Genomic DNA, 115,343 nt, shown 5'->3' on the forward strand with positions numbered 1-115,343 from the left:
AGAAAAGAATAAATTGGAGTAGTTGGAACGCCGTATGCGGTGAAAGTCGCACGTGCGGTGTGAACAGGGGGAAAAGGGAGCGATAACTTCAAACCCTTACCTATCTGTATGAATAAGGATAAAGGTAAATTTAAAAAATCTCGAAGTATATATGATAAAATACAGATAGGATTTCGGAAGGACGGATACTATACAATGGGAGTCTTTAAGGGGAAAATGAGTATTTCTCAAATTGCATTTATGGGGGCATTTTATGCAATTGTAGATACAATATTAAGTAATTATATTCATTGGGATAATCGTTATATTCATGGTATTTTTGGTGGATTAATTATACTTATCGGAGGAATATTAGCTGGATTTATAATTAAAAAGGGCTAAATCTTATATAACTAACGCATGCTTTTGTTGAACAAGAACAACAAAAGACACTTTGTTGTGTTTATAAATTCTGCACAAAATTAAATTGAGTGTTTACTTTAATGAGAAGCTGAAAATTCGACTTATATATAGTAACCTTGCAAACAAATTCAAAAAATGCTATTCTAAAGGTGAATTATTTTTGTTCGGTGTAAAGGATAATATTAGTAAAACTTTCGTCTTGATGATCACTGAGAGCAAGGATAGTAATACATTGTGTGTACTAACACACTAGGAGGCAACAAACATGGAAAAAGGTAAAGTAAAATGGTTTAATGGCGAAAAAGGCTTCGGTTTCATCGAACGTGAAGGTGGAGAAGACGTATTCGTTCATTTCTCAGCTATCCAAGGCGAAGGGTTCAAAACATTAGATGAAGGTCAAGAAGTGACTTTTGATCTTGAGCAAGGTCAACGTGGAGCACAAGCAGCTAACGTTCGCAAGGCTTAATTATAATAACAAACATGGACAGGCTCTTAATTTGAGTCTGTTTTTTATTTTTCTAAAAAAACAAAAACCCCACTCACTAATGAGTAGGGAACAGGAAACAGAAAACAGTAAATCAAATGGAAAACAAAGTGTAACACATAATTTGTAGGATTCCTAATTTCAATCAACCTACCATGTAAGAACGTAATTTTCTTACATTGCCTGTGGTGAAGCTCTGTTTTTTGGTTGGTTAACGTGTGCGCTTCTTTAGGAAGAAACAATCTTTTTAATACTAATTTAACTAGAAATGATCTTCAGTAAACGGGCGCTTTAGTTGAACAACGATAGGGTTCGCTTGTTATTCGGGATCCTTGTCCCAACCAGCCCAAAGCGTGAAAATCCATCCTCGAGGAGACTGACCTAGCTCGAGAAGTCTAATCTAGGGCATTATCGTGAGGTATTGTCTGAAGGAGATGCGGTAAATCGAGAGACCTGTAGACGAAAAGATAGACCCTAATGCAAGAAGTGTGAAGCACAGCGGCGGAGTAAGTTGGCGAATTTTCGAAGAGTGAGGAAGCCCACTAAAATGGCACTTTCTTTAGAAGTCAGAACGAGGAAATGTGGCTTATAACGTGATGGTGCAGGGTATGTCTTGAAGGAAAATGCGATGACCCCGTGAGGTCTCTACCTTACCGAACAGGCAGGATTCTAATCATTAAGGGAAATCCGAAGTGATGATGAACTGGTAGAGAAGTTAGACGTTCTTAGTACGGAAGTAGTTTGATGACCATAACATCGAATGAACGGAAGGGGAACGACCTATGGCTCCAAGTCATGGACAAGATGGAATGTTAACAATCAAGTTACCGAGGTAAAACCGTTTGGATGAACATCAAGGAAAGGCGCATGGAATACGTAATGAATCAAGAGTGGAAATTTAAATTACACAGTGTTTATGGTCAATTATTATTCGACCGCAAATTAACTCAAAGATTTGAACAAGTTAAGGCGAATAAAGGAACAGGTGGTATTGATGGTGAATCAATAGAAAGCTATGAATCAAACCTGCATGAAAATATCATGTCTTTACTTGAAAAGTTGAAAGCAAAGACTTACCAAGCACAACCGAGTATACATACCAAAGAAGAATGGAAAGAAACGTCCTTTGGGAATCCTGACAATATTACTGTAGAATCTATGAAAATACAAAATACAAATCTAAAATAATATATAAACAGCCATCCAAGATTTGTTTTAATCTAATTAATTGGGCAAAATAACGTTGGTAAGTAAGCTTATTGGTAAAGAATAATGGGGAAGTATATGTTTTGGGAATAGCAATAATTAATATTTAACAAGTTTAAACAATTGTAGCACGACAGATTTTTCAATTTTTGCTACTACTGTTTAAAATTGTGATAATAGACAAGTTTGTCATATCTCCTAAATTTTCACTTATAATTGGATTGGCTAACGATACTTGATTTTAATTTGTGAGCATTAATTAAGCTTTAAAAAAAGTAGATTATATAATACAATTTTTTTTAGCACATACGTTTGTTCTGTATTTACTAATGGTAGGTTAAATGCTTGTGAGAAAAAATTCAACTAATGGGAGTGAAGGAAATGACAATTTCTGATATTGCCAAACTAGCTGGGGTTGCTAAGAGCACTGTATCACGTTATCTTAACGGAGGATCAGTTAGTGAAGGAACAAAAAGAAAGATTGAAAATGTTATTATAAACACTGGGTATATTCCAAATACTTTCGCACAAAGTCTCAAAGCAAAGAGAACAAATATTATAGGCACAGTTATTCCTCGTCTAGATTCATATGCGGCTGCTAAAACATTAATTGGAATTGATGAGGAATTAAGGGCTTTAAATTGTCAAATGCTTATATCAAATACTAGTCAGGATTTAGACCGAGAGCTTGAAAGCATTTATGGCTTTGCAAGACAAAAAGTAGCTGGAATAATCTTGATGGCTACACAGATAACAGATGCGCATTTAGAGGCGTTTAAAAAAATACAAATACCTGTCATCTTAGTTGGTCAACTCCATCACGAAATATATAGTTTAATTCATCAAGATTACGAATCTGGTTACGAGATGGGTAAATATGTTTTGTCAAAGGGACATCGTAACATTGCATTCCTAGGTGTTACAGAAAAAGATATTGCTGTAGGTGTTAGACGTAAAGAAGGATTTAAAAAAGCTTTAGAGGAGGTAGTAGATTGCAATGTAAGATTCCATGAAACAAGTTTTAGCATGATGGAAGCTTTAAAACAGGCCACATTGATAATTGAAAAATATAAACCTTCAATTATAGTGTGCGCAACAGATAATATAGCGCTTGGAGTTTTAAAAGCTGCATCTTTAAAAGGGTTAAGGATTCCCGAAGACTTATCAATTACAGGATTTGGTGGATACGATGTTACAGAGGTGATTCATCCAGGATTAACCACTATTAAGTATTTTTATAAAGATGCAGGTCAAGTGGCCGCTAGGAATATAGTTAAATTAGTTAATGGGGAAGATGTCAATAAAGTTACACATTCGAAATTTAAATTAATCGAAAGAGAAAGCGTTGACAATCGAATTGTTAATATTTTATAATCAAGTTGAAACCGGTTCCAAAAAATATGATTTATTTGAAACCGGTTCCTTTTGAGTATCAAACCAGGGTTTTGTTTTTTTTAATGCATTTCGGAACCGGTTCCAATAAAAAAAGGAGGTATTTATTATGGATTTTAAAAAGATTGCAGAAGAGACATTCGAAGCAATAGGTGGAAAAGAGAACATAACTGCCGCGGCTCATTGTTCAACACGACTAAGACTAGTATTAAAAGATGAAGAAATTATTGATCAAAAAAAATTAGATGAACTAGAAGAGGTGAAAGGGACATTTTCTACTGGTGGACAGTATCAAATAATATTTGGTGCAGGTATTGTAAATGAAGTTTATAAAGAGCTTGCAAAATTAGCTGGTATTTCAGAAATGTCAACTAAAGATGTAAAAGATGCTGGTACAAAGAAATTGAATGTACTTCAACGTTTTGTGAAAATGCTTTCAGATATTTTTGTTCCTATTATCCCAGCTATTGTCGCTGGCGGCTTACTAATGGGGATTAACAATGTGTTGACCGCACAGAATTTATTTATTGAGGGTAAATCATTGGTGGAAGCAAATCCTGCACTCGCAGATTTAGCTTCACTTATTAACACGTTCGCGAATGCTGCATTCGTCTTCCTTCCAATATTAATTGGTTTTTCAGCAACTCAACGTTTTGGAGGAAATCCCTATCTAGGTGCGGTACTTGGGATGTTAATGGTTCATCCGGACTTATTAAATGGATACGGTTATGGTGAGGCATTAATAAAAAATGATATTCCGGTATGGAAGATTTTTGGTTTCGAGATTGAAAAGGTAGGGTATCAAGGTAGTGTATTACCAGTTCTCGTTTCATCTTTTATTCTAGCTAAAACAGAAATATACCTACGAAGAGTAATTCCATCAGCATTAGACAATCTATTAACTCCTTTATTAACTATTTTTATTACAGGTATATTAACTTTCACTGTAGTTGGACCGTTTACTCGTACAGCAGGTAACTTTTTAACGGATGGTTTGATATGGTTATATGATACAACTGGATTTATTGGTGGAGCAATTTTTGGTCTTCTCTATGCACCGATCGTTATAACTGGTATGCATCATAGTTTTATTGCAGTAGAAACACAGTTATTAGCTGACATGGGTAAAACAGGAGGATCATTTATTTTTCCAATTGCAACTATGTCTAACATAGCACAGGGGGCAGCAACAATTGCCATTTTTCTTATCACAAAAGATAAAAAAGTTAAAAGTACTGCCTCGGCTAGTGGTATCTCAGCACTTTTAGGAATTACTGAGCCTGCAATGTTTGGAATTAATTTAAAATTAAGGTATCCATTTATAGGTGCAATAATTGGATCGTCTGCTGGTTCTTTATTTGTAACGTTATATAAAGTAAAAGCAGTTGCGCTCGGAGCAGCTGGTATCCCTGGTATTATTTCGATAAAACCTATAAGCATTATTCCGTATATTGTTGGAATGGTGATATCTTTTTCGATAGCATTTATTGTAACACTGGTACTAGCAAAAAGAGATGAAAGAATAACTGCTACTAAAATGTCATCCGAAAAAGCAATTTATTCGTAAGTGCTTCGAAAGAAGAGGGGGAATTTAAATTTTCCCCTCTATTATTTTAAAGGAGTGAAAAAAATGGAGTGGACAAAAGAACTACTTTACCGCCAGTTAGAAGAAGTTAGTAATGAAGAAGTGGCTGAACTAAAAACTAAAGTAGATAACTGTCCATGGAGACAAACTTTCCATATTCAACCAAATACAGGTCTTTTGAATGATCCGAATGGATTCTCGTATTTTAATGAGGAATACCATTTGTTTTATCAGTGGTTTCCACTTGGTGCTGTGCATGGATTGAAATATTGGTATCATGTTAAATCAAAGGACCTTGTACATTGGGAAAACGTTGGAATTGGAGTAAAGCCGAATAACTACTACGATAGTCATGGAGCATACTCAGGGTCTGCAATAGAACATAAGAATAATTTGTATTTATTATATACAGGAAATACACGTGATGAAAATTGGGTAAGACATCCTTATCAATGCATTGCTATAATGGGTAAAAGGGGGGGGATTACAAAACTAGATACCCCTGTAATCTCTGACGTACCACATGGATACACAGATCATTTTCGTGATCCAAAAGTATGGAAGGTAGGAGAATTGTTTTATGCAATAATTGGAGCACAAAGAAGCAATAAAACTGGCTGTGTAGTTTTATATAGTTCACCAGATTTGTTTAAATGGACATTTGAAGGGGAAATTAGGACAAAAATGGATTCATTTGGATACATGTGGGAGTGCCCTGATTACTTCGAATTACAAAATCAAGGAGTACTCATTTTTTCACCTCAAGGTATAGAACCAGAAGGTGACAAATATCAGAATATTTATCAGTCTGGATACGTGTTAGGTGAAAAATTAGATCTTCATCAAAAAGTTTTGGAGCATGGAGAGTTTACTGAGCTTGATCGAGGCTTTGATTTTTATGCACCTCAAACTACAATTGATTCATCTGGACGTCGTATTTTAGTAGGTTGGATGGGTTTACCTGAAATTGTGTATCCTACAGATCAAAATGGATGGGCGCATTGTTTAACAATTCCACGAGAATTGTCAATTCAAAACGGGAAGTTAATTCAACGGCCAGTGAGAGAGCTTGAATCACTTCGTAAACAGGAAGCTAAAACAGTAAACATTATTAATAGCGAATCAAAGACGTTTAACAGCTTCGATGGAACATCATATGAGATGATTTGTGAATTTAAAAATATAGATGCATCTGAATTTGGGATTGAATTTAGGACAAGTAAAAAAGAAAAAACAATTTTGACCTATGATGTTATAGAGAAAAAGGTTATACTTGATCGTACTTTTTCTGGACAAACAATTAATTCTCCTTTTGGAACGATTAGGAAATGTAGTCAGGAATTAAAACAAGATAAAATTAAGATTCATATGTTTGTCGATGTTTCTTCAGTTGAGATTTTCATAAATGATGGTGAAGAAGTAATCACGAGCAGGATTTTCCCAAAAGAAGAAAGCACTGGAATTCGTTTCTTTGCATCACGTGGAAGTGTTAAACTTCAAGCAGTGAAATGGGATTATTAACTTTTTAAAATTTTAACATGTTAAATTTGATGCTGATAAAGTAGAGACTTTAAAATTATGAGGTGGAAAAGTGGGACAATTATATTCAATCGGTGAAGTATTAATTGATTTTATTCCTTTACAAAAAGGTAGACCTTTAAAGGATGTTACTTCTTTTGAGCGTGCACCTGGTGGCGCACCTGCAAATGTCGCTGCAACAGTAGCTAAGTACGGTGGCAACGCGTCCATGATTACAAAAATAGGAGAAGATGCTTTTGGTGACTTTATATGTGATCAATTATCAGCCGTTGGCGTCAAGACAGATAAAGTTTTAAGAACTACTGATGCTAATACTGGCTTAGCTTTTGTTTCCCTTCGGGAAAACGGTGATCGTGACTTTTCATTTTACAGAAATCCATCTGCCGATCTATTACTAACTGAGGAAGAAGTTAAAGATGAATGGTTTACAAAAAACGATATTCTTCATTTCTGTTCCGTTGATTTAGTTGAAAGTCCGATGAAGCGAGCTCATATAAAAGCAATAAAATCAATTATTACAAAAGGTGGAATTGTTAGCTTCGATCCAAATGTACGTCTTCCTCTTTGGAAAAACCCCGAGGCATGTAAAAATACTATTTTAGATTTTATTCCTCTGAGTCATATTGTAAAGATTTCTGATGAAGAACTCGAATTCATAACTGATATTACAGATGTAGAAGAAGCAATTTCTACTTTATTTAGGGGTGAGGTAAAGGCTATTATTTATACAAAAGGTTCAAAGGGTGCGGAGCTTTACTTAAATGATAAAAACTTTGAATCAAAAGGATTCAAAGTTGAAGTACAAGATACAACTGGTGCAGGTGATGCTTTTATTGGGGGGATTTTATTCAAATTGCTTGAGAAGAAAGCAACTCAGGTTAATTTAGTGGAATTATTTGAGAAAAACTATCAAGAATTCCTTGCATTTGCAAATGCCAGTGGAGCCCTTACAACAACAAGTAAAGGTGCAATTTCTTCCCTTCCAGATCGTGAAACAATTATTCAGTTAATAAATGGATAAAAAATTGTTTAATTAATGCAATTGCTTGTCTATTATTATGCTTATTAACTTTAATATTCACGGAATAATTTAGTTGTATATATGAAATTATTTTCTTCTAATATTATAATTGTAATGTTTCAAATCAAATAAATTAAAAAGTCGATTTTCAAATTTATGAAAATCGACTTTTATTTTCCTATAGTTACGGATAAGGCATGGGAAAATGTAAGAGATCAACTTGTTGTTAGTAGGGTTAATAGCGGATTCCCATACATCGTTGTTCAAGAAGGTGATTATTTAAAAAATGGGGAGCTTTATTTGAAGCATTCCTATGAAAATATGGAATTAGATGTTGAGAAGGTAATGCTGTATATTCATCAGTTGTGGGGTAGAGGGGTACATTTGGAGAAGAACATTGAGAATAAGTCTGTGTTGTTTAGTTATGATGGGAAGAATATTCATCGGAAGTATATTCGATATATAATGAAAAGGTTAAATATTTAGTTAGTACTGTGCATGGGAAATCAGTAAATAAAATCTTAAAACAAAAAAGATTGCTTTTATTTATAAAGGCGATCTTTTTTGTTTTATAAAGTAAAAAAGTTTTCCAATATGTCATTTCAAAGTCAGCATATTAACTAATCTCTACTAATTCTAATTTTCGACATGATTAAAAAATTAAATGTCGATGAAACTTAGTTGTTCATGCCTATTATAAAATGTTAATATTAACGTTAGCATTATAAAATTTACATAATATTTACAATAATTTAAATTTTTTTACAAAAATGGGAGGAAATTTGAAGTTGTCAATCATAACTTTGTGTAATGGCGTAAATTATGAACTATCGTTAATAGGCTCAAAAGCTATGAATCTTTCAAAAATGGCAAAATTGTTTGATCATATTCCTGACGGGTTTATACTGACAGGAGAAGCTTTTGAGGCATTTTTATCGATTAATAACATTGAGACCACAAATAATGAAAGGGTTCAATTAGAAATTTTACAAGGTGAATTTCCTGATCAAATGAAAAGAACTATTCTTATGCAATTTGAGAGGCTAAAAAGTAATACATATGCAGTCGCCGTCCGTTCCTCATCAGCATTAGAAGACCTACGAGGAGCCTCTTTTGCAGGTCAATATGAAACTATTTTAAATGTTAGAAGTGAGGAAGAGTTATTAAATAGTATCAAGCGTTGCTGGGCATCGTATTTTTCTAGTTATGTACATGACTATGCGAAGAAAAATCAGATTTCTTTATCAGAGATCAAGATGGGTGTATTAGTACAGGGAATGGTTGATGCAGATGTGGCTGGTGTAATTTTCAGTATGAATCCTGTGACATTTAATAAGCAAGAAATTATTATTAACGCAAGCTATGGCTTAGGGGAATCTGTAGTTGATGGATTGGTTACTCCAGATCTGTTTGTTCTTAATAAAGAATCCAAATTAATTATAAAAGAGCTTGGTCATAAAGAGATACAAGTTAGACCTATGGAAACCGGAATGGAAAAGACTGAAGTTCCTCCTTCATTGCAGGAAGTATTTTGTTTAGAGGATGAAAAAATCATGGACTTAATGGACATCACAAAAAAAATAGAAAACTACTATCAACATCCAGTAGATATTGAGTTTGCTATAAAAAATAATCAATTATATATATTGCAAGTTAGACCGATTACTACTTTGAAGGGGGAAAAATAAGAATGGGTAAAGAGACGAATGTTTACGAATTAACGGATTTTAAAAAAAATTTATTTTTATCAGAGGAAGAAAAAACAGGATTCTGGGAACTAGACGGAGCTCACTTTCAAAAACCGTTATCTCCGTTATTTTCTTCCTTCATGATACCTGCGTTAACAGCTGGTACTTTGGAGGCTTTTGAAAAACTAAAGTTGCCGATGAAACAGTTTCATGCTAAATCATCAAATGGGTATTTTTACCAAACCGTCTTAACACATGAAGATCCAGAAACGCGCCTTAAGGAACATCAAGCGTTAATGCAGTCTGTTTTCCCAAGAGCTGTCGAAATTTTTAATAATTATGTTAATGATACGCTATTACCTTTTTATAACCGTTTAGATGAGTATAAAAATAAAAGTCTAACACTTGTGGAAGCGGAAGAAAAAATATTTGAACTATATGAAATGTATGAAAAGATTTGGTCTATTCATTTTGAAGTGGTTATGCCGAGAATATCTATAGGGGCTGCACTGCAAGAAATTTATGGCTCTTTATTAAATACGACAAATACAGCTGTTATCTATGATTTATTATTAGGAACGATGAATAAGTCGCTTGAAACAGATCGAGAGCTATGGAAGCTTTCTATGCAAGTAAAAGAGTCCGGCTTATTATCAAAAATCTTTAGTGACACTGCTGCAAACGAGCTTCTAGATTCATTACAGGATGTAGCGGTGGGACGACAGTTTATGGTTTCGGTTCAATCCTTCCTTGAAGAATACGGATATCGAACAGCAAATAGTCATGAATTTGCCGATGAAACATGGGTAGAAAATCCTTATTATGTTTTAAAAATCATTAAAAATTATCTTGAGAAGGATTACGACTTTGAAGCTGAAATTGAGGAAGTAATTTCAAATACAGAACATAAAGTAAAAGAAGCTTTATCCAAAATGCCAGAGGGGGAATTAAAAGAAACGTTTAAAGTTCTTCATTATATGGCATTAAATATGTGGGGATTGGATGAAGATCATCACTTCTATATTGATGCTATGCTGCCTGCAAAAGCACGTCCATTTTTATTAAATGTCGGTCAAACATTGGTAAAACATTCTGTCATTGAAAGGAAAGAGGATATTGTATTCCTTTATTTAGATGATTTAATTGAATTACTTAGAGAGCCAAAGAATTCATATGATTTAATAAAGAATAGAAAAGAAGAGCATTTACGTAATCAAGCGCATACTCCTCAACCGTTCTTTGGTCAACCGCCAGCTGGTCCTATAGATCCAGTTTATGAGCTTGTATTTGGTGCAAAAATGCCTGATTTGAATCAAGTGACGAAAACATTTACCGGTTATTCTGGAGTGCAAGGATTATACAAAGGAACGGTAAGAGTGGTTCGTGATCAAAGTGAATTTGGTAAAGTCAAAAAAGGTGATATTCTTGTTTGTAAAACAACGACGCCTCCATGGACAGTCTTATTTACTTTAGTAGGTGGGATTGTAACGGATGTTGGTGGTATTTTATCTCATGCAGCCACGGTAGCCAGAGAATACGGAGTACCTTGTGTAATTGGTACAAAAATTGCCACTTCAATGTTAAAAGATGGCGATATCATTACAGTGGATGGGACAAAAGGAGAAGTCATCATCCATGAGCAGAACTAAAGAGATTCTAATTTTACTAGCTATATTAACAGGGACTATTTTGGTCCCTGTTAATTCAACGATGATTGCCGTAGGGTTACCGACGATTGCTTCAGAATTATCTGTTTCTATACCCGATATTACTTGGGTTGTAACCATTTATTTAATCGTTATGGCTGTAGCTCAGCCAATTGCTGGGAAGTTAGGTGACATTTACGGAAATAAAAAGGTGTTACTAATTGGATTTTCACTACTGATCATATTTTCAGTAGCATGTGCTTTTTCATTTAATTTGGTTTCATTAATTATTTTCCGTTCTTTACAAGCACTTGGAGGAGCACTCGTTACCCCGAATGCAACTGCAATCATTCGGTTCATCATCCCTAAAGAAAAACTAAGTAATGTCTTTGGTCTTTTCGGTATGTCAATGGGGTTGGGTGCATCAGTTGGACCACTTCTTGGATCTGGACTCATTAGTCTATTCAACTGGGAAGCTATTTTCTGGGTGAATATTCCTTTTTTAATTATAGCCATTTTTTTATCTTGGTTTATGATACCAAATCAGAGTAAAACGAAAACAAATTCCTTAGATTTATTTGGTTCTATTTATCTTGGTATTGTATTAACGTTCATCACCTTGCTATTCACACATAATGAGTACTTAAATGTATGGACCATTCTTACATTACTACTTTTCGTTGGACTATTTATTTATCAAGAACGAACTGCGAAAACGCCACTCATCGAGTTTTCCATGTTTAAAAATAAAGCATTTTCTAGTTCGAATCTATCAATCTTAATTAATAATTTTGTCATGTACAGTACCATATTATTTATTCCAATTTTATTAAAATCTTATCATTTTACGATTAATAAGATTGGTAGTTTGTTATTTTACTTTTCTCTTGCTATGTCTATATCCGCTTTGGTTGGTGGGAAGTTAGCAAATAAATTCGGAAAAGAAAAAGTTATTATCTTATCTTTTCTATTATCTAGTTTTACCGTTTTATTTTATTTTGGATTTACTCCGAAAGTAACCTATCTTTATTTAATGAGTACTCTCTTATTAGGAGGTTTTTCTGCTGGTATTGGTGCAGCAGCCATGCAATCGACAAACCTAGAATCTGTATCAAAGGAAAAATCAGGTGTTGCTGCAGGGATCTATTCAACCTTTAGATATATAGGGGGGATGATGGCTTCTGCGGCGGTTAGTATTTTTGTAGGAAAGGTATTTTTATACGTCCTTTTATTAATTTTTTCCATAATAGGTCTTATCCTTTCAATTGTATTAACACTTGGTCAGGCTAAGTCGGTGAAAAAGTATTTAGTGGGATAGTCATATTTTTAAGAGAAGTTTATGAAGGGATTGATTGCATTTTATCAATCCCTATTTTTGGTGGTATATATGTTCAAAATCATGTGTTAGGTAGTCCACGCATCCTTTCGATAAACTGGTTTTCTTACGTGGAAATAGAATAGCCTCGATATAAGAAAGGTAGCTAACCGTTTCTACCCGAAAACAACAAATTAATGAAATATATTATATTTCGTTCCAGTAGATTTGTTACTTAGTAGGATAAAAGCATGGGGAAATAAAAGAAAACAAATTAAAGAAAATTACCTGTTCCCCATACTTTATAATGCTCAAGGATAGTTTGGATCTTTATTTAAAATATTTTTTTACAAAAGTATACACTGAATCCGCAAGTGTTTTTTTCCGTTCTATAAGATACCTATAAAGTGCTTCTTTGTCTTCAAGTGAAACATCCCAGTCCACAGGAATATCCCGAATCACTTCTTCGATTGACACTTCTGGCAATGACAAGATTTGTTCAATATAAGATGAAATGATTTTTAAGTCTTCTAGCATGCCAGCTGTCCAAATATGAACGACTGAATCCTTTTTAAACTTTTTGGGCTTTTGAAGAGTTTCTGCATTCCATTTGTATCCTCCTGGAAAACATTTTCCATGATCAATCATATGAATGTCATATTGTCCACCCGGAAGTCGTTCTAAAAGAATATTGCTTTTAGTGCGGTCAGCACCAAACACCCAATGATCGAATACGAGTATTCCGGCCAAATCATGGGGATTTTTCACTTCCTTTATAGCTGGATGAGGAGGTTTTTTCGCAAGGCCAGTACAATTATCTATATAAAGACTAGCAAACTGGTTGCCTGGTTTGTAATGAGAAGAAAATTTTTTTGGTATAAGCTGAATTTGCTCCTCGGACATATATACAATTTCAAATGGCACTACAGGTAAAGACAGCAGTTGTCCTAGTCTAGCAACTACGAATTCGTTTACGAGCTCCCTTGTTCCGTGGAAATTATTTTTACATTTAACTGCATAACGATTACCATCACTAAACGAAAATAAATGAGCAGCTTTTCCAGATAGCGTCTCCAAATATTTTTCCGGTACTATCGATGTCATAATTCAGCCTCCATTTAAAGTAATACATAATACGATATTCAATAGAAGTAGTAGAGTGCCGGAAAAAAGAATAAATGATAGAAATTTGATTTCGTGAATTGTAATTTTACGTAAATCTTTTGCTACTTGTTCAAGAAATGAGCTACTTCTAATTTCATTGTATGTTTTACCGTATGCATCTCTTGTATAAGCACTTGTGGTGTAAAAGGTAGACATCTTTTTCATGAAGAATCAGAAGAATACTATCTAATTAGCTACGATGAACTCTTATCTATCACAAATATTAAATCCTTATGTAACTAAAACATGTGATAGTTGAAGATCGAGTCAAAAAATGGGCTATTTTTTTATTGAACAAACTAGTAGTATAGTTCAATAAGTAAACAGGAAAATGGAAATATATGTTAAAATATAGTGGCATACCTAAAAATTAATTATTATAAAAAGAGGTGAAACTATGAAAAATTTCAGTGCAATTTCGATAATATTATTAATTATAGGATTGGTTTTGTTTGGAATAATTTATGTAATTCCAGGCTTCAACGAACTTATGGCTTTAATTGGTTTTTTATCTATATTATTTGCGGCGATATGTAGCTTTATAGCAATTTCAAAAAAAGAAAGAGGGAACACTAAGTTTTTTGCAGTATCTTCGTTTTTTTTTATATTTTTATTGATTACTTGTTTTGAACCCTTTCTTATTTTACGTATGCTAACTTGGATTAAAAATTAATATATATATATCCGTGAAATATTTAATTCTCAAAATTAAGTAAGTAATTGTTATTGATTTCCAAATTATAATTTATATGCATTCATACAAAGGAAGAAGGTCATTATTGTTGAAATACATAAAAGTATTATTCAGTATGCTTACCGTTGTTTATCTAGCAGGGTGTAATATCACAAGCCAAAAAACAGAAACGAAACAAGCAAATAATTTAATTTCCTATTATGAATCGCTTAAACTACAAAGTGCCATTGAATCTTCTTTCAACAAAAAAGTGTTACAGAAAAAAGGCTATCCAGATGGTTATGATTTAACTCTTTCTCGTAAAAAGAAAGAAGTCGTTCTCGTAATTAGACCATATTCAAAGAAAAATTTTAATTATTTAAAAGGTGACCTTCAACGTAATATTGAAGATGTGTTAAAAACGAAAAATTATAGCGATTATAACGTGAAAGTCAAAGCTCTGTGGAACAAAACTAATGTGTCAGAAAGGCAAAAGCAAGAAGAAAAGATTCTTAAAGAAGTAGCAGAGGAGTTTAAGAAACGCCATAATCAAAAGCTAGAGGTTGGACCTGGGGCTATGTTTTCAGCTACTGATGGCCGAGTAATAAGTATTACCTTATCCTATACTCAAAATGATAATGGTAACATTACTGAAATTACGAATCCATCTGAAATTAACAACTATAATAAAGAGTTTTTCAATCTCGTTCAAGAAAAAGGATTTAATATTAAACAGATACCAGTGAACTTTACTTTTAATAAAACAGGAAAATGGATAAAAAAAATTGCTCCTTCTATAGACATAGGATTAAAGGAAATGACAGAACTGAAAGTTACGTATACAACGATAATAGATGAGAAACATCCAATTATCATTAATACATCACTAAACAGTTCAGATCCAAATGCGAAGGAACTCGGAGAAAAGATAGAGAAATTAGTTAATGAGTTTTTACAATATGATGAAATAAACAAATCTTATCCTGGTCCTTATGGAATTAATGTTCTAAGCGAAGATAATAAAAAAATTAATTAAGGTACTATAGAGTGTAAGGAAAGCTCATTTTCTCATTATTAATTGAGAAAATTGAGCTTTTTTATTTTTCTTTGAAAAAAGTAATTTACTCAAGCTATGCAACTACGAATTGATTTAGTTCGAAAAAGAATATTATTTAGATTTACTACTAAAACGAGAAATCCAGCATTCTTCAATATACAATTCATCAGCTAAACCATCTTAAGAAACTATTTTAATTGAGAGATAATATTTATTTATTCCAAAGGAAAGAAGTATTAGATAATAATATAAGCGATATTATTATCTAATACTCCTTTTAAACAGTTTATTTGAAATTTTATTGATTATTTTCAGAATTTTCCCTCCATATAAAAATATAAATTAAAAGTATCTTAAATTCGTCTCAAGATTAATAAGGTATCTAATTAAAAAAGGAGGAATAGTTATGTTTTGTAAAATATGTGGCAATTCATTAGTAGAAAATGACCGTTTTTGTGGGAATTGTGGAACAAAAGTTATTACTTTGAAAAATGAAGAGGTAATTTCAACAATTCATGATCAGATTAATGAGGATCTTTTCTCAGGTGAATCGGTTTCAAAAGTAGTTACATCTAGAACTGAACTATCGAAACTTGAATCTGCCAGAAACGTACATAATGGGCTCTTATCACAAACAGAAACTGAACCAGGCGCAAATAGCCAAGCAATAAATCATATTAATTCAGAGCAATTTAATCAATTTAAATCATCAATGTTAGACTTTTGGAGTTTCTTTAAATTAGCTTGTAAAAAGCCATATGGTGTTGCACAAGCAGTTAATGAAAAACATTTTTTAAAAGGAATTATTATTTTAATTTTATATTCGCTATTAATTCCAGCAACTTTATATAATGTATTAAAAATTGGTATTAAATCAACAGAGAGTGTTCTAGGAGGTTATACAAACTTCAGTAGCCAATTAAATTTTAGTGCCTTGGTTATTAGCCCATTTGTTATGATTTTAATTGTTCATTTGGTAACTGTCATTACATCTTACATTTTTTTAAAAGGTAAAAAAACAAATCTTCAATTAAAAGAAGTTATTGCGAGATTAGGTACTTTATATTCTGTTAGTTTAGCTTTAATTTTCTTTGCATTTATTTTAAGTTATGTCTCTATAACACTTTGTTTAATATTTGTCTTAATATCGATATTTATAAGTATTAGTGTTGTACCATTATTAATAAGTTCGTTCCAAAATACTAATTCAAAAGGAATCGATAGTTTATATATCATTTCAATAGTTTTCATTGTAATGTCAATTACACAAATAATTTTATTACGATCCGTGATAATAAATACTATTGATAGAATGAGTGACTTACTGTTAGGGAAGCTATTTTAATTAATAAATATCGAATAAAGTTTAATTAAATCTGCAAGTTATTATTAGCCAAAACTCGATAGTTAGATAGATAGAACAAAAACTATACCTAAGATCTATAATATTATCTCATTTAAGTAGAAAGTGAAAAAACAACACATTCAATTTGTGGATGGTACTATTTTACTTGGATGGGACCTTTTTCTGAATAAAAATGGACAAGCATTCCATTCTGTGTTCAGAGCGGAATATTAATAAAAGACAATTTGTGCTTTTAATAATGGAGTGCGAATTTTTAACAAGCTTTCTATAGATTATGAATTCATTTATAAATCTATAAAAATCTAACTATATAAATACCAGAAATGGACCTATAAAAAAAGAAACGTGTAAGGCATCCAAGGATACCCAAACACGTTCTAAAATACAACAAAAAAAGAGAAGTTCGGGTAAATAGAATTTGATATGTTATTTACCTACAATCACATTAGATTTGTCAGTACTATATCGATCTATTCCATCAGCTATCTTCATCAACAAATTTGTTAAGTATTGTTGATTTGATAGTTTTCGATCTTCTACGGGATTTGTCATAAATCCCAGCTCAAGTAAAGTAACGGGTACCTTTGACCAATTAAATCCAGAGAGATCATCACGATAAGAAATCCCATTTACTTTTGTAGATTGCTCTTTTTTTACTTCCTCAACAATATTCTGTGAAATTAGTAAACTATCCTTATAAAGTGAAGGAATATAGGGATTATTTATAGACGGAGTTAATACAGAAAATCCTTTATTTGAATGATCATTCGACCCGTCAGCATGTATTCTTATAAATAAATCAGCATTGTTATTATTCGCTATTTCTGCTCTTTCTATATTGCTTATATTTACATTATTTGTTGTACGAGTGAAGATGACATTGTAACCCCTCTTTTTAAGGATTTCACCTAACTTAAGTGAGGCTTCTAAATTCAAAATATACTCGGGCTTCTTTGTCACTACTCCAGTTGTACCACCAGCCACCTTAATCTTCATTACACTAGAACCCGGTCCTAATGGTTCAAGCGCTGTATTTGCTTTACTTTGATGACCTGGATCAATACATATCACAAGTGGTTTTTTTGAATTCTTCTTTTCGTTTGTTTGAATGGTTTTATTAGAATTATCTTTAACATTTTCTATATTAGGCTTCGGAGTTAGTGATGTTTTGTTCGGTTTAATATCAGAAGTATCTTTTGGATAAAATAAAAAACTTAAAGCACAGATTGTAAAGACAATAAAAAAAATAAGACTCTTTTTATTAACTACCAACTTCAATTAATGGACTCCTCCCTAACTTTGATCAGGTTTACATTAAAAGTTTCAATTTCACTTAAAGAACCATCATATGTCAAATCTGGACTATACCATGATTTAGTTAAAAAATATTTGCGAAGATCAACCGACTTAAAAATGTATCCATGACGTGCATAGATTTCGTTCCTAGCATAGCGCAACTCTTCTTTCGTCAAATAATCTATTTCAGCTTGAGTTAGTTTTCTTATATTACTTGTTGGCAATATATACTCATTTGTAGTTGACACCTCACCATATACCATTGTATGAATCACAATAGCTAAATCATCTTTCGAATTTCCTTCCAATACAGGTACTGAAATACCGCAAGAGCCTGAATAATACATTAAATCTTCTTTTGATAACGTATGCGGATATTGTGCAACACACTGATTACCAACAAGAATATACCAAGATGTATTTTTAGACATTGCTACCTCATCTGCAATATTTGCTACCTTAATAGCCCAGTCCCTAATTGGCGAAATATTTCCACTGTCATATAAATTAAATATTAGTTGGAGATTTTGTGAAGAAATATTATTAGCAGTTAAATTAATTGCACCATCACTTTGTGTTATGTTCCAACTACCAACAGAAAGACTTCTATTCCCATCATTAATTTTTAATTGTTCTAATCGATTTATATAAGAAGGAATCGTTTGAGTATTAGTTGGTTTTTTTTCAGAAACTTTTGCTTCCTCTTTCGTTCTATCTTTATTTGATAGCGCATTCGATACATGTTGTGAGTGTTGATTTTTATTTGTTATTTTTGGATAAATTAAATAAATAGCTACAGCCAATATGATTAATACGGCAATTGAAATAATTATACCTTTCATTCTATTATACTTACTTTTGTAATTACTTTCCTGCAAATTTCTATTTTCCGAACGTGTTTCGACAGGATTAGTCACTTCCGGAATACTAGCTCTTTCTCCGCAATTTGTACAAAATATTGCTCCTTGCTCTAAGCTACCACCACATTTAGTACAGTAAGCCAAATCATCTCACTCCCTTTTTAATATTTAAAAATATTCTAATGTTGACTTTAAGAAAAAATGCTTTTTATTTTTATGTATGAAAGTATGGGATAAGGTGTCTAAGTTACCAATGTAGGAATGTCTGTTGGACAGAAATGACATGTAGAAATGAGTAAATTGAATTGGATGCCTAAAGTTACTATTAAAAGGACTTTTTCTTTAGTCGTTTTGTAATTTCTGAAAGCTTTTATTTTATATACAATGTTTCGTTTGAATATAAGTTTTGTGATAATAAAAGGATGTACACATTTATAAATATTCGATAACTATCTAATTTAAAGCAAAAATTTGAACTACTTCCTATAATTCATAAAAAAACACACTATAAAGTGCTGAATTCCCCCAATTATAAAAAACAACTTATAAATAATAATGATTTAAGTGATATTTCTATCTATATAAATAAAGGGGTAGGGTGTTTTTGAATAGATAAATAAAGGTAAATGGAATTAAGATGACGAAATATTTTTAAACAACACTTGAAAGGCTGGTCTAAAATGCTTAATTTCGTTTTTCCTAGTTTAGTCTTAATTATTTTAATTGCAGTTTTTGCACTATTTAATAAAATCATTAAGAAATCTAAAAGATCATAGTTTGATAGAGAAAAGAATCTACAATTTGATTCTTTTTTTATTTGGCTCTGATTAATATAGATTAAATATAAAACAGGACGACATTTAAAAGAGCCACTTTAACAAAGATTACAAATTATTCATACAAATTTATACCTTATTTACAGTATATATACAGTTCCTAAATACTCTTCCTTTATATTGAAAGTAAGAAATATTTCATTAGGGAGTGTTATTTATGGGGAAAAAGAAAACAATCATCAGTGCTGCTTTATCAATTGTAACCGCAACTACATTCGGAGTTAATCATTTTGTAGATGCAAAAGAATCGGATAATAGTCACGCGCATGGAAAGGCAAAAAATGTGATAGTTTTTGTTGGAGACGGAATGGGGGCCGCACACCGTGAAGCGATCAGACTGGCTACAGTTGGACAAACTGGTAAACTAGCAATGGATGATATGCCTTACGCGGGATTAGTACATACTAGCTCAACTAATACTATAACAGATTCAGCAGCAGCGGCTACTGCTATGGCATCAGGGGTAAAAACATATAACGGGGCAATTGGTGTTGATGCAAACAAAAAGTCAGTAAAAACAGTCATGGAAATGGCGAAAGAGGCCGGGAAATCAACTGGTTTAGTAACAACTAGCCAGATTACGGATGCAACACCAGCAGCATTTGGTGCTCATGTGACAGATCGTTCTAAACAAAGTGACATTGCAAAGCAGTATCTTGAAAACAGCAAAGTCGATGTACTATTAGGTGGTGGAGAAGATTTCTGGTATTCTGCAGGAAATGCTGGAAGCTTCGAAGATCACCCAGCAAAGGATCCTTCTGAACAAAGTAAAGGAACACAAGGAAATCTTGTTGATGAAGCGAAAAAGCTTGGCTACAATTACGTGACGAACGCAAAAGATCTTCAAAAAGCGAAAAACGGTAAGTTGTTAGGTCTTTTTGCAAACGAAGAAATGTTCGAACAAAGAGAAGAAGGAAAAGGTGATCTTTATGATCCAGTAGTATCTCTACCTGACATGACAAAAAAAGCAATCGATACTCTATCGGATAATAAAAAAGGTTTCTTCTTAATGGTTGAAGAAGAAGGAACAGACGAAATGTCTCATGAGAACAATGCTGAAAAAATGATCAAAGCAGGTCAAGAACTAGATAAATCAGTATCTGTAGCAAAGGAGTACGCGAAGAAACACCCTGATACTCTTGTTCTAGTTGTAGCAGACCATGAATGTGGCGGTTTATCGATTGAAGATGTGGACACAAAAGATGAGTCTGGCGATGGAATTTCTAAAGAGGATGGTCCATTTAACGTAGCAAACAGTAGCAATCAATTCATGATTGACTGGACAACAAGTGGGCATGGAGGTGTATCTGTTCCTTTAACAGCAATTGGTGCAGGAGCAGAACGATTTTCAGGAACATATGAAAATACATTTATCTATGAGGCTATTAAACAAGCAATGGGTTTGAAAAAATAAACTAGATTTTAAGAAACATTCCATTTTTACTGATGGAATGTTTTTTTTGTACTAGAAATTGAGTGGATAAATACAATGTAAAAATATTGACATAATCTTTAAAAAGGTATTTGTAGAATAATGTAGAATTTTATATTCATAATCAGAAAGGAGGCGTTTTTATGTACCTAGAAGAAATACGCTCAAAAGCAAGGGTTACATTGAGTGGGAATTGGAAAAAATTTGTTGGATATACCATCATCGTGCTGGTATTAACTACATTCGTTGAAAATCGACTTTCTACATATTTCCCGAATCCCATTGAAAATGAATTGACGAAATACATATCCTATATAATTAATTGGGATGACTACCTAACGTTTATTTATAGTTTATTTATTACGGCTATTATTACCCTTGGGAGTACACGGCTATTTACATTTGTGACAAAGGAAGATGAGCAACCGTATTCTTTAAAAACAATTTTTTATTATTTTACGAACTTGAACTTATATTTAAATGCATTTTTACTAAATTTCTTAACTTATTTATATACTACGCTTTGGACATTGCTTTTCATTGTTCCTGGCATTATAAAATCATATTCATATAGAATGGCGCCATACATATTAATTGAAGAACCTCATTTGACTCCGAATGATGCCATTACAAAGAGTAGAAGAATGATGGATGGATATAAATGGAAATTGTTTTGTTTAGACCTTTCTTTTATTGGTTGGTTTATTTTATGTATATTCACACTTGGGATTGGGTTATTATGGTTGATTCCTTATATGAATGCAAGTGAGGCACATTTTTATCATGAATTAAAAAAAAATGAACTTGACTCTAATATTTGAGTATCAGGTTAATGGTTTTAAAATAAAAAACGGCTGTCCTATTTAAAACAATAAAGATCAGCCGTTTTTTTTTACTTAACAATCTGATTTGAAGTATACCTGGTTACTATTTACTTATAGGAGGAGAAGCATGTATCAATATTTCAATGGATTAGTGATTAGGGAAGGTACTGAGGGAATACAAATCGATGATATTGAGGCCCTTTTTAATGATGCTGGTTGGGTTAGAAATACACCGACTTGGCAGAAGGAAAAATTTTCCTTAATTTTTAAAAATTCTACTTGGGCATATACCGTTTGGGATAATAACAAAATAATTGCTATGGTTAGAGTTATTTCAGATAAAATTATGTATGCTAATATATTAGATTTGATCGTTCTATCAGAATATCATGGTAAAGGAATCGGAAAAAAACTAGTTGAATTATGTGTTCAAAAACTCCCACACGGCGATTGGTTTGCACATACATCTTCTAATAACTTCGATTTCTACAGAAAAAGTGGCTTTGAAGTCAAAGACTCATCCACAAATGGTACATGTGTGTTTAATGGTTATATTCGGGCACGAATAGATGGACATCGGAATTAATTTTTGTTCTTTATAGAAGTATTCAGAGAGAGTCGATCTTTTTTTGTAAGAAGTAACTGTTTTGAATGTGAAAATAAGACAAGGAGCTAAAAAATGTCTCCTTTTTTCTTTTTAGTAAAATAATAAGGAAGGATTACTATTCTTTTAAATTGAATAGTTTAATGGTTACCAAATATAAGAATTTCCCATTAACAATTTCAAAAAATGTTTGCTTGTTTATAAGGCATAGTTAGATCGGGCTTTAAAGTAAAATGCAAATGTTAGAGAACAGGAGGAAGCAGCATGACAAAAATAGCAATTATTTCAGATATCCACGGAAATAAAACTGCATTAGAAGCAGTTTTAAAAGACATTCACTCTAGACAAATTGAGAGGATTTTTTGCTTAGGTGATCTAATTGGTAAGGGTCCTCAAGGCTCAGAGTGTATTGAGCTCGTTCAAAAAAATTGCGAAAAAGTAGTTCGTGGCAATTGGGATGTATTTATTCAGTCACCTGCAGAAAATGATTTTATTCAATGGTTTAGAGACCGATTAACAGAAAAAGACTATGATTTTCTATCTACATTACCATTTCATATTGACCTTGAATTAAATGGACAATTAATCAGGTTTTTTCACGCTTCACCAAGGAGTGAATTTGAACGGATTTTACCTTTTCATTCAATTGAAAAGAGGCTAAGTATGTTTGAAAATAGTAAAATAACAAATTCAAACGAGAACGATAAAACTCCTGATATCGTCTTTTATGGTGATATACATACTACGTTTTTACAAACTTTTAAAAATGGTATTCTATGTAATGTAGGAAGTGTCGGAAATTCACTTGATTTAACTTCAGCGTCATATGCGATCCTTGATGGTTCATACTCTACAAATTCAATCAACTTTGTTAGGGTAGATTATGATAAGGAAGCTGAACTAATGATTGCTGAAGAATTAAAATTGCCTCATCTTGATAAATATCATGATGAAATAATGTTTGCTAAGTACAGAAATTCATAATCAAAATACATAACAGTGGGAAATCGAATCCTCCCCACTGTTTCTTTTATTATTTAGCTGTTTCTTTATGGATTTGACAATCTCAATGAAGGATTTTTATTTATGTAGAGCCTACTCTATTTCTAACAGCATATTATTAAAATTATAATTAAACTAGTTTAATGAATACATAAAGATTGGAGATTTAATATGGAAAAACAACGTAAAGTTATATTATACATTGGTACTTCAATTGATGACTATATAGCAATTAATGATGGCACGTTAGAATGGCTGGAAACAACAGAAGTATAGGGAGATTCTGGCTATAATTCACTTTTAGAAAGAATTGACACTGTTGTAATGAGAAAAGGAACATATGATGTCGTTCGCGGATTTGATATAGAGTATCCTTATAGTACATACAAAAACTATGTGTTTTCAAAATCTGCAAAAGGTTCAGATGAATATGCTACCTTTATAGATGAAGATATGAAAGCTTTCATACAAAATTTAAAACAACAGCCTGGAAAAGATATATGGTTCATTGGTGGAGGGAATTTAGCTCGAGAATTTTTTAAAGAAAATTTAATTGATGAATTTCAACTTGCTATTGCTCCAATTGTTTTAGGGAAAGGAATCTCCCTTTACACTGGGGATGATATTACCCAAAGATACATTTTAACGAAAGTAGAAAAATTAGGTCAACTTGCTATGCTTCATTATGTTAAGAAATAATTATATGAATATTCATATTTAGTAGAGGAGATTGTTATCTAAATGGGAAGATAATAAAACTGCTTTATGGGAATTGAATCAGAGACATTTAAAAACGATTAACAATCAAAAAAATCTACAAGCTTAAATAGAATTATATTTATTGTGAAAATGTCTTTTGATTAAAAAAGAAAATTTCAATGGAAGAAACAGTAAACTGGAAAAATAATGCGTTTGGTCATAAATTTATAACTTCTTTTAGTGGAGGGAAAGATAGTGTACTAGCTTTGTATAAAGCGATGAAAGTAGGAGAAGCGATTGGATTAATCGTTATGCTGGAGGAAGAAGGGAAACGTTCTAGATCTCATGGAATGCCTCCTGAATTAATACAAGCTCAAGCTAAATCGATAGGACTTCCTATATATACAGGGGTAGCAAGCTGGGAGGAGTATGAAAAAGTATTTATACAGCTATTAGCAAATGCAAAAAAACAAGGAGCAGATGTATTAGTTACCGGAGACTTAGATATGCCTGTGAAAGATTGTTGGCATGATAAGATTACTAAAAACGTTGGATTAAAGCTTAGTATGCCATTATGGGCAATGAATCACCGTGAAGCTGTCGATGAGTTTATAAATAGAGGTTTTAAAACAATTGTTGTAACTGTCAACTTATCGTTAGGAATGCGAGAAGAAGATTTAGGCCGAATGTTAACTCATGACTATGTGAAGGAACTTGAATCTCGAGGAATTGATCCATGCGGAGAAAGTGGTGAGTTCCATACTACGGTAATAGATGGGCCGATTTTTAATTATCCGATAAAAGTTAAAAAGTGTGAGATTATTAAGGACGGAGAATATGCTTATTTGCCTTTAGAACTTGCTTAAGAAATGAGAATGGGGAATTAAGAATGTTTATAAAATCCATTTTAATTATGATAAAATTCAGATATAAACAAACTTCCATGGAGAATTTCCTATGCATTCTTTTTTTAGAAAGTAAAACAATATATGAAAATTAGATTTAAACCTACTGTTATTAATGCAATAATTTTTGCCATTTTAATTGTAAGTGGATTTGATATGAATTTTAAAGACGTATTGATTTATTTGGTACTTTATCACATCGGTAAGAGCATTATATATTACTTTGAATCTAAAAAAATAAATTGGATGGAAAGTATTAAAGGAATTATTATTTGTCTATTATTTGTAAGTGTATATCACATTCTATATCAATTCTTGTACTCAGTTGGTTTTAAGTCAATAAAATCTTTTAAAGTTGTAATCGGTTTACTAGTTGCTATTGTGGGAATTTTATCATTTTTGGATATAACACTTTTAATTCCTTTTAAAATTCTTAAGCAGAAGAGAATTAGTAGAAAATAGTAGGTATTTAAGTTTTAATGAATTAAATTAAAGAAATTATTTCAGTGGGTTCAAAAAGGAGTAAGTTATTTGACAAAAATACTAGAAAGTAAGAAAAATTGGCAGAAAAGAAGACGACAAACATTTATTATAATAATTTCTGTAAGCGTATTATTAGTGGGTATTTTCGGGTATGGGATATACTGGGCATTTTTTGATATGAATAGATTGCCAAAAGGAGATTTTCTTACAGAAGAAAAATCTCCAAACGGAAAATACACTTTAAAAGCATATGTTACAAATGGAGGAGCAACAACTGACTATGCTGTAAGAGGAGAATTAGTATTTAACAAGGAAAAGAAGAGTAAAAATATATACTGGAATTATAGCGAGAGCGCAGCCGATATTGACTGGATTGATAATGATAAAGTTGTTATTAACGGTCATACTTTGAATGTCCCTCAAGATAAATTTGATTTTAGAAATAATTAAAATAGCATAATTAAAAATAGTTTTATGAGGGAAATTTTCATAGATTTATAGGTTTCGGAATTTTAGCTGGCACTTTGTTTAGAGGATTATATCTTTTAAACGATTTAAGTAAAAGACTTTCAAAGATAGCTCCAAATCTCCCGAAATTTGATAAAGTAAAAGATGCTTATGAAAATTATTTGAGAGAAAAAGAAATAAACAATTAAGGATGGAAATTTTGGTTTTACGTACCCTTCATATAAATAGAAAAATAGTTATCTAATTTTCAAGAATACACGATTGTCAAAGACAAGTATTAATTGAATTTAAAACCTTGCATTGATAAAAATTTTAATATGGAAAAAGACAAAATTCCCCCAAATTACAAACATAAGTTGTTAGTGTACTATAAGAATAAAAGTAAAATTACAACATGGGGGGAATTGCATTGGGAACAACAAATAGTAAATCTATTTCTTCATTAACTTTAGGTGTATTATCCATCATTATTCCTTATATTGGTTTCATTCTTGGTATAATTGGTCTATTTATTTCTAGAAAGAGTATTGCCGAAATAAATCACTCGAATGAAAAGGGGAAAGGTCTAGCAATTTCTGGAAGGGTTTGCAGTATTGTTGGAATCTGCATACAGATAATTTTGATTATCATTTTAGTTTTAGGAATTATGACTTTTTTTTCAACGAGTAACAAAATGACTTTTTAAAGCAATTTGACTATTAAATGTATATAAGTTTAAATTAAAGTCATAAAGCCTGCCATTTATGAAAAACATCATTTTACTACATAATTTTTTACTTGAGGAGGAACTGATATGGAAGTTTTTGCAGAATATTTAGCAGGTATAGATCATCCAGACCATCGTGAGCGAACTGCTGAAATTTTGGATTGGGTTTCAACTACATTTCCTAACTTAGAGCAGCAAATTAAGTGGAATACGCCTATGTTTTCAAATCATGGCACATTCATCATTGGTTTTTCGACTGCGAAGCAACATATGAGCGTATCTCCCGAAGAAGTGGGTATTGTACATTTCGCTGATGAAATTGCAAAGGCTGGCTATAGTGCTACAAAAGGTTTATTTCGCATTCCATGGAAAGAACCGGTCAATTACGAATTGCTTGAGAAAATGATTGAGTTCAATATTCAAGATAAAGCAGAAAATACGACCTTTTGGCGTAAATAAAATTACTTATCTCATAGGAATTGACTTGATCAGCTCCTATTTTTATTTATTATGTATTATTTTTAAATCTGAAAAAGGTCATTTTAAGTACTAAATCGAATAATATAGAATCAATGTTTTTGGATAAGTGGTGATTTAATTGAAGAAACCAAAGAAAATACATATCATTGGTTCAGTCGGAAGTGGTAAGACGACTTTAGCAAGGAAAATGTCCACAAAGCTAAATATACCTTATTACGAGTTAGATAATGTTGTATGGAAAAGGCAAAAGGGTCATAAAGATATCAGGCGTTCCGAACAAGAAAGAATCTCCTATTTAGATACACTCATTCGTTCGGATACATGGATTATTGAAGGTGTTCATAATGAAGAATGGGTAGCTAATAGTTTTCAAAATGCAGAGTTGATTATTTTTTTAGATACTAGCTATTCTGTTCGTACCTACCGAATCATTAAAAGGTATTTATTGCAAAAACTTAGATTAGAGAAGTCGAATTATAAACCGACGCTTAAAATATTTTTCAAAATGTTTAAATGGAATAAGTATTTTGAAGAAGTTGGGAAACCAAAATTCTTTAAAAAATTTCAACATTATAATAATAAAATATTGGTCGTAAATAGTAATAATGAAGTTGAAAATTACTTTAACTAACACATAACAAAAATATAGGAATCGCAATTCGCGGTTCCTAATTTTTTGTCTATAGACCTTTTTTTCTTAATGTAATGGGATTGGCAGATTTTCTACTAATTCTGATAAGAATACAAAGTTTGCTTCTTCTTTAATTTTAGGTATGTATTCCTTTATTACATTTGAAGTAATTTCACCTGGTTCCCCAACATGTCCAATCGCAATCATAGTTGGTTCTACTCTTACTTTTTCTAATAGTAATCGAGTTTGCTTTTCTATATGCTTATAGGTATATAGATCATCGAAAAATAACTTGTTTTCAATGACCGGCACTCCAATCTCATCTGCAATTTTAGAAACTATACTCCTATAATTCGTTTTACTATCGAAAAAAAATAATCCTCTTTCTTTACAAGCAGTTAAGACTATGCGCATAACTCTCTCATCGGAAGTTGCTTTTGAACCCATATGATTATTAATACCAATTGCGTATGGGACGTCATCAATAGCCGCTTATACTCTTCTTCGAATTTCTTCATTACTTAAGTTGGTTGTAATTGCATTAGGTCCTAACCAACTTGCTTTCCCCTTCCTTGGTTCCATTGGCAAATGAACAATTACTTCATATCCTTTAGAATGAGCAACAGTTGCATCTTTTTTAGTTGAAGGTAAAAAAGGCATTACGGCAACTGTTAATGGGATCGGTAGTGAAAGCATTTGGTCCGTTCCTTTCATGTTATTACCAAAATCATCAATCACTATAGCAAGCTTATGATTAGGCTCAGCAAATACACAAGAGCAGGTAGTAAGTAGAGCTACAAATATAGAGAAAATCGAAGTAATCCAAAGCTTCATCGGTAAATCTCCTTTTCCATTAATTACTATGCACTACTATTTTCTGTGATTATGAAGAAATTAACCGTAAAATATTGAAAAGAAACTTATCTGTTTAAATAAATAAACAAGTAAATGTGATTTTGTGCTCAATTAAATAAATAAAAATTCAATTAAAATTAGTGGTAAAAAGTAGTATGAGTAGCCCGTTGCTGCTCACTTTTTTATTTTTTATTGTAAAAGGAATTTTGATTTTGTTGGTGAAGGTAATGAAGTTAAAGTTTTGTTTTCATCTTAGGAGGTTATATGAAAGATTTCCATTGCTGTGCAACATGTCAGCATTTTAAAGCAGAGAAACAAGGAAAAGGTATGAAATATTATTGTAACAGGTTGGGCTTTGAAACAAAGACAAACTATAAATTTAATTGCTGGAGTCCAAATGAGAATGTGGTGAAGTTATTAAATAAGATGAACCAGAACGAGGAGACTCAAAAGTAAATAAAAATCGTATTTCAAACAAATAAAAAATGAACAAAAACTAAAATGACCTTATCAAAGGTCATTTTTAATTTTCTAAATAACGATACAATGTAGACTTGCTGATTCCAGTCTCCCGTTTAATATCTTCAAGAGTATATTTTTTACTTTCATACATAACGATCGCTCGTTTTACATTTTCATCAGGTTTTTTAGGTCGTCCAGAAGTTATACCTTTTTGTTTGGCTTCATATATTCCCTTTTTAGTATTTTCACTTATTACATTGCTTTGAAAAGTAAGTAGTTGCTTTACAATATCGATGAAATAATATTTAGATTGGGTACATGTATTAATATTTTCCTCCAATGATTGTAAAAAAGCACCTTTTGAATCTAAAATTTCTAAAATTTCCATAAGGTGACGGGTAGAATCAGCTAAAGTAAATAGTTTTGGGACCGCAATTGTATCACCCTGATTAAGTTTAGTTAATATTGTTTCAAGTTGATTTCTATTTTTAGCAGATGAATGATCCTCTGATATAATCTCATCACAACCTAGTTGTTTTAATTGTGGTAGCTGTTCTTCACACTTTGGGTCATCTTGATTCGGGCGCATATATCCGATTAACATATATAATCTCCTAACTGTTAAGGGGTTTACATTATCATATCATATAACATTCCCAAAAAAGGTTCCTTTTTGGGAAAAATGGTGATAGACTAATTTTTAGTGATTAATCGTAAATTTTATGTGATTTAAAAGTCAAAGAATAGATATGAGGTGGAAGTTACTTGATAGAAAAAATAAAAAATGAATGGTTTTCTAATATTAGAGCAGATGTATTGGCGGGGATTGTAGTTGCTTTAGCGCTAATTCCTGAAGCAATTGGATTTTCGATTATTGCAGGTGTCGATCCAATGATTGGATTATATGCATCTTTTTGTATCGCTGTTGTGATCTCGTTTGTTGGAGGTCGTCCAGCAATGATTTCAGCTGCAACTGGTGCAATGGCACTTGTGTTAGCTGGTCTAGTAAAAAAACATGGAATTGAGTATATGCTTGCTGCAACTATTTTAACAGGGATTATCCAAGTAATACTAGGATTTTTAGGAATTGGTAAATTAGTCAAGTTTATACCAAAATCTGTTATGACGGGTTTTGTTAATTCTTTAGCAATCTTAATTTTTATGGCACAATTACCTTATTTTGTTGGTCAAACATGGCATATGTACGCTATGGTTGCAGGGGGATTAGTCATCATTTATTTGTTTCCTAGAATGACAAAAATCATCCCATCACCATTAGTTGCAATCATTGTTATTAGTATGATTGCAATATTTTCTGGTAGCGATGTTAATAAAGTAGGGGATATGGGGAATATTTCTGGATCTCTTCCAAGTTTCATTTTACCAAATGTATCATTTAGTTTTGAAACACTTATGGTTATATTTCCATATGCTGTTTCTTTAGCACTAGTTGGCTTAATTGAATCGTTATTAACTGCACAAATAGTTGATGATCTGACAGATACTTCAAGTAATAAAAACACTGAATCCAAAGGACAAGGAATTGCCAATATCATCAATGGATTTTTTGGAGGTATGGCTGGATGTGCAATGATTGGACAGTCTGTTATCAATGTTAAATCAGGTGGTCGAACTAGATTATCTACATTTGTTGCTGGTTCATTTTTAATGTTTTTAATTCTTGTTTTAAATAAATTAGTCGTTCAAATTCCATTAGCTGCATTAGTTTCTGTTATGATCATGGTTTCAATTGGTACATTTGATTGGTCATCACTTAAAACATTACACAAATTACCTAAAACTGATGCTGCAGTTATGGTTATAACTGTTGGAGCGGTTGTATCGACACATAATTTAGCCATAGGTGTTATTATTGGAATTTTGTTAAGTGCTGTTTTCTTTGCATCGAAAATCTCGAAAGTAAAAGTGACTTCTCAACTTGAAGTAAATAAGCGAGTTTATAAAGTAGAAGGTCAACTGTTCTTTGCTTCGGTCACAGATTTTGTTGAAGCCTTTAATTTTAAAGACGAAGTGAAAAAAATCGAGGTTGATTTATCAAATGCTCATATATGGGATGAATCTGGTGTATCAGCAATTGATAAAATTGTGATGAAATTTCACGAAAATGATATTAAAACAAGCATAATTGGTTTAAATACAGCAAGTAAATCAATTGTTGATTCAATAGCTGTATTTAATAAATCAAATGGTATAAACCAAAATATTGGACATTAAGAAAGGGCTTCTTCATATTGAAGAAGCCTTTTTAGATTAGGAATTTATTTACAAACTTAAGTTGTAGAAGGTGTCAATACCTTAGATGTAGAAACAAATAAATATATGTAAAAAGGATGTGGGGAAATTGGACAATATCAATTCAGTAGAGAAACAGTTAAAGATCCTCAGTGAAATAAATACAATCTGTTTAAATCTAAAATTTCATCTTTGGCTACGAGGAGGGTGGGCGATTGATTTCCTGCTCGGTAAAGTGACTCGCGCACACTCGGATATTGATTTAGTCACTTTCATTCAATATCGGGAAGATATAGAGCAAGCCATGATCAATGCTGGATTTAAGAAAATACCGGTTAGTTTGCTTCAAACAGATTTCATTAAAGATGATATTGATGTGAGTATTGTATTTGTTATAATTTCAGACGAAGGTAAAATCATTGCGAATGGTTTTCCAGACTGGGAATGGAGGAACGATGCGTTGCCAATGCAAAAATATCTTTTAAATGGTATATCAATTAATGTCCTAAGCCCATACCAGTTACTTGAAGAAAAAAAGGTTTATGAAAAAGGAACTGGACACAAGCTTCGACCAAAGGACATTGAGAGTATGAAAGTAATAAAAGGAATTATTGATTCAATAAGTTAAATGAACTTGTTTAATAAGAAAAGGAGATCTAAGAAATAAGCACTTCGAAAATTTCTATGAAAAGTCCAACACCGATTCTACGCATGTTTGTTGAAGTTAAGGCAAAAGAATTTTACATAACTTTTTTAGAATTTGAGATTGATTGGGAGCATCGATTTGAAGATGATTTTCCTTTATATATGTAAAAATCTTATAACAATTGTTTAATTCATCTGTCTCAAGCACCATGGAGATTGTAGTCCAGGAGCCGCTATTCGAATTGAGGTAGAAAATTTAGAATTACTTATTCAAATCTACTGGCAAAGAAATACAAATATGCTCGCCCTGGCATCGAAGAAACTCCTTGGAAGACACGAGAGGTTCGTATTTGCGATCCATTTGGTAATAGAATTGTGTTTTATGAAAACATGAAAGACTAAAGTTCTATTGTATAGTAAAGAACAACCTTAAATTAATCCCCTTAAATATTGAATAAATCCACAATCATATTATTATTTGTACTATTGCAATTCTTTTTTTCTTGATTGTATTGAAGACCAAACGAACTGTATTAAACCAGCAGTTAAGACACCTACAAGCGTATCCCTCATTCGATCCATCGCATAATCCTTTGATTGATGTTCAAATGCAAAGACAAATAAAATTGTGAGAGCGACCTGGTGAAGTACTTTTTTGTCTAATTTTAAACATTTAGCAATATATGTACCAATTAGAATTAAAAGTCCTAAGTTCCATCCAGTCACTTTTAGATAACTCGCAATTATTACTGTTATTCCAATTCCGATCATTGTTCCGATTACTCGCTTGATCGATAAACTAATTGTTTTGTCCATTGTCGATTGAATTGTAAGGATAAGTGAAACTGGACCTAAGTAGGGATGTGAGGAACCAAAAAATTTTGAGATTTCCCATGCTAATGCAGAACCAATTGATAATTTCCAAATAAGACTAGTTATATTTTCAGATGAGTTCAGTGATTTTGTTTCTTCCATAAGCACCTCTTATAGAAATTTCTATTTTTTTATATTATCCTCTCAAATTAAATCCATTATGTATGAATGCTTGATAAGTATGAATAAGAAAATGAATACTAATAATAGTGATTAGCTAATAGACAACTAATAATAGAAATGGGTTGAAACAATGATAACCGTCTTATTTGAATATAAGTTTGAAAAGAAGTATTTAGACGATTTTAAGTCAAAATTAAAAAAGTCAGCACATTCAAAATTTCATTCAGAACCCTCAAATATTGGAATGAATTTAATGCAAAGAGAAGATGAGAACTATCATTACATCAATTTATTTATTAAATATAGAAGTATAGAAGAATATGAAGAACGAACGAGGTTGAGAGAAGCCAGGCAGAATGGAATGAATCTTGGTTTAGTGAAAACATTACTCATGAACTTTTATCAGTATCAATCTGGAAGGATTTTAATCCAATGTCTTAACTCTTTCATCGCGAACGTAATTTGTACACGAGAAGACCACTTTGAGAACTTGGTTGAAAAAGTTACAAACTTTGCTTATTGAATGATAAAACCCGCAAGGAATTCATATTTCCTTGCGGGTTTTATCATTTATTCGTTAAAGTAAAAACTGAAATTTCTGGAACACTAAAAAGTCGAAATGGAAGCCTTGTTGTTCCAATGCCCCGATTTACGTATAAGTTCAAAGGTTTTATGCGATGATTTATTTTATATAACCCTTCAGTATAAATAGTTGCTAGAGGTGGGGTATAAATTGCTTCGTGAAATGGAAGTTTTATTTGTCCACCATGACTATGGCCAGAAAGCTGTAAGTCAATCGGATACTCTTTAAGGCGTGCTGCGACATCGGGTTCATGGACTAGTAAGAGATTAAAGGCATTTTTTTGTATTTTTTTAAATGCTTCAACTGGATTTGGTCTTCCTAAAAGATAATCATCCAATCCAATAATATTTAGTTTACTCTGATCATTTAAGTCGATTTCTTTGTTTTCATTTTCTAAAATTGTAAAACCAGATTTTATGAATACAGATGATGAGATTTTCTTCCCTGCTCCACCAACGTCATGATTACCGTATATAGCATATTTACCATATTTTGCTTTTAATTGTTGAAGTACTGCAGGGATTTGATCTATTTTATTGTATAGAGCGCTATTATCAATTAAATCACCAGTAAACACAACTAAATCCGGATTTTGTTTATTAATTTGATCTACAACATCCTTTAATTGCTTTAATGTATAATGAGCACCTAGATGGCTATCACTAAATTGAACAATTTTCATACCTTCCATCTGCTTTGAAACAGATTTTGATGCAATTGATACTTGATTTACATCCAACATTTTTGGTTCAATACTTTTTGAATAACTGTATAACAAAATAGGAAAAATAAATAATATAATCGTAAAAACTATTAAACTTCTAACTATCTTTCGAAATATGGTATATTTCATATCTATAACCTACCTTTTATGAATGAATTGATACAATTAAGATTGCAAATAAAATAAATAAAGCACTAATTAAAATTTCAATTATTCTCATGTTTCCACTCCTCGAAAGCAGTTTAAGCTCCTTTTGTTACATGAACGTGACAAAATAACATAATTGAATGGAGGAATTAAAATCAATATTCTAATCGCTGATGATGAAAAAGATATGTTAAAGATTTTACATGCATATTTCAAGAAGGAGGGTTATACTGTTTTTTTAGCGGAAGACGGAGAAAAAGCCATCGAAATCTTTTATAGAGAAAAAATCGATTTAGCTATTTTAGATTGGATGATGCCTTATAATAGTGGGATCAATGTATGTAAAGAAATAAAGAAAAATGGTGAAACAAAAGTTTTAATGCTTACAGCTAAAAGTGAAGATGAGGACGAATTACAAGCTTTAAAACTAGGGGCTGACGATTATGTAAGAAAGCCATTCCATCCAGGGGTGTTGGTTACTAGAGCTAAAAAATTACTAAAAGAAGAGCATGTGATTTTAATTGGTAATATTAAAGTAGATTTTAAAGGTAAATTAGCATTTAGAAACGAGGAAAATATAAATCTAACTAAAAAAGAAATTGATTTATTAAGCTGTCTAGTTCGTAATCGTGGTAACATCTTGTCACGTGAGGATTTATTAGTAAATGTATGGGGTATAGATTATGATGGCGATGATCGAACGGTGGATACCCATATAAGAAGATTAAGAGAAAAAATTGGAGAAGATCTTATTCAAACACATCGAGGTTTAGGATACAGTCTTATAAAAGAAAAATGAATCGATTAGGAAGAAAAATATCGATAACAATTACAGCATGTATTCTTTTTGTTTTTATTTTCTATCTAATAATCAATTCGTATTTATTACCAAAATATTACTTATACCAGATGAAAAATAGAGTACATGAATTATCAAATACAATAAACAAGATGCCAATGGCAGAGTTTAAACAATCAATTGATCATTTGGAGCAAAAATATAATGTAACAATCGCTTATGAACCAATTCATACTAATTTAGACGAGTTTAATGGATCATTAAGAGACAATTTATATCAAAAAAGAGTAACCTTAAATAAATTTTGGGTTACAGAACAAACATTAAAACAAGTAAAGAGTGGTAAAAGAATTAGTAAAATCTACGATCAAGGTAAGTTGAAGTCTAGTTTTTTAGTCGATTTTATTCAAAAGGATAATCTATTTATTGTAGTCGGTGTGTCTATTGTTTATTTAAGTGATGCTGTTCAAATCGTCAATAAGTTTACCATTTATATTATGATTTTCTTGATTCTAATGTTGATTTTAATGGTTTGGATTTGGTCAAAAAAAATAACGAATCCATTAAAAGAGTTAAAAGATATTTCTAAAGAAATCGCCCAATTAGAATTTAAAAAGGCAAAAATTTCAACAAATGATGAAATCGAAGAACTTGCAATGAGTATTAACGAAATGAGTGACAAACTGAGGATTGCTCACGATGATTTAAATCAACGGAATGCCAACTTAAAAACATTTATATCAGATATTTCTCATGAACTAAAAACACCATTGGCTTTAATCAAAGCTTATTCTGCAGGCATTTATGACGGAATAGATGATGGAACTTATGTAGATACAATTATTAAACAAACAGATCAAATAAACCGGTTAATTGATAAATTATTAGAGTTATCTAGAATTGAACGTGAAATATTAAAGCTAGAACGAATTGATTTGATTCAGCTTTTTCATCAATGTTTGGATAATTTTGAAATAGAAATGAGTCAAAATAGCATAGTTGTAAAAAAAGATAGTAATGGCATTCATCAATTTTATATTGAAGCAGATCGAGACCAAATGGAGAAAGTATTTAATAATTTAATTAGTAATTCTATTAAATATGCAAAAAATCCTGAAATAACCATCAAGTTTTACGAGGTTAAAGAGGAATTTGTATTCATCATTGAAAATGAAACAAATCTTAAAGACTCTGCTCAAATTAAGAACATCTGGGAGCCATTTTATGTTATGGAGACTTCTCGAAATAAACACTTAACCGGTACAGGCTTAGGCTTAGCGATTGTAAGATCCATTTTAAACCGTCATCAATTAAAACATGAAGTAAAATTAATAGATGGAAGCATTCAATTTTCTATTCATTTTCCAAAATACAAACCCTTACAGTAGAGTAAGGGTTTTTAATATTCTTCTTCGTTGTAACATTCATGTCACAAAGCAGCGTTATGCTTTCAACTAAGGAGGAATGTAAATGAATAAAATAATTAGTTTAATCTGTACAAGTATTTTATTAATTACCACTTTATCTAGTTGCCAGCAAGTAAACAAAAAATCTTCTACGGGTTTAACTTTTATACCAAGTGATTTTACTTTTGATGTTAAGCCCGAAACTTTTGAACTTTTTGTTGAGAAGGATGGAGTCAAGGAAAGTGCGTCACTTCCAATGGAAAAGGAGAGGGTTACAAATCTAGTAAAAACAAGACAGTCTGTTTCGTGGAGCTATCCTGATGAGAAAATGGATATAAATATTCAAAAGAAAAAAAATTACTTAGACGTTACACTTAAGTCATCTGGTTCAAAGAAATTTGTATGGCCAAAAGTAAGCTCATCGAGTTATATCTTACCTTTTGGAGAAGGAAAAATGATTCCTAGTAACGATGAAAATTGGAAGAAGTTTTTATCAAATGATGAACTTTCATTTGCTGAAAGCTTTTCAATGAGATTTTTCACATTAAATAAAAGTAAGTACTCGATTACTTACATAGCTAAAAATATGTTCAATAATACAGTAAAATTTAATTCGAATTCATCAATTAACTTTGCATTTGAACATGAATTTCCAACTATTAATCCAGATAAAACATATGGTTTCCGAATTTATGTAACAGATCACGACATTGTTCATATTGCGAAAATCTACAAAGACTTTGTAGTTGAAAAAGGTGAATTTAAAACATTAGCAGATAAAAGTAAAGAGAACCACAATATAGAAAAATTATATGGTGCCCCGCATATTTATTTATGGAATAATGAAGCGATTTCAAGTGAAAACATAAAATGGAATTTATTTCAAAAGAAATTAAATAGTGAATTCTTCCAATGGACTGTGAAGCTAATGAAAGAGCATTATCCAGAAGAAGCTGATGAGTATAGGAATGTACTAAATAATGCAAAAGAACAAACCTATCTTGATAATTACCAAAAAAACAATCTAATTAGAGCCTTAAATAGTGTTGTTAAATTAAATCAGTTTTATAATAAATCAATTTTTCATGATTTAGATGATGAATCAAATAAATTAATTAAAAAAGGTGTCAGTAAATTAAGTGAGCAAGAATTATATACATTAAATAAGCATCTTTTAAAAGTTGCGTTAAGTGATTCAATAGACCCAATAAATAAGTGGGCAAACTATGATTCTATTGATTTAGTAAATGATTTAAATAAGTCTGGTATAAGAAAGGCTTGGATTGGTCTTCCTAACTGGGCAAATGGATTAATTAATCCAGAAATGGTAAAACAAGCAAACAAACTAGGCTATTTAATCGGACCTTATGATTCATACCATTCAATCCAAAAGGATGCATCAATTGATTGGAATACAGCGTCATTTGAAGACAAAGGACTTTATGATAATGCAACAATTACAAATAAAAACGGTGAAAAGATTAAGGGATTTTTAGGTAGAGGGAGAAAACTTAATCCAACCTTATCTTTACCGAGTGTTAAACAACGGGTAGGTGCTGTATTACAAGGTGGAATTGATTTTAATACATGGTTTATCGATTGTGATGCAACAGGAGAAATTTATGATGACTATACAAAAGCTCACCCAACTACACAGAAACAAGATTTAGCAGCTCGATTAAATCGAATGAATTATATTGCAACGAAGAAAAACATGGTAGTTGGTTCTGAAGGTGGTAATGACTTTGCAAGTAAAACGATTGCTTTTGCTCATGGAATTGAAACACCTGTCATCCAATGGAGTGATTCAGATATGAGAACAAATAAAAATAGCCAGTACTATGTGGGTGGATATTGGTCTTCTACGAAAGATATTCCCGAACGATATAGTAAGCAAGTACCGATTAAAGAGCTTTATAAAGAAGTATACTTAAATCCAGCGTATACAATACCAATGTACAAATTAGTTTATAATAATTCAGTAATAACTACTCATCATTGGGAATTTGGAAGCTTAAAAATAAAAGATGAAATAAAAAACCGCATGCTCTATGAATTACTATATAATGTTCCTCCCCTGTATCACCTTGATTCAAAAGAATGGGAGAATAATAAAAAGATGATAACGTCATACTTAAAAATATGGTCATCATTTCATGAGAAAGCAGTGCAAATGGAAATGACAAATTATAAAATCCTTAAAAAAGATCGGACTGTTCAATCAACTGAATTCGGTAAAAATCTCAAGGTAATTGTTAACTTTTCGAATAGTAATTTCAAGTACAAGAATGAGACGATTCCATCAAAAACAGCCGTTATTTACGAGGGAAATAAAAAGATTGTATTTAATTAAAAATAAGGCAGTTTCTCAGAATGCAGGCTTCATAAAACAATCTATTAAACAGCTAAAACCCACAAGGTAATAAACTCTTGTGGGATTTTTTTTCAACAAGAATGACCAAATATCATTAGTTTATTTATTGATGAATTACGACTCCTGTACCAATTGTAACCTTTGAAGACAATTCAAGAACATCCTGATTGTACATTCGTATACAGCCATGTGAAACATAGTGACCAATTGTTGCTGGGTTATCAGTTCCATGAATTCCATAATGTGGAGCTGATAGTCCCATCCAGAGTACGCCAAATGGTCCACCAGGATTTGGATCTTTATTAATAATTGTATATGTGCCCGTAGGAGTAGGAGTCAGCATTTTTCCTACTCCAATTGGGTAAGTTTTAATCAGTGTGTTACCGTCGAAAAGTTTTAGTTGGCGGTGAGATGTAGAAATGTAAATCCAATTAGTCATTTTTTTCAGCTCCCGTTTTTAACCATAGTATGAAGAAAGTTAAATAGTTGTTAAATAGAGGGTTCATAGAATAAAAGTATGATTAAATAGTATGCTCTGTAAAAGAATTATTTTAATTTTCTTGTTCACCTGTTCGGCTGACAGTTTAGTTGTACAAGGAAATTAATAATACGTATCGAATAATTTTGTTAAAACAATTTTTTAAGGAGTATGACAATGGATAATTTTAGCTTAATCATAGTTTTATCAGTTATCATAATTGTTGTTTTAGCGTATCTGCCTATATTTTATAAAATCAATCAACGCCTTATACTTAGAAATGAGATAAAAAAATTAAATGGAGAATAACCTTGTACAATAAGATCGTCTGTGAAAGTCGATTTTTTTATTGCGCTATAGATTTTAAAAATGTTGTTGTAGTAAATAAAGTCATTTGTGCAAATATTGCTACTACTTTTCTAATCTTCTTTTTTTGTATTATAAAGTTTTTAATTGTTATTCTTCTTATTATATTTATCAGCAAGTAATCGTTTGACTTGATTATATGTTCACCCTGAGTTTTTATCTTTCACGAAGCTCAACCCAAACATTAGTTTATTCAGTTTACTATGTAGTATAGTTTACCGAATTATTATGATACTAAAGTTGATTAATATATCGGGGGTAGTAAATTGTCTTTTTTATTTAGAGATCATTCTTTAACTTTTTTTGATTGGTTGTTGAGAGCAACAGTTGGATTTATTTTTATGTTAATTAGTGTGAAAATATTAGGTCAAAGAACAATTTCGCAAATGAGATTACTGGATTTTGTTATCGTTCTCATCGTAGGAAATATTATCGCCCATCCATTATCTGATAAAGAATTATCGTTAACGGATTCTTTTCTTTCTATCGGTGTTTTAGTTCTCTTATATTTATTTTGTAACTATTTAACTTTTAGATCAAATAAATTCAAACATTATGTGAATCCTCATCCATTGCATCTTATTTCTAATGGAAACATACAATATAAAAATTTAAAAAAAGCCCGAATTACCATTGATGAATTACTTTCAGAGCTCAGAAAAGAAAAAATTGATGATCCGAAAAAGGTTGCGTTAGCTTGCTGGGAAGCTGGTGGTTTTATATCTACGTTTTTATATCCGAAATACGAGCAACCAACAAGAGAAGAACTTCAAATAAAAGATAAACCATTTCATTTTAACCAACCAATTATTAAAGATGGGGCAGTTGAACAAGAAGTTCTTACTAAAATCAACAAAGATTTAAATTGGCTTATAGCAGAATTAAAAAATAAATATAATGTTTCAATCAATGAAATATTACTAGCAACTCTAAATGAAAATGATAAGATTGATATATATTTATATAAATAAAATGAGGTTATTTACATGTTTGTAGTGTTATTAAGGGGTTATTTAATTCTTTAGGATATGTAGAAAAGTTAGAATCTAAATAACCCCCTTTACAACTACTATGGGAATTAAAATCGTACTCCCATAGTAGTTAAATAACAGCATATTAAAAGTCGATTTCCGAATGCGGAAGTCGACTTTTTTGATCCTTATAACGTTAGTATTGAACACAGCATTATTGAATTAACAAGTAGGAATACTATTACTGTATATCAAAGCAAAAAGGTATAATCTGTATTCTGAGGAATATATAAAGGTAAACCTAGAAAAGGAGGGATTTTTATTTCGTTGAAGGTAGCAATCCAATATTTCTTATATTCAGTTGGTTTCTTTATTACTATTTTCATTGTGTTACATGTCCAACGATTATTGAAAAAACATACAGCTGAAACTTATAATTTCATCCCATATATAATATATGCTCCTTTGTTATACATCATCATTGGAATACTCCTCGGATTACCAACTTTACTTAAAGAAAAAAGTAAAAGTGGTAGATGGACTTTCAAATTAGAAAAATTGGTTTTTGTGGGTGTACCATCACTATATATTGCATTATATCCATTGATTTATGCCAAAGCTCGTATTCTAATGTTATCAAACTATATGAGCACTATGCTTTTGTCTAGTGAAATATATCTCATAGCTGCCCTAATTTTTGGATACATACTTGTAACTGCTCTAGAAAAGAAATATAAAGATCAGCCAGATGTTCAAATGAACGTGTAAGAAAGCTTAAAGAAATAACGGATGCGGTTGTTAAACAAAGATAGGCTACTATGGTAGTCTATTTTTTTATTGCACAAACTTGATATTAAATTAATCATTATTAAAGAACAGTCTCGAGAAGGAAAGTCTATTATTTGGAGTTGATTATTTGAAAAAATTGATCGTTTTATTAATTCTATTTTTATTGACTAGCTCTTAAATATTGATGCTAAAACCTCGAGTAACTTTTGCTTGTTCATGCGTAAAAGAACAACCTGTACAAAACGAATTCTCTCAATCGAAGGCTGTATTCAGCGGTACAGTAATTGATACTAAAACGACTAAATTTTTAAATCCTAACTATAAAAAAGTTCTTTTTGAGGTTTCCAAAACGTGGAAAGGCATTAATAATTCTCAAGTAATTATTAAAACAGGAAAAGGTGACGGTGATTGTGGAATTAGCTTCATCAATGGGCAAAACTATCTTGTTTATGCCAGAGCTTCTAAAATGTATGGAGAAAACTCTCAATCGCTAACAACTACCATATGTGATTCTACAAAAGAGTTTAGCTTATCACAAAAAGACCTATCTATTCTAGGTGTTGATACTTTATTTAATTTTATTTTAATTGGATGTATTTGTATGCTTATTTTAGTAATCATTTTTAAAATACGAAAGAAAAAAGGAGCATAGTATATCTAACAATCTTACTTTGCTAGAATAGTTCGTTTTCGTAGACTTCAGATATTATCTTTCCTATATTCAAGAAAATAGTCCAGTTTATGAGGTGTAGTAACTCAATTATTGTTCAACTATTACGTGCATTAGTTGAACAACATAATTGAGTTATTGTCGATCTTTTAGATGAAATCTAACGTGCACTTCCTCGTCTTCAGAAATTATAAATAAGATATTAAATAGTGAAAATTGGATATAGTAAAAAATAGAAAATAGAAGTCAAATAAGAAGGAAATAAAATGAACCGTAAATTAAAAGTAAGTGGTTATCAATTCTTTAGCATGATTTTTATGTTTATACTTGGTTCTTCACCACCAATTGAAATATATGGTATAGCTAAGCAAGATTCTTGGATGAGTTTATTAATAGGACTTGCTTTAAGCTGTCTACTATTTTATGTGTATATTAAGTTATATTCAATTTTTCCTGATAAACCATTTACAAATTATATTCAAAATATTTTAGGTAAGTATATGGGAAAATTAATAGCACTAATTTATATCCTATATTTTATTTATATTGGTGCGAGAGTTTTACGTAATTTTGAAGATTTGATGACAATCACGCTATATAATGCTTCATCGAAAATTTCAATTGGAATACTAATGATGATCTTAATTATGTATGCAGCTTATAAAGGACTTGAAACATTTGCACGTGCAAATGAAGTTATTTTTCTATTTATTATGTTCCTTACTTTTCTATTTATTGGATTTGAAATCATTTCTAACTTAATTATCATCAATAATCTAAAACCCGTATTAGAAAATGGTTGGAAACCTGTTTTCAAAGCGGTTCCAATATTAGTTACAAATCCTTTTGGTGAGATTCTTACATTTACTATGATCTTGCCATATTTAAATAATCAGAAGAAAGCAACAAAGATAGGAATAACATCATTACTAATTTCAGGACTTGTTATGACTATATTTTCAATATTAAACACTGCAATATTGGGAGTTTCTGAAATAGAAAGAACTATATTTCCACTCTTAACAGCTGTTGGTTATATTAATATTGCTAATTTTGTTCAAAGGCTGGATACTTTTATTGTGGTGATTATGGTATGCAATTACTTCGTGAAAATTACGATCTATTTCTATTGTGCGGTATCTGGTGCAGCAGATTTATTTCATGTAAAAAAAAGCGAACAATTAGTCTATCCTATTGCAGTTATCATGTTAGTTTGTTCATTATGGTTAGCATCAAGTTATTTTGAACAACATAATGAGTTTATTGAAAAAGTTCCTTATCTATTACACATTCCTCTTCAAATAATTATTCCGGTTTATTTATTACTAATCATGCTAATAAAAAGAAAACTAAAAAAACCAGCTATATAAGAAAATTCCTGGATCATTTATTAGGTACAGGGATTTTCTTTATCAAACTAGTTCTGGATCAGTTTTAATTGCTGATTTAACTATAAAAGTTGAGATAGACTAACCCTTAAAAAATCAGTAGGAGGTTTTGTACAATAATAAACAATTTACTTTAATAGAGAATTTTAGTAAAAAATAGAAATTTCCATTACTTTTCTACTATTTCCTTAGTACCAAGATTGGAGCATATGAATACTCTATAGGACAAGCTTTTTAAGGAGAGGATTAGTCTATAGTGTCTAATACAATTAAATATTTTCAATATGCCCAAGATGTTTCAAAAAAAATAGGCTGGTTAACTGAGGTAATTTATACTCAATGGCAAGTTGAAACAGCACATTTTACGTCTAAAAATTTTAAGAAAAATAACAATATAGCAGGTCAAACTTGGTATCCAGGTTTACCTTTTAGTAGTAGAGGAACAGCTAGACCTAAAAGTGAAGGTGGATATTATATTAAATATGATGATCCAGTTCAAGGTTATGTTGATTTTATATTGAATAATTCACGGTACAATAAAGTCAAAACTTACAAAACTGCTAATGAGCAATTTAAAGCGATTGCAGCAGCAGGATGGGCAGTAGCTCCTAATTATGCAGATGTGCTTATCTCGGTAAATAATGCAAATATTAAAAATGGATTATATAAAAAAATTATTGAAATTGAATTACATCCTTATAAGGGAGTCTTAAAAAAAGGATCCAGGGGGATACAAGTAAAGAAAATTCAAGAAAAAATAGGCGTTAAAGTGGATGGTATATTCGGGATCCTAACCGAAAAAGCAGTTAAAGAATTTCAAAGAAAAAATGATTTAGTAGTTGATGGAATTGTTGGGCAAAAAACATGGGGTAAACTTTTCAATCCATCCAATCTATAAATCACTTAATCGTTAATTTTGTGAACCTGTATGATTTTAAATACAGGTTTTTTAATATTAACCTTAATACATTAAAGGGATTGAAAGTATTTTATAGAAAAGGTAACTATAGCAATTTTAGATAAGGAGTAAGAACGTGAAAATTAGAAGTGCGGATATGAATGATTGTGAATCGATTGTATACCTGGATTCACAAATAATTGGTAGTCGAAATAGAATAAATCAAATTAAAAGATCAATTAAAGAAAATCGATGCATTGTTTGTGAAATGAATAAAAGTATAGTAGGTTTTATGATTTTTCATAAATTTTTCTTTGGCCATCTATTTATTGATTTAATCATTGTTTCACCAAATATGAGGAGGCGTGGTATAGCAAAAAAACTCATGAAATATGTTGAAATTCTTCCAGAAAAGAAAATATTTTCATCAACAAACAAATCAAATATCCCAATGCAAAAAGTATTTCAATCTTTAGGATATATTGAGAGTGGATTTATCGATCATTTGGATGAAGGAGATCCTGAAATTATTTTTGTTAAATTAATAGAGTAAACGATATTTTCAGTATGAATAATTTTTTAAAGAAAAAAGTTTATTATTTCCTCAAATTTCATTAGCCGCTTCCAATTACTCATCTTCAAAATCATATAAAGTTAATCTCATCGGTTTCTCAACTTCGTTCAAAATAATCCAAGGTTTTAATAATAGGAAAAATAGTAAAATTTTTTATATGTTAATTGATTTCGAAGTAGTGGGTAAAAAGACCTTAATGAATGATTCGTTTGTTACTTTAGGCTAATCTGTATAAAAAAATTTTAAATACATTCTTCCTGTTATTCTATTTTTCAATGCATGATGAATAGTAATAATATATAAAATGCTCCAATTATATCATTACAAGGAGTGGAAATATGGATTTTAAAAGGGAATTCATCTTAAAAACAAAAGCAATATATAAAGAAACAGTTACAGAAAATATGGCATACAGTAAGATGTGTGAAAAGTTCGAATCATATTTTGTTGATTTAAAGGATTCTTTAAAAAAGGAAATCGAAGTTTCGAATGGTGAATTTGATATTATGATTGATAAGGATAATGTTATTGAGGTCTTATTAAATCAAAGAGAGTTATTAATTACAATTGATGACTCTGGCGTAGAAGTAAGTATTAAATATTTTGATGAAGTACAAAATGAACAGGTTGAAAATAAGATTGATATAATTGAATATGATGGTGGGGCATATAAGAGTCAAGTATTTCAATCACCTATTACTAGAAATATAATCGATAATTATTTAGCAATTGCGTTTAGAGATGATTTAGAAAAGAACTTTGAAAGTTATAGTGAATGATAAAGTGATCAATATTATGTCTAGAGCTTGGACTTCCAAGCTCTTTTATTTTTTGTCTAAAGATCCTCGACTTGATACCTTAAAACAGTTTTCAATTTATCAGGTTGAGTTTTTCTTGCATCAGAAATATAGATTTCTTTATGTGTTTTTTGTACTCTTTGTAGATTATTCTCCGTGCAGAACTCTTCCATTAATTTAAAATTTCGTGGTTCGTCATCATAGCTTCCAATATGCATGGTTTGAACACATAATCCTTCAGTAATCGATTCGAATTTTACTTTTGCTAATAGTGGATTTTTCTTTTTTTGTTTAAGTTAATCTAAAATGTTGTACATTAAATCTTCTGTAACAAAGTCAGGCTGTCTAATCATTAATTTATATAGAAGATGTTCTTTGTTTAAATAGTCAAGTTTTCGACCTTCTTCATCTAAATCCCAGACTCCTTCAAGAGGGAAGACTGTGTAGTCAAAGTATCCTTCTGGAACAATGCCTTTTTTGGGCAACATTTTAATTGCATATGCTAAAGAATAAAGTGCTTCTACATTTTTTTTTAATAATTCATTATTTGGATTGCCATTGCCTTCAATCGTTATATATTTAAATGTTGGTATTTTAATTTTACTTGGCTTACTTTTTGGTAAATAAATTTCTTTTAAACTTTTTCTCCACTCGAGTTTACTCACTAAAAAAACTCCCTTAATTATAAGTCAGGTGGTTTATTTTGTTAGGACTATGTTTGTAAAAATAAAAAGCAATCACATAAAAATGTCATTGCTCTTAAAAGGTTTAATGATATGTACGATAAACTCCAATTACTTTCCCTAAAATTGATACTTGTTTTAATAAAATTGGAAACAGGGCATCATTTTCAGGTTGAAGTCTAAAATGGTCGCTTTCTTTATAAAAGCGCTTTACTGTAGCTTCACTATCTTCGGTCATTGCAACAACAATTTCTCCATTTTCAGCAGTAAATTGTTTTTTAACGATTACAAGATCGCCATTCAAAATACCGGCATTAATCATACTATCTCCTTCTACTCGTAACATAAAAACTTGCTCGTTAGATGGAGCGACAGATGTCGGTAAAGGGAAATATTCTTCTACGTTTTCAACTGCAGTAATTGGAATCCCCGCAGTTACTTTACCGATTACAGGAATGTTAATAATATCGTTATAGATTTCACTGTATGATGCTTGTGCTTCATTCACAACCGTAGTTGTATCGCCAAGAATCTCGATTGCTCGCGGTTTTGTAGGGTCTCTTCGAATATAGCCTTTTTGTTCTAGTCTCTCTAAATGACCATGTACTGTAGAGCTTGAAGCTAATCCAACAGCCTCAGCAATCTCTCGAACTGAAGGTGGATAACCTTTAATTTTTACTTCATCTTTAATATAAGCTAAAATTTCAGCTTGCCTTTTCGATAGTTTGTTCATCCTAATTTCCCCCTTGCCTATAAATTAGATAATACGTTCCTCTTTATTTTTTTCATTATATCATGATAGGATATAATATACAAACGTTAGTTCTATTTTTTATTAAAGTAGTTTTCATGTTCGTATGGGGAGAACGGTTAATGAATGTAATAATCTACGCGAGAGTAAATACAGCAAAGGATTCACAAGAATCATCATTACATAGAAAATGAATGAACTAACCGAATTAGGTGAGCGGATGGGAATGTGTATTCTAGAAACAATATGCGAACAGGCTAGTGGATATGAAGAAGAAAGAAAAAGGGCAATATTTTAAAATGTTAATACAAGCCTTATTTTTTTTGTAAACCTAAAGAATTTATAAATTACTATTACAAATTGATTAAGTCAGATTCGTAGATTAAGAGGAGGAGAAAAATGAAAGCAGTTATTTATTGCCGAGTTAGTACAGAAAAAAATACACAAGATACTTCATTAAAAAGACAAAGGGAAGAACTAGAAAAATTAGCAAAGATTAATAAACTTGATGTGATTAAGATAATTGAAGAAAGACATAGTGGCTTTGATATAGAACGTGAAGGAATTATTGAAGCTTTAGCAATATTTAAGGATAAGCAGGCTGAGATCTTACTTATACAAGACGATACCCGATTAGGAAGGGGACATTCAAAAATTGCACTTATTCATGAATTACGCAAAATGGCAATAAAAGTTTTCACAATACAAGACCATGGGGAGATATCTTTATCGGATGCGGATTTAATGGTCTTGGAAATATTAAGTACAGTAGAAGAGTTTCAACGAAGAATTGCTAATTATAAAATAAGCAGGGGGATGCGTAGAGCAGTCGAAAATGGTTTTCAACCTCAAAAGAATTTATCAAATAATCATTTAGGGGGTAGGGAAAAAAAAGAATTGCCTGTGGAAGAAATAATAAATCTTAGAAACAAGAAACTTACTTTTCATGAAATAGCAGCTACATTACGAGGTTTAGGTTATGAAGTAAGTAGGGCTACTGTTCATAGAAGGTATAAAGAATATTTTGATGAACTAAATCAAGATTCTATTAAAAATTAAAGAAAATTTAGACATTTAATAGTATATCAGTTAGCTTTTTCTAATAATCAAAAAGAAATACATCATATATTTAAATAGATTTTTTCCTAAAGATTAAAGGATTTAGAATATCTTAACATAATATTAATGTAATGCCTGAAATGTTTATAAGTACTGACATCAAGTTTTGTTACGGACATGATGAGCCTTCTTTTGCATTTCTTTTTTTGTGCTTGATCGTATAAGTATACATAAACCATACAATAACAAGCGAGAACATGAACGCTCCAAAATAAACGTCATTCCTACCACACATCCGTCTCTGACAACCGATTTACTAATATGGGGGGATGAGCAAATTAAACTTTATCACTTGAGTAAAGATAAGTAAAAAAATCAAAACGATAAAATTTTTTTATGGTTACCATAATGACTTTTGATTTTACATTAAAGTTGCAAGAACCTAAAGTTTTAAAATAAGATACTGTAATTACTCTATTGATTCTAGATTTTTTGTCTTAACGATATAAATTCGAATAATCCTGAAGTTATCTCTTATCAGGATATTTAATTATCGGGTTGACCCATCAACCCATTCTATTTTATAATTAAATTGTAAGAAAATTCCATCTATTGATGTTGTAAGAGAGGATTGGATGGATCTTATATTAGAAATAAAACAGAAATGCATCTCAGTAGGCAACAAGAGCATATCAAATAAAAAAATACAACGAAGAGCTAAATTGAACACAGCACATCCATCTAACATTCATCGACATATATCTATCAATCTTTAATTCCCCTTATCAATCTAGATTTTACATAGTCTTTTATTATATCAAATTCATTTCTCATTATACGAAAACCACAAATTAATGCTCTTTTTAGGACTTACTTAATTACGCTTATATATTTAGTTATAAAAATATATAAAAAAATATAGATGGGTGGTGAAGATAAAAAAAGTTATCCGTTAATAGGTCCAATTGCAAGATTTTTGAGTTTTATGGAGCCGTCTTTCTATTCTTCCAATTGGATCTACTAGGAATTGTATAAGCCAATGATCCATCAGAAGAATTAAAGACAATCGGTATTTCATTTTCAGAAGACCACTAAAATCGGAGGTAGAATATGCTAAGACGTCAAGCTAGGTTGAAAAATCTGGTAAGCTTGTGTTTATCAGTGGGTATGTTTCTTTCTATGCTTCCAACGGCATCTGCTGTTGGAACTGAAAAGGAGAACAAAATTAATAATGTTTCTAACAATCAAACCTATAAGACTATTGGAAAAGTAACAAAGATTACGAAAGAAAGAAATAATGTGTATTTGGATTTAGAAACCGGAGAAAAAATAAGAATTAACTTCCTAAAAAATAATGTTTTTCGACTGCATTTGGACCCAAAGGGCATTTTTGAAGAATATCCAACTCCTAATGAGCCTGAGCATGTGACAAAAATTATTGACAAAAATGTTAGCGATTACAATAAACAATATGGTGAGATTGACATTAAGGTTGATGATCGTGATAACAATGTCTATAAAATATCCACTGATGCTTTAGAGTTAAGAGTAGATAAAACGACGTCAAAGATGAGCCTGTACGATAAAAAAAGATCAAAGATTCTTTGGAGTGAAAGTGAACCGCTAAAACATTCTAACGGAAGTACAGTTCAAACCCTTGATACAAAAGAAAACGAATATTTTTATGGCGGAGGTCAACAGAATGGATTTTATGCCCATAAGAATAATTCCATAAACATTGCAATCGGGGGAGGTTGGGATGCAGGAGCTGCATCAAGCCCAGTCCCTTTCTATATAAGCACTGAAGGCTACGGAGTCATGCGAAATACTTTTAAGCCAGGCGTTTATGATTTTACAAAAACTACTACTTTGACTCACAGTGAAGACAGATTTGACGCTTATTATTTTGTAGATGATTCCATTCCAAAAATCGTTAATGATTATACCGAACTAACTGGGAAACCAGCACTTATGCCAAAATACGGTTTTTATTTAGGGCATGCTGATTGTTTTAATGGAACTCATAATGGTCATAAGGACCAACGAACACTCTTGACTAATGGATTAAATACAATAGATCAATATGCAGATCACGATATGCCGTTAGGTTGGTTTTTACCAAATGATGGCTATGGATGCGGGTATGGCGGACTTGGTAATTTGAAGCAGTTCGTTGATAAAACAAATAATCAAAAAGTAGAAGTGGGCTTATGGACACAAAGCAATCTCTACCCAGATCCAAATCTACCTGTTGATAGTCCTTTACGAAGAGACCTTGACGGAGAAGTTAAAGCAGGTGTAAGAGCAATAAAGACGGATGTTGCATGGGTTGGACAAGGATATTCCATGGCCTTAAATGCCACACGCCAAGCAGCGGAAGGAATTCAAAAAGTAGATAATTCAGGTGGTGCACGTCCATTTGTTATTTCGCTAGATGGGTGGGCTGGTACTCAACGTTATGCTGGATTATGGTCAGGCGACCAATATGGCGGTAATTGGGAATACATAAGAATGCATATCCCTACTTACATTGGCGCAGGCTTATCAGGAAATCCAAACGTCGGCTCAGATATGGATGGTATATTTGGTGGAGATGCAAAAGTACAGACTCGTGATTTCCAATGGAAAGCATTCACTCCTATCCAAATCGACATGGATGGCTGGGCATCCGGAGGCAATGATTACAGTAAATCTAAAAATCCATGGAATTATGGTGAACCATATGCGTCGATTAATCGGATGTATTTAAATCTAAAATCACAAATGCTGCCTTACATCTACACGATTGCCGAGGAAGCTACATCAAAATCCATGCCAATGATTAGAGGAATGATGTTAGAATATCCAAATGATCCTTACACGTACGGTACGCAAACACAATATCAATATATGTGGGGGCCGAATCTATTAGTGGCACCAATATATGATGGAAACTCTAATGCAGCTGAAGTAAGGAACGATATTTATCTTCCAGATAAAAATCAAATTTGGATCGATTATTTTACAGGTGAACAATACCAGGGAGGTTCGGTTCTTCATAACTTTAGCGCTCCATTGTGGAAGACCCCTGTATTTGTTAAAGCTGGGGCAATTATTCCAATGGCGCCAGAAAATAATTCTATTAATGAATTAAATGGTTCTGAAAATAGAATATTTGATGTATATCCATCGGGAAAATCAGAGTTTACTCTATACGAAGACGATGGGAAAACTGTTGAGTATAAGGAAAAGAAAAATACAAGAACGAAGGTCACTTCAAAGGTAATTAAGGAAAGAGCTGTTATAACCGTTGATACCGCAAAAGGTAAGGGCTATAAAGGGATGGTTACAAACAGGGGCACAGAAATGATTGTCAACACGCGTGTAAACCCGAAAGATATAACGGTTAAGGTTGGAAATAAAGATATTACATTAAGGAAAGTTACGAATGAAGAGGAATATAAAAACTCAGAAAACGTGTACTTCTATAATGAACAGCCAAACTTGAATAAATATTCTACAAAAGGCTCACCATTTGAAAAAACTGATATTATTACATCACCAAAGCTTTATATTAAGGTAGGGAAAACAGATATCACGAAAAATAAAATAACTTTTACAGTAGATGGCTTCAATAATACTCAAAAAAAGGTTGTAATAGATAAAGAAGTACCAACGATTCCATCTGGGCTTCATGCTGATGATGCCAACCTTACAGATCGTGAAATTAAATTAAATTGGGATAAGGTTAATGGTTCGAATACAACTTATGATTTAATGATCGATGGAATTATTCATACAAATGTGTTTAAGTCAAGTGATAGTCAGCAAATCCCATTCTATCTCCATACAGGTTTAACATCTGATTCAGAATATTCTTATCGAATAAGAGCAACGAATACAAAAGGCTCATCTGGCTGGAGTGATGAAATCAAAATAAGAACGAAACTTGACCGATACAGAAATGTCCCTAAGAATATGACGGCAAAAGCAGATAGTGAACAGCCGGGACAAGAAGCATCTTTAGCAGTCGATGGCAAGGATGATTCATTGTGGCATACTCAATGGGGAGATGCTGGGAATAAACTGCCACATACCTTTGAGATTGATATGAAGCTAGCGTATGAACTAGATAAGCTCGAGTATGTTCCAAGACCTGATGCAGGGAATGGGACAATATTAAAATACAATTTAGACGTAAGTTTAGATGGCAAAACTTATAAAAATATCATCACCGATGGAACATTTGAGAGGAATAATGAAACCAAAGTCATAGATTTTAAGGGGAATATTACTGCAAGGTATATTAAGTTAACCATTACAAACTCTGTAGGCGGCTTTGGAAGTGCACAGGAATTCAGGCCATACAAAAAAGATAAAACAGGAGGAACCGTTGTAGGTGAGAATATACCGAACGGAGTCATTGATGAAGATGACCTACTCTTCTTTGCAAGTTATATGGGTGTTAATCAAACGGATACAGCTTGGGGACAGGTATCAAGGGTTGATCTTAATTTTAATGGTGTAATTGATGCCTACGATTTAATGTATGTAGCATCTAAATTAGGTGAAATACCTCTTCAAGCAACAGGAAGGCCTGTTGCCGGACTATTGGACATTAGACCAAGTAAGCAGCAGTTAAAAGCAGGAGAGGAATTTTCAGTAGAAATAATAGGAGCAGGATTAAAGGATATCAATGCGTTTAACCTAGAACTTGGGCTGGATCCGAACAAATATGAATTAGTCAAAGAGTGTAAACCCGACGGGACTTGTGGTCAAAATATTGTTACGCCTTCCAATGAAATAGCCAATATGTTAAATTACTCCGCTCTTGCGGGTATTGGAAATTCGGAACAACGAATTATGGCTGCGTTTTCTAACAAGGGAACACAAAATACATTAGATGGTACGAAGACATTGGCCACGCTTAAGTTAAAGGCTAAGAAAGATCTCCCATTCGATATCTCAATCACCAGATCCTTACTGATTAATACAGCCTTTGACACTATTGATAAAATAGGAGAGGTTTTAACTCCAGGCCAGGAACCGGGAGGGGTTGAACAACCACAAGAGCCTAAGGAACTGCAATTATCTGATAAAGATATGACAGTTACTGGTGATGGGGAAAAGATGCAGGACGGTGCAGCAGCTTTTGCCAATCTGATTGACGGTGAGATAAGTGAAAATTCATTGGCGGAATTGAAATGGAGTCTCACTGGGAATGAAGGAATTTCACTACCGTTACCCGTTGATTTTAATTTTACTAAACCACAAGAGTTGACTAAATTTATTGTTTACAATCGCCCGCAATATACGAATGGCAAAATTAAAACACTAACTGCTAAAATATATTCTGATTCTGGAAAAGAGTATGATTTAGGTGCAAAAAGTGTTCAATTTGACGACAAATCAGTAACTTTCGATTTAGCAGAGGCTGATATACCGATTGGAACCAAATTTACCAAGTTATCGATTATCTTTAAGGAATCGCATAGTGGGCCACTCATGTTATCTGTTGCAGAGGTAAATGTTTTTGCAAAGAACCCTGCTTATGTAGACGAATAATAGTATAAATTTAGATATCTAATTGGAAATGCAGCAGGACAACATTGCCAGCTATATATGTGTCATTGAGGTTGATGGGGAAATCAATTATGATTTGATTATATTTAGTTCGGCAAGGAGGCTTAATCTGTACCTTTTGCTTATTTGGCCTTACCCATTGTCATGGTTGGCCCGATGTTTACATTACAGGTTTAATAAAAATCTCGGGGGAAGAAAGATAAGGAAGTGTAGAGAAGAATCTCGAGCTTCCTTATTTTTTGATTTATTTTAAAAGTCGTTTAGATAAAACATCATTTTAATAGTTTGGAAGAAACTATTCCGTTATGAACCTGGTTGTCAGGTTGACTCTACAAGTGTCGGTGATATAATTTATGATATTAATAGAATCTAAGTAGGGTTTGGAGGCATGTTTAGTAAAATGAAACCATTGCAGCATGAAAGTTTAATCCCTCTTTATCACCAATTGATGGAAAGGCTAAAGGATTCGATTGAAAATGGAAATTGGACCCCTGGTGATAAAATTCCATCGGAAAATCAATTGATGGTTCAATTCAGTGTGAGCCGTAACACCGCTAAAAAGGCCATTGAGGAGCTAGTTCAAGAAGGAATTCTTTACCGAATTCAAGGTAAAGGTACATATGTGGCAAAACCAAAATTACAGCAGTCATTGATGGGGTTCTATAGCTTTAGCAAAGTATTGAAAGAAAAGGGACTGAATCCAAAGGATATTATTCTAAAAATAGAAGAAGTCAAACCGACTGTCAAAATCAAAGAAGCGCTGCAGTTGAGTGAAAATATGAATGTCATTGAAATGAAACGCCTTCGCTGTGCTGAAGATGAGCCGTTTATTTTGGAATCATCTTTTATTCCAAAACATGTTGTTACAGATATAGAGCAGTTAAAAAAGGTAGGCGAAATTTCTTTATATGATTTATTTTCACAACAGTTCAATACTATTGTAACAAGAGCAAAAGAGGCTTTTGAACCAGTTCTCATCCGTGCCGACGAAAGTGAATATTTGCAATCGGAAGAAGGTCGTCCCGCACTTCTGCTTGAACGAACGGCCTACAATGCCAATGGTGAGCCAGTTGAATTTTGTATCTCCATTGTACGTGGCGATCGCTGCCGCTTTTACACAGAACTACGCTAATCATAACTCATAGCATTTTGTCTATGAGTTTTATATATCGTTGACCTATACCAACAACCTCCCAACAACCTAATAAATTTAAATCTTGTACCAACAATCCGTTGGAATTCACAAAAACAACGTTAAATGGCTGTTTCTTGGGTTGATCCCGTTTCTATGCTTAAATTGTGGAAATATAGGTTTAATAGATTATGGTGAGATTAAGAGTTAAACAGGCTTTTAAAACGATATAGTTCTTTTAATAATTAATAATTGTTGACGATAACTTAATAGAATCGACCCTATATTTTATAAGTTTGGGGTCAGTTTTTTTATTTTTTGATTATTGTAAATTTATTGCAATGGGATGATCACATGTCATTCATATTACCTTTCTAAAATTCATTTGTAGAAGAATTGAAGAGATAGTTTATAGTATTAATTGGAAAAAAAATATTATTTTAAGAATGTTATTTTATTTTTTTATACATACCAATACAATTATTGCAGTATTTATTAAATTGATAATCTGGACATCACACAAAAGTGATCTTGATCAATTTGAGACAAAGGGTAGCACGTTTAGTAAATGCAATATGTTATTAAGGAAGCGTAACAATTTGTAGTTGCCATGACCACCCTAAAAAGAAATGTCATATTTAATTTCTGCCATTTCTATATTACATACAATGACTTACGAAGTTATTGTAGGGAAGCGTTTTCTTATAAGTAGTTTAATAAACTCTTGAAATATTAAATCTGATAGACTAGTATATTAATAACTAATAAATTAAATAATAATTTGTTAACAATTAGTTAAGATGCCTTAGGGCTTAATAGGGAATCTGGAGCAATACCAGAACTGTCCCCGCAACTGTAAGTGTGGACGAAATAGACAAACCACTGAAACGTTTATATGAACGTTACGGGAAGGGTCTAAAGTAGGAAGATACACAAGTCAGGAGACCTGTCTTAGCTTTTAAAGTTTCGATTTCTTCGGGGGTTGAGAAGATGAAACGTTTGGACAAAAAGGATTATTTATTAACTTTCTTTGTGCTGACGTTTTATCCGTTCAACTTATGTTGAACGGATTTTTTCGTTTAAATCATTTTTAATCTTATAGTATGCCTCTAGAAGAAACAAGTCTTATTAAAAATTGAATAGATTAGGATTGGTGCACTTTGTAAATTAGTGCTTAATAGGGAAGTACGGTTTAAATCCGTCACGGTACCCGCCACTGTAAGGGGAGTTCTTTGCAGATGTCACTGAAGTAATTCGGGAAGACGCAATAGAATGATGAACCTAAGTCAGGAGACCTGCCTATACCTAATAGCTTTAATCAACCTACGGGAACATAGGTAGAAGTGCTGAACTTACATTGCTATTTTTTTGTGTGTATTTTATTCTGCGCCCCTATGTCCATAGGGGTGCTTTTTTTTGAAAAAAACTAAAAGGAGTGTGTGACATGACTACTTGGAATTTACAAGGGACGAAACACCATGTTTTGATTTGTAACGGCAGTAGCTGTATGAGAAAGGGTGGGGAGGAAGCGACACAAGCGATCCGAAATGAAATCACCAATTTAAGCTTAGATTCAATCATACATACAACAAGAACGAGATGTAATGGGAGATGTAAGGATGCTCCCGTTGCCATCGTTTATCCGTCAGGGACTTGGTATAAAAATGTAACCCCAGAAGTGGGAACTACGATTGTTAAGCGTCATCTGGCGGAAGGTCAGTGTCTAAAGGAGTATTCAATCTATCAATATTCCGAAGCTGGATTCATACATCCAGAAGGGTCAGAATGCATCGAAGGAGTACAAAAAGTGGTTAAAGAGAAGATTTAACAGCGGATAGTAACTGGATTCTAGTTTGAAATTGTGGAAGGTGGCGTAATAGTGTGAAAGGTAAATTATTGGTTATTGGTTTTGGCCCTGGTGATGAAAAACATATTACCGGACGGGCAAAGGAAGCCATCCAAGAAAGTGATATCATCATCGGCTACAAAACCTACGTTGATTTAATCAAGGGATTAATAGGTGGAAAGCAAATTATCAGCACAGGAATGACAGAAGAAGTGGGCCGTGCCCAGGAGGCGGTGAAACAAGCTGAGCTCGGTTACACAGTAGCTGTCATTTCGAGCGGTGATGCCGGTGTATATGGAATGGCAGGACTTGTTTACGAAGTACTAATTGAAAAAGGCTGGAAAAAAGACTCAGGGGTAAAAGTGGAGGTGGTCCCTGGCATTTCTGCCATCAACTCCTGTGCTGCTTTATTAGGCGCGCCAGTCATGCATGATGCCTGTACGATTAGTTTAAGTGACCATTTAACACCTTGGAACTTGATCGAGAAACGAATCGAAGCTGCCGCTCAAGCTGATTTTGTGATTGCTCTATACAATCCAAAAAGCGGGAGAAGAACACGGCAAATCGTGGAAGCACAAAAAATTCTATTGAAATATCGCTCGCCAGACACCCCTGTAGGATTGGTAAAGAGTGCATACCGTGATAGTCAAAAGATCGTTTTAACCAATTTACAAGAAATGTTAGAACATGAAATTGGCATGTTAACCACCGTTTTAATTGGGAACTCTTCAACATTTTTCTACGATGGATTGATAATCACTCCGCGCGGTTATCAGCGGAAGTATACATTAAATCAGGCAATTCAGCCGTTGAAACCGCATCAGCGTCTGCAAAAGGAAGCCGAACCATGGGCACTTGAGCAAACGGAAGATGTAACGTCGGTAAACAAAAAACAAGTCACCCTAACCACAGTGAAAGAGTCGCCAAGAGAGTTGGCTGAGGAAGCCTTGCAAATGATCCTTGGTGAGACCTATAGACAAACCCAAGATTTAATTGTGAAGCAAGACTTTCAATCTATTTTTGAGGTAGCGGTCAGCCCTGGTGTCGCCAATAAAAAATTTACCGTGCATCAGATGGTCCTTCTTTCCGAAATTGTTGGAGAAGAAGGAGTCATGGAATACACACAAGACCATTTTATGAAGCTGCAAATTTTAACCTCTAAGCCTGATGAGATTATTGAAAAACTAATGGCAGCCAACTTTTTGATTGCACCTGTTGGCGACGTATTAACTGTAAAAGCTTGTGATTTTTGTGACGGAGAAAAAAAGGATTCCATCCCTTATGCCGATGAGCTTCAAGAAAGGCTTGGAGGCATGGAACTCCCAAAAGAATTGAAACTTGGTGTGAATGGCTGCGGAATGGCCTGTTATGGAGCCGTAAAAGAAGATATTGGCATTGTCTATCGTAAAGGAGCGTTTGATTTATTTTTAGGAGCCAAGACAGCTGGAAGAACCGCTCATCCTGGCCAAATCGTAGCCGAAGGAATCGCACCGGACAAAATTGTCGGGGTCATAGAGGGGATTGTTCAAGAGTACAAACAAAAGGCTTATCCAAATGAACGTTTCTATAAATTTTTTAAACGGGTTAAAGAGGTTCAAGGTTTTGTGTACCAGGATATCACACCAAACCTTAAAATCGAAGCGGCTGTTTGCGGGGAGTAGTCTAGCGGTAATTGGAAGGTAAGGTATTTACAAACAAAGGGGAGGAAATATTTTGAAAGCAATTTTATTTGTGGGGCATGGAAGTAAAGATCAAGAGGGAAATCAGCAGGTTCGTGAGTTCATCCGTGAGATGAGAAAGACTTGGGAAGGTTCTTTTCTGGTCGAGACGTGTTTTTTAGAATTTGAACGACCAACAGTAAATCAAGGCATCGATCTATGTGTGGAGAAAGGGGCCGACCATATTGTCGTAATTCCGATCATGCTCTTACAGGCAGGGCACTCCAAAATTCATATTCCAGCAGCTATTGATGAGGCAAAGAATAAATATCCGCTTGTTCAATTTACTTATGGCCGCCCAATTGGTGTTCATGAGGAAACATTTGAAATTCTAAAAACTAGATTAATGGAAATTGGCGAGAATGTAGAATCCATCGAAGACGATACGGCTATCCTTTTGTTAGGACGGGGCGGAAGCGATCCCGATGCGAATAGTGATTTATATAAAATTGCTAGATTACTATGGGAAAAAACAAACTATAAAATCGTCGAACCTGCTTTTATGGGAGTGACCAATCCTTTAGTGAACGAAGGGATTGAGCGTTGCATTAAGCTTGGAGCAAAAAAAGTAGTAATCCTGCCTTACTTTTTATTCACCGGCATCCTGATTAAACGCTTAGAAGATATGATGGTTCCTATTCAAAATCAATATTCCGCGGTTGAAATTCAGTTGGCTGACTATTTTGGTTATCATCCAAAATTACAGACGATTTTAATCGATCGGGTGGAAGAAGCACTACGTGATGAGGTGAAGATGAACTGCGATACTTGCCAATACCGTCTTAATGTGATGGAACATATCGATCATCACCACCACCATGATCATGACCATGATCATCATCACGGCCATGACCATGACCATGACCATGACCATGACCATGACCATCATGACCATCACCATGATCACGAACATGCGGTGCAAAAGGCTGGAGATAAAGGATGATCTTCGTGTTAGCCGGAACAAGTGATGCAAGAGCCCTTGCTTTAGAAATAAAAAAGGAGGGGTTCGATCTCCTGGCCTCAGTTGTCACAGAAAATGCAGCAGTTGAATTAAGGGAGTCAGGGATACGTGTCCAAGTAGGAAGATTAACGGATGCAGACATGGTGGAGTTGATTGACACAAAAGGGATTCTAGCGGTTGTCGATGCCAGTCATCCTTTTGCTGAAGAAGCTTCCAAAAACGCTATCAAGGCGGCCGAAACGGCGGGAATCCCCTATGTTCGGTATGAACGAGAGTCACAAAACTTCCAATATGAAAAAATGAAAGTCGTCGAAAGCTACGAGGAAGCTGCGGAGCTTGCATTGATTAATAAAGGCGTGGTGATGCTGACGACAGGCAGCAAGACGCTTCAAATTTTCACAGAAAAACTATTAGGTAATCCGGACATTCGCTTGATCGCCAGGATGCTGCCTCGTGTGGATAATATGGAAAAATGTGAGCAGCTAGGGCTGCCACAGAAAAATATTATTGCGATCCAGGGCCCATTTTCAAAAGACTTTGATAAAGCCCTATATAAGCAATATGGCGTTTCCTTAATGGTGACTAAAGAGAGCGGGAAAGTCGGATCTGTCGATGAAAAGGTGGAAGCCGCCAAGGAACTGGGGATTGATGTTATTCTTATTGGCCGCCCGAAACTGAATTATGGCACCGTCTATGCTAATTTTACCGATGTCATTGAAGAATTACATAAAAAGATTGGTTCCACACCAATCGTCACAACAGAACAATCATTTTAATACAGGAGTGATAGAAATGGATTTTCGTACCGAATTTAAACCGTTAACCGTCCAACCAGAACAGATTGAAGGTAAAAGTTTTGAAATGATTAATGAAGAAATTGGGGACCACCCTTTTACTGAGGAGCAGTATCCAGTTGTCCAGCGTATCATCCATGCATCCGCTGATTTTGAACTTGGGCAAAGCGTCCTCTTCCATCCTGACGCTATTCAGTCCGGTATTCAGGCGATTCGGAACGGGAAAATGGTAGTTGCAGATGTTCAAATGATTCAAAGTGGGGCAAATAAAGCACGAATTCAAAAATTCGGAGGAGAAATTAAAGTCTATATTTCCGACCCGGATGTCATCCAGGAAGCCAAACGGCTGAATACAACAAGGGCGATTATTTCGATGCGGAAGGCAATCAAAGAAGCAGATGGCGGTATTTTTGCCATTGGGAATGCCCCAACCGCCTTACTTGAACTTATCCGCCTGATTAAAGAAGGTGAAGCAAAACCTGGTCTTGTCATTGGGTTACCTGTTGGATTTGTTTCTGCTGCAGAGTCAAAAGAAGAACTAGCTAAGCTCGATATCCCATTCATCACCAATATTGGCAGAAAAGGTGGCAGTACCGTGACCGTTGCTGCATTAAATGCCATTTCCATTATGGCTGAACGGGGATAACCCATGCAGGAAGTACCAAAAGGAAAGCTGCGGGAAGGATATACGACTGGGGCATGCGCAACAGCAACCACCAAAGCAGCGCTGACGGCATTAATTACGAGTGAACCGCAAACAGAATCAACGATTTACTTGCCCGTCAAGCGGTTTGCAACCTTCCAGATAGAAAGCTGTGATGTAAAGGACCAATCGGCTACAGCTAGTACGATTAAAGACGCGGGGGATGACCCAGATGCCACCCACGGGGCCTTGATTGTTTCCACTGTGTCATGGCTCGATGAACCAGGCATCGTGCTTGATGGGGGAATTGGAGTTGGCCGCGTCACAAAGGACGGCTTGCCCGTTCCTGTCGGAGAGGCCGCGATTAACCCTGTTCCCCGCAGGATGATTCGTGAGACGGCCGAAGGGGTATTAAAAGAATTCGGGATTACAAAAGGCATTAAAATCGTCATTTCCGTACCAGCCGGTGAAGAAATCGCCAAAAAAACACTCAATGGACGATTAGGAATCATTGGCGGGATCTCTATTCTCGGTACCCGCGGGATTGTCGTTCCTTTTTCCACAGCCGCTTATAAGGCCAGTATCATCCAGGCTATTAGTGTTGCCCGGGCCAGTGGCTGCGAGCACGTTGTGATTACAACAGGCGGGCGGAGCGAGAAAAATGCCATGAAGCAATTCCCCGAGCTGTCTGAGGAAGCTTTTATTGAAATGGGTGACTTTGTCGGGTTTACCCTTAAACAATGCAAGAAGCAAGGGGTAAAGAGAGTTTCGATGGTCGGCATGATGGGAAAATTCTCAAAAGTGGCAATGGGGATCATGATGGTCCACTCGAAAAGTGCCCCGATAGATTTTGATTTTTTAGCTGAGGCGGCAAGCCGTACCGGTGCTGATGCTACTCTGGTCGAGGAAATTCGAACTGCCAATACTGCATCACAGGTTGGTGATTTGATGACAGCACAAGGCCATCTATCCTTTTTCGAAATGCTTAGCGACCTTTGCTGCCTCGCTGCGTTAAAGGAAGTCGATGGCGGGATCGACATAGATACGACCCTATATACCATGAAGGGGCAATTGTTAGGAAAGGCGGTGCGAAAGAGTGACATCAATTAAAATGATCGGCATTGGGGACGAAGGGAAAGTCAGCCTACTCCCGATGTACGAAAAGTGGATTAATGAAAGTGAACTATTAATAGGAGGAAAGAGACAGCTTTCTTTTTTTCCTGAATTCGCCGGCGAAAAAATGGCGATTGAAGGCGGGCTTAATTCCCTAGTGGAACACTTGCAATCGGAGACGAGAAACGTAGTCATTCTAGCTTCCGGAGACCCGTTGTTTTATGGAATTGGAAGCTATTTATCTTCTAAAATCGATTTGGATATTTATCCATATATAAGCTCAATCCAGCTTGCTTTTGCCAGAATGAAAGAAAGATGGCAGGATGCTTATTTTACTAGTGTTCATGGCAGGAGTATAAAAGGGCTGGCACAACGAGTCGATGGAAAAAAAATAGTCGCAATCTTAACCGATACAGAAAATTCCCCAAATAAAATCGCTCAGTATTTGCTTTCCTTTGGCATGACTGAATATGAGGCGTTTGTGGGCGAGAACCTTGGCAGTGACAAGGAACGATGCCGCTGGTTTACCCTTGCTGAAATGAAGGATGAAGAGTTTTCACCGCTCAATGTAGTAATTCTTAAGAAAAAGGGTGAAAGTCCGCATTGGTCGATTGGCATTGACGATTCGGAATTTTTTCAACGTAAACCAGATAAGGGCTTAATTACAAAAAAGGAAATACGTACACTAAGCGTTAGTGCCCTAAGGTTAAAAGAAAATAGCACAGTTTGGGATATTGGGACATGCACAGGTTCTGTTGCGATTGAGGCAGCGAAAATCGCCAGGGAAGGACAAGTGTTTGCTATCGAAAAGAACGAGGGCGACCTTGAAAACTGTAAGCAAAATTTAGCAAAGTTCCGTGTGGATGCAACACTCGTCCATGGAAAAGCACCAGAGGGCTTAGAAACCTTCCCGGATCCGGATGCGGTTTTTATTGGCGGAACGGCAGGCGGGATGAAAGACATTTTGGATATTTGCTGTAGCCGCTTGAAAGCGTGCGGGCGCATTGTCTTAAATGCTGTCACGATTGAAAATCTTTCAGAAGCGATGCTTTTGTTTAAAGAGCTGGGATTTGAGACGAACATTACTCTTGCTCAAATATCCAGAAGTAAGCCCATTTTGAATCTGACAAGATTTGATGCATTAAATCCGATTTACATAATAGAAGCATGGCGCAAGGAAGGGGAGTAAACATGTTAGGTACATTATACGGCCTTGGGGTTGGCCCAGGGGATCCAGAGCTCATTACCGTTAAGGCGTTTCGGAAATTAAAGGAATCACCAGTGATTGCCTATCCGAAAAAACAAAAGGGCAGCAAAAGTTATGCCCATCGAATCATTGATGTCTATTTTCAGCCAAACGAAAAAGAAATGCTAGGCCTTGTCTTTCCGATGACAAAGGATCCAGCCACATTGGAAAGAAAGTGGACGGAAACCGTGGAAAATGTTTGGGCGAAGCTGCAGGAGGGAAAAGATGTCGCTTTTGTAACTGAAGGGGACCCTCTTTTATACAGTACGTTTATTCATATGATGCGTTTGATGCAGGAGAAGTATCCGCAAGTCCCGATTGAAGTTGTTCCGGGGATTTCGTCCATCAATGGGGCGGCTTCTAGGCTTGGGATTCCATTGGCAGATGGGGATGAGCATGTAGCAATTGTTCCAGCACGGGATGACTACGAAACGATGAAAAAAGTCATTCAAGAAAATGATTGTGTCATTTTTATAAAAGTGGCAAAAGTGATTGATTTAATGCTAGAAGTATTACGTGATTTAGATTTGCTTGACAAAGCTTCAGTCGTCACAAAGGTAACATCGGATGAAGAAATTATTTGGAGAGCAGATGAGCTCGAAGGAGCGGAGCTTGAATATTTAACACTAATGGTGGTGAGAAAATGAAGCTTTATATCATTGGCGCGGGACCGGGCGATCCTGATTTAATTACGGTAAAAGGTCTTTTGCATCTTCAGGAGGCAGATGTCATTCTATACGCGGATTCTCTTGTAAACGAAGACTTAATTGCTAAAGCAAAACCTTCCGCCGAAATATTGAAAACCGCCGGGATGCACTTAGAAGAAATGGTTAACGTGATGGCTGACCGAATCCTACAAGGGAAAAAGGTCGTTCGTGTCCACACGGGCGATCCGGCTGTCTACGGGGCGATTATGGAACAAATCGTATTGTTAAAGAAGAGAGGAATCGAAATAGAAATTGTTCCAGGTGTGAGCTCAGTGTTTGCAGCCGCCGCGGCCGCTCAAGCTGAGCTGACGATTCCTGATTTAACGCAAACCGTGATCCTGACAAGAGCCGAGGGCAGGACACCTGTGCCAGAATTTGAAAAGCTGGCGGATTTAGCAAAACATCATTGCACGATCTCGCTTTTCTTAAGTGCGACGTTAACGAAGAAACTTGTCAAGGAATTGACCGGGGCAGGCTGGAGTAAGGATACTCCTGTTGCTGTTGTTTATAAAGCGTCTTGGCCGGATCAAAAAATTGTCCGGACCACACTGGAACACTTGGACGAAGATATGCGGGTAAACGGGATTCGTAAACAGGCTATGATTTTAGCCGGATGGGCGTTAGATGAAAACATCCACGAACAAGATTATCGTTCCAAGCTGTATGACAAAACGTTTACACACGGATTCCGCAGGGGGGTGGAATCGTAATGATCGAGCTCAAAGAAGCGCAAAGGGCAGTCATCCAGCAGAAGGGGGACTATGCGGTTGTCGCCATTACAAAGCATGGGGTCGAACTGGCCCGCAAGCTGGGAAATTCGTTTCAAAATGCCGATGTGTACTATATGGCGAAGTTTGAAAGAGGAGATGAGAAGAACAAGGACATCCAGTTATTTACTGGTAGTGTTCGCCTTCTTCTGCCCTCCCTTTTCGAGGTCTATAAGGGGCTGATCATCATCATTTCCCTTGGAGCCGTGGTACGAATGATTGCACCTATTTTAAAGGATAAAAAAACAGATCCTGCGGTTGTCGTTATCGACGATAAGGGCGAACATGTGATCAGCGTGCTGTCAGGCCATATCGGGGGTGCCAATGAACTAACGAAAGAAGTAGCGGCCACTCTACAAGCCCGTCCCATTATTACCACAGCTTCAGATGTACAGGAAACGATTGCGGTTGATTTGTTCGGAAAACGATTTGGCTGGATGTGGGACTCGGCTGATAAGTTGACACCCGTTAGCGCTTCGGTTGTAAACGAAGAAAAAATCGCCGTGGTTCAGGAGTCAGGCGAAAAAGAATGGTGGCCATATGACCGGCCGCTACCTGAAAATATTCAGCCGTATTCATCGATCCAAGAAGCGCTGGCCGCAAAGCCAGATGCTGCCTTAGTAGTAACCCATCGGAATTTATCCGAAGACGAATCGGACATTTTACATAATGGTGTTTTATATCGACCAAAGGTGATCGCCCTTGGGGTGGGCTGCAACCGTGGGACCACTGCCGCGGAAATCGAAGCAGTAATCGACGAAACGCTTGAGGAATTAAGGTTTTCAAAAAAAAGTGTCAAAGCGGTTTGCACAATTGATCTAAAAAAGGATGAAGCGGGACTGCTCGAAGTGGTGAATAAAAACTTCTGGGAGTTTATTTATTACACACCAGCTGAATTGAATTCCATTAAACTTCAGAACCCTTCTGAAACTGTCTTTAAATTTACCGGTGCATACGGCGTCAGTGAGCCGGCTGCTTTATTATACAGCAAAGCGGAACATCTAACGTTGATGAAGAAGAAATCAGGAAATGTCACCATATCAGTTGCGGTGATTCCTTATTGAGAGAGGAGGGAAATAGAATGTCTACTCGTAGACTTGTGATTGCAGGAACAGGCAGCGGTGTCGGAAAAACGACGCTGACAATCGGGCTGATGTCTGCTTTAAGGAAAAAGGGCTATAATGTCCAGGGCTTTAAATGCGGTCCAGATTATATCGACCCGACCTATCATACGGCCGTCACGGGGAGAACGTCAAGAAATATTGACAGCTGGATGCTCAACCACGAGATGGTGAAAGAAATTGTCAATCGTGCAAGTAATGGGGCGGATATTTCCGTCATCGAAGGAGTAATGGGATTCTTTGATGGAAAAAATCCTCTAAATAATACAGGATCAACTGCTGAAATTAGTCTCGTCACCGAAAGTCCGGTCATTTTGGTCGTGAATTGTGCCAGCATGGCTCGGAGTGCGGCGGCCATTGTGAAGGGATTTCAAACGTTTCTGAAGGAAGCCAATATTGTCGGGGTGATCGCCAATCGGGTGGGTAGCGAAGGGCATTTTAAAATCGTTCAAAACGCGATTGAGCAAGAATGCGGTATTCCCGTCCTTGGCTATTTGAAAAGAAACGAGGAACTCTCGATTCCCAAACGGCATTTAGGATTGATACCATCCGTTGAACGGGGAGAATTGAATCCATTTTTTGATCAACTAGGTGATTTAGTCCTTGAAACCGTTGATATAGATGCTATATATGACTTGGCACAAGCCCCCCTATTAAAGATAAAAGAATCCCAGTTTAAAAGAGCTGAGCAGGCAACTGTAAAAATTGCAGTCGCACGAGATGCCGCTTTTAATTTTTACTATCAGGAAAACCTCGACATGTTAGTAGCTGCTGGAGCCGAGCTAATCGAGTTCTCTCCATTAAAAGGTGAATGCCTGCCGGAACAAGTCGATGGCTTATATATCGGTGGTGGTTTCCCAGAGGAATTTGCGGAGGAGCTGACAAAACAGACAGAGGTAAACAACTCGATTCGAACGGCCATTGAAAAAGGAATGCCAACCTTGGCGGAATGCGGCGGGTTTATGTACTTAACTGAAACGTTGGAAACAACTGATGAAACGAGTTACAAAATGGTCGGGATCATTCCTGGAAAGGTGAAAATGCAGACAAAACTAGCTGCTTTAGGATACCGGGAAATCACTGCAGCAGAAGAAAATTTCTTGTTAGCGGGAAATCTGAGTGCAAGAGGCCATGAATTTCACTACTCAACCTTTCATCCGAGAACGGTTTTTGAACCGGCCTACCAAACGAAAGGAATGCGTGGGTTTAAGCAGGAGGGCTATCGGAAAGGGAATTTAATTGCAGGTTATACCCATTTTCATTTTGGCTCATGCCCTGATCTTGTCGAAAATTGGCTGAAGAAATGTAAGGAGTTTAAACAAAATGACTAAAGCTCTTCCAATTATGTTTCAAGGTACCAATTCGGATGTCGGCAAAAGTGTTGTCGTGACCGCCTTTTGCCGGATTTTCGCCCAGGACGGATATAAAACGGTTCCGTTTAAATCACAAAATATGGCGTTAAATTCCTATATCACAGTGGATGGAAAAGAAATAGGCAGAGCACAGGGAGTTCAAGCCGAAGCAGCATGTATCCAGGCAACCACCGATATGAACCCGATTCTATTAAAGCCGAACCGGGATAACCAATCCCAAATCGTCGTTCATGGTAAACCATTTGAAAATATGGAAGCAGGAAGGTACCGCCAGGAATTCTTTCAAACTGGATTGGAACTTATTCAACAATCGCTGTCCACCCTGTCCCAAAATTATGAACGAATTGTCATTGAAGGGGCTGGTAGTCCGGCTGAGATTAATCTGAATGACCGGGAAATGGTTAATATGCGGGTCGCCAAAATGGCGGATGCTCCTGTGATTTTAATTGGTGATATCGAAAAGGGCGGAGTGTTTGCTAGTTTAGTAGGAACCCTTCAACTGATGGAACCTGAGGACCGCGATCGTGTAATTGGTGTAATAATCAATAAATTCCGCGGCGATCTCAGCCTGCTAGAATCTGGATTAACGTGGTTTGAAGAGTATACAGGAAAACCCATTCTCGGCGTGATTCCTTACTTGGAGAATCTAAATATTGATGCCGAGGATTCCGTGATTTTAAACCAATATACATCTACTCAAAATACTGAAAAAGAATTAGATATCGCGGTGATTCAGTATCCGAAAATCTCCAATTTCACGGATGTCGACCCGTTTTTTGCTGAGCCGGATTGTCAAGTCCGTTTTATAACGAGAGCAGATCAATTACACCATCCAGATTTAGTCATTCTCCCTGGTAGCAAGAATACAATTGAAGATTTGCTGTTTTTACGAAAGAGCGGCATCGCTCAAAAAATAGCAGAATTACAAAAAATGAAACACTCAGTTCTTTTCGGGATCTGCGGCGGCTATCAAATGCTTGGTGATAAAATTGAGGATCCGTTGGCGATCGAGTCTCTCCATAAAGAAATAGAAGGCCTTCAGTTACTGCCAATTGGAACGACCATTACGAAAGAAAAGACGACGATCCTATCAAATGGGCAGTTGCATCTTTTCGGAAAAAACTTTCATGTGACAGGTTACGAGATTCATATGGGTGAAACCGTGGCGACAGGAGCGTCTCAAGGTCTTATTTTTACAAATGAAAAATGGGATGGTTGTCATTCAAAAGACGAAACGATCATTGGAACTTATTTTCATGGGATATTCCATAATGATGAATTTCGTGAGGAATTACTTAATCATCTCCGCCGTAAAAAGGGATTGGAGCCCATCCTCATACGCCCGTCTTTTAACCAATTGCGGGAAGAAGCATTTGATCGGCTGGCAGAACATGTAAGGGGACACGTTAAACTGGATGTCATTGAACAATTAATGAAGGATTATCAACAAAGGAGATCACCCAATGAATAGCGTAATAACAGAAATCCAGCCTCTTGATAGAGAAATGGGACAGCAAGTTCGTGAGTATATCGATACGTTAACAAAACCTCAGGGCAGTTTGGGGAGATTAGAGGGATTAGCCATTCATCTGTCGGAAATGACATCTGAAGCATTCCCGGTCGTGTCTCCACCCGGTGTAATAGTTTTTGCCGCTGATCATGGTGTAGTTGAAGAAAGGGTGTCCGCTTTCCCGCAGGAAGTTACCGTGCAAATGGTCAAAAACTTTTTAAACAGCGGTGCGGCAATCAATGTTTTTAGCCGGCAAATTGGAGCTATGTTTGAAGTCGTTGATATCGGTGTGGCAGCAGATATTGAGGCTGACGGGTTTGTGAATCGGAAAATCCGCTATGGAACCAACAATTTTTGCCAACAGGATGCATTAACAAGAGCAGAGGCAAAACAAGCTATCGCCGTTGGCTATGAACGGGCGGAACAAATGATTCAAAAGGGAATCAAATGCCTAATTGTTGGTGAAATGGGGATCGGTAATACGACGTCAAGCAGTGCGATTGCAGCGGTTTTAAGTGGGCAGGACATCGATGTTCTCGTCGGCCGGGGAACTGGGATTGCAAAAGAAAAAATTCGTCATAAACAAGAGATCATTACAAAAGCGCTAAAGGAAAGAAACCCTGACAAGAAGGATCCCATCGATATCTTAGCAAAAATCGGCGGTTTGGAAATTGCCGGAATGACAGGTGCAATGCTCTGTGCCGCACAAAAACGGATTCCAATATTGGTAGATGGGTTTATTTGCACGATTGCAGCTCTTTTGGCAAGGGAAATCTGTGAGACAGCAGCGGAATATATGATTGTCGGCCATCGTTCCGTCGAGCCTGGGCATGAAATTGCGCTGCAGTTATTAGGCAAGAAGCCACTACTTGATTTAGATTTGCGGCTAGGAGAAGGAAGTGGGGCAGCAGTGGCCTTTCCAATCTTACAATCAGCGACCTTAATGCTGAAAGAAATGGCCACCTTTGCATCGGCTGGAATTTCCAATGAGTAATTTAGGAAGGAGCGAGAAGATGACAAATGGAAAAGTGTATCTTGTTGGTGCTGGGCCGGGAGACCCTAAGCTGATCACGGTTTACGGGATGGAGTGTATCCAACAGGCGGATGTGATTTTATATGACCGTTTAGTAAATGAGGAACTGCTCAAGTATGCAAAGGCGGAGGCAGAGTTAATATTTTGTGGAAAACAGCCAGGGAAACATCAGATCATTCAAGATCAAATTCACCAGCTGTTAATTGAAAAAGCCAGTCAGGGCAAGACTGTCACCAGATTAAAAGGAGGCGATCCTTGCATTTTCGGCCGTGTCGGTGAAGAAGCGGAAATTCTTGCAGAACATGGGATTCACTATGAAATAGTACCGGGGATTACAGCTGGTATTGCAGCGCCTGCTTATGCCGGAATTCCGGTGACCCACCGCGATTATGCTTCCACCTTCGCGATTGTCACTGGCCACAGCCGCGCGGAAAAGGATGGGGATCAATTAAATTGGTCAGCTCTCGCTCAAGGAATCGATACGATTGCCTTTTATATGGGAATTGGGAATTTACCTTATATTGTTTCGCGATTAATAGAGAACGGAAAAAGTCCTGATACGAAAGCCGCCATTATCCAATGGGGGACCACGTCCAAGCAGAAAACGGTGACCGGAAGTTTAAAGGATATCGAAATCCGGGTCCGAGAAGCCAGGATTACTCATCCAGCGATTGTTCTCGTGGGTGATGTGGTCGGTCTTCGCGAGAAAATACGCTGGTTTCAAGAAGCAGAAGAAAAACAATTAGTTGGAATAGGGAGGGGCTAAGATGTCAATTTTAGCGGAAATCAAAAACCGAAGAGCAATCCGTGATTATGCGGCTCGAGAGGTAGAGGACGAAAAGATTCACACCTTATTAGAAGCAGCGACATGGGCACCGAATGACCGCATGCGTGAACCATGGAGCTTTTATGTGATTAAAGGCGAAGCAAAAAAACGCTATGAAGCGTTGGCCTATGAATATCTACTGGAACGCTTTCCAACCAAACCAAATTTAATCGAAAGCTCCTTAAAGGTACTAAAAACAACACCGGTCCATATTGTCGTTACCGCTGACATCGTTCCAGACGACGAAGAGGCATCTGCCGATAATGAATATGCCGTATGCTGTGCGATCCATTCGATGTGGCTTACTGCCAAAGAATTGGGATTAGGTCTAGTCTGGCGGACAAGGGGAGTCGGACTTGTTCGTGACCAACGAATGTATGAATTTATTGGCTCACCCGAAAATAAGAAAATAATCGGAAATTTGTTTATCGGTTATCCCGATCCAGAAGTATTAAAAAAGGCGAAGGTGCCGGCTCGGACATCTTTTGAAGAAAAGACAGTCTGGCTGTAACGAGGAGTGAAGCGGATGGAAAAGGTAACTGAAAACAAAGCAAAGCGCGGTCTTACATTAGTATACACTGGTGATGGAAAAGGAAAAACGACGGCAGCTCTTGGGCTCGCAGTTCGTGCCGCAGGCCGGGGAAAACAGGTGCTCATGATTCAATTTATTAAATCGCCTGAACGAACGTACGGGGAAAAAATTACGTTTGAAAAATTAGGGATTGAAATCGTGCAGAAAGGAATCGGCTTTACATGGACGAAAACACCAGAGGAACATCGGGAAGCTCTAAAAACCGCTTGGTCTTTTACGAAAGAAAAGGTCCAATTTGGCGGCTATGATGTTGTCATTTTAGATGAGCTAAATAATGCTCTTGCGATTGATAAATTCCTGATAGACGATGTCCTTCCGTTAACAGAAGTAATTGAGTTGATTCAGCAGCGCCCTAAGGGGATGCATTTGGTGATTACCGGACGATCAGCCAAAGAGGAAATCATCGCTTGTGCGGATTTAGTAACTGAAATGAGGCCCGTTAAGCATTATTATAACGAAGGAATTCCTGCCGTGAAGGGAATTGAGTTTTAATGGTCTATATTGAAAAATTTGGACATGGTGGCGATTTACTGACAGCCCAACAATTGTTTGGAAAAGATTCATCGCAGCTGCTAGATTTCAGTGCGAATATCAATCCGCTCGGTCCACCTACTAGTGTAATTAAGTTGATAAAGGAGCAACTGGAGTCGATCGTTCATTATCCCGATCCCGCCCATCGTGTTCTCAAACAAAAGTTGGCGGAAAAACACTCTGTTTCACCAGAACAGATTTTGATTGGAAATGGAGCAGCAGAGTGTATCGCCCTTGCGATTTTAGGCTTGCAGCCTGAAACAGTGGGAATCGTATATCCTTGCTTCTCGGAATACGAACAGACTTCTAGAGCTTATGGTGCTACCATCAAGCCATTGGTTGGCAGGGAAGAAAATGATTTTAAGCCTGATCAATCGGAATTCCTTCAATTAATAGCGAAAACCGATCTTGTATTTGTTGGACATCCCAACAATCCCACTGGTGTCACATATTCGAAGGAAGAACTTGTCGAGATGGCAGAACAGGCAAAGAGGACAAATACATATTTGATAATAGACGAGGCATTTATTGATTTTCTTCCAATTGAAACACGAATCACACTGCTTGGGGATTTGCAACGTTGGAAACAAGTAATCCTGGTTCGCTCGATGACAAAGTTCTATGCGATCCCTGGTCTCCGGCTAGGATATATGGTGGCCGATCCAACCTTGATATTAAAGCTACAGGCGAAACAAGTAACTTGGAGTGTCAACCAAATGGCCCTATTGGCAGGAGAAGCGGTCCTTAACGAAAAGGTATACGAGAAAGCAACGATTACCCTAATTCAGGAGCAAAGAAGCTATGCCAAACTAGCCATTGAAGAGAAGCTTGGGTGGAAGGTTTTCCCGGGACAAGCGAATTTTTTGTTAGTTAGGATAACAGCTGGCATCACAGCAGCTGAATTACAGTGGCGCATGGGTCATAAAGGAATCTTAATACGTTCCTGTAACATGTATCCGGGGCTAACGGATCAAGATTTTCGGATTGCGATTCGAACTGAAGAAGAAAATCAATGCTTGATTCAAGCCTTAATTGAAGTAAGCAAAGAGGTGAATCCATCATGACACTATCCTATGTTACTGGAGGAATTCGCTACGGAAAGAGTGAATTTGCGAAAACGCTTGGCATTCAGTCATGAAGGCCGAGTCCTTGATGTTGCGTTTGGAGTTCAATCCGATCAAGAAATGGAAAAAAGAATAGATAGCCATAAGAAGCGGCGTCCAGTTGAATGGGGCGAATTAGAAGAGCCGAACGAACTCACTTCCGTTCAAACGGTCTATCAAGACTACGATGTTATTTTAGTTGATTGTATTTCTTCGTGGCTGTCCAATCATTGCATGTGGTTAACAGATCAGGAACTGAAGGAAGAAAGCAAGAAAACCAGTTTAATAAAGGAAGTGCAACTTTGGATTAAGGTGATACAAGAAAATCATCAGCATGTGATAGTCTTTCTAATGAGGTAGGTCTAGGTGGTGTCTCCTTATCGCCGTTAGGGCGTTTTTTTCAGGATGTTCTAGGAAAAATCAATTAATTATTGGCAGCCGAAGCAGATGAAGCTTACACCGTATTTTCCGGTCTACCACTAAGGTTGAAATAATGAAGGCGTTCCTAGTTAGCCCTGATGTTACTCACTAGCATTCTCGTTTTGAAAATAGAGGTTTCAAAAATCGATTTGAAAAAAAGTGCTGTTTATTTTCCATTAATCGGATTGTTAATTGGATACCTTGTTATGAGGCCACATGTGAAGCAGTAAGGAATCAGGAGGGCTGAAGAATTCGATGTTAGTTCATGCCATTTATATTGTAATTGCTTATCTTATTGATCGAATCATTGGTGACCCCAAAAAGCTGTTACATCCGGTGGTCATCATTGGAAAGTCTATTAGTTGTTTGGAAAAAGCGATTCGTTTTTTCACCGTAAAGGAAAAGTATTTAAAACTAGCAGGACTCTTATTTCCTATTTTGATTGCTGGTGGCAGTTATTTAACCGTTGCCTTGCTGCTTTACGGCCTCAATCAGTTGAATCATGTTATTGCCGTCATTACGGAAATCTGGTTAATTTCTACGACCATTGCGACAAAAGGTTTGGCTGATGCAGGGTTGGAAGTATTCCGACACTTAAAAAAACAGGATATAAGGGCTGCACGAAAAAGTCTGGGAATGATTGTCGGAAGAGATACAGAAAACCTTGAGGAAAGTGAAATTTCGCGGGGGGCAGTGGAAACCGTAGCCGAAAACATTGTCGATGCCATTATATCACCGTTATGCTTTGCCCTTATCGGGGGTGCCTCGCTTGCAATGTTGTACCGAGCGGTTAATACGTTAGATTCGATGGTAGGATATAAGAATGAAAAATACAAAAACCTAGGCTGGGCCTCGGCCCGATTAGATGATCTATTAAACTATTTGCCTGCTAGGTTAACGTTTGGAATGATGCTGCTTGCTTGTTCGATTAAACGTCTAGATGTATTAGGCGCCTGGAAAATGATGAAACGCGATGCTAAACTTCATCCGAGTCCAAATAGCGGTTACCCAGAGGCGACAATCGCAGGAGCGCTTCAGATACAACTTGGAGGAACGAATTATTATTTCGGAAAAGTCTCTGAACGGGCAAAAATGGGTGAACCATTACGGAAGATCAAAGCAGATGATATTTTACTTACAGTAACGGTTATGAAAACTACCTCCATTATTTGTGTCGTGTTATTTATGGTACTTTCGATATTAGTGGAGCTAAGCATGAAGTAGGGGATAGGAGCCTGACCAATGAAACTAGGAAGAGGAAGCTGCAATGGCACATTTGGAGAATTGGTCCAAGGTGTCATGGAAGAGCGTCCGTTTTTAATCACATTGCCCATCCGGAGTTTACGAAGTGAGGCTAGATTTGTTCCAGACAAAGCCGTTTCCCAGATAAGGGTCGTAAATTCCAAAATGAAAGCGAAGAAAGCGGGGGAAACGTTACTCCAACTTTTTGGAATAAGAGGAGGCGGGTATCTCGATATACATTCCAATATCCCTGCCGGCAAGGGGATGGCTAGTAGTTCGGCGGATATTGTTGCTTCATTAAGAGCAATTGCTGACAGCTATAGTATTACTCTCACAAATGAAATAATCTCGATGATTGCCGCAAAAGTGGAACCTACCGATGGGGTAATGTATGAGGAAGTCGTGGTCTATGAATATATTCACGGTCAGCTGATTGCAAGCTTTGGAACCTTACCCCCATTCATCATCGTTGGTATCGATCTTGGGGGTGAAATCAACACAATAGAATTTAATGAAGTTCCGAAAGTATACAGCCAGGACGATCAACAGCAATTTATTAAAGCTTTTGATCTCGCTGCAAAAGGGTTTAAGGAAAAAAATATAACTTATATTGGGGAGGCAGCAACCGTCAGTGCACGGGTGAATCAAAAAATATTGCCAAAACCTGTTTTTCCTCTATTAGATCAGTTGGCCGATCGCTATCATGGCGGAATCGTTGTCGCCCACAGTGGAACCGTTGCGGGTATTTTACTAGATGGAAATCTTTCAAACAGTGAAATGGTGGTTTCACACTTAATTAAGGAAATGTCACTCGCTTACAAGGGTGTACCTATAAATTTATTTCATTATGAAAGCAAGGAATAGATAATAATTTGAATAATACACAAAGTTTGATTTCAAAATGGGGGTAACGTGTTTAGTCAAGAGGCTTGTATTAAAGGGTCATCTTTATACTTGGGGTGGTAATTACAGACACCCTAGTTTGTCGACTATTTGCATCTCCTCAAAAATCCTCAATCTGTCAGTTAGGATTGATTTTTTATGTTGCAACTGTTTAATATAGGGAGGAATTTTTAAATGGAAACTGTATCATTGTTTTTACTTGTTTTTGTATTGGGGCTTCGGCATGGGTTGGATGCTGATCATCTTGCCTTTATTGACGGACAAACCCGTTATAATTGGAGAATGGGCAGTTCGTTTGCACGTTGGGTGGGAACATTATTTTCATTGGGTCATGGAGGAATGGTAGCATTAACAGCAGGTATTTTAGGTATGGTGATAGAGAATTTTTCATTCCCAGCTTATTTTGATAATATTGCATCATGGGTGTCGATATCTTCTTTATTCCTTATTGGAACATTAAATACATATAATCTTTTACGGACTAGAAACAATCAAGAAGAGTTTCAACTTAGCGGATTAAAGGGAAAATTTATTCCAAAAATTGCGAAGGGGACTACAAATCCTTTTCTGATTATTTTAGTAGGGGCTTTGTTTGCCTTGGCTGCCGAGACAGTAAGTCAAACCGCGGTTTGGTCTTTGGCGGTAGGAAATGCAAGTCAATATACCCCTTTATTTTTAGGGCTAGTTTTTATGTTTGGGATGATGATTACGGATACAATTGATTCGATGATTGTCTATAAAATGGTAAACCAGTCCAGCAAAATCGGTCAAGCTGCGTCAAGACTAATGGGCTGGGTGATTGTCGTCTTGGCATACGGGGTTTCCTTCTATCTTGCATTTACATTTTTTAACCCTTGGGCAGAACTAGATTTCGAAATCGTTGGAGTCATTCTTTTCATTTTCTTAGTCGCATCATTTATCTTTATAACCGTTTACTCCAAAAAACAGAATCACGAAATAAATACTACGAATTAATTAGATGAGTTCTGACAATATTTTTAGTGTCAGAGCTCTTTTGTAAGGGTGACAAAACGATATTAACTCTTTTAAAATCCCTTAAGGTCCTCGTGCTATCGGTCTGTGTTCTATCCTTACAAGAGGCTTTGTCCCCTTATAAAGAATGTACATTCTTCCTTACAATCTTTACTCTTAATATTTTAGTTTGTCTATTAAAATAAAGTGGTCTTATTTTATTTATTAACAAGTAAATAGATTTTTAAATAGTGACTTTATTCAATAAATCACATGAGAAATTGAAATTAATAAATAGATTGATCCTAAAAATATATTAAGGGTTTTGTTTATTAACAATATGGAAGAGATAAGTTGGAATTACCGATTTCCGAAATTGTTAGTTTACGTCAAAACGACTTAACATTTGAAGAAATTGCAGCTACCTTAAAAGGATTTAGATATATCGTTCCAAAGGTAACTGTCAATAGAAGGTATAAAGAACAGGTGAAAGAAATCTCCAATATTGAAAGCTAATGCAATTTATTGTAAGATGAGATACATTGAATAGAATATCAGACTGCTACGATCAATTGCATTCTTCCTTGAATAGCCTGCCTGCGGTGCTTATAACAATCTTAGATAACGGCGCTTTCTCATCAGACTTCGCGCATAGAAAGACATATTACAATCTGTCTGATTATCAAAGCTATGGATCTAACAATGAATAGATAATATTTAAATAAAGGAGAGGTTACTAATGGTTACTAAAAAAACTTTAGATAGAATAAATGAATTATCAAAAAAGTCAAAAGAAGTAGGATTAAGTCCTGAAGAGAAAATTGAACAAGATCAATTAAGAAAAGAATATTTAGCAGATTTCCGTTCTCGTATGATGGACGAATTAACTTCACTTAAAATTGTCGATGAAAAAGGGAATGATATTACACCTGCAAAGTTAAAATATGAAAAAGCAATGCGTAAAAGAAACTTACATTAAAATAATTTTGACTATATAAAATTTCATATTTTGTAAATAATAACAAATAAAAGCAGAAGAAAATTCTGCTTTTTTCTATTTCTTGGAAAGAATTTGTTAAAAATGTCAAAACTAATTGTTAGTTATTGTAATAAATCGTGGTAAATTATATGATAATACTTGTGAATAAGCTAAAGGAGCGAAAATTATGTCTAATAATATTGAACAATTAGCAATTAATACGATTCGTACGTTATCAATTGATGCAATCGAGAAATCAAATTCTGGCCATCCAGGAATGCCAATGGGTGCTGCACCGATGGCATATGCATTGTTTGCAAAATTTATGAATCATAACCCAAAAAATTCAAAATGGTTTAACAGAGATCGATTTGTGTTATCAGCAGGCCATGGTTCAATGTTACTATATAGCATGCTACATTTATCAGGCTACGAAGTTTCGATTGAAGATATTAAAAACTTCCGTCAATGGGGAAGCAACACTCCAGGACATCCTGAATATGGACATACACACGGTGTTGAAGCTACAACAGGTCCATTAGGACAAGGTATTGCGATGGCTGTTGGAATGGCTTTAGCAGAGCGTCATTTAGCAGGTACATATAATAAAGAAGATTTAAATGTAGTTGACCACTTTACATACTCAATTTGTGGTGATGGAGATTTAATGGAAGGTGTTTCTGCAGAGGCAGCTTCATTAGCAGGACATTTACAATTAGGTCGCTTAGTAGTTCTTTATGATTCAAATGATATTTCATTAGACGGAGAATTAAATCGTTCATTCTCTGAAAGCGTGGAAGACCGCTTTAAAGCTTATGGATGGCAAGTTATTCGAGTTGAAGATGGTAATAACTTAGATGAAATTACTGCAGCGATCCAAAAAGCTCAAGAAGAATTATCAAAACCAACTTTAATCGAAGTGAAAACAACAATCGGTTACGGTTCTCCGAATAAATCAGGTAAATCGAAATCACACGGTGAGCCATTAGGTAAGGAAGAAACAATTTTAACGAAACAAGCGTATGCTTGGGGTTATGAAAATGCATTCCACGTTCCAGAGGAAGTGTATGCACATTTTAATAAAGTAATTGTAGAAGCTGGTGCAAAGAAAGAAGCAGAATGGCATGCTACATTTGCAAAATACGAAGAAAAATATCCTGAATTAGCAGCTCAATTAAAAAATGCGATTGAAGGTAAAATTACAGTTGATTTAGAAACAGCATTACCTAAATATGAAGTAGGTAAAAAAATTGCGACGCGTTCATCTTCAGGTGAAGCAATTAACGCTATTGCAAACGTATTACCTAGCTTCTTTGGTGGATCTGCTGACTTAGCTGGGTCTAATAAAACGTATATGAATGGTAAAGGTGACTTTACTAGAGAAAGCTACGATGGACGTAATATTTGGTTCGGTGTACGTGAATTTGCTATGGGTGCAGCATTAAATGGTATGGCTCTACATGGTGGTGTACATGCGTTTGGTGCGACATTCTTTGTTTTCTCTGATTACTTAAAACCAGCAATTCGATTAGCTGCTTTAATGAATTTACCTGTTACTTATGTATTTACACATGATAGTATCGCAGTTGGTGAAGACGGACCTACACATGAACCGGTTGAGCAACTAGCAGCATTCAGATCAATGCCTAATCTTAATGTAATTCGTCCAGCAGACGGAAACGAAAGCTCAGCAGCATGGAAAGTAGCTGTAGAGGCTAAAGACGCACCTACAATGCTAGTATTGTCTCGTCAAGATTTACCAACTTTAGAGGGGACTACTACTGATATTTATAATAAAGTGTCAAAAGGTGCTTATGTGATTTCAGCTGCGAAACAAGATAAAATCGATGTTGTATTAATTGCAGCAGGTAGTGAAGTACAATTAGCAGTTGGAGCACAAGAAAAATTAGCTGCAGAAGGAATCTCTGCATCTGTTGTTTCAATGCCTTCAATGGACTTATTTGAAAAGCAATCTGAAGAATATAAACAATCAGTATTACCAAAAGAGGTTACAAAACGTGTAGCGGTAGAAATGGGTTCATCATTCGGTTGGCATAAATATGTAGGTTTCGAAGGTGAAGTAATTTCAATCGATACATTCGGTGCATCTGCTCCAGGTAACTTATTAATGGAGAAATTCGGATTTACTGTTGATCACGTAGTTTCAGCAGCAAAAAAAGTATTACAATAAAAGGTAAAGATGGGAAATGTAGGGAAAGAATTTAAATTCTTTTCCTACATTTCCTAAACCTTTTTTCAATATAATGCTTTATTAAAGATTTTTCGACAAAACTAGTTGATTTTCACTTCTTTAAAATGACAAATATTTTGTATAGAATTATATATAATCTTCCATACAGATAGTTGTTGGGAGTGGACAAGATATGAGGGAATATAAAATTTTTTTAATTCGAGAACCACTGTCTATAGAATTTTATGGGAAAGAGCATAAAATATATCAACTAGTATATGAGTACTATTACTCATCGATTGAACTAAGGAAAATAATCGAAAAACAATTAGAATATATAACAGAACCAATTCCTTTATTCGAGCTACATACATTTATTCGCAAATTTGATTCTCAACAGATCTACTTTTATGAGGAAACTGGAGAGTATCTTCTCGAACTTGTTGATGGTGCAAAAGCTCAGCTAAAGCTTTATCCTCACGAACTTATTTTATATGCAGAAGGTTCATTAGAGTCAGAAACAACATTCTTTGAGCTATTAAGAAAATTTCGTTCAACATTTATTGCAATTGATGTGAAGGATCAGCGATTTGGCTGGCTAAAACCTATCGCCTATCAAAAGTATATTTAAACGATTAAATTGCAGATTGCTCTTGTATAAACTGGTTAGTTTTAGTAAAATTGTTTCTAGATGATTTTAAGGAGGAAGCAATAAAATGTGGGTATACTTTCTAGTCGGCATCTTAGCATTAATTGCAGGTGTAGCGATTGGATTTTTCATAGCTCGTCAATATACAATGAACTACTTAAAGAAAAATCCACCAATTAATGAACAAATGTTAAAAGTAATGATGGCTCAAATGGGACAAAAACCTTCACAAAAGAAAATTAACCAAATGATGAAGGCTATGAACAACCAAACAAAATAATAAATCCTTTTAATATATAAGGCTTTATAGCTTGTTTTGAAATAAATATTGAACATGTTCTTTCAGGAAACAGCTCTTTAAAGTGAATCCTTCATTAAGAATTTGTAATTATTTAAATCATGATTCATTATACTAAACTGAAACCACTTATTCTGTTGGGAAATTAACCAATAGGAGAGTGGTTTTTATGTTTTTAGAGGAATATATTAATGATTATTAAAAGAAGCTGGTCCTAGGAATAATCTAATAATAATTGTAAAAACACCGACTTTTACTAAAAGTTGGTGTTTTTTATATCATTTTTTTTTTTACATTTAGAAGAATTCGTTTATCCTACCAGTATTTAATGCAACACGCAAATACAGAACTTCGTTAAGTAAATGAAAATACATTATTTTAGAACAAATATTTATAGAAACGAATAATTTGGATTTACCGAAAATTAACAACCTCTATAAATGAGCAGATTATTAAAAATTATTTAAATTTTGTGTTATAATGAACTCTGTGTTTTGAGTTTTCGAAATATTATAAAATTAAGTTTAATAGCATTGCGGGGGTGAAGGAATGTCAGTTTTTAAAGATTTGTTTTGGTTTTTTAAACAAGAAAAAAGAAGCTATATATGGGGAATATCTCTTTTAGTAATCGTTGCAATTTTAGAGCTACTACCTCCGAAGGTTATTGGTTATGTAATTGATGAAATGGTAAAAAACTCACTTAATAGTAAAAACTTACTTTTTTGGGTAGGTTTAATTTTTATTAATGGGTTACTTCTTTATGCATTTCGCTATTGGTGGAGGAGATTAATATTTGGTTCTTCTTTGAAGTTAGCCAGACAGCTTAGAGACGATTTATACAATCATTTTTCAAAAATGTCTCCATCGTTTTATCAAAAAAATAGAATAGGAGATTTAATGGCGCATGCAACAAACGATGTACAAGCAGTACGCGAGACAGCTGGGGCTGGAATCTTAACTTTTGTTGATTCCATTATTTTAGGTGGATCGGTACTAATTATGATGGCAGTTTCAATAAGTTGGAAGTTAACGCTTGTTAGTCTATTGCCATTACCAGTTATGGCCATTTTGACTCAATACTATGGTAAATTATTACATCAACGTTTTCATTTAGCGCAAGAATCATTTTCTGAATTAAATAATAAAGTTCAAGAAAGTATGAGTGGATTAAAGGTTATCAGAAGTCTAGGGCAAACAAAAGAGGATGTAACCGCTTTTAAAAATCAAGCAGATTTAGTAGTGAAATATAATATGAGAGTGGCTAGAATTGATGCACTTTTTGATCCAACAATCATGTTAGTCGTTTCGGTTTGCTATATTATTGCGGTTGTTTATGGTTCTAGATTAGTTATTGCAGATGATATTACTGTCGGGCAATTAATTACATTTGTTACTTATTTAGGAATATTAATATGGCCAATGCTTGCAATTGGATGGTTATTCAATATTGTAGAAAGAGGCCGCGCTTCTTATGATCGAATACGTTCTTTATTGAGTGTTGAACCTGAAATTAAAAATAAAAAAGGTGCATTGGAAAAACTTTCGATGGGTGAGATTACTTATTCAATTGATTCGTTTAAATTTAATGATGAATCAAATTTTGAATTAAAGGATATTTATTTTACTGTTCAAGAAGGTCAAACAATTGGAATAGTTGGTAAAACTGGTCAAGGAAAAACAACTCTTTTAAAACTTTTATTGAGAGAATATGAAGTAGTTAACGGGAGTATCTCAGTAGGCGACTTAAATATTAAAGATACAACTTTAATATCACTTAGATCACATATTGGTTATGTACCTCAAGAACATTTCTTATTTTCATCATCGGTAAAGGAAAATATTGCGTTTAGTCAAATTGATTCTTCAATCGAAACAGTACATAAGGCTGCCGAGATTGCTAATATTCATGCAGATATTTTGGAATTCCCGTTAGGCTACGACACGATTGTAGGGGAAAGAGGAGTATCCTTATCTGGCGGTCAGAAACAAAGAATTTCAATCGCTAGATCTTTAATTAAAAACCCGAATATTTTAATATTAGACGACTGTTTATCCGCGGTGGATGCAAAAACAGAGGAAAAAATATTACACTCTTTAAAAGATGAAAGAAGTGGGAAAACAACATTTATTACTTCTCATCGTATGAGTGCTGTCATGCATAGTGATTTAATCATCGTTGTAGACGAAGGAAGAATTATTCAAAGAGGTAAACATGAAGATTTAGTTCAAATTGATGGTTGGTACAAAGAAATGTTTGAAAGACAACAATTAGAAGAACTAGTAGAGCAAGGAGGAAGATAAAATGAATCAGGAGATTGAAATCGATGCTACAAGGCAGAAAAAAGATTTAATACGTCTTCTTTCATTTCTAAAAAAATATAAAGTTTTACTGACTTTTGCTTTTATTTTCTTATTCCTTGCAACAGCATGTGAAATGTATGGTCCAATTTTAGTTAAAAGATTTCTAGATGATCATTTAATGAAAAGGTATTTTCCTAAAGATACAATCGTAACGCTATTTTCAATTTATGTTGCAATTACAATCGGAAAAATCGTTTTATCTTATTTACAGCTTTTAATGTTTCAACAAATTGCATTTAAAGTTGTTCAAGATATAAGGATGAAAGTTTATGAGCATGTACATTCATTAGCTTTTTCGTTTTTTGATAAAACGCCAATCGGAAGTATTGTATCAAGAATTACAAATGATACCGAAGCTATAAAAGATTTTTATGTTAGTATACTGGCAACGTTTATCCAACAAATTGTCTTTTTAGTCGGAATCATTATTGCGATGTACTCATTAGATGTTAAATTAGCAACGATTTGTGTAGGGTTAGTTGTAATTGTTTATTTTATTATACTAACCTATCGTAAAAAGAGTTTTCCGTTTTTTATGGAAACTAGGGGGCAATTAAGTAATTTAAATGCTAAATTAAACGAACACTTACAAGGTATGTCCATCATTCAAGCCTTTAATCAACAAAAAAGATTACAAAATGAATTTGAGGGAGTAAATAAGTCTCACTATAATGCAGGTGTAAAAACAATACGATTAGATTCTCTGTTTTTAAGACCAGCAACAGATTTAATTTATACAGTTGGAATTATGTTTGTACTTAGTTTCTTTGGAATTACATCTTTTAGTAATCCAGTTGAGATTGGTACTGTCTATGCATTTGTAAGTTATTTAGAAAGATTTTTTGAACCGATCACACAAATGATGATGAAATTATCTTTATTACAGCAAGCTGTCGTATCATCATCTAGAGTGTTTGATTTAATGGATGAAGAACAAAAAGCTCCTACTAAAGTAGGAACTGACCTACCAAAAGTAAAAGAAGGAAGTATCGATTTTAAAAATGTTTCATTCGCATATGACGGAGTTCACAACGTAATTCACGATATTACATTCTCAGTTAAACCTGGACAATCTGTGGCCTTTGTTGGTCATACAGGAAGTGGTAAGTCTACAATCATGAATTTATTGTTACGTTTTTACGATGTGAAAGACGGGGTAATTCAAATTGACAATCAAAACCTATCAACATTTGAAGAAAGTGAAATACGATCTAATATCGGATTAGTTTTACAAGATCCTTATTTATTTGTCGGAGATATAAAAGGAAATATCTCAATGTATAATAGCAAAATAACTGAGAGAGAAATTAAAGATGCATCCGAATTAGTTAGAGCGAATGAATTTATTGAGAAATTACCAAATGGTTACGATGAAGTAGTTGTTGAAAGGGGTTCAACACTATCAAGTGGACAGCGTCAATTAATCACGTTTGCAAGAACAATAGCAGCTAAGCCTACTATCCTTATTTTAGATGAAGCTACTGCTAATATTGATAGTGAAACAGAAGAAGCAATTCAAGAAGCCTTAACAGAGATGAGAAAAGGCAGAACTACAGTGATCATCGCTCATCGTTTATCAACAATTCAAGATGTTGACTGCATCTATGTATTGCACAAAGGTAAAATCGTAGAAGAAGGCAATCATCAACAACTTCTTGCAAAACAAGGATTGTACTATAATATGTATCTATTACAAAATAAAGGGTCTTTATTATTGGCTGAGTAAATTAAAAGTAGCTAGAATTTCTAGCTACTTTTTTTATTTAGAACTATTCAGGTGGATATAATCTAAATAAAATAAAGCTTCATCACTAAAACCGTACCTATTGCACCAAAAACAACAAAGATAATATGTAATCTAAGTAATGATAAGAGAATCGCAACCAATCCACCAATCAGTCCAACACTCATATTTCCCTTTTGAACACTTAGTATTCCTGGGAAAATTAATGCACCTAAAGCAGCATATGGAACTCCTTTTAACCAGGAGGATACCCAGTTTGGAAATTGAATCCGATCAACAATAAATACAGGAATAATTCGGGGAATCATTGTCACTAAACACATTCCTAAAACAAGTAAAAAGACAATCATTCTTTGTGTTCTCCTTTCATTAATATAATTGCAAGTAAACTAGCAAAAATTGAAGACAAAATTAATGACCAGCCTTGACTTAAAAAAGATGAAAGGATGAAATTTAAAAGCATACTCACGAATACGATTAAACATGCTCTCCAATTTGTACGAATTGCTGGAGTTAATAACCCGATAAACATAGCGTATAAAGATATTCCCATGCTTTCACTAATAATCGCAGGAATTAGTTTAGAAAAAACTACACCTAAAATAGTACCGGTGATCCAAGTACAATAAGCAATTGTATGTAATGTAATTAAATAAGTAGACGAATAACTAGCTGAATTACTTTTCTTACTTAAAGTAGTAACCGCAAAATTTTCATCTGTTAATGTAGTAGATAAGTAGACTCTATGCCAAAATGGTAGAGTTTTAAATTGATGATTAAATGATAGACTCATAACAAAGTTTCTAAAATTTAAAATAAATGTAGCGATATAGATCTGGAAAAAACTCACTCCTGCCAAATACATTGATAATCCCATAAACTGACTAGCTCCAGCATAAACTAGTGCACTAAATGAAATAGTATTTAGTACATCAATGTCAGCTTGCTTTGCAATTAATCCGAATGTAAAAGCAACAGGTAAATAACCAATAATTAATGGAACAGAAGCTAGAAATCCCTCCTTCATTTCCTTACTACGATTCGCTTTTGTGTGTGTAGTTTTTGATTGTTGCAAAACAGTAGACATACTTTAGTTACAAACTCCCTTCAATTAAAATATCCTTTAGCTAATAGGAACAAAAAATATGTTCCATAATCGAGATGGCAGCTATTTTAAATCATTTCCAATAATTATATTTCCATATTCCTGCTTGTAAAGTGGTTAGAAAAATGATTGACCACCAAAGATTGTCATATGATTATACTATAGAATTAAGAAAATTTTTATAATACTAAAAATATAATTTATTTTATATTTAAGATAATTATTGAATTTTAATATTAATGTACATTGAAGTTGAAGAGAGGGAATTTTAGAAAAGCCATGTTAAAGGTTTGACTTACTCATGAAACTTATAAATAAAAGGTAATATTTCCCAAAAATAAATAGTAAGGATTAATAATAATAAAATACTTGGCCATATTTTTTTAAACATTTTTACCACCTTCATAATAAATTAGTTTATTATGAAGTGTGCCGAAATTTTAGTGAAAATATTCCATATTAATCACTATTCTACAATTATTGGTAATTTAATGATTTCTTAGAGGCTCTTAAAATATTTATACGATGCGGTGTATTAACTACTTTTAATACTAAATAAAAAGCAATTCTGTTATAATGTTAACTAGAATGTATAGATGGGAAGGGATGTAAGTTAATGGGGGATTTAAATATTGGTATTGCATTTGGAGCGGGATTTCTCTCCTTTATTTCTCCATGTTGTCTACCGATTTATCCAGCGTTTTTATCGTATATTACAGGGGTATCTTTAAGTGATTTACAAAATGAAAAAAGAATACATAAAAGTAAAACTTTACTACATACTTTGTTCTTTTTACTAGGTTTTACAATCATATTTATTGTTTTAGGCTTTAGTACTTCCATAATCGGTTCGTTTTTTATGCGATATCAAGATTTTATACGTCAAGTTGGTGCGATTTTAATTGTATTTTTAGGATTAGTCGTTACTGGTATTTTTCAACCGAAATTTTTAATGAATGATCGCCGATTTCAATTTTCAAAACGTCCTTCAGGATTTCTAGGATCTACTTTAATTGGATTAGCCTTTGCAGCTGGTTGGACACCTTGTACAGGACCAATCTTAACTTCAGTATTTGCACTTGCTGTAAGTAACCCAAGTTCAAGTTTATTTTATATGTTAGCATATACACTTGGATTTTCTATTCCATTTTTTGTTTTGTCGTTTTATTTAGGGTCACTAAGTTGGATTAAAAAGTACTCACATAAAATTGTTGTTTTCGGTGGATATATCATGATCATAATGGGAATTATGTTATATTTTGATTGGTTAACGAAAATAACAATTTATTTTACTAGATTTTTTGGTGGGTTTACTGGTTTTTAAGGTTGTTTTTTCTATATAGGAGCCAATATAAAATACGACATGTAAAAAAAATACAGTGATTGAAGTTTTTGGATTTGCTTCGATGTAGGAGAAGCTGTATTATATAATCAGTTTAAATTATGTCTTACATTATTCGGTAAAATAGTTGGATAATTAGAAGATAAAACAAATTCATAAAGATCAAATTTATGATCAGTTCAAGCGATACTAGTCAATGTATTAAGAATGAGATAAAAGGTAGTGAAAAAAATGAGCAAAAATATGAGTATTATATTTAGTACAGTAATAGCAACTTGTATGGCTTTAGGTGTAATTGTCGTTAGACTAAAAGCTGCTAAAAAGCCAACAAACTTAAAAAAAATAATTTTACCTCCATTTTTTATGAGTAGTGGAGCTTTAATGTACTTAGTACCAGAGTTTAGATTAACAGGGACTGAAGTTTTAGAAGCTGTTTGTATGGGTGTATTTTTTTCGTTATTTTTAATTAAAACGTCTAAATTTGAAATTGTAGATAATGAAATTTATTTAAAAAGATCTAAAGCATTTGTATTTATCTTACTCGGTTTATTAGTTGTTCGAATTGTAATGAAATTATATTTAAGTTCGTCAATCGATGTAGGCCAATTAAGTGGTATGTTCTTCTTATTAGCATTTTCAATGATTGTTCCATGGCGCTTAGCTATGTACAAGTCATATCAAAAAATGAGAAGACAACTTCCTTCAAATACAATTATTACATGAAAAAACGTGTACCATTTCGGTACACGTTTTTTATTTAGCAAGTAAATGCTTATAATCAGTAAAATCGATTTCTTTTTTCTTTAATGTTTTAACTAAAAATGCATGATCTCGTTTAGGAGTTGCTTTAATATATCCTTCAATAATTAAACCTTGTGTAATTTGCGAAGCATTATTTAATAGCGCTAATTCACCAATTTTTCCTGCTATTTTATCTCGAGCTATATCTCTAAATAAAGATGGAACAGGTTTTACTAATTCTTCAAGTAATTCTTTCTGTTCAGTTGACCATAAATGCCTTGTTTTTTGTAAATATTCTTCCTGCCAATCTAAAATCGATTTCCCGTCCTCTTTAGGTAATCTTTTCAAAAACTTTCTGAACATAAAGTATCCGCCGATCGACATCATTCCTAACAAGAAAATTGTCCATAAGACAATCATAATTTGAGAAAAGAACGAAAACATATGTATCCTCCTTGTATTAGGTAAACATATCACTATTATAGTAAGAAAATATGACAAGTATCAAGCAAGTACATATGTTTTTTGTCAAAAAATGACCAATTATTTTTAAGTACTAGTTTCATTTTAAGTATTTGAATCATATAGTAGAAAAAAGAAAGAAAAAAGTCGTAGAGGAGGCGAAAGAATGTGAAACAAACTAAATTCTCTTCTCACTTTACTTTTCTAAGTGTTTTATTTTATATGGCCGCAAGCTCTATATTCCTGGTTATTCTGTACAAGTTAATATCAGTGCTAGTAGGAAACGAAAATGATTTAAAGACTTATTTGCAAATCGCTGTAGTTGTAATTGTTTTAAGTATTACAGCTTTCCGCCTAATAAGAAGTGATATTGTATTAATTCAGGATGAAATTATTATTCATAAAGGCATTCTTACAGTTAAACTTAAGGTCAATGATATTACAGAAATAAAACAACTAGTCGAAGTTTATGGAAAAAATAAGGAAATAATAACGTTATTAATTCATATTAACGAGTCAGTCCAACCAATTATTCTAACCCTTGAAAATCCAAAAGCTTTTATAAGAGAACTTTTAAATTTGAATTCTGACATTATATTCGATGAAGAATTGATTATTTTAGTAAATAAAAATAACTAATAAATGAAAGCCAAGTTTATTTAAATGTAAACTTGGCTTTTCAAATTGTAAAAATGTTTCACTGTAAAGGAAGTTAAGTAAGTTTGCTTTTCTCTGTAGAATGCTCGCTTAGAATTGGGCGGAACCTGAGATTAATAATAATTTTGTATCAAAAGGGTTATGGATAGTTAGGTTACTTTAGTTTATGTTACAATTATGTACAGTACATAATTGTAGGGGGAATAGAGCACTAATGAGTAAAAAGAAAAAATCTAATAGTAATCAAACGTTTGCTATTTCTGTATTTGTTGGAATAGTTGTTTTAGTTGGAGCATTATTTTTAGTTTCTAAATTACAAGATAAAAAGAGTGAAGAAGTGTATCCAACAATTGCTGGGGTAAATGAAGTGAAAGTTGATGGGTTTGATACAAAGGATCAACCAACATTTAGTAATAAAGATGCAAAAGTTGAAGTAGTTGAGTTTGGTGATTATAAGTGTCCGATTTGTGCTCAATGGAATAAAGTAGTTTTTCCACAACTTAAAGCTGATTATATTGATAATGGTTTAATTAATTTTTCATTTATTAACTATCCATTTATTTCAAAGGATTCAAATTTAGCTGCACTTGCATCAGAAGTAGTTTATAAAACACATAAAGATTCATTTTGGAAGTTTCAAGAGCAAATCTATTTAAAACAAGAAGATGAAACAACTACTTGGGCTACACCAGATAAACTAGCAAGCATTGCGAAATCTGTTATTCCGAATTTGGACGAAAAACAATTTAAAAAAGATTTATACAAAAAAGACGCAATGAAACAAGTTGCTAACGATGTTGCAATTGCTAACCATTATGGTGTGAACGGAACTCCTACAATATTTGTAAATGGTAAAGCAGTGGACAATCCTAGCTTAGAATCAATTAAAGCAGCTATTGATGCTGAAATAAATAAATAATTAAGAAAAGGTATGCGAAAAAAATCGCATACCTTTTTTATATCGTATTACATTTTTTTCTTTACTCGAGCATCTGCTTGAGCTGAACGTTCTTGTGCTTCCATATCATTTTGATCTGCTAATTCCGCTGAATACTCGACATCAAGTCCATCAGGCTTTACATTCTTATTATTATTAATATTGAAAGTACTTTTCTTCTTCAACTTAAAACCCTCCATTATAAATGCTAACTAATTTAAATTACATATCGTGGCTACTATGCTTTTTCTGTCTTGTATGATTTTGGTTCTTTACTTTATGAGACCCGCTTAATGGTTTTGGTTGACCACTTTCATGATCAATTGGGCTATTTCTCTTTGACGATTTGTTTGTCATTCTTGTCACCTTCCTTTATGAATAGCATTAGTTGTAACCGAAAAAATATGCCATAATGAAAAATTTACTAATTTAAAAATGTAAGCGTTTTAATCATTTTTTCTAATAATTTTCGATAACCATTTTCCATATATATAAATAAATTAATGAAAGGGAGGTATTTCTTATGATCTAATTCATCTAAATTAATTGCAAAAATTAAATGTTGAGAAAATTATTTTTCATAATAAAAAACGACAAACAACAATTAAATCTAAGAAATTAATAGAGTAAAAGTTAATTTTTTTAGTTTGTCTGACTCTTTTGATGTATGAAACAAGTAATTTGACCAATACTAGTAATAGTCAAAATGAAAGAGGAGACTGATACTGATTATGCAAGTACTAACAGTTTGTCTTATATATTCGGGTGTGATCATACTCTATCTCTTGTTTAAGAAAGTTCAATATAATAAGAGACAAAAAAATGTGATTAATTTTTTCCTATACTATAATCGAAGAAAAAGTAATGTTAATAGAGATACGAAAAGAACTGGAGATATTATTTATTTAATGCCACAATCGACGTTAAACAAAGGTATTTTAAGAAAACGAAAAGATGATTTTGAGTAATGATCAAAAAAAATTTAAAAATAGCAAGCAATTCTCACAAATTGCTTGCTATTTTTTTATTGTCTTTTTTTCGTCTTTTTATTGTTTAACTTATAATCAGCTGAAAGTGGCTCTTGTGCAGTTTCTTCATTAAAACCAGCAGCTTTTCCTTGCTCTTTTGAAGCTGATATTCCGCTACCAGAAATATTTTTACGTCTAGACATGATTATTCCTCCTTTAATAAGGCCATTTTCGTAAACATTTTTATTGAATAAGTTTGAAAACTGCCTTTTATAATCATATTCTTTCCTTTATCTTTTTAAGTAATCTAAAAATTTAAATGGTAATTAATGTGAGATGTAAAAATTTGTTCAATGTCAGCACCTAATAATAGGTGTTTTTTTATATAAAATGTTGTTCAGGATTAAAGGCTTGTGAAAAAACGATATCTTTTGGACTATTTATTCAAACCGAATTTTAATTTTATGAATATATTGGCTTATGTGTACAATTTGATTGTTTATTAAGAAGTGATCAAAGTATGAAAGCAAGCGAAGTATTTACTAAGGATAAGTCTTCCTAAGTAGGTTGGCTTTTTAAATTTATTTAAAAGGAGAAATCAGAAATGACAAATCCAACTTATCACGAAAGAAATTTATCAAATATAAATAAGCTAGCTCCAAACACAAAGCAAGCAGCTTTAAAGTGGTACAATTACTGTATAAAAAACAATATCAATGTTTTAATTTACGAAACGACTCGAACAAAAGAACGTCAAGAAGAACTAGTTGATAATGGTAAATCCCAAACTAGAAAGTCATATCATATTGTAGGTCAAGCATTAGATTTTGTTCCAATTGTAAATGGTAAAGAAGGATGGAACTCATACGATTCTGAACCATTTAAATCAGCTATTAAATATGCTAAATCGATTGGCTTTACATGGGGAGGAGACTGGAAAGGATTTGTAGATGAGCCACATTTACAATTTGAACACAAAGGATATGGTACTGATAAAGTATTAGAAGCTAAACCTCCTGCATATCCAGGAACGATTTTGAAATCAGGTTCAAAAGGAAATAATGTTAAATTAGTTCAAAAAGAATTAGGAATTACTGCAGACGGTATTTTTGGTCCAATTACGGATCGAGCAGTACGAAACTTTCAAAAGAAAAATGGGCTGACTGTAGATGGAAAAGTAGGCCCGAAAACTTGGGCAAAATTATTTGACTAAGAAAAGGATCATATTTTCATTTCATTAGCATTAAATACTAAATTTAGTTTCCAAAGTGTAAAAATAAAACTTAGTTCAAACCCTTTATCAGTTTTGATACAGGGTTTGTTTTACTTCCTAGTGTTTTTAACTTTATAAAATTTGATGTTTTACAGTTTCACACGTTCAAGAATCACATTTGTTCACAATTTTTTTAAAACTTAAATTAATTATATTGATATAAACTTTGATATAATTGGGTAAAAGATTATTAAAGTAACTTAGATTTTAAAGGTCATAAGGAATTCTTATTGCAAATGATAAGTTACTTGTTATTTACTTATGATACACATTGTAATAATATATTATTGTAAGGTATTGAAAAGTTTGGATAGTAAATATATTCAGACATTTTTTGCTTAATAGGGGGAAGAAAACATGGGGAAAAATGACGTTTTCAAATCTCGTTCGACATTTACTGCGAACGATAAAACTTATCATTATTATCGCTTAAAAGCAATTGAGGAAGCTGGAGTAGCTAAAATCGGTAAATTACCTTATTCGATTAAAGTGTTACTAGAATCAGTTCTTCGTCAAGTAGATGGAAGAGTAATTACAAAAGATCATGTTGAAAATTTAGCAAAATGGGGAACAAGCGAGCTACAAGATGTAGATGTTCCGTTTAAACCTTCTCGTGTTATTTTACAAGACTTTACAGGTGTACCAGCAGTAGTTGACTTAGCTTCATTACGTAAGGCAATGGCTGATATGGGTGGAGACCCAGAAGTAATTAATCCAGAAATTCCAGTAGATCTAGTAATTGACCACTCTGTAATGGTTGATAAAGCTGGTTCAGCTGACGCATTAGATTTTAATATGGATTTAGAATTTTCTCGTAACGAAGAGCGTTACCAATTCTTAAGCTGGGCTCAAAAAGCATTTAATAACTATCGTGCAGTTCCACCAGCAACTGGTATTGTACACCAAGTTAACTTAGAATACTTAGCAAATGTAGTACATGCAATTGCAAATGAAGAAGGTGAAGTTGTTGCATTCCCTGATACATTAGTAGGTACTGACTCTCATACTACAATGATCAATGGTATTGGTGTATTAGGTTGGGGTGTAGGTGGTATTGAAGCTGAAGCAGGTATGCTAGGCCAACCTTCATATTTCCCAGTTCCAGAAGTTATCGGTGTTAAATTAACTGGTGCTTTACCAAGTGGAACAACTGCAACTGATGTTGCGTTAAAAGTTACTGAAGTTTTACGTAAAAAAGGTGTAGTAAATAAATTTGTTGAGTTCTTCGGACCAGGTTTACAAAGCATGCCTTTAGCAGACCGTGCTACAATTGCAAACATGGCTCCTGAATACGGTGCAACATGTGGATTCTTCCCAGTTGATGCTGAGGCACTTAACTACTTACGTTTAACAGGTCGATCTGAAGAGCAAATTCAATTAGTAGAAGCATACTGCAAAGCTAACGATTTATTCTATACAGCTGACCTAGAAGATCCTACTTTTACTGATTTAGTAGAAATCAATCTTTCAGAAATCGAATCTAATCTTTCAGGACCAAAACGTCCACAAGACTTAATTCCATTATCTGAAATGAAAAAATCATTCCAAAAAGCAGTTTCTGCTCCAATGGGTAATGCAGGTTTCGGTTTAACTGAAGAAGCATTAGATAAAGAGGTAAATGTTAAATTTGAAAACGGTACTGAAACAACTTTTAAAACTGGTGCAGTAGCAATTGCTGCAATCACAAGTTGTACAAATACTTCAAACCCATATGTTATGTTAGGTGCTGGTTTAGTAGCTAAAAAAGCTGTTGAAAAAGGTTTAACAGTACCTGCTTATGTAAAAACTTCATTAGCTCCTGGATCTAAAGTTGTTAGTGGATATTTACAAGAAGCTGGCTTAATTCCTTTCTTAAACCAATTAGGATTTAATATCGTTGGTTATGGTTGTACTACATGTATCGGTAACTCAGGTCCATTAGCTCCTGAAATGGAAGAAGCTATTGCTGAAAATGATATGTTAGTAACTTCTGTACTTTCTGGTAACCGTAACTTTGAAGGACGTATTCACCCTCAAGTTAAAGGTAACTACTTAGCATCACCACCATTAGTAGTTGCTTACGCGTTAGCAGGTAATGTAAATATCGACTTCTCTGTTGAGCCAATTGGTCAAGATAAAGATGGTAACGACGTATTCTTAAAAGATATTTGGCCAACATCTGCTGAAGTTCAAGAAGTAGTTGCATCTACAGTTACTCCAGAATTATTCAAAAAAGAATATGAAAGAGTATTTGAAGATAACAAACGTTGGAACGAAATTCAAACTACAGATGATTCATTATACAAATGGGATAGCGAATCAACTTATATTGCAAATCCTCCTTTCTTTGAAGGATTATCAAAAGAGCCAGGCGTAGTTAAACCATTAGCTGGTTTAAAAATCGTTGGTAAATTCGGTGATTCAGTAACAACTGACCACATTTCACCAGCTGGTTCAATCGGTAAAACAACTCCTGCAGGACTTTACTTACAAAATAAAGGTGTTAAACCTGTAGACTTTAACTCATATGGTTCTCGTCGTGGTAACCACGATGTAATGATGCGTGGTACATTTGCTAATATCCGTATCCGTAACCAAATTGCACCGGGTACTGAAGGTGGATACACTACTTACTGGCCAACAGGCGAAGTAATGTCAATTTATGATGCAGCAATGCGTTATAAAGAAGATGGTACTGGATTAATGATCTTAGCTGGAAATGACTACGGTATGGGAAGTTCTCGTGACTGGGCTGCTAAAGGAACTAATCTTTTAGGTATCAAAACAGTTCTTGCTGAAAGCTTTGAGCGTATTCACAGAAGTAACTTAGTATTAATGGGTGTTTTACCACTTCAATTTAAAAATGGTGAAAATGCTGAAACATTTGGATTAACAGGAAAAGAAGTATTTGCTGTTAATGTAGATGAAAATGTTAAACCACGTGATCTTGTAAAAGTAACTGCAACAAAAGAAGACGGTACAACTGTTGAATTTGATGTAGTTGCTCGTTTCGACAGCGAAGTTGAAATTGACTACTACCGTCATGGTGGTATCTTACAAATGGTGTTACGTGATAAATTAAATAATTCTAAAGTAACTCATTAATTTGTACAGAAACACGGTCTTTATTGGACCGTGTTTTTTTGTTTTTTTAAAGAAATCATTATTAAATCTGTGGGCATCGCAAATAAAAACTGGATATCACAATTAAAACGTTGGAATCGCAATTAAATCTGAGGAATCGCAATCAAATTCTGGAAATCGCAATCAAATTCCGGTTATCGCAATTAAACAGACAAAAATAATCAAATTTTTATCAAAATGTTTAAAGAAGATTAAAAAAATCACGAATTAATAGGGCGTTGATGTAAAAAATATAAAAAAGTGGATCTATATAAAGATAATTTGAATGGAAATTAGTGTATAAGAGGTAATCTCTAGTAATATAGACTAAGAACCTATCCAAGCTTGTTCCACTTTTGTATTTATTATGGTTAAATAGAGTTAGTTCATTAAAAGGGTGATTTGTATGAAAAAAGTGATTCCTTTGCTGATACTTTTAGTTGCGTTAGGATATTCAACTTTTCAATTATTTGAGAAAAAAGAAGAGAAAAAAGTCAGTAATAATAATGATGCTTATATTGCTTCAATTCAAAAATTAGGTGTTCAAGTTGGACAGCAAGCACCTGACATACAATTGATGACATTAGACGAAAAGAAGGTTAATTTATCTTCGTTCAAGGGCAAGAAAGTAATATTAAATTTCTGGGCTACTTGGTGTCCTCCATGCCAAGACGAGATACCTGCATTAGAGAAATTCCATCAACAGCATAAGGATATTGAAATGATTGGTGTAGCGGATTATATTGGCGAGAAAAAGGATTTAAATTTTATTAAGAACTTTGTTAATAAAAACAGTATGAATTATCGAATTTTAATTGATGAAAATGGTGATAATTTTCGTAAATATGGTGTAATTTCAATACCAACTACATACTTTATTAACCCCAATGGAGAGGTAGTTTTTAAGCAAATTGGACCATTAAATGAAAAACAATTAAATGCATTTTTAAAATAAGAAAAAATTTACTAAAATGTAAGAAAACTCTTTTTTTTGGCAATACTAACATAAAAAGAAGAGGTGATTGTTTTGAGAAAGAAAAGACATAAATCGTTTCAAGAATTAATTCTTGAAAATAAAAATTCTCTATTAAATGATGAAGAAGCATTGAATAAAATATATGATCGACTAGAAGAACGTTTAGAAAGAAAAGCTAAAGCGGAGTAAATTGTTTCGAAAATCGAATTTTTGGGACTTTGTCTACACAAAAAAGAGAAGGGAATATTTCCTTCTTTTTTTGTTGTCAAAATCGGACATTTTTTTATTTCCTTTTACATATTTAAAGCAACAAAACTCATACTATCGCTAGGGGGGCGAAAAATATGGGTAATCCAAAAAAACATCCTAAAGATTTTGTACCAAATCATATTGGTACTCAAAACAAAGCAGCTGGTGGGAATAAAGGTAAACAAATGCAATATAAAGACCCTACTGGCAAACAGCCAATCGTAGATAACGGGTAATATCCAAAACACATTTTAAAATTGGAGTGATTTATGATGGAATGGAAACCAAATCCAGATGATCGTAGTGATAATGCAAATAAAATCCAAAATATGATTAATCATACGAAGGAAAATATTAAAGAAGCAGAGGCTTCAATGAAATTTGGAAATGAACAAGATCGTCAAAATGTATTGGCGAAAAATCAACGTCGCGAAGAAGCATTATCCGCATTAGAGAGCGAGCTAAAAGACGAGCAAGCATTTAATGATGCAAATGATTGATTAAAAAAAGAAGCTAGGTATTTAGAGTAAACCTCATAAATACCTAGCTTTTCTTTATGCTCTTTTAACGATATTAAAATTAGCTTCAAGAAGCTCCCAATTTTGAATAAACGGTAATCCTAATTTCCAATATGATATACCTCGTATATTCTCTTGCTTTATTAAGTTAAACTTAGCTTGAATTGATCTTGCATCTTCGAACCAAACTTCATGTTTTTGACCATTTGATTCTGTATAACGGAAATGAGGTGCTTTAGCTTTGTTATCAAAAAGGATTTCGTTTGTCATTTGAATTGCTAAGTTTGTAGCAGCTTCAGCACTTAATGCTTTAGCCATAGTACCTTGTTTAAATGGAACTTTCCAGTCAAATCCATATAAATTTTGACCCATTACAATTTTTGGTACAGGGATTACGGTCTTTGCATAATTAATTACTTTTCGAACTTGATCAATCGGCGATACGGCCATCGGTGGACCGCCTTGCCAACCCCAATCGTATGTCATGATTACAACGAAGTCCACAGCTTTACCTATATTAGCGTAATCATGAGCTTCATAAAATCTACCTTTTTGGGTTGAACTTGTTTTAGGTATTAAAGTAGCACTTAATATGAATCCTTGAGGCAGTCTTGATTTTACTTTATATAAAAAATTAATATATGCTACACGATCAGTCGAAGCAACGTCTTCAAAGTCTATATTTACTTCTCTGAATCCATATCTATTAGCCGTACTAATAATTGTATTTATCAATTTGTCTTGAACTGCAGGACTTTGTAATATATCGGTTGCGAGTGATGTTGAAAACTGTCCATTTTCAAGATTAGAGACAACCATCATATAAATACAGCGATTATCCTTTGCAATTTGAGGAATGTTTCCTAGCGGCGGTTCTGTTAGCGTACCATCTCTTTTTGCATCAAAGCTAAAATGTGCTAAATAGGTTAAAAACTTACCTTCTGTTCGAGCAGCTTCCTCAAGTGCAGGCCGAATTGGGTTTGAAGTAGGCTGTAAATAGCCTATTGACTCTATATTTCTTTTTTTACGTGGTGGAAGATGTAACTTTTGACCGACATGTAATGAAGCATATGGACTAATTCCGCTAAGGGTTGCAATTTGACTACTAGATACTCCATAAGTTAAGCCTAAATCAAATAAATTATCACCAGGTTGAACAAAATATTCATTTCCTGTAGTTGGTACAACAAGCGCTTGACCTTTTATTATTTTATAAGGAGCTACTAGAGCATTAGAATTAATGAGTGCTTGGCGTTCAACTCCATAAAAATCTGCAATACTCATTACTGTTTCTCCACTTTTTACAACATGAATTTGCATCAAGTTTATCTCCTTCCATTAAACGTAGATATTCGTCTCTATTAAATATATGCCAAATAGTTTGGATTAGAAGAGAATAGGTGGAAAAGCAAGTTGAAATTGATTTTGATAATAAAAACCCTAGCCGGTAGCTAGGGTTTGAGGGGAATTTTTATTTTTTTGATTCTTTATTGTTATTTGGATCAAGTGGAAATTGAATGATATTTGAACTACTACCTGAGACAGTAGGAAGCTTACCATCCCATTTCTCTGCTTTTTTATATTCAATTAACTCATTGGTTAATGATTTCTGAATCACTTGGTTCGCTTTTGCTTGACCTTCTGCCCGTATAAGCTGTGAATCGGCATCAGCCTTTGCTTCGACTTTTTTCTTTTCTGCTTCTATTCTAGCCGTTTCAAGTTCAATTTTTTTACGATCATTTTCTTGGGCTGCTTGAACACGTGCATCAATTGCATCCTGCGTTTTTGCATCTGGTTTTGGTGTTCCTAATGTTAGATTTTCAACAAAGAAACCAAGTACCTTTACATCGTCTTTATAAATTGTTTCAATATCAGCAGAGGCATTACTTGATTTCTCACCGTATAATTGTAAAACTGTGTACTTTGATACTGCAATACGTGCTGCATCTTGTAAACGTTTCTTTAAATATGTATCCTCAATTTCTTCAATTGCCACAGGTCCAAACTCATTAAACATTGATACTACTTTTGAGGAATCAATTTTATAGGTATAAGATAAATCCATTTCAATCCTTTTACCGTCTGAAGTAGCTAATGCAACATCTTTATATTCTACAGTACGTAGACGGACTGGGTATTCGGTAACTTTATCGAATAAACCAACGAAATTCCAACCTTGTGATAATGTATTTTTCTGTATACCACCATTTGGTGAATAGACAACTCCTACATAACCTGGCGTAATTTTTTCAATAAATAAAGTTGGAATTGTTACTAGTAAGATGAGTGCGATACCTGCGATGATTCCACCAATTAGCTTACGATTAAAAAATGAATTCTTTTTTTCATTTGGTCGAATTTCCATTATTTTTGTCCCCCTTATCTTTTAAAATATTTTTTACTTTAGCTGATTTCTCACCAATTTTTTCAAATGTTGGAGAAAGAAGAAGCCAAACTCCAAATAAAAGAAGAAGGATGATTATAATTGAACCTACTAAAACCTTCAGGGAAGATCGACCTCCTAATTTCAATTGTTAAAAAATCATTAGTTTATTATAAGGAAATTATAACATTTAGGATAAGTTAAAAAATAGAACAATTATTAATTTTTTGGTAAAGTATTCTGTAGAAGAATAAGAGGTGAATTTATGTTTGTTTCAGAGAAATTAGTTGAAGTAAGATATGCAGAAACAGATGCAATGGGTGTTGTGTACCATGCAAATTATTTAGTGTGGTTTGAAATTGGACGTACTCAATTAATAAAAGATTTGGGTTTTAATTATGCTGAAATGGAATCACAAGGTGTCATTTCTCCAGTGATTGATTTGAATGTTTCATATAAGAAAAGTCTACGATATGGACAGTCTGCGAAAGTAAAAACAAAAATAAAATCACTGACACCACTTAAAGTGATTTATGAATATGAAATTGTGAATGAAGAAGGAGATATTTGTTGTATAGGAAGTTCAACACATGTCCTTGTTCATAAAGAAACATTTAGACCGATTAAATTCAAGAAAATGTTCCCTGATTGGTTTGAAGCATATGAAAGAGCGATGGAGCAGGAATAAGGGAATAAAAGAGCAAAAAGTGCATGGATAAAAAAAGATTAGAGATGGAATATTTTATCTCTAATCTTTTCATTGAGGAACCAATTTTGTGCTTTTAAAATTTTACTTTTGGTTCTGTTTTTTCTCTAATTCTTTTTATATTCGGACGGTGTTTATAGACGACAAAGATGGTTAGTACGATTAAAATGTAAGTTATAATATAGTCATTGTCTTTAATTAGTCCCGTGTATTCCATTATAAAAGCTAAAATTGTACCTATAAAAGCTGTTAACATTGAAGAAAGTGATACGTATTTTGTTATTTTTAAACTAATTGCGAAGATGATAATTAGGGCTACAAAAAGTAGCGGGGATGCAAATAATAAAATTCCTGCTGAAGTTGCTACCGCTTTACCACCTCTAAAACCAGCGAATATTGGATACATATGACCGATTACAGCTATTAGGCCGATAATTAAAGGGTGAATTCCATGATAATGGAAAAATACGGGTAATGAAGCTGCTAGTGTTCCTTTTAAAATATCTCCAAGTGTTACAATAATACCTGCTTTTTTACCTAATGTGCGGAATGTATTTGTTGCACCAAGATTTCCACTACCGTGTTGACGAATATCTACTCCGTAAAATATTTTTCCAACTACTAAACCGAATGGTACAGATCCGATTAAATAGGCTAGTACAATAATGACCAAACTCATTTTCTAGCTCCTTTTCAAACAATAATAAATTAGTGCAGTATCATATGATTTTATCACAATTTTAAGCGAATATATAGATAATTGCTTTAGAATATTAATCCAAATGAAGAAACAAAGGACATTTTATATTAGGTAAAAGTTGTTTGATATCAATTTTAATGAAAGGAAAAAAATATGAATCCGACAGTTTTAATCATTGAAGATGAAAAAAGATTACGAGAAATCGTAAAAGAGTATTTTGAAAACGATCAATTTATTGTGATCGAAGCAGAAGATGGAGAACAAGGTATAAAGAAATTTAACGAAAATCAAGTAGATTTAATTATTTTAGATTTAATGCTACCGATATTAGATGGATGGGAAGTTTGTAAGATAATTAGAGAACAATCAAGTATTCCAATCATCATGATCACTGCTCGTTCAGAAGAAGAAGATCAATTACTAGGTTTTGATCTTGGAACAGATGAATATGTGACAAAGCCATTCAGTCCTAAAATTCTTGTTGCAAAAGCAAAGAGTGTACTTAGAAGAACAGCTGATCTGAAAGAAGACGATAAAGAATCTAAAACGATTTGTGGAATTACGATAAATACTTCCTCAAGGACAGCTTCAATTAATAATGAAATATTACAACTTACGAATAAAGAATTCGAATTATTATGTTATTTAATTGATAATAAAGGCATCGTATTAACAAGAGATCAATTATTGAATAATATTTGGGGCTTTGATTATTTTGGTGATGGAAGAACTGTTGATACACATATAAAAAAGCTTAGACATAAATTGGGAGACAAAGCAAAGCATATAGCAACAGTTATTAGAGTAGGCTATAAGTTTGAGGAGTAGAAGATGAAAAATAGTATAGTCCGTAAACTTTTTTTATCGATCACGTTATTATTAGTTATTTTTTTATTAATTGTATTTGTTGGTCAATCAATCTTTATGCAATCCTTTTATACGAATAAGAAAGTAAATATTGTAACTGAAGAACTAACACAATTTGCTAAAGGATATAAAGCAGGTAAGTTTAACAATAATCAATTTCAACAAGAACTAACCAAACTATATTCAAAGTACAATACTACTTTAGCAGTTTTAGATAAAAGTGGTGTACTAAAAGCTGAGAATAATTTTGATTTAACCGTTCTTACGAATGAAGGAAAAAAAGTATATGTACCTTTAAATAATCTATTATATTCGGATCAAATTGATAGTATTTTAGGGCTTAATATTAAAGAAAATTCGAGAATTACAATCCGAGGTTATGTTCAAGATGATTATTTTATTCCACTTTATATAAAAACGAATATGGGTGTGTGGCAAGAGGAAAATCAACCGTCTAACACAGTTCAAATGTCAACTAAAAATAGTCTTCAAGAAATGGTGAATATTGAAATTAAAGGGAAAGTTGTTAATTTACATTTACCTATTGCAAATCAATATACGTATTCAGCTCAAATGAACTCATTAATGGGTGCAATTACTGATTGGACAAAGAGTAATGAAGATTTTTCTAAATATAGTGAGGAAGATTTTCCATTAATTTATCGCTATTTAGATCGAGCAAATGGATTGGAAAATAAAGTTTTTATTTACCCAATTAGTACGATTAAAGGTTCTAAAGAAGTTATTTTTGCCATTACATCACTACAACCAGTAAATGAAGCAATGTACGTTTTAAAAGATTTTTATATTTACGCATTTATTGTTGCTTTATTATTAATAGTGATCGTTTCTTTTTACTATTCGAAATTGATTACTAAGCCTTTATTGAAAATGAATTCTGTAACAAATCAATTAGCAAAGTTAAATTTTAACGAGAAAATCGATATTCAATCAGATGATGAAATTGGACAATTATCAAAATCAATTAATTCATTATCTGAGAATTTAGCTAGTACAATTGAAAATTTACAGCAAGCAAATGTTAAATTAATAAAGGATATTGAAAAAGAAAAGCAGCTTGAGCAAATAAGAAAAGAGTTTATTAGTGGAGTTTCTCATGAGCTAAAAACCCCTTTAAGTATTGTGCAAAGTTATGCAGAAGGTTTAAAAGATGGATTAAATATTGAAAAAAATGGTTATTATGCAGATGTAATCCTTGAAGAAGTTGATCGGATGAACGGGTTAGTTGTAGATATGCTAGAACTTTCCAAACTTCAATCAGGAACATACACACTTAAAAGTCAACCTTTCTTAATTGTGGATTGCATAGAAAATGTGATTATTCGCATGTTTGAAAATAGTAGTAATCATTGTAAGTTTCATTTTAATTTAGACGAAGACACGTTAGTAATAGGTGAAAAAAGAAAAATAGAACAAGTTCTCATTAATATCCTTTCAAATGCAATTCATTATGGTAACCCAGGTAGTGTCATAAAAATGAATTTATTAGATGAAGGGGAATATGTAAATATCGCTATTTTTAATGAAGGTAATCCAATCCCTGCTGATAAAATTGATAAAATTTGGGATCGCTTCTATCGAATTGATGAATCTAGAAATAGACAAAATGGTGGAACAGGTTTAGGTTTAGCGATCGTAAAAACAATCCTTGACTTACATCATTCAACTATAAAAGTTCATAATAAGAAAGATGGAGTTGAATTCATTTTTAATTTGAAAAAATATTTAAATTAAATCAAAAAGTTCACAGCAAATACACATGAGTGGGTTAAATTAATATCAATCAAAGATACCTACATATTGGAGGAATGAATTATGGGATATTATGATGAAACAGATTTATATGATGAGAATCAAAATAATAATCATAAAAGACAAAAGAGAAGTAGACGTGGGGGGTATCCGCTTGTTACAGGGTTTATTGGAGCAATCATTGGAGCTGTAACGATCTCAGTAGTATCACCGGATATTTTTAACTTAACGAATAAAAATGCAAACTTATCAAATGACACGAATACTGTACCAACACAAGTTATTAATGTATCACGTGAAGATTTAACAACTACGATCCAAAATGCTCGCAAATTTGTAGTAGGAGTTAATAATTATCAATCATCAAATCCTTTTTCAATGGAAACACAAGAAGCTGGATCAGGTTCTGGTGTTGTTTATAAAAAAGTAGGAAATAAAGCTTTAGTAGCAACAAATAACCACGTTGTTGCTGGTGCAAAACAATTAAAAGTAAAAATGGCAGATGGTCAATTAATTGATGCTAAACTAGTTGGAACTGATGAATTATTAGATTTAGCTGTTGTAGCAATTGATGCAAAATATGTGACGAATATTGCAAAATTAGGTGACTCAGAAAAAATTAACGTAGGTGAAACTGCTATAGCAATTGGAAATCCACTTGGATTTTTAGAAAGTACTGTAACAGAAGGTATTGTAAGTAGTAAAGCTCGTGAAATACCACAAGATATCGACGGAGATGGAGTAGCTGATTACCAAACTCAAGTAATTCAAACGGATGCAGCAATTAATCCTGGTAATAGTGGTGGTGCATTAATCAATGCAAAAGGTGAAGTAATCGGGATCAATTCAAGTAAAATTGCTGAACAAGCTGTGGAAGGAATTGGATTTGCGATCCCAATGAATATTGCAAAACCAGCTTTAGATCAAATCGAAAAATTTGGTGAAGTTACTAGACCTGTAATGGGTGTAGGCTTAAAGTCACTTGATGAAATTCCTCAATTTAATATCGAAGAAACATTAAAATTACCTGGTTCAGTGACTAAAGGTGCAGTTGTTACGCATGTTGATCCAAATACACCTGCTGCGAAAGTAGGAATGAAACAATTAGACGTTATTGTTGCACTTGATGACAAACCAGTAAGTGACGTAATAACTGTAAGAGAATACCTATATTCTAACAAAAAAGTTGGAGATAAATTAAAGATTACTTATTACCGAGATGGTAAATTAAAAAATTCAACATTAACATTAGCTTCTAGTCAATGATTGACAGGCAATTGATTTAGGAAATATGATAAAAGAATAATAAATAAGCGAAAAGTGGGATCTTTTCGCTTATTTATGCAATTAGAAAGGGTGATTAGCAAATGAGTAAATACCCATCAAGAGAAGAAATTGGCAAGATTTTAAAATCAAGTAAAGTAATCGCAGTTGTTGGCTTATCAGCGGACCCATCTAAAACGTCTCATATGGTAAGTAAGGCAATGCAAGATGCTGGATATAAAATTATTCCAGTAAATCCAACAGTAGATACTGTTTTAGGAGAAAAAGCTGTACATAGTTTAACAGAAATAAAAGGAAAAGTTGATATTGTAAATGTATTTAGAAGACCTGAACACCTATTACCTGTAGCACAAGAGTTTCTTAAAATTGATTGCGATGTTTTCTTTGCACAGCTTGGAATTGAAAACGAAGAAGCATATCAGTTGTTAAAAGAAAATGGTAAAACTGTCATTATGGATCGTTGTATCAAGGTAGAACATGCAATGACAAGATAGGCCGTTAAAAAAGCTCACTCAAATTTTTGAAGTTTGTCAAAAACCTGGCTCACTGTTAATCAGTGAGTTTTTTTAACGGTAGATCGAGTAGAGATTAAGTAAATTAGAGAATGCCAAAGAATATTGCTTCAAAAGTTAATGTTATATAAGCAATTAAAATGCCGCATACACGGTCTGTAAAATTTGAATTTTAATATGCAAATTTATCAATTTTTAACTTTAAAGCTTCATTTTCTTGATTCTAATATCCAGCTTTTTATGAACTTGTCCTATTTTTTTTTTCGTGTTCGACTTGTAAGTTAGGAAAAAAACCATTAACATGAACGATTAGAAGCAACATTTTATTTATATTATGATATAATGGAACAGATGTTCTTATGTAAGTGTTTAGTTAGAAAGGAGAAATGGTGTTGGCAAAGAATGAGACAACATATAACGAAGATGCGATACAGGTACTAGAAGGTTTAGAAGCTGTACGTAAACGACCTGGAATGTATATTGGCAGCACTGATAGTAGAGGTCTGCACCATTTAGTTTATGAAATCGTAGATAACTCTGTAGATGAAGCATTAGCTGGTCACGGGACTCAAATAGATGTGGTTATTCATAAAGATAATAGCTTAAGCGTAAAAGACCATGGTCGTGGGATGCCTACTGGAATGCACAAAATGGGAAAACCAACTCCAGAAATTATTTTAACTGTATTACACGCAGGGGGTAAATTTGGACAAGGCGGCTACAAAACAAGTGGTGGTCTACATGGTGTTGGTGCTTCAGTTGTTAATGCTTTATCTGAATGGTTAACAGTTGAAATTCACCGTGAAGGAACGATTTACAAGCAACGTTTTGAAAATGGTGGTAAAGCAGTAACTTCCTTAGAAATCGTTGGAAAGACTAAAAGAACTGGTACGACGATCCATTTTAAACCAGATCCAACTATTTTTAGCACAACAAATTTCAACTTTGATACTTTATGTGAAAGACTTAGAGAGTCAGCTTTTTTATTAAAAGGATTAAAAATTACAATTAAAGATGAACGTCATGATACGTTCGAAGAGTTTTATTATGAAAACGGTATCGAAGCTTTTGTATCGTATTTAAACGAAGAAAAAGAAGCTCTACATCCTGTAGTATTCTTTGAAGGACTACAAAATAAAATAGAGGTTGAATTTTCGTTCCAATTTAATGACGGTTATTCAGAAACGATGCTTTCTTTCGTAAACAATGTTCGTACAAAAGATGGTGGTACACACGAAGTTGGTGCAAAAACTGCTTTAACAAGAGCATTTAATGAATACGCAAGAAAAGTAAATCTGTTAAAAGAAAAAGATAAAAATTTAGATGGAGCGGATATTCGTGAAGGATTAGCTGCAATTGTATCTGTACGAATTCCTGAAGAGCTGCTTCAATTTGAAGGTCAAACTAAAGGTAAATTAGGTACTAGTGAAGCAAGGTCAGCTGTTGACTCTGTTGTTTCGGACCAATTGGCTTACTTCCTAGAAGAAAATCCAGATATTGCGACTTCATTAGTAAAGAAATCGATAAAAGCATTTCAAGCGAGAGAAGCTGCAAGAAAAGCACGTGAAGAAGCAAGAAGTGGTAAAAAGAGAAAGCGTTCAGAAACATCATTAAGCGGAAAGCTTACACCGGCACAGTCACGTAACCCACAGAAAAATGAATTATACTTAGTTGAGGGTGATTCAGCTGGTGGTAGTGCTAAACAAGGTCGTGATCGCCGTTTCCAAGCAATTTTGCCTTTACGTGGTAAAGTAATCAATACAGAGAAGGCAAAACTAGCGGACATAATGAAAAATGAAGAGATTAATACGATTATTCATGCGATTGGTGCAGGAGTAGGTAGTGATTTTGACATTGAAGATGTTAATTATGACAAAATCGTTATTATGACCGATGCTGATACAGATGGAGCGCATATTCAAGTACTTTTATTAACATTCTTTTACCGTTATATGAAGCCATTAGTAGAGGCTGGTAAAGTTTATATCGCCTTACCTCCTTTATTCAAAGTAAGTAAAGGTTCTGGAAAAAAAGAAGTAATCGAATATGCTTGGTCAGAGGTAGACTTACAAGATGCGATTAAAAAAGTTGGTAAAGGTTATATGATTCAGCGTTATAAAGGACTTGGTGAAATGAATGCTGACCAACTTTGGGAAACAACGATGGATCCTGAAACTAGAACGCTTATTCGTGTGAAAATTGATGATGGCGCTAGAGCAGATCGTCGTGTAACTACTTTAATGGGTGATAAAGTTGAACCTAGACGTAAGTGGATTGAATCAAATGTAGTATTTGATTTAGATGAAGAGGATAAAATTTTAAATAATGAGCAAGTTGAAGTAGAAAAAGAAGGGAGCAATGTCTGATGCAATCATCGGAAAAATTATATAATATCCCTTTAGAAGACATAATAGGTGACCGCTTTGGTCGATATAGTAAGTATATTATTCAAGAACGAGCATTACCTGATGCTCGTGATGGTTTAAAGCCAGTTCAACGTCGTATTTTGTATTCAATGCACGTTGAAGGAAACACGCAAGACAAGCCTTACCGTAAATCTGCTAAAACAGTCGGAAATGTAATTGGTAATTACCATCCACATGGTGATACTTCTGTATATGATGCGATGGTACGACTAAGTCAAGATTGGAAATTAAGAAATGTATTAATTCAAATGCATGGAAATAACGGTAGTATTGATGGAGACCCTCCAGCAGCTATGCGTTATACCGAGGCTAGGTTATCAGCAATAGCAAGTGAACTATTGAGAGATATTGATAAAGAAACAGTTGATTTTGTACCGAACTTTGACGATACAAGTATGGAGCCAGTTGTTTTACCATCAATGTTTCCAAATTTATTAGTTAACGGTAGCACAGGAATCTCTGCCGGATATGCAACTGAAATACCTTCGCATCATCTTGGGGAAGTAATCGATGCTACGATTATGCGCATTGAAAATAAAAACTGTACAGTAGATGATTTAATGACCGTAATCCATGGACCTGATTTTGCTACTGGTGGAATCATTCAAGGTGTGGATGGTATAAAAAAAGCCTATGAAACAGGAAAAGGAAAAATCATTATTCGAAGCCGTGTTCATACCGAGGATTTACGTGGTGGGAAACAGGCATTAATCATTACAGAAATTCCTTCAGAAGTGAATAAAGCGAATTTAGTAAAGAAGATGGATGAGGTTCGTCTTGATCGAAAAGTTGATGGAATTACAGAAGTACGTGATGAAACAGATCGTACTGGACTCCGAATTGTCATCGAACTGAAAAAAGATGCAAATAACGAAGCGATTTTAAATTATTTATATAAAAATACTGAACTTCAAATACCTTATAACTTCAATATGGTTGCGATCTATAATCGTACACCGAAACAAATGTCATTACCTGCAATTCTTGATGCTTATATTGAACATCAAAAAGAAGTCATTACAAATCGTTCAAATTTTGATTTAAGAAAAGCAAAAGCTCGCCAACATGTTGTAGAAGGTTTGATGAAGGCTTTATCGATTTTAGATGAAGTAATTTCAACAATCCGTTCTGCAAATGATAAACGCGATGCAAAGGATAAGTTAATCGCTCAATTTGAGTTTACTGAACAACAAGCTGAAGCGATAGTCATGTTACAATTATATCGCCTAACAAACACTGATATAACAGCATTACAAGAAGAAGCAGATGAGTTAGATAAACGAATCAAACAGCTTGAAGCAATTTTAAACAGTGAAGCAAAATTATTGTCAGTTATAAAAACAGACTTAAAGAAAATTAAATTAAAATATGCAGACGACAGACGTTCGACGATTCAAGAAGAAATTGAAGAAATTAAAATTGCTAGAGAAGATATAATCGCTCAAGAAGACGTGATTGTCACGGTTACAAGTGAAGGATACGTTAAACGTACAAGTCCTAGATCTTTTACAGCTTCAAATGGTAAAGATTACGGTATGAAAGAAGGCGACCGTTTAATTTATCAAATAGAAAGTACGACGACAGATACACTTATTTTATTTACTTCAAAAGGTAACTATTTATATTTACCAATTCATGAAATGCAAGATATCAGATGGAAAGATATGGGGCAACATGTTGCAAATATTATTCCAATTGAGAGAGACGAAACAATTCTTTCTGCTACAGTCGTAAATAATTTTGAAGAAAATAAAGATTATATTTTATTTGTGACTAAAAATGGTATTGTAAAACGTACAAGTATTCAGCAATTAAAAGTACAACGTTATTCTAAACCACTTGTTGGTATGTCAATTAAGTCAGATGATACCTTAATTTTTGCTGGTGTCACTTCTGAAACAGATCAAGTGTTGATGGCTACAAGTTTGGGATACACATTGTTATTTAATGTTGAAGAGATTAGTATACAAGGCTTAAGAGCTGGCGGAGTTAAAGGAATTAACTTAAAGGATCAAGATTTTGTTGTATCTGCAGACACGATTAGTAACGAAGTGAAAGAAATATTCTGTGCAACACATCGAGCAGCAATTAAAAAAATGAAACTCGATACGATCCCTCAAAGCTCTAGAGGTACAAGGGGAGTTAAAGTACTTCGCGATTTGAAAAATAATCCTCATATGTTAATTGGGGTATATGCAATAAATGAAAATGATATGTTTGCATTATTAAGTAAATCTGGGCAATTTGAGACAGTTGACCCAAGTGATTTAAGAAATAGTGATCAGTATAGTAATGGATCATTTGTTATGGATACTGATGATTCTGGTGATATAAAGACGATTATTCGATACAAAAAAGAAGAAAATAATTAGAAAAGAACCTATTCCAAGCTTTTTGGAATAGGTTTTTTTGTCGAATTTGTCGAAAAATGTACAAATAATACTAGAAAAACATTTTATATGAATTAATCAAGGGAAATTAATTAAAAGTTTCTAATTTTACAATTCAAAAATAAGAAAAAAAGGTTTTTAATGAATTTTTAATGGTAATAATTGCCTAAAATAACAACGAATCGACAGAATTGTCGAAATATTTTGAACCAAAAGACCTTGTCTAACGAAAAAATATAGCTTACTATTTTCTTAAGTATTTTAAATTTTCAAAAAAATAGGTTATTAAGGGGGCGTACATATGGTTTTAAAGAAAGGATTTGCAATTTTAGCATCAGTATCGTTAACTGCAGGTATTTTAGCAGGTTGTGGTAATAGTAATAGTTCAAAGGATGGGAACCAGGTCATTAAAATTGCTACAAATACACCATTATCTGGTAATAACGCAATTTTAGGTGAATCCATTAAACTTGGAGCTCAGCTTGCATTAGAGGATCAAAAAGCAGCTTTCAAAAAATTAGGCTTTGATTTAAAGATTGTACCTTATGATGATCAAGGGGATCCAAAAAAAGGTGTAGCAAATGCTGAGCAGTTAGCTGCAGACAATAAAATCCTTGGTGTTGTAGGACACTTAAACTCTGGTGTAGCAATTCCATCTTCTGTAAAGTATGAGAAAGACCATATCGTAATGGTTTCTCCTTCAAATACTGCAAATGAAGTTACTGACCGTGGATTAGGAGTCGTTAACCGAATTTGTGCTCGTGATGACTTCCAAGGTCCTGCAGGTGCAAATTTTGCGATTAATACATTAAAAGCTAAAAATATATTTATCATTCAAGATAAAACACCTTACGGAACTGGTTTAGCAAATGAATTCAAAGCTGCTGCTGAGAAATTAGGCGCTAAAATTTTAGGTGAAGAAGGGATCTCAATCGGAGATAAAGACTTTAACGGTGTACTAAATAATGCGATTGCGAAAAAGCCTGATTTAGTATTCTTTGGTGGACTTTATGCTGAAGGTGGAATTTTATTAAAACAAGCTCGTGAAAAAGGATTAAACATCCCATTCATGGGTGGAGATGGAATGGACTCTTCAGGTTTAGTTGATATTGCTGGGGATGCTGTTAAAAACTTCTACTATACTTCAGTTGCTGGTGATACGTTAAAAACAGATAAAGGTAAAGCTTTTGCTGACGCATATAAATCAAAATTTAATAAAAACATCGAATCGTTCTCGTCTTACGGATATGATTCTGCTGGCGTTTTATTAGAAGGATTAAAAAATGCGATTAACGATAACAAAGGTAAAACTCCAACTCGTGAACAAGTTGAAAAAGCAGTACGTGCAATTCAAGATTATGATGGTGTAGTAACGAAGGTTGGTTTCGACGATAAAGGGGACAACAAATACGCAAAAGTATTTATTTATACGTTTAAAGAAGCTAAATATCCTGGTACTCAAGAAGGCGAAGTTACTAAACCATAATTAGGAACAAAGTCTACCAGTCTAAAGAAAGAGAGTATCCCGTAAAAACGTGATACTCTTTTTCTCTCAATAAGGTGAGAAAATTGTAAAATTTTGGAAATTAATAGGAAATAAACTATATTATTTATAGGAGGTCTCATACATGAATGAAGTAATCCAAACACTACCTCAAGTACTAATAGACGGTCTTGTTTTAGGAGCAGTATATGCAATCGTAGCACTCGGTTACACGATGGTTTATGGGATATTAGAACTAATCAACTTTGCACATGGTGAAATATTCATGGCAGGTGCGTTTATTGGTACTGCAGTATTAATTACATTTACTGGTTTAGGTTTATTAAGTAGTCTACCTGCAATTATCGTGTTAGCAATTGTATTAATTATAGCTTCATTAGCAACTGGATTCCTAGGAATGGGGATTGAAAGAGTTGCGTATCGTCCATTACGAAAAGCACCAAAGTTAATTACATTAATTACAGCAATAGGTATTTCATTTTTACTACAAGATATCGTGCGTTTTATTGCTGAATTAAAAGAAGGAAATTACATTATTACTGGCCCATCACTATTTTCAGGACAACACCAAATTAAAACTAGCTCAATTTTTTCTTCATTTGGAAATGCACAAATTAAATCAGCATCAATTATTATTTTAGTCGTTGCAGTTGTAATGATGATTTCATTAGATTACTTCATCAATAAAACAAAATGGGGTACAGCAATGCGTGCAGTTGCTCAGGATCGTGAAACTGCATCATTAATGTCTGTAAACGTTAACAAAGTCATCTCATTAACATTCTTTTTAGGCTCTGGATTAGGTGGTGCAACTGGCGTACTTTTTGCATTACAATATAACACAATTGATCCGTACATCGGTTTTATTTTAGGGCTAAAAGCATTTACAGCTGCAGTATTAGGGGGAATAGGAAATATCCGTGGTGCGATGGTTGGTGGTTTATTAATCGGTATAATCGAAGTGTTTGCAGCAACAAATTTATCAACTTTAACACATGGCATTTTCCCATCAGAATATAAAGATGTATTTGCATTTGGAATTTTAATTCTAGTTCTAATATTCAAGCCAGAAGGTTTATTTGGTAAACCTGTAGCTGAGAAAGTGTAGGTGAATTAGATGAAGAGCTTAGTAGAAGGGTTAAAACAATCAAACAAACTACAAGGAATTTTCTTAGGAGCTTATATCGTTGTTACATCATTAGGATTATACTTTTTGCAAGAATCCGTAACAGCATTTCTATTAATTTTATTCTCACTTTATTTATTATATAAAACTAATTTTCCAGTTAAATTAAAATGGAGCATTGGAATACTAGTTTTAACAGTGATCATGCCATATGTAGCATCACAAGGTACAGCATTTGAATCATATATGGGTGTAGCGACTTTAGTTGGAATTTATGTTGCAATGGCACTTGGATTAAACGTTGTAGTTGGTTTAGCAGGTTTATTAGATTTAGGATTTGTTGCCTTCTTTGCAATCGGTTCATATACTTATGCAATTTTTTCTACTAAACAAGTAACGAACTTCTTGCATTTTGACTTTCTTCCTTTTTCAGGAAACTCATTCTGGGTATTTATAATTATCGGTGGAATTATCGCAAGCATAGCAGGTGTATTATTAGGTATTCCAGTACTTCGCGTAAAAGGTGATTATTTAGCAATTGTAACACTTGGATTCGGGGAAATTATTCGAATCGTATTTAATAACTTAGATAAACCGGTAAATATTACTGGTGGAGCACAAGGTATTTCTTCTATTCCAGCACCTACTATTTTTGGATTAGAAATTGATAGTTCTGGCCAATTTTATTATGTGGTGTTAGTTGTATTAGCAATTGTCATTTTAGCTGTTACTAGATTACAAGATTCTAAACTTGGCCGTTCTTGGAAAGCGGTACGTGAGAATGAAATCGCTGCCCAAGCATCAGGTATTCACTTAGTACGTACGAAATTAATTGCATTTGCAATTGGTGCTTCTTTCTCAGGAATGATGGGGGTAGTATTCTCTGCAAAGCAAATGTTCATTGACCCTACAAGCTTTACATTACTTGAATCAATCACGATCTTAGTAATGGTAATTTTAGGAGGAATGGGTAGCGTTCCAGGGGTTATTCTTGGAGCAGCACTTGTAACAATCTTAAACCTACAAGTATTAACAGAAGTAACAAATTATTTAAACCAATTAACATTAGATGGAGTCATTAATTTACCACCGGCTCTATCACCTTCTAAAATGCAACGTATGATTTTCGGACTAATTTTAGTACTTGTAGCAATCTTCAGGCCTAAAGGACTATTGCCTGCCAAAAATAAGGTTGTTCCAAAAGAAGACGTCGTAGATCAAACTGTAGTCGAAGAAAATACACGCTCAGTTTCATTTTAGGAGAGGAGGTTATTAAATGTTAAAAACAACGAATTTAACGAAAAGCTTTGGCGGTTTAACAGCTGTTAATAATGTAAATATAGAAATTAAAGAAGGCTCAATTACAGCAGTAATTGGACCAAATGGTGCAGGGAAAACAACATTTTTTAATATGATTACAGGTGTATATACTCCTACTAGCGGTGAGATTTTGCTTGGTAATGAAAGTTTAGTAGGGTTAAAGCCACATACTGTTAATAAAAAAGGGATCGCGCGTACATTCCAAAATATTCGTTTATTTAGTAGTATGACGGCTTTAGAAAATGTCATGGTAGGAATGCATCAGCACTTAAAATATGGCGTATTTTCAACAATATTCCATTTACCTAAATTTAAAAAAGCAGAAAAAATGGCGATGAAGGAAGCATATAAATGGTTAGAATACGTAGGATTGGCTGATGTTTATAATGAGGAAGCATCGAGTCTATCATATGGTGCACAAAGACGACTTGAAATCGCGCGTGCATTAGCATCTCAACCAAGAATCTTACTTTTAGATGAGCCAGCTGCAGGGATGAATCCGAAAGAAACGAAAGAATTGACTGATTTAATCTATCAAATGAGAGATGACTTAAACTTAACAATCGTCTTAATCGAACATGATATGAAGCTTGTAATGGAAATTTCCGAGTATTTATTCGTACTTGATCATGGCGAAAAAATTGCAGAAGGTAAACCACTTGAAATTCGAAATAATCAAAAAGTAATTGAAGCATATTTAGGAAAAAGTGCAGTGACTACTGCATAGTGAAAGGAGTACGAAAAGATGACCCTATTACAATTAAAAGATATTAACTCTTTTTACGGTGGTATTCAAGCACTAAAAGATATTAACATTGAAGTAAATGAAGGCGAAATTGTAACATTAATTGGAAGTAATGGTGCTGGAAAATCTACTACTTTAAAAACGATTTGTGGCCAAGTTAAACCAAAATCTGGAACGTTGATTTATAAAGGTGAAGAGATTATAAAGTTACAAGCTCATGAAATTGCCTTAAAGGGAATTGCACACGTACCGGAAGGAAGAAGGATCTTTTCTAAATTAACTGTAAAAGAAAATTTAGAGATGGGTGCTTTCTCAGTTAAAGATAAAAAACTAATCGCTGCACGTATGGAAATGGTATTTGATTATTTTCCAAGACTTAAAGAGCGACTAAGCCAAAAAGGCGGTACGATGAGTGGAGGAGAACAACAAATGCTAGCAATTGGTAGAGGACTGATGATGGGTCCATCATTACTGATGCTAGACGAGCCATCAATGGGTCTTGCTCCAA

109 protein-coding genes, 6 pseudogenes and 2 riboswitches (1 of these 117 running past the window's edge) are annotated in these 115,343 nt (G+C 33.9%); of the genes and pseudogenes, 95 read left to right on the forward strand and 20 right to left on the reverse strand.

What is annotated here, in order from left to right:
* Window positions 1-216: 216 nt before the first annotated feature.
* The 11 genes and pseudogenes from B6K90_RS23565 to B6K90_RS03930 all read left to right on the forward strand — a co-directional run bounded on the left by B6K90_RS23565 (window position 217) and on the right by B6K90_RS03930 (window position 12,281).
* Window positions 217-381 (forward strand): hypothetical protein, encoded by a 165-nt coding sequence (locus B6K90_RS23565; protein ID WP_167555267.1) that lies wholly within the window; start codon window positions 217-219, stop codon window positions 379-381.
* Between the two features lie 286 nt (window positions 382-667).
* Window positions 668-868: a cold-shock protein gene (locus B6K90_RS03885; protein WP_069034332.1), complete on the forward strand. Its 201-nt coding sequence runs from the start codon at window positions 668-670 to the stop codon at window positions 866-868.
* An 885-nt stretch (window positions 869-1,753) separates the two neighbouring features.
* Window positions 1,754-2,074 carry a hypothetical protein gene (locus B6K90_RS03890; RefSeq protein WP_174567631.1) on the forward strand — a complete coding sequence of 107 codons (321 nt, stop codon included), beginning with the start codon at window positions 1,754-1,756 and terminating at the stop codon, window positions 2,072-2,074.
* A gap of 399 nt (window positions 2,075-2,473) precedes the next feature.
* On the forward strand, window positions 2,474-3,466 hold the full coding sequence (locus B6K90_RS03895) for a LacI family DNA-binding transcriptional regulator (RefSeq protein ID WP_235821703.1): 993 nt from the start codon (window positions 2,474-2,476) through the stop codon (window positions 3,464-3,466).
* Window positions 3,467-3,593: 127 nt separating this feature from the next.
* Window positions 3,594-5,051 (forward strand): sucrose-specific PTS transporter subunit IIBC, encoded by a 1,458-nt coding sequence (locus B6K90_RS03900; protein ID WP_088011457.1) that lies wholly within the window; start codon window positions 3,594-3,596, stop codon window positions 5,049-5,051.
* A 63-nt stretch (window positions 5,052-5,114) separates the two neighbouring features.
* On the forward strand, window positions 5,115-6,590 hold the full coding sequence (locus B6K90_RS03905; protein ID WP_088011458.1) for a glycoside hydrolase family 32 protein: 1,476 nt from the start codon (window positions 5,115-5,117) through the stop codon (window positions 6,588-6,590).
* Window positions 6,591-6,660: 70 nt separating this feature from the next.
* Window positions 6,661-7,629, forward strand: coding sequence for a carbohydrate kinase family protein (locus B6K90_RS03910; RefSeq protein ID WP_088011459.1), 969 nt, complete (start codon window positions 6,661-6,663; stop codon window positions 7,627-7,629).
* Window positions 7,630-7,812: 183 nt separating this feature from the next.
* Window positions 7,813-8,115: pseudogene (locus tag B6K90_RS03915) on the forward strand (stage V sporulation protein R); the annotation flags it as partial.
* A 302-nt stretch (window positions 8,116-8,417) separates the two neighbouring features.
* Window positions 8,418-9,317, forward strand: a complete 900-nt coding sequence (locus B6K90_RS03920) for a PEP/pyruvate-binding domain-containing protein (RefSeq protein WP_235821704.1) — start codon at window positions 8,418-8,420, stop codon at window positions 9,315-9,317.
* A 2-nt stretch (window positions 9,318-9,319) separates the two neighbouring features.
* Window positions 9,320-10,966: a PEP-utilizing enzyme gene (locus B6K90_RS24400; RefSeq protein ID WP_088011462.1), complete on the forward strand. Its 1,647-nt coding sequence runs from the start codon at window positions 9,320-9,322 to the stop codon at window positions 10,964-10,966.
* Window positions 10,953-12,281, forward strand: a complete 1,329-nt coding sequence (locus B6K90_RS03930) for an MFS transporter (RefSeq protein WP_088011463.1) — start codon at window positions 10,953-10,955, stop codon at window positions 12,279-12,281. The genes B6K90_RS24400 and B6K90_RS03930 overlap by 14 nt, the downstream gene beginning before the upstream one ends.
* A gap of 327 nt (window positions 12,282-12,608) precedes the next feature.
* On the opposite strand, the gene B6K90_RS03935 is transcribed toward B6K90_RS03930, so the two are convergent.
* Window positions 12,609-13,382: a HipA family kinase gene (locus B6K90_RS03935; RefSeq protein ID WP_088011464.1), complete on the reverse strand. Its 774-nt coding sequence runs from the start codon at window positions 13,380-13,382 to the stop codon at window positions 12,609-12,611.
* 457 nt (window positions 13,383-13,839) lie between these two features.
* Here B6K90_RS03935 and B6K90_RS03940 point away from each other — a divergent pair, with 457 nt between their 5' ends.
* The 3 genes from B6K90_RS03940 (at window position 13,840) to B6K90_RS03950 (ending at window position 16,517) form a co-directional block, all read left to right on the forward strand.
* Complete coding sequence (locus B6K90_RS03940) at window positions 13,840-14,115, forward strand: hypothetical protein (RefSeq protein ID WP_088011465.1); 276 nt, start codon at window positions 13,840-13,842, stop codon at window positions 14,113-14,115.
* A 109-nt stretch (window positions 14,116-14,224) separates the two neighbouring features.
* Window positions 14,225-15,151, forward strand: coding sequence for a DUF4030 domain-containing protein (locus tag B6K90_RS03945; protein WP_167555268.1), 927 nt, complete (start codon window positions 14,225-14,227; stop codon window positions 15,149-15,151).
* 427 nt (window positions 15,152-15,578) lie between these two features.
* Window positions 15,579-16,517, forward strand: coding sequence for a zinc ribbon domain-containing protein (locus tag B6K90_RS03950; protein WP_088011467.1), 939 nt, complete (start codon window positions 15,579-15,581; stop codon window positions 16,515-16,517).
* A gap of 447 nt (window positions 16,518-16,964) precedes the next feature.
* Here the strand turns inward: B6K90_RS03950 and B6K90_RS03955 are convergent, their stop codons facing one another.
* Window positions 16,965-17,816, reverse strand: a complete 852-nt coding sequence (locus B6K90_RS03955; RefSeq protein ID WP_088011468.1) for an N-acetylmuramoyl-L-alanine amidase — start codon at window positions 17,814-17,816, stop codon at window positions 16,965-16,967.
* The gene (locus B6K90_RS03960) at window positions 17,813-18,838 is read right to left on the reverse strand and encodes a YARHG domain-containing protein (protein WP_088011469.1); all 1,026 of its coding nucleotides are present in this window, start codon (window positions 18,836-18,838) and stop codon (window positions 17,813-17,815) included. The genes B6K90_RS03955 and B6K90_RS03960 overlap by 4 nt, the downstream gene beginning before the upstream one ends.
* A gap of 849 nt (window positions 18,839-19,687) precedes the next feature.
* On the opposite strand from B6K90_RS03960, the gene B6K90_RS03965 reads away from it, so the two are divergent.
* The 11 genes from B6K90_RS03965 to B6K90_RS04020 all read left to right on the forward strand — a co-directional run bounded on the left by B6K90_RS03965 (window position 19,688) and on the right by B6K90_RS04020 (window position 27,764).
* Window positions 19,688-20,944, forward strand: a complete 1,257-nt coding sequence (locus B6K90_RS03965) for an alkaline phosphatase (RefSeq protein WP_088011470.1) — start codon at window positions 19,688-19,690, stop codon at window positions 20,942-20,944.
* Between the two features lie 161 nt (window positions 20,945-21,105).
* A complete protein-coding gene (locus B6K90_RS03970; protein WP_088011471.1) occupies window positions 21,106-21,783 on the forward strand; it encodes a DUF975 family protein in 678 nt (225 codons plus the stop codon).
* Between the two features lie 130 nt (window positions 21,784-21,913).
* Entirely contained in the window at window positions 21,914-22,372 is a 459-nt protein-coding gene (locus B6K90_RS03975) for a GNAT family N-acetyltransferase (RefSeq protein ID WP_088011472.1), read from the forward strand.
* Window positions 22,373-22,654: 282 nt separating this feature from the next.
* Entirely contained in the window at window positions 22,655-23,374 is a 720-nt protein-coding gene (locus B6K90_RS03980; RefSeq protein ID WP_088011473.1) for a metallophosphoesterase family protein, read from the forward strand.
* 342 nt (window positions 23,375-23,716) lie between these two features.
* Entirely contained in the window at window positions 23,717-24,091 is a 375-nt protein-coding gene (locus B6K90_RS03985; RefSeq protein ID WP_088011474.1) for a dihydrofolate reductase family protein, read from the forward strand.
* 179 nt (window positions 24,092-24,270) lie between these two features.
* Window positions 24,271-24,957, forward strand: coding sequence for a Dph6-related ATP pyrophosphatase (locus B6K90_RS03990; protein WP_088011475.1), 687 nt, complete (start codon window positions 24,271-24,273; stop codon window positions 24,955-24,957).
* Window positions 24,958-25,080: 123 nt separating this feature from the next.
* Window positions 25,081-25,458: a hypothetical protein gene (locus B6K90_RS03995; RefSeq protein ID WP_088011476.1), complete on the forward strand. Its 378-nt coding sequence runs from the start codon at window positions 25,081-25,083 to the stop codon at window positions 25,456-25,458.
* A gap of 69 nt (window positions 25,459-25,527) precedes the next feature.
* Window positions 25,528-25,929, forward strand: a complete 402-nt coding sequence (locus B6K90_RS04000) for a DUF5412 domain-containing protein (RefSeq protein WP_407920491.1) — start codon at window positions 25,528-25,530, stop codon at window positions 25,927-25,929.
* Window positions 25,930-26,356: 427 nt separating this feature from the next.
* Entirely contained in the window at window positions 26,357-26,632 is a 276-nt protein-coding gene (locus B6K90_RS04010; RefSeq protein ID WP_235821705.1) for a DUF4190 domain-containing protein, read from the forward strand.
* Window positions 26,633-26,740: 108 nt separating this feature from the next.
* Window positions 26,741-27,112, forward strand: a complete 372-nt coding sequence (locus B6K90_RS04015; protein ID WP_088011478.1) for an iron chaperone — start codon at window positions 26,741-26,743, stop codon at window positions 27,110-27,112.
* A 139-nt stretch (window positions 27,113-27,251) separates the two neighbouring features.
* On the forward strand, window positions 27,252-27,764 hold the full coding sequence (locus B6K90_RS04020; protein ID WP_088011479.1) for an AAA family ATPase: 513 nt from the start codon (window positions 27,252-27,254) through the stop codon (window positions 27,762-27,764).
* A 66-nt stretch (window positions 27,765-27,830) separates the two neighbouring features.
* Here the strand turns inward: B6K90_RS04020 and B6K90_RS04025 are convergent.
* Window positions 27,831-28,598, reverse strand: a pseudogene (locus tag B6K90_RS04025) (divergent polysaccharide deacetylase family protein).
* A 285-nt stretch (window positions 28,599-28,883) separates the two neighbouring features.
* Here B6K90_RS04025 and B6K90_RS04030 point away from each other — a divergent pair.
* A complete protein-coding gene (locus B6K90_RS04030; RefSeq protein ID WP_088011480.1) occupies window positions 28,884-29,075 on the forward strand; it encodes a hypothetical protein in 192 nt (63 codons plus the stop codon).
* 67 nt (window positions 29,076-29,142) lie between these two features.
* Here the strand turns inward: B6K90_RS04030 and B6K90_RS04035 are convergent, their stop codons facing one another.
* Window positions 29,143-29,685, reverse strand: coding sequence for a recombinase family protein (locus B6K90_RS04035; RefSeq protein ID WP_088011481.1), 543 nt, complete (start codon window positions 29,683-29,685; stop codon window positions 29,143-29,145).
* 161 nt (window positions 29,686-29,846) lie between these two features.
* Here B6K90_RS04035 and B6K90_RS04040 point away from each other — a divergent pair, with 161 nt between their 5' ends.
* The 3 genes and pseudogenes from B6K90_RS04040 (at window position 29,847) to B6K90_RS24020 (ending at window position 32,381) form a co-directional block, all read left to right on the forward strand.
* Window positions 29,847-31,316, forward strand: a complete 1,470-nt coding sequence (locus tag B6K90_RS04040) for a SulP family inorganic anion transporter (protein WP_407920492.1) — start codon at window positions 29,847-29,849, stop codon at window positions 31,314-31,316.
* Window positions 31,317-31,443: 127 nt separating this feature from the next.
* The gene (locus B6K90_RS04045) at window positions 31,444-31,962 is read left to right on the forward strand and encodes a nucleotidyltransferase domain-containing protein (protein WP_407920493.1); all 519 of its coding nucleotides are present in this window, start codon (window positions 31,444-31,446) and stop codon (window positions 31,960-31,962) included.
* 56 nt (window positions 31,963-32,018) lie between these two features.
* Window positions 32,019-32,381, forward strand: a pseudogene (locus B6K90_RS24020) (glyoxalase superfamily protein).
* An 81-nt stretch (window positions 32,382-32,462) separates the two neighbouring features.
* Here B6K90_RS24020 and B6K90_RS04055 read toward each other — a convergent pair.
* Window positions 32,463-32,954, reverse strand: a complete 492-nt coding sequence (locus B6K90_RS04055) for an FUSC family protein (protein WP_088011483.1) — start codon at window positions 32,952-32,954, stop codon at window positions 32,463-32,465.
* A 151-nt stretch (window positions 32,955-33,105) separates the two neighbouring features.
* On the opposite strand from B6K90_RS04055, the gene B6K90_RS04060 reads away from it, so the two are divergent.
* Window positions 33,106-33,498, forward strand: a complete 393-nt coding sequence (locus tag B6K90_RS04060) for an antibiotic biosynthesis monooxygenase (RefSeq protein WP_088011484.1) — start codon at window positions 33,106-33,108, stop codon at window positions 33,496-33,498.
* A gap of 43 nt (window positions 33,499-33,541) precedes the next feature.
* Here the strand turns inward: B6K90_RS04060 and B6K90_RS04065 are convergent, their stop codons facing one another.
* A complete protein-coding gene (locus B6K90_RS04065) occupies window positions 33,542-34,411 on the reverse strand; it encodes a metallophosphoesterase (protein ID WP_088011485.1) in 870 nt (289 codons plus the stop codon).
* A gap of 172 nt (window positions 34,412-34,583) precedes the next feature.
* Between B6K90_RS04065 and B6K90_RS04070 the strand changes: the two genes are divergently transcribed.
* From B6K90_RS04070 to B6K90_RS04080, 3 genes are all read left to right on the forward strand, one after another.
* Window positions 34,584-35,228 carry a response regulator transcription factor gene (locus tag B6K90_RS04070; protein ID WP_088011917.1) on the forward strand — a complete coding sequence of 215 codons (645 nt, stop codon included), beginning with the start codon at window positions 34,584-34,586 and terminating at the stop codon, window positions 35,226-35,228.
* On the forward strand, window positions 35,225-36,616 hold the full coding sequence (locus tag B6K90_RS04075) for a sensor histidine kinase (RefSeq protein WP_088011486.1): 1,392 nt from the start codon (window positions 35,225-35,227) through the stop codon (window positions 36,614-36,616). The genes B6K90_RS04070 and B6K90_RS04075 overlap by 4 nt, the downstream gene beginning before the upstream one ends.
* 82 nt (window positions 36,617-36,698) lie before the next feature.
* Window positions 36,699-38,987 carry a glycoside hydrolase gene (locus tag B6K90_RS04080; protein WP_088011487.1) on the forward strand — a complete coding sequence of 763 codons (2,289 nt, stop codon included), beginning with the start codon at window positions 36,699-36,701 and terminating at the stop codon, window positions 38,985-38,987.
* A 124-nt stretch (window positions 38,988-39,111) separates the two neighbouring features.
* Here B6K90_RS04080 and B6K90_RS04085 read toward each other — a convergent pair whose 3' ends face one another.
* A complete protein-coding gene (locus B6K90_RS04085; RefSeq protein ID WP_088011488.1) occupies window positions 39,112-39,447 on the reverse strand; it encodes a L,D-transpeptidase in 336 nt (111 codons plus the stop codon).
* Between the two features lie 671 nt (window positions 39,448-40,118).
* On the opposite strand from B6K90_RS04085, the gene B6K90_RS04090 reads away from it, so the two are divergent.
* From B6K90_RS04090 to B6K90_RS04120, 7 genes are all read left to right on the forward strand, one after another.
* Window positions 40,119-40,823: a DUF421 domain-containing protein gene (locus tag B6K90_RS04090; RefSeq protein WP_235821707.1), complete on the forward strand. Its 705-nt coding sequence runs from the start codon at window positions 40,119-40,121 to the stop codon at window positions 40,821-40,823.
* Window positions 40,824-41,150: 327 nt separating this feature from the next.
* A complete protein-coding gene (locus tag B6K90_RS04095) occupies window positions 41,151-41,591 on the forward strand; it encodes a hypothetical protein (protein ID WP_088011489.1) in 441 nt (146 codons plus the stop codon).
* Window positions 41,592-41,796: 205 nt separating this feature from the next.
* Window positions 41,797-42,264, forward strand: coding sequence for a hypothetical protein (locus B6K90_RS04100; protein ID WP_088011490.1), 468 nt, complete (start codon window positions 41,797-41,799; stop codon window positions 42,262-42,264).
* 284 nt (window positions 42,265-42,548) lie between these two features.
* Complete coding sequence (locus B6K90_RS04105; protein ID WP_088011491.1) at window positions 42,549-43,652, forward strand: GerAB/ArcD/ProY family transporter; 1,104 nt, start codon at window positions 42,549-42,551, stop codon at window positions 43,650-43,652.
* 274 nt (window positions 43,653-43,926) lie between these two features.
* Window positions 43,927-44,568 carry a peptidoglycan-binding protein gene (locus tag B6K90_RS04110; RefSeq protein WP_088011492.1) on the forward strand — a complete coding sequence of 214 codons (642 nt, stop codon included), beginning with the start codon at window positions 43,927-43,929 and terminating at the stop codon, window positions 44,566-44,568.
* A gap of 136 nt (window positions 44,569-44,704) precedes the next feature.
* Window positions 44,705-45,121: a GNAT family N-acetyltransferase gene (locus tag B6K90_RS04115; protein ID WP_328588108.1), complete on the forward strand. Its 417-nt coding sequence runs from the start codon at window positions 44,705-44,707 to the stop codon at window positions 45,119-45,121.
* A gap of 359 nt (window positions 45,122-45,480) precedes the next feature.
* Window positions 45,481-45,921 carry a hypothetical protein gene (locus tag B6K90_RS04120; protein ID WP_088011493.1) on the forward strand — a complete coding sequence of 147 codons (441 nt, stop codon included), beginning with the start codon at window positions 45,481-45,483 and terminating at the stop codon, window positions 45,919-45,921.
* A gap of 56 nt (window positions 45,922-45,977) precedes the next feature.
* Here B6K90_RS04120 and B6K90_RS24405 read toward each other — a convergent pair.
* From B6K90_RS24405 to lexA, 3 genes and pseudogenes are all read right to left on the reverse strand, one after another.
* Window positions 45,978-46,193: pseudogene (locus tag B6K90_RS24405) on the reverse strand (GyrI-like domain-containing protein); the annotation flags it as partial.
* Window positions 46,194-46,235: 42 nt separating this feature from the next.
* A complete protein-coding gene (locus B6K90_RS24410; RefSeq protein WP_328588109.1) occupies window positions 46,236-46,604 on the reverse strand; it encodes a hypothetical protein in 369 nt (122 codons plus the stop codon).
* Window positions 46,605-46,707: 103 nt separating this feature from the next.
* Entirely contained in the window at window positions 46,708-47,355 is a 648-nt protein-coding gene (lexA, locus tag B6K90_RS04130) for a transcriptional repressor LexA (protein ID WP_088011494.1), read from the reverse strand.
* Between the two features lie 417 nt (window positions 47,356-47,772).
* On the opposite strand from lexA, the gene B6K90_RS04135 reads away from it, so the two are divergent.
* From B6K90_RS04135 to B6K90_RS04280, 31 genes and pseudogenes are all read left to right on the forward strand, one after another.
* Entirely contained in the window at window positions 47,773-48,432 is a 660-nt protein-coding gene (locus tag B6K90_RS04135) for a YneB family resolvase-like protein (RefSeq protein ID WP_088011495.1), read from the forward strand.
* 1,110 nt (window positions 48,433-49,542) lie between these two features.
* A complete protein-coding gene (locus tag B6K90_RS04140; RefSeq protein WP_088011496.1) occupies window positions 49,543-53,976 on the forward strand; it encodes a discoidin domain-containing protein in 4,434 nt (1,477 codons plus the stop codon).
* Window positions 53,977-54,394: 418 nt separating this feature from the next.
* Window positions 54,395-55,126 carry a GntR family transcriptional regulator gene (locus tag B6K90_RS04145; RefSeq protein WP_088011497.1) on the forward strand — a complete coding sequence of 244 codons (732 nt, stop codon included), beginning with the start codon at window positions 54,395-54,397 and terminating at the stop codon, window positions 55,124-55,126.
* 781 nt (window positions 55,127-55,907) lie between these two features.
* Window positions 55,908-56,094: riboswitch (cobalamin riboswitch) on the forward strand.
* A gap of 166 nt (window positions 56,095-56,260) precedes the next feature.
* A riboswitch (cobalamin riboswitch) is annotated at window positions 56,261-56,443 on the forward strand.
* A 127-nt stretch (window positions 56,444-56,570) separates the two neighbouring features.
* A complete protein-coding gene (locus B6K90_RS04150) occupies window positions 56,571-56,954 on the forward strand; it encodes a (2Fe-2S) ferredoxin domain-containing protein (RefSeq protein WP_088011498.1) in 384 nt (127 codons plus the stop codon).
* A gap of 53 nt (window positions 56,955-57,007) precedes the next feature.
* Window positions 57,008-58,633, forward strand: coding sequence for a precorrin-3B C(17)-methyltransferase (gene cobJ / locus B6K90_RS04155; RefSeq protein WP_088011499.1), 1,626 nt, complete (start codon window positions 57,008-57,010; stop codon window positions 58,631-58,633).
* A gap of 52 nt (window positions 58,634-58,685) precedes the next feature.
* Window positions 58,686-59,633, forward strand: a complete 948-nt coding sequence (locus tag B6K90_RS04160; RefSeq protein WP_088011500.1) for a sirohydrochlorin chelatase — start codon at window positions 58,686-58,688, stop codon at window positions 59,631-59,633.
* Window positions 59,630-60,427: a precorrin-6A reductase gene (cobK, locus tag B6K90_RS04165; RefSeq protein WP_088011501.1), complete on the forward strand. Its 798-nt coding sequence runs from the start codon at window positions 59,630-59,632 to the stop codon at window positions 60,425-60,427. Before B6K90_RS04160 ends, cobK begins: the two co-directional genes overlap by 4 nt.
* Before the next feature lie 16 nt (window positions 60,428-60,443).
* On the forward strand, window positions 60,444-61,091 hold the full coding sequence (locus B6K90_RS04170) for a precorrin-8X methylmutase (protein ID WP_088011502.1): 648 nt from the start codon (window positions 60,444-60,446) through the stop codon (window positions 61,089-61,091).
* Window positions 61,092-61,094: 3 nt separating this feature from the next.
* The gene (locus tag B6K90_RS04175; protein ID WP_088011503.1) at window positions 61,095-62,198 is read left to right on the forward strand and encodes a cobalt-precorrin-5B (C(1))-methyltransferase; all 1,104 of its coding nucleotides are present in this window, start codon (window positions 61,095-61,097) and stop codon (window positions 62,196-62,198) included.
* Between the two features lies 1 nt (window position 62,199).
* Window positions 62,200-63,390 carry a precorrin-6y C5,15-methyltransferase (decarboxylating) subunit CbiE gene (gene cbiE, locus B6K90_RS04180; protein WP_088011920.1) on the forward strand — a complete coding sequence of 397 codons (1,191 nt, stop codon included), beginning with the start codon at window positions 62,200-62,202 and terminating at the stop codon, window positions 63,388-63,390.
* Window positions 63,391-63,392: 2 nt separating this feature from the next.
* Window positions 63,393-64,094: a precorrin-2 C(20)-methyltransferase gene (gene cobI / locus B6K90_RS04185; protein WP_088011504.1), complete on the forward strand. Its 702-nt coding sequence runs from the start codon at window positions 63,393-63,395 to the stop codon at window positions 64,092-64,094.
* On the forward strand, window positions 64,091-64,864 hold the full coding sequence (gene cobM / locus B6K90_RS04190) for a precorrin-4 C(11)-methyltransferase (protein ID WP_088011505.1): 774 nt from the start codon (window positions 64,091-64,093) through the stop codon (window positions 64,862-64,864). Before cobI ends, cobM begins: the two co-directional genes overlap by 4 nt.
* Window positions 64,864-65,985 carry a cobalt-precorrin 5A hydrolase gene (locus tag B6K90_RS04195; RefSeq protein WP_088011506.1) on the forward strand — a complete coding sequence of 374 codons (1,122 nt, stop codon included), beginning with the start codon at window positions 64,864-64,866 and terminating at the stop codon, window positions 65,983-65,985. The genes cobM and B6K90_RS04195 overlap by 1 nt, the downstream gene beginning before the upstream one ends.
* 17 nt (window positions 65,986-66,002) lie before the next feature.
* A complete protein-coding gene (locus B6K90_RS04200; protein ID WP_088011507.1) occupies window positions 66,003-67,373 on the forward strand; it encodes a cobyrinate a,c-diamide synthase in 1,371 nt (456 codons plus the stop codon).
* Window positions 67,366-68,886 carry a cobyric acid synthase gene (locus B6K90_RS04205; RefSeq protein WP_088011508.1) on the forward strand — a complete coding sequence of 507 codons (1,521 nt, stop codon included), beginning with the start codon at window positions 67,366-67,368 and terminating at the stop codon, window positions 68,884-68,886. The genes B6K90_RS04200 and B6K90_RS04205 overlap by 8 nt, the downstream gene beginning before the upstream one ends.
* On the forward strand, window positions 68,879-69,919 hold the full coding sequence (gene cobT / locus B6K90_RS04210) for a nicotinate-nucleotide--dimethylbenzimidazole phosphoribosyltransferase (protein ID WP_088011509.1): 1,041 nt from the start codon (window positions 68,879-68,881) through the stop codon (window positions 69,917-69,919). The genes B6K90_RS04205 and cobT overlap by 8 nt, the downstream gene beginning before the upstream one ends.
* Window positions 69,920-69,938: 19 nt before the next feature.
* Entirely contained in the window at window positions 69,939-70,724 is a 786-nt protein-coding gene (gene cobA, locus B6K90_RS04215) for a uroporphyrinogen-III C-methyltransferase (RefSeq protein ID WP_088011510.1), read from the forward strand.
* Between the two features lies 1 nt (window position 70,725).
* Complete coding sequence (locus tag B6K90_RS04220; RefSeq protein WP_088011511.1) at window positions 70,726-71,295, forward strand: nitroreductase family protein; 570 nt, start codon at window positions 70,726-70,728, stop codon at window positions 71,293-71,295.
* 15 nt (window positions 71,296-71,310) lie between these two features.
* Window positions 71,311-71,868 (forward strand): cob(I)yrinic acid a,c-diamide adenosyltransferase, encoded by a 558-nt coding sequence (gene cobO, locus B6K90_RS04225; protein WP_088011512.1) that lies wholly within the window; start codon window positions 71,311-71,313, stop codon window positions 71,866-71,868.
* Window positions 71,868-72,971 carry a threonine-phosphate decarboxylase CobD gene (cobD, locus tag B6K90_RS04230; RefSeq protein ID WP_088011513.1) on the forward strand — a complete coding sequence of 368 codons (1,104 nt, stop codon included), beginning with the start codon at window positions 71,868-71,870 and terminating at the stop codon, window positions 72,969-72,971. The genes cobO and cobD overlap by 1 nt, the downstream gene beginning before the upstream one ends.
* A gap of 45 nt (window positions 72,972-73,016) precedes the next feature.
* Window positions 73,017-73,370: a bifunctional adenosylcobinamide kinase/adenosylcobinamide-phosphate guanylyltransferase gene (locus B6K90_RS04235; RefSeq protein ID WP_328588110.1), complete on the forward strand. Its 354-nt coding sequence runs from the start codon at window positions 73,017-73,019 to the stop codon at window positions 73,368-73,370.
* Window positions 73,371-73,685: 315 nt separating this feature from the next.
* Complete coding sequence (gene cbiB, locus B6K90_RS04240) at window positions 73,686-74,654, forward strand: adenosylcobinamide-phosphate synthase CbiB (protein WP_088011514.1); 969 nt, start codon at window positions 73,686-73,688, stop codon at window positions 74,652-74,654.
* Between the two features lie 18 nt (window positions 74,655-74,672).
* Window positions 74,673-75,536, forward strand: coding sequence for a GHMP family kinase ATP-binding protein (locus B6K90_RS04245; protein ID WP_088011515.1), 864 nt, complete (start codon window positions 74,673-74,675; stop codon window positions 75,534-75,536).
* Between the two features lie 213 nt (window positions 75,537-75,749).
* A complete protein-coding gene (locus tag B6K90_RS04250; RefSeq protein WP_088011516.1) occupies window positions 75,750-76,550 on the forward strand; it encodes a HoxN/HupN/NixA family nickel/cobalt transporter in 801 nt (266 codons plus the stop codon).
* 339 nt (window positions 76,551-76,889) lie between these two features.
* Window positions 76,890-77,063 (forward strand): annotated as a pseudogene (locus B6K90_RS23570) (YneB family resolvase-like protein); the annotation flags it as partial.
* Window positions 77,064-77,286: 223 nt separating this feature from the next.
* Window positions 77,287-77,526, forward strand: a complete 240-nt coding sequence (locus tag B6K90_RS04255) for a DUF896 domain-containing protein (RefSeq protein ID WP_088011517.1) — start codon at window positions 77,287-77,289, stop codon at window positions 77,524-77,526.
* Window positions 77,527-77,713: 187 nt separating this feature from the next.
* Window positions 77,714-79,717, forward strand: coding sequence for a transketolase (tkt, locus tag B6K90_RS04260; RefSeq protein ID WP_088011518.1), 2,004 nt, complete (start codon window positions 77,714-77,716; stop codon window positions 79,715-79,717).
* A gap of 193 nt (window positions 79,718-79,910) precedes the next feature.
* The gene (gene sirA, locus B6K90_RS04265; RefSeq protein WP_088011519.1) at window positions 79,911-80,348 is read left to right on the forward strand and encodes a sporulation inhibitor of replication protein SirA; all 438 of its coding nucleotides are present in this window, start codon (window positions 79,911-79,913) and stop codon (window positions 80,346-80,348) included.
* A gap of 85 nt (window positions 80,349-80,433) precedes the next feature.
* Window positions 80,434-80,646: a YneF family protein gene (locus B6K90_RS04270; RefSeq protein WP_056476721.1), complete on the forward strand. Its 213-nt coding sequence runs from the start codon at window positions 80,434-80,436 to the stop codon at window positions 80,644-80,646.
* Between the two features lie 567 nt (window positions 80,647-81,213).
* Complete coding sequence (locus tag B6K90_RS04275; RefSeq protein WP_088011520.1) at window positions 81,214-82,965, forward strand: ABC transporter transmembrane domain-containing protein; 1,752 nt, start codon at window positions 81,214-81,216, stop codon at window positions 82,963-82,965.
* A 1-nt stretch (window position 82,966) separates the two neighbouring features.
* Window positions 82,967-84,751: an ABC transporter ATP-binding protein gene (locus B6K90_RS04280; protein WP_088011521.1), complete on the forward strand. Its 1,785-nt coding sequence runs from the start codon at window positions 82,967-82,969 to the stop codon at window positions 84,749-84,751.
* A gap of 62 nt (window positions 84,752-84,813) precedes the next feature.
* Here B6K90_RS04280 and B6K90_RS04285 read toward each other — a convergent pair whose 3' ends face one another.
* Together B6K90_RS04285 and B6K90_RS04290 are read right to left on the reverse strand one after the other, a co-directional pair.
* Window positions 84,814-85,119, reverse strand: a complete 306-nt coding sequence (locus B6K90_RS04285; protein ID WP_088011522.1) for an AzlD domain-containing protein — start codon at window positions 85,117-85,119, stop codon at window positions 84,814-84,816.
* The gene (locus tag B6K90_RS04290) at window positions 85,116-85,856 is read right to left on the reverse strand and encodes an AzlC family ABC transporter permease (RefSeq protein ID WP_088011523.1); all 741 of its coding nucleotides are present in this window, start codon (window positions 85,854-85,856) and stop codon (window positions 85,116-85,118) included. Before B6K90_RS04290 ends, B6K90_RS04285 begins: the two co-directional genes overlap by 4 nt.
* A 634-nt stretch (window positions 85,857-86,490) precedes the next feature.
* Here B6K90_RS04290 and B6K90_RS04295 point away from each other — a divergent pair.
* Both B6K90_RS04295 and B6K90_RS04300 read left to right on the forward strand, forming a co-directional pair.
* Window positions 86,491-87,198, forward strand: coding sequence for a cytochrome c biogenesis CcdA family protein (locus B6K90_RS04295; protein ID WP_088011524.1), 708 nt, complete (start codon window positions 86,491-86,493; stop codon window positions 87,196-87,198).
* Between the two features lie 261 nt (window positions 87,199-87,459).
* On the forward strand, window positions 87,460-87,939 hold the full coding sequence (locus B6K90_RS04300; protein WP_088011921.1) for a CcdC family protein: 480 nt from the start codon (window positions 87,460-87,462) through the stop codon (window positions 87,937-87,939).
* 30 nt (window positions 87,940-87,969) lie between these two features.
* On the opposite strand, the gene B6K90_RS04305 is transcribed toward B6K90_RS04300, so the two are convergent.
* Entirely contained in the window at window positions 87,970-88,401 is a 432-nt protein-coding gene (locus tag B6K90_RS04305) for a DUF2621 family protein (RefSeq protein WP_088011525.1), read from the reverse strand.
* A 186-nt stretch (window positions 88,402-88,587) separates the two neighbouring features.
* Here B6K90_RS04305 and B6K90_RS04310 point away from each other — a divergent pair, with 186 nt between their 5' ends.
* Together B6K90_RS04310 and B6K90_RS04315 are read left to right on the forward strand one after the other, a co-directional pair.
* Window positions 88,588-89,058 carry a hypothetical protein gene (locus B6K90_RS04310; protein WP_088011526.1) on the forward strand — a complete coding sequence of 157 codons (471 nt, stop codon included), beginning with the start codon at window positions 88,588-88,590 and terminating at the stop codon, window positions 89,056-89,058.
* Window positions 89,059-89,290: 232 nt separating this feature from the next.
* Window positions 89,291-89,995: a DsbA family protein gene (locus B6K90_RS04315; RefSeq protein WP_167555271.1), complete on the forward strand. Its 705-nt coding sequence runs from the start codon at window positions 89,291-89,293 to the stop codon at window positions 89,993-89,995.
* A gap of 47 nt (window positions 89,996-90,042) precedes the next feature.
* Here B6K90_RS04315 and B6K90_RS04320 read toward each other — a convergent pair whose 3' ends face one another.
* The gene (locus B6K90_RS04320; protein WP_235821708.1) at window positions 90,043-90,198 is read right to left on the reverse strand and encodes a YfhD family protein; all 156 of its coding nucleotides are present in this window, start codon (window positions 90,196-90,198) and stop codon (window positions 90,043-90,045) included.
* Window positions 90,199-90,235: 37 nt separating this feature from the next.
* A complete protein-coding gene (locus B6K90_RS04325; RefSeq protein WP_082459649.1) occupies window positions 90,236-90,370 on the reverse strand; it encodes a small acid-soluble spore protein P in 135 nt (44 codons plus the stop codon).
* Between the two features lie 467 nt (window positions 90,371-90,837).
* Between B6K90_RS04325 and B6K90_RS23575 the strand changes: the two genes are divergently transcribed.
* On the forward strand, window positions 90,838-90,981 hold the full coding sequence (locus B6K90_RS23575) for a hypothetical protein (protein ID WP_167555272.1): 144 nt from the start codon (window positions 90,838-90,840) through the stop codon (window positions 90,979-90,981).
* Window positions 90,982-91,037: 56 nt separating this feature from the next.
* Here the strand turns inward: B6K90_RS23575 and sspO are convergent, their stop codons facing one another.
* Window positions 91,038-91,184: a small acid-soluble spore protein O gene (sspO, locus tag B6K90_RS04335; protein ID WP_088011530.1), complete on the reverse strand. Its 147-nt coding sequence runs from the start codon at window positions 91,182-91,184 to the stop codon at window positions 91,038-91,040.
* A 401-nt stretch (window positions 91,185-91,585) separates the two neighbouring features.
* Here sspO and B6K90_RS23960 point away from each other — a divergent pair.
* The 7 genes and pseudogenes from B6K90_RS23960 to tlp form a co-directional block, all read left to right on the forward strand.
* A pseudogene (locus B6K90_RS23960) lies at window positions 91,586-92,053 on the forward strand (M15 family metallopeptidase); the annotation flags it as partial.
* An 18-nt stretch (window positions 92,054-92,071) separates the two neighbouring features.
* Window positions 92,072-92,194, forward strand: a complete 123-nt coding sequence (locus tag B6K90_RS24415; RefSeq protein WP_407920498.1) for a peptidoglycan-binding domain-containing protein — start codon at window positions 92,072-92,074, stop codon at window positions 92,192-92,194.
* A gap of 417 nt (window positions 92,195-92,611) precedes the next feature.
* On the forward strand, window positions 92,612-95,338 hold the full coding sequence (gene acnA / locus B6K90_RS04345) for an aconitate hydratase AcnA (protein ID WP_088011532.1): 2,727 nt from the start codon (window positions 92,612-92,614) through the stop codon (window positions 95,336-95,338).
* Window positions 95,339-95,762: 424 nt separating this feature from the next.
* On the forward strand, window positions 95,763-96,311 hold the full coding sequence (locus tag B6K90_RS04350; protein WP_088011533.1) for a TlpA family protein disulfide reductase: 549 nt from the start codon (window positions 95,763-95,765) through the stop codon (window positions 96,309-96,311).
* 72 nt (window positions 96,312-96,383) lie between these two features.
* A complete protein-coding gene (locus B6K90_RS04355) occupies window positions 96,384-96,521 on the forward strand; it encodes an FbpB family small basic protein (RefSeq protein ID WP_082459651.1) in 138 nt (45 codons plus the stop codon).
* Window positions 96,522-96,676: 155 nt separating this feature from the next.
* Complete coding sequence (locus tag B6K90_RS04360) at window positions 96,677-96,817, forward strand: acid-soluble spore protein N (RefSeq protein ID WP_056476763.1); 141 nt, start codon at window positions 96,677-96,679, stop codon at window positions 96,815-96,817.
* A 36-nt stretch (window positions 96,818-96,853) separates the two neighbouring features.
* Window positions 96,854-97,081 (forward strand): small acid-soluble spore protein Tlp, encoded by a 228-nt coding sequence (gene tlp, locus B6K90_RS04365; protein ID WP_407920494.1) that lies wholly within the window; start codon window positions 96,854-96,856, stop codon window positions 97,079-97,081.
* A 54-nt stretch (window positions 97,082-97,135) separates the two neighbouring features.
* On the opposite strand, the gene B6K90_RS04370 is transcribed toward tlp, so the two are convergent.
* Together B6K90_RS04370 and B6K90_RS04375 are read right to left on the reverse strand one after the other, a co-directional pair.
* Complete coding sequence (locus B6K90_RS04370; RefSeq protein WP_088011535.1) at window positions 97,136-98,422, reverse strand: glycoside hydrolase family 18 protein; 1,287 nt, start codon at window positions 98,420-98,422, stop codon at window positions 97,136-97,138.
* Window positions 98,423-98,570: 148 nt separating this feature from the next.
* A complete protein-coding gene (locus B6K90_RS04375) occupies window positions 98,571-99,458 on the reverse strand; it encodes a prohibitin family protein (protein WP_170927393.1) in 888 nt (295 codons plus the stop codon).
* 289 nt (window positions 99,459-99,747) lie between these two features.
* Here B6K90_RS04375 and B6K90_RS04385 point away from each other — a divergent pair, with 289 nt between their 5' ends.
* Window positions 99,748-100,170: an acyl-CoA thioesterase gene (locus B6K90_RS04385; protein WP_088011538.1), complete on the forward strand. Its 423-nt coding sequence runs from the start codon at window positions 99,748-99,750 to the stop codon at window positions 100,168-100,170.
* A gap of 94 nt (window positions 100,171-100,264) precedes the next feature.
* Here B6K90_RS04385 and plsY read toward each other — a convergent pair whose 3' ends face one another.
* Window positions 100,265-100,867, reverse strand: coding sequence for a glycerol-3-phosphate 1-O-acyltransferase PlsY (plsY, locus tag B6K90_RS04390; RefSeq protein ID WP_088011539.1), 603 nt, complete (start codon window positions 100,865-100,867; stop codon window positions 100,265-100,267).
* 174 nt (window positions 100,868-101,041) lie between these two features.
* Between plsY and B6K90_RS04395 the strand changes: the two genes are divergently transcribed.
* The 11 genes from B6K90_RS04395 to B6K90_RS04445 form a co-directional block, all read left to right on the forward strand.
* Window positions 101,042-101,716, forward strand: a complete 675-nt coding sequence (locus B6K90_RS04395; RefSeq protein ID WP_088011540.1) for a response regulator transcription factor — start codon at window positions 101,042-101,044, stop codon at window positions 101,714-101,716.
* Between the two features lie 3 nt (window positions 101,717-101,719).
* Window positions 101,720-103,510: a sensor histidine kinase gene (locus B6K90_RS04400; RefSeq protein WP_088011541.1), complete on the forward strand. Its 1,791-nt coding sequence runs from the start codon at window positions 101,720-101,722 to the stop codon at window positions 103,508-103,510.
* An 81-nt stretch (window positions 103,511-103,591) separates the two neighbouring features.
* The gene (locus tag B6K90_RS04405; RefSeq protein WP_088011542.1) at window positions 103,592-104,794 is read left to right on the forward strand and encodes a S1C family serine protease; all 1,203 of its coding nucleotides are present in this window, start codon (window positions 103,592-103,594) and stop codon (window positions 104,792-104,794) included.
* A 101-nt stretch (window positions 104,795-104,895) separates the two neighbouring features.
* Entirely contained in the window at window positions 104,896-105,306 is a 411-nt protein-coding gene (locus tag B6K90_RS04410) for a CoA-binding protein (RefSeq protein WP_088011543.1), read from the forward strand.
* A gap of 410 nt (window positions 105,307-105,716) precedes the next feature.
* A complete protein-coding gene (gene parE / locus B6K90_RS04415) occupies window positions 105,717-107,690 on the forward strand; it encodes a DNA topoisomerase IV subunit B (protein ID WP_088011544.1) in 1,974 nt (657 codons plus the stop codon).
* Window positions 107,690-110,122, forward strand: a complete 2,433-nt coding sequence (parC, locus tag B6K90_RS04420) for a DNA topoisomerase IV subunit A (RefSeq protein WP_088011545.1) — start codon at window positions 107,690-107,692, stop codon at window positions 110,120-110,122. Before parE ends, parC begins: the two co-directional genes overlap by 1 nt.
* Before the next feature lie 319 nt (window positions 110,123-110,441).
* Window positions 110,442-111,626, forward strand: coding sequence for a branched-chain amino acid ABC transporter substrate-binding protein (locus B6K90_RS04425; protein WP_088011546.1), 1,185 nt, complete (start codon window positions 110,442-110,444; stop codon window positions 111,624-111,626).
* Between the two features lie 142 nt (window positions 111,627-111,768).
* Complete coding sequence (locus tag B6K90_RS04430; RefSeq protein ID WP_088011547.1) at window positions 111,769-112,752, forward strand: branched-chain amino acid ABC transporter permease; 984 nt, start codon at window positions 111,769-111,771, stop codon at window positions 112,750-112,752.
* Window positions 112,753-112,761: 9 nt separating this feature from the next.
* Entirely contained in the window at window positions 112,762-114,030 is a 1,269-nt protein-coding gene (locus tag B6K90_RS04435; protein ID WP_088011548.1) for an ABC transporter permease subunit, read from the forward strand.
* A 16-nt stretch (window positions 114,031-114,046) separates the two neighbouring features.
* Entirely contained in the window at window positions 114,047-114,817 is a 771-nt protein-coding gene (locus B6K90_RS04440; protein ID WP_088011549.1) for an ABC transporter ATP-binding protein, read from the forward strand.
* A gap of 18 nt (window positions 114,818-114,835) precedes the next feature.
* Window positions 114,836-115,343 carry the 5' portion of an ABC transporter ATP-binding protein gene (locus tag B6K90_RS04445; RefSeq protein ID WP_088011550.1) on the forward strand. 200 nt of this gene lie beyond the right edge of the window, so only the first 508 of its 708 coding nucleotides appear in the window; it begins with the start codon at window positions 114,836-114,838; the stop codon falls past the right edge of the window.

The sequence above is a fragment of the Gottfriedia acidiceleris genome (assembly GCF_002128425.1).
GTDB classification, from domain to species: Bacteria; Bacillota; Bacilli; order Bacillales; family Bacillaceae_G; genus Gottfriedia; species Gottfriedia acidiceleris.

Bases quoted from the DNA above. Each gene is read 5' to 3' on its own strand.
- B6K90_RS04205 (WP_088011508.1), top strand. From the start codon at position 67,366: ATGACTAAAGCTCTTCCAATTATGTTTCAAGGTACCAATTCGGATGTC.
- B6K90_RS04255 (WP_088011517.1), top strand. From the start codon at position 77,287: ATGGTTACTAAAAAAACTTTAGATAGAATAAATGAATTATCAAAAAAG.
- B6K90_RS04430 (WP_088011547.1), top strand. From the start codon at position 111,769: ATGAATGAAGTAATCCAAACACTACCTCAAGTACTAATAGACGGTCTT.
- B6K90_RS04275 (WP_088011520.1), top strand. From the start codon at position 81,214: ATGTCAGTTTTTAAAGATTTGTTTTGGTTTTTTAAACAAGAAAAAAGA.
- B6K90_RS04290 (WP_088011523.1), bottom strand. From the start codon at position 85,856: ATGTCTACTGTTTTGCAACAATCAAAAACTACACACACAAAAGCGAAT.
- B6K90_RS04085 (WP_088011488.1), bottom strand. From the start codon at position 39,447: ATGACTAATTGGATTTACATTTCTACATCTCACCGCCAACTAAAACTT.
- B6K90_RS03965 (WP_088011470.1), top strand. From the start codon at position 19,688: ATGGGGAAAAAGAAAACAATCATCAGTGCTGCTTTATCAATTGTAACC.
- B6K90_RS03885 (WP_069034332.1), top strand. From the start codon at position 668: ATGGAAAAAGGTAAAGTAAAATGGTTTAATGGCGAAAAAGGCTTCGGT.
- B6K90_RS04065 (WP_088011485.1), bottom strand. From the start codon at position 34,411: ATGAAATATACCATATTTCGAAAGATAGTTAGAAGTTTAATAGTTTTT.
- B6K90_RS04055 (WP_088011483.1), bottom strand. From the start codon at position 32,954: ATGGAAGAAACAAAATCACTGAACTCATCTGAAAATATAACTAGTCTT.
- cobD (WP_088011513.1), top strand. From the start codon at position 71,868: ATGGTCTATATTGAAAAATTTGGACATGGTGGCGATTTACTGACAGCC.
- cobK (WP_088011501.1), top strand. From the start codon at position 59,630: ATGATCTTCGTGTTAGCCGGAACAAGTGATGCAAGAGCCCTTGCTTTA.
- B6K90_RS04400 (WP_088011541.1), top strand. From the start codon at position 101,720: ATGAAAAATAGTATAGTCCGTAAACTTTTTTTATCGATCACGTTATTA.
- B6K90_RS04410 (WP_088011543.1), top strand. From the start codon at position 104,896: ATGAGTAAATACCCATCAAGAGAAGAAATTGGCAAGATTTTAAAATCA.
- B6K90_RS03940 (WP_088011465.1), top strand. From the start codon at position 13,840: ATGAAAAATTTCAGTGCAATTTCGATAATATTATTAATTATAGGATTG.
- B6K90_RS04315 (WP_167555271.1), top strand. From the start codon at position 89,291: ATGAGTAAAAAGAAAAAATCTAATAGTAATCAAACGTTTGCTATTTCT.
- cobM (WP_088011505.1), top strand. From the start codon at position 64,091: ATGAAGCTTTATATCATTGGCGCGGGACCGGGCGATCCTGATTTAATT.
- cbiB (WP_088011514.1), top strand. From the start codon at position 73,686: ATGTTAGTTCATGCCATTTATATTGTAATTGCTTATCTTATTGATCGA.
- B6K90_RS04100 (WP_088011490.1), top strand. From the start codon at position 41,797: ATGCTAAAACCTCGAGTAACTTTTGCTTGTTCATGCGTAAAAGAACAA.
- cobA (WP_088011510.1), top strand. From the start codon at position 69,939: ATGACAAATGGAAAAGTGTATCTTGTTGGTGCTGGGCCGGGAGACCCT.
- B6K90_RS04295 (WP_088011524.1), top strand. From the start codon at position 86,491: ATGGGGGATTTAAATATTGGTATTGCATTTGGAGCGGGATTTCTCTCC.
- B6K90_RS03970 (WP_088011471.1), top strand. From the start codon at position 21,106: ATGTACCTAGAAGAAATACGCTCAAAAGCAAGGGTTACATTGAGTGGG.
- B6K90_RS04120 (WP_088011493.1), top strand. From the start codon at position 45,481: ATGGATTTTAAAAGGGAATTCATCTTAAAAACAAAAGCAATATATAAA.
- B6K90_RS04030 (WP_088011480.1), top strand. From the start codon at position 28,884: ATGAAAGATTTCCATTGCTGTGCAACATGTCAGCATTTTAAAGCAGAG.
- B6K90_RS04245 (WP_088011515.1), top strand. From the start codon at position 74,673: ATGAAACTAGGAAGAGGAAGCTGCAATGGCACATTTGGAGAATTGGTC.
- B6K90_RS04060 (WP_088011484.1), top strand. From the start codon at position 33,106: ATGATAACCGTCTTATTTGAATATAAGTTTGAAAAGAAGTATTTAGAC.
- B6K90_RS04150 (WP_088011498.1), top strand. From the start codon at position 56,571: ATGACTACTTGGAATTTACAAGGGACGAAACACCATGTTTTGATTTGT.
- B6K90_RS03895 (WP_235821703.1), top strand. From the start codon at position 2,474: ATGACAATTTCTGATATTGCCAAACTAGCTGGGGTTGCTAAGAGCACT.
- B6K90_RS03930 (WP_088011463.1), top strand. From the start codon at position 10,953: ATGAGCAGAACTAAAGAGATTCTAATTTTACTAGCTATATTAACAGGG.
- B6K90_RS03980 (WP_088011473.1), top strand. From the start codon at position 22,655: ATGACAAAAATAGCAATTATTTCAGATATCCACGGAAATAAAACTGCA.
- sirA (WP_088011519.1), top strand. From the start codon at position 79,911: ATGAGGGAATATAAAATTTTTTTAATTCGAGAACCACTGTCTATAGAA.
- B6K90_RS04395 (WP_088011540.1), top strand. From the start codon at position 101,042: ATGAATCCGACAGTTTTAATCATTGAAGATGAAAAAAGATTACGAGAA.
- B6K90_RS04175 (WP_088011503.1), top strand. From the start codon at position 61,095: ATGCAGGAAGTACCAAAAGGAAAGCTGCGGGAAGGATATACGACTGGG.
- B6K90_RS03990 (WP_088011475.1), top strand. From the start codon at position 24,271: ATGGAAGAAACAGTAAACTGGAAAAATAATGCGTTTGGTCATAAATTT.
- B6K90_RS04220 (WP_088011511.1), top strand. From the start codon at position 70,726: ATGTCAATTTTAGCGGAAATCAAAAACCGAAGAGCAATCCGTGATTAT.
- B6K90_RS04170 (WP_088011502.1), top strand. From the start codon at position 60,444: ATGGATTTTCGTACCGAATTTAAACCGTTAACCGTCCAACCAGAACAG.
- B6K90_RS04195 (WP_088011506.1), top strand. From the start codon at position 64,864: ATGATCGAGCTCAAAGAAGCGCAAAGGGCAGTCATCCAGCAGAAGGGG.
- B6K90_RS04105 (WP_088011491.1), top strand. From the start codon at position 42,549: ATGAACCGTAAATTAAAAGTAAGTGGTTATCAATTCTTTAGCATGATT.
- B6K90_RS03905 (WP_088011458.1), top strand. From the start codon at position 5,115: ATGGAGTGGACAAAAGAACTACTTTACCGCCAGTTAGAAGAAGTTAGT.
- plsY (WP_088011539.1), bottom strand. From the start codon at position 100,867: ATGAGTTTGGTCATTATTGTACTAGCCTATTTAATCGGATCTGTACCA.
- B6K90_RS03935 (WP_088011464.1), bottom strand. From the start codon at position 13,382: ATGACATCGATAGTACCGGAAAAATATTTGGAGACGCTATCTGGAAAA.
- cbiE (WP_088011920.1), top strand. From the start codon at position 62,200: ATGATCGGCATTGGGGACGAAGGGAAAGTCAGCCTACTCCCGATGTAC.
- sspO (WP_088011530.1), bottom strand. From the start codon at position 91,184: ATGTCTAGACGTAAAAATATTTCTGGTAGCGGAATATCAGCTTCAAAA.
- B6K90_RS04305 (WP_088011525.1), bottom strand. From the start codon at position 88,401: ATGTTTTCGTTCTTTTCTCAAATTATGATTGTCTTATGGACAATTTTC.
- B6K90_RS04080 (WP_088011487.1), top strand. From the start codon at position 36,699: ATGAATAAAATAATTAGTTTAATCTGTACAAGTATTTTATTAATTACC.
- B6K90_RS04300 (WP_088011921.1), top strand. From the start codon at position 87,460: ATGAGTATTATATTTAGTACAGTAATAGCAACTTGTATGGCTTTAGGT.
- B6K90_RS04135 (WP_088011495.1), top strand. From the start codon at position 47,773: ATGAAAGCAGTTATTTATTGCCGAGTTAGTACAGAAAAAAATACACAA.
- B6K90_RS04350 (WP_088011533.1), top strand. From the start codon at position 95,763: ATGAAAAAAGTGATTCCTTTGCTGATACTTTTAGTTGCGTTAGGATAT.
- B6K90_RS03890 (WP_174567631.1), top strand. From the start codon at position 1,754: ATGGAATACGTAATGAATCAAGAGTGGAAATTTAAATTACACAGTGTT.
- B6K90_RS24400 (WP_088011462.1), top strand. From the start codon at position 9,320: ATGGGTAAAGAGACGAATGTTTACGAATTAACGGATTTTAAAAAAAAT.
- B6K90_RS03975 (WP_088011472.1), top strand. From the start codon at position 21,914: ATGTATCAATATTTCAATGGATTAGTGATTAGGGAAGGTACTGAGGGA.
- lexA (WP_088011494.1), bottom strand. From the start codon at position 47,355: ATGAACAAACTATCGAAAAGGCAAGCTGAAATTTTAGCTTATATTAAA.
- B6K90_RS04405 (WP_088011542.1), top strand. From the start codon at position 103,592: ATGGGATATTATGATGAAACAGATTTATATGATGAGAATCAAAATAAT.
- B6K90_RS03985 (WP_088011474.1), top strand. From the start codon at position 23,717: ATGAGAAAAGGAACATATGATGTCGTTCGCGGATTTGATATAGAGTAT.
- cobO (WP_088011512.1), top strand. From the start codon at position 71,311: ATGGAAAAGGTAACTGAAAACAAAGCAAAGCGCGGTCTTACATTAGTA.
- B6K90_RS04285 (WP_088011522.1), bottom strand. From the start codon at position 85,119: ATGATTGTCTTTTTACTTGTTTTAGGAATGTGTTTAGTGACAATGATT.
- tkt (WP_088011518.1), top strand. From the start codon at position 77,714: ATGTCTAATAATATTGAACAATTAGCAATTAATACGATTCGTACGTTA.
- B6K90_RS04035 (WP_088011481.1), bottom strand. From the start codon at position 29,685: ATGTTAATCGGATATATGCGCCCGAATCAAGATGACCCAAAGTGTGAA.
- cobT (WP_088011509.1), top strand. From the start codon at position 68,879: ATGAATAGCGTAATAACAGAAATCCAGCCTCTTGATAGAGAAATGGGA.
- B6K90_RS23565 (WP_167555267.1), top strand. From the start codon at position 217: ATGAGTATTTCTCAAATTGCATTTATGGGGGCATTTTATGCAATTGTA.
- acnA (WP_088011532.1), top strand. From the start codon at position 92,612: ATGGGGAAAAATGACGTTTTCAAATCTCGTTCGACATTTACTGCGAAC.
- B6K90_RS04270 (WP_056476721.1), top strand. From the start codon at position 80,434: ATGTGGGTATACTTTCTAGTCGGCATCTTAGCATTAATTGCAGGTGTA.
- B6K90_RS04140 (WP_088011496.1), top strand. From the start codon at position 49,543: ATGCTAAGACGTCAAGCTAGGTTGAAAAATCTGGTAAGCTTGTGTTTA.
- B6K90_RS04200 (WP_088011507.1), top strand. From the start codon at position 66,003: ATGTCTACTCGTAGACTTGTGATTGCAGGAACAGGCAGCGGTGTCGGA.
- B6K90_RS04435 (WP_088011548.1), top strand. From the start codon at position 112,762: ATGAAGAGCTTAGTAGAAGGGTTAAAACAATCAAACAAACTACAAGGA.
- B6K90_RS04425 (WP_088011546.1), top strand. From the start codon at position 110,442: ATGGTTTTAAAGAAAGGATTTGCAATTTTAGCATCAGTATCGTTAACT.
- B6K90_RS04385 (WP_088011538.1), top strand. From the start codon at position 99,748: ATGTTTGTTTCAGAGAAATTAGTTGAAGTAAGATATGCAGAAACAGAT.
- B6K90_RS04145 (WP_088011497.1), top strand. From the start codon at position 54,395: ATGAAACCATTGCAGCATGAAAGTTTAATCCCTCTTTATCACCAATTG.
- B6K90_RS03995 (WP_088011476.1), top strand. From the start codon at position 25,081: ATGAAAATTAGATTTAAACCTACTGTTATTAATGCAATAATTTTTGCC.
- B6K90_RS04075 (WP_088011486.1), top strand. From the start codon at position 35,225: ATGAATCGATTAGGAAGAAAAATATCGATAACAATTACAGCATGTATT.
- B6K90_RS04280 (WP_088011521.1), top strand. From the start codon at position 82,967: ATGAATCAGGAGATTGAAATCGATGCTACAAGGCAGAAAAAAGATTTA.
- B6K90_RS04325 (WP_082459649.1), bottom strand. From the start codon at position 90,370: ATGACAAACAAATCGTCAAAGAGAAATAGCCCAATTGATCATGAAAGT.
- B6K90_RS03900 (WP_088011457.1), top strand. From the start codon at position 3,594: ATGGATTTTAAAAAGATTGCAGAAGAGACATTCGAAGCAATAGGTGGA.
- cobI (WP_088011504.1), top strand. From the start codon at position 63,393: ATGTTAGGTACATTATACGGCCTTGGGGTTGGCCCAGGGGATCCAGAG.
- B6K90_RS04015 (WP_088011478.1), top strand. From the start codon at position 26,741: ATGGAAGTTTTTGCAGAATATTTAGCAGGTATAGATCATCCAGACCAT.
- B6K90_RS03950 (WP_088011467.1), top strand. From the start codon at position 15,579: ATGTTTTGTAAAATATGTGGCAATTCATTAGTAGAAAATGACCGTTTT.
- tlp (WP_407920494.1), top strand. From the start codon at position 96,854: ATGGAATGGAAACCAAATCCAGATGATCGTAGTGATAATGCAAATAAA.
- parC (WP_088011545.1), top strand. From the start codon at position 107,690: ATGCAATCATCGGAAAAATTATATAATATCCCTTTAGAAGACATAATA.
- B6K90_RS04360 (WP_056476763.1), top strand. From the start codon at position 96,677: ATGGGTAATCCAAAAAAACATCCTAAAGATTTTGTACCAAATCATATT.
- B6K90_RS04250 (WP_088011516.1), top strand. From the start codon at position 75,750: ATGGAAACTGTATCATTGTTTTTACTTGTTTTTGTATTGGGGCTTCGG.
- B6K90_RS04440 (WP_088011549.1), top strand. From the start codon at position 114,047: ATGTTAAAAACAACGAATTTAACGAAAAGCTTTGGCGGTTTAACAGCT.